We start from the raw sequence: 100,209 nt of genomic DNA on the forward strand, positions 1-100,209 counted from the left end.
CAGGCCCTGGACACGCGGCTGCGCCCGCTGGGGCTCAGCCAGGCCAAATGGCGCACGCTCATGAACATCTCCCGCGGTGGCGAGGGGCTGACCCAGCGCGAGCTCGCTGCACGAACGGGCATCGAGCCGCCGACGGTAGTGCGCCTGCTCGACCGCCTCGCCGCCGACGGCTGGATCGAGCGCAAGGCCTGCAGCGACGACCGCCGGCGCAACCGCATCTACCTTACCGAGCGCGCCCACCGGGCGCTGGACCAGATCATGAGCGTCGCCGCGACACTGCGCGACGAGATGGTCGAGGGCCTCGACGAGACGGAGCTGCGCACGACCGTCACCGTGCTCGAGCGGCTGCGCGAGCGCGCAGCCACGATCACGGAATCCGAACGCGAGCGCGACTGAGCCGCACCCTCGGCCGGCTCAGCCGTGGGTGAGCACCAGCTTGCCGAGGTGCTGACCGGACTCCATGATCCGGTGTGCCTCCGGTGCCTGCGCGAACGCCACGGTCCGGTCCAGCACCGGTGCCAGACCGCCGTGCGCGAACAGCGGCAGCATCTCCGCCTCGAAGGCACGCACCACCTGGATACGGCGCTCCAGCGGCAGGCTGCGCATGGTCATCGCCCGGAGCGTGAGCCGGCGCATGAGCACCGCGCCGAGGTTCAGCTCGGTACGGCTGCCGCCCATCATCCCCACCAGCACCAGCGTGCCCTCGGCGCGCAGCGCCTTGAGCGCCGCGGGCAGGCCGTCGCCGCCCACCAGGTCCAGGATCACGTCGGCCCCCTCGCCGGCGTTCGCCCCGCGCACCGCATCCGCGAGTGACGCCTCGCCGTCGTCGACGAACGCGGCGTCCATGCCGTGGGCGCGTACCGCGTCCAGCCGGGCGGCGTCCCGGCCGGTCCCCAGGCTGCGGGCCCCGATGGCGCGGGCCAGCTGCACCGCCGCCGTGCCCACGCCGGAGGTGGCGGCGCGGATCACGCAGAAGCCGCCCGGGCGCAGCCCCCCCTCCAGGGCGATGGCGCGCCACGCGGTGAGGAAGGCCTCGGGGAGCGCCGCGGCCCGCGCGTCGTCCATGCCCTCGGGCACCGGCAGGGTCTCGCGCTCGTGCACGAGCACGCGCTCGGCGTAGGCACCGCCGCCGACCAGGCCCATCACCCGATCGCCGACCCGGCGCTGCACGCAGCCCTCGCCCACGGCCTCGACCTCGCCCGCGTACTCCAGCCCGGGGACATCCGCCACCACGCCGGGCGGCGCCGGATAGTGACCGAGGCGCTGGAGCACGTCGGCACGGTTGACGCCCGCGGCGCGCACGCGCACCACGAGCTGGCCGGGGCCCGGGACCGGGTCCGGACGCTCGGCAAGGGTCAGCGCTTCGGGGCCACCGGGTTCGGGGATGTGCCAGACCTGCATCGGCTCGTCTCCTATGGCGGGTGAATGCGTATTCGCGGACGCGGGCTCAGCGCCCGGCCCAGGCCTTGGGGTGAAGGCTGGCGAAGGCCACCCGGCCGTCCGCCTGGCGGCCGCGCACATGGGCCACGCCGATGCCGTGCCCCCGGTGGCGGACCAGCACGTAGGGTGCCTCGGGGACCTCGGCACGGTCGAGATACAGCGGCCGCCGCGCGATGTAGTCGGCAAGGCCCGCGTCGTCCACGTCCAGGATATTCGCCTGCGCCGCCGGCGCCCAGGCCAGCGCGAACGCCGTGGTCGGCTTCGGCGGCCGGGCCTGCGTACCGAGCACCGGCAGACCGGTGGTCTGCGTCGCGAGCCCCGGCGGCAGGCGGTGGTCCGCGCTGACCGCGCTGAGGTAGCGGCCGCCGCCACGGTGGGTGGTGACGCCGGCAAAGGCGTCTTCATCGAGCCCGTAGGTCGCCCCGAGCTCGTCGAGCACAGCGTCGTCCGCGCCCGCCGGGTGGACCAGCGCGCCGTCGGGCTCGGGGCCGTCCACCTTCTCCAGCACCGCCGCGAAAAAGCCGCCGGTGTCGTTCTGGTGCGGCCAGACCCGCGCAGCCCCGGCGAGGGACGGGTCGAAGCCCGCACGCGCCCATTCGGTGATCCCCGGCGAACACTCGAAGCCGGGCAGCCGGGCCGGGCGCACCGCGAGCTGGCCGGGAAAGGCACGCAGCACCGCGTCCACCACCGCCTCGTTCTCCTCGGGCGCCACCGTGCAGGTGGAGTAGACGATGCGCGCGCCGACCCGCGCGAGCCGGACCGCCCGGGCGAGCAGCCGCTGCTGGCGCGCCGCCAGGCGCTCGCGCATGGTCGCGTCGGCGACCTGGAAGTGCTTCATCGCGCGCTCGCCGACGACCTTGCGCCAGATCCCCTCACCGCTGCACGGCGCGTCCACCAGGATCCGGTCGAAGGGACCGTTCGAGAGCGCCAGGTCCTCGCCGGGGCGCAGGGTGATGCTGACGTTGAGCAGGCCCAGCCGGCGGATCGTGCCCTGCAGCGGCGACAGCCGCCCGCGCTGGACCTCGTTGGCATGGACGGTGCCGCGATTGCCCATGGCCAGGGCGATCTGGGCGGTCTTGTTCCCCGGCGCCGCGCACATGTCCAGGACGCGCTCGCCGGGCAAAGGGTCGAGCAGCATCACGGGCACCGTCGCGACCGCCTCCTGGGACTGGTAGAGCCCCGCGAAGTACCCCCAGTGGCCACCCGCCCCGAACCCCTCGGACAGGCGCAGCGCGCTCGGGTGCCACGGCACCGGCGTGCTCCCGACACCCGCCTCCGACAGCAGGCGCTGCAGCCCGTCACGGCTGATCCGCGCGGGGTGGGGCCACACCGTGGGCGCCAGCGGTCGGGTGAGGCTCTCGAGGAAGGCGTCCCAGTCCGGGACGATGGCGCGGTAGCGGCCGTAGACCCGCTCCGCGGTGGCATTCGGGGCGTCGTCGCTCATGGCACCGTCACGGCTCGTGGGGCGCGACAGTATGCCATTCGCCTCGCCGCGCTTCACGGCTCAGACGGGATCGTGGCCGGCCGCGAAGTCGCGCAGCAGCGCGGCGAAACGGGCGTGATCGTTCGGCTGGTCGAGGCTCGTCCGCGCCCGGCGCTCCGCCTCGGCACCCGCCTTCTCGCCGGCCCGGGGCAATAGCGCCGTGAAGAAATCGCGGTCGAACTCCGGGTGGCCCTGGACGGTGAGCACGCCCGGCGCCGCGCTCGCATAGTGCGGGCAGAACGCCCCCGCGGCGATCCCCTCCAGCCCCGGCGCGGGCTCGAGGACCTGGTCCTGGTGGACGGAGAGGAGCGCCAGCGGCTCCCCCGCGGCCCAGGGGCCGAACGCGCGGGTCGCGGCGACCGGGTAGATGCCCAGCCCCCAGCCCTGCGGCGCGCGGCCGACCCGCCCGCCCAGGGCGGCGTGGACGATCTGGTGGCCGAAACACACGCCGAGCAGGCGCTGCCCGGCCTCGCGGGCCGCGGCCACGAAGCCCCGCAGCTCCGCCACCCAGCCGGTGTCCGCCCAGGCATCCGCGCGCGAGCCGCTGACCACCCAGCAGTCGGCCTCGGTGACGCTCTCCGGCCGCTCGCCGGCATGAAACCGCCACGAGCGTACCGGGCCGGCATCGCCGAGCATCGCCCCGAACAGCGCGCCGTAGCTCGGCCACGCGGTATCGAGCCCCTCGTGGAGGTCATCGCAGAGCAGCACCCCGATGCGCGGCGTGCTCATGCCCGCGCCTGCATCCGCCGCCGCAAGCGCGCGAACCAGCCGGTCCGCGCCGCGGGAACCGGCGGCACCGCCGGGGTCTCGCGGGCGGCCTGCTCCGCCGCCCGTGCCGCCTCGGCGGCGAGGCGCATCTCGTTGCGCAGGAAATGATTCATCGCACCGCGGTTGCCTATCGACTCCACGAACTCGAGGTAGACATTGCGCACCAGCTTGAGGTCGCGTCGGGCGGATCCCGTCACGCCCCGGCGATCGAGGTATTCCTCCATCGGCGCACTCGTGCCAAAAATCTCCGCGAAGGCCTCCAGCTTGGCGACCTGGCGGTTGATATCCCAGCCGAGCTCTTCGGCCACCCGCAGAAACTGCTCATCCACAAACATCGCAACGACCCCCGCAACGGGCGGCGGGCAAACACCCCACCGCGAAAAAGACCCACTGACCCAAACGGAAATACCCCGGGGCGGGCGCCGCCGGGGCAATCGAGCCGGTCATAGGTATTGCCGCTTCTCGGAGCGTGGCGCATCTGACCGCACGGCGCGCTCATGCGCCGGCGTGGCGGGCCAGGATCAGGCGGGGGCCGGACCACGCATCGGGCCTCCGACACACTCCCGGGGAACGGTACGGCAGTACCTATGACCGGATCGGAGACTATTGTCACGCTGCATCGCACAAACGGCAAGACGCTGAGCGATGGGAAATTTCAATCGTTCCATTGAGGCGGTGAATCGCTCGCAATGAGCAAACTCAAACCGGTATGGTTTTTTAGTTCCCAACGGTCATAACAAAGAATCCATTATTCCTTCAAAATATATATAGCCCTGCGTAAGGTTGCCGGAAACGCACAACCGGGGCGAGGGGCATGACGCAATCCCATGACGTTCTCATCGTCGGCGGAGGCACCGCCGGCATCACCGTGGCCGCCCAGCTGCGCCGACGGCGCAGCGACATCGACGTCGCGGTCATCGAGCCGTCCGACACCCACTACTACCAGCCCGGCTTCACCCTCGCCGGCGCCGGCGTAGCGCGTCTGCCGGAACTCTCGCGCCCGACGGCCCGGGTGATGCCCGACGGCGTGACCTGGCACCGTGCCGCGGTGACCGCGGTGGATCCGGCACAGTCCCGGGTGGGCCTCGACGACGGCCGCGAGCTCGGCTACAGCCACCTGGTGCTCGCCCCCGGCCTCACGGTCGACTGGGACGCCATCCCCGGCGTCGCCGAGGCCCTCGGGCGCGACGGCGTCTGCAGCAACTACTCACCCGGCACCGTCGGCTACACCTGGGAGTGCCTGCGTGACCACCGCGGCGGCCGGCTGGTGTTCACGCAGCCGCCGATGCCGATCAAGTGCCCGGGTGCGCCGCAGAAGATCGCCTACCTCGCCGCCGACCACCTGCGTCGGCAGGGACACCGCGACGAGGCACAGATCGATTTCTACACCGCCGGCAAGGCGCTGTTCTCGGTGCCCGAGTTCGTGCCGCCGCTGGAGCGAGTGGCCGAGCGCCACGGTATCGACGTGCACTACGGCCGCCGCCTCACCGCGGTGGACGGCGCCCGCCGGGAGGCCACGTTCACCGGCGAGGACGGCGACGAGACCGTCGGCTACGACGTCCTCCACGTCACCCCGCCCCAGCGCGCCCCGGCGTTCGTGCGCGAGGGACCGCTGGCGGACGAGGCGGGCTGGATCGCCGTCGACAAGGCCACCCTGCGCCATCCCGACTACCCGGCGGTGTTTGCGCTCGGCGATGCCTGCAACACGCCGAACTCCAAGACCGCCGCGGCGGTGCGCCGCCAGGCGCCGGTGGTGGTGGACGGCCTGCTCGCCGAGCTCGACGGCCGCACCAGCGAAGCGGCCTACGATGGTTACGGCGCCTGCCCGCTGACCACGGCCTACGGGCGGGTGCTGCTCGCGGAGTTCCGCTACGGCGGCGAGCTCGCTCCCACCTTCCCCGGTAAGCCGACGGAGGAGCGCCGGAGCATGTGGCACTTCAAGAAGGACTTCCTGCCGCGCTTCTACTGGCACCACCTGCTGCGCGGCGGCACGCTGTAGGCGCGGCCCGGCAGCGGCTTCCGCTGCCTGTGGCAGGCGCGGACCACACCGTGGTTGCCGCGCATCGACCGATCCGGCCGATTCAGGAGCGGCCCCCGGCGTCGCGCCACTGGAGGAGCTGGGCGGCGACGGCGACGCCGATCTCCGCGGGCCGCTTACCACCCACGCCGGGCAGACCGATGGGAATGGTGAGCCCGTCGATGGTGGCCTCGTCGAGCCCGCGCTCGGCGAGGCGGCTGCGGAATCGCGCGCGCTTGGTCTTCGAGCCAATCGTGCCCACGAACGGGAAACGCCCGGCACGCAGCGCGGCGTCGACGATCTCCAGGTCGATGTCATGGCTGTGGGTCATGGCGATGACGAAGGCCCCGTCGGGCAGCGACTCGACCTCCTTCTCCGGCTGCTCGGCGAGCACCGGCTCCGCGACACCGGGCACCGCCTCCGGGAACATGCCGGGGCGAGAATCCACCCAGTGGATCCGGCAGGGCACGTCGGCGAGCACCCGGACCAGCGCCTGACCCACGTGGCCCGCGCCGAACAGGCCGATGCGGAAGGCGGCCGGCCAGACCGGCTCGAAGAGCAGCGACATGCGCCCGCCGCAGGCCTGGTCGATGGCGTCGTTGAGGGTGAAGGACTCCAGCGCCGGGCCGTCGATATTGCCCGCACCGGCGGCGAGGATCTCGCGCGCACGCTCCTGCGCCAGGTGCTCGACGGTGCCGCCGCCGAGGGTGCCGCTGGCACCCTCGGCGGTGACCAGCATCTTCGCCCCGGGCTCCCGGGGCGAGGAGCCCTCGATGGCGACGAGGGTCACCACGACGCAGGCCTCGTCGGCACGGTAGTGCCCGGCCAGGCGCTCGCTCCAGTGGCTCATCCGGCGACCTCCGGCTGCGCCGCGGCAACCCCGGCGCCGACGGTCCCGCGCACCGCCTGCACGGCCATGAGCACCGCCTCCGGCGTCGCCGGGGCGTGCAGCGGCGCGGCCACGCGATAGTCGGCCGCCGAGGCGACCGCGTCCTTCAGCGCGTGGAGTACGGAGATCGCCAGCATCAGCGGCGGCTCGCCCACCGCCTTGGAACGGTAAAGGGCCTCCTCGACGTTCTCGCCCCGCTCGTAGATGCGGGCGCGGAAGTCGGCGGGCAGGTCACTGCACGCGGGGATCTTGTAGGTGGACGGCGCGTGGGTCATCAGCCGGCCGTGTTCGTCCCACCACAGCTCCTCGGTGGTCAGCCAGCCCATGCCCTGGATGAAGCCGCCCTCGATCTGGCCCATGTCGATAGCCGGGTTCAACGAGCGGCCCACGTCGTGGAGGATGTCCACCCGGGTGACGCGATACTCGCCGGTGAGCGTGTCCACCACCACCTCGGAGCAGGCCGCGCCGTAGGCGAAGTAGTAGAACGGCCGGCCGGTGCCGTCCTCGTTGATCTGGAGCTTCGGCGTGGCGTAGAAGCCCGCCGCGGAGAGCTGCACGCGGCGGAAGTAGGCGAGGCGTACCACCTCCGCGAAGGACGCGAGCTCGCGGCCGCCGGCGTACACGGCGTTGTCGCGGAAGGTGATGGCGGCGTCCGTGGACACGTCGAAGTGGTCGCGGATGACCGGAAGCAGCCGGTCGACGATCTTCGTCGCCGCGTTGTAGGCGGCGGCGCCGTTGAGGTCCGAGCCGGAGGACGCCGCCGTGGGCGAGGTGTTCGGCACCTTGCCGGTATGGGTGGCGGTGATCCGCACCCGCTCGAGGTCGATGCCGAAGACCTCCGCCACCACCTGGGCCACCTTGATGTGCAGTCCCTGGCCCATCTCGGTGCCGCCGTGATTGAGCTGGACGCTGCCGTCCTGGTAGACAAGCACCAGCGCGCCCGCCTGGTTGAGGTGCTTGGCGGTGAAGGAGATGCCGAATTTCACCGGCGTCACCGCGATGCCCTTCTTCAGCCAGGGGCTCGCCGCGTTGTACGCACGCACCGCCTCGCGTCGGCGGGCATACTCGGAGCTCGTCTCCAGCTCGCCGAGCAGCTCGGGGAGGATGTTGTCCTCCACGGTCATGCCGTAGGGGGTGATGTTGCGCTCGTCCACGCCGTAGAGGTTACGGCGGCGCACGGCCAGCGGATCCAGGCCGAGCTCGCGGGCGATCTCCTCGATCACGTGCTCCATGCCCACCATCCCCTGGGGCCCACCGAAGCCGCGGAAGGCGGTGTTGGAGACGGTGTTGGTGCGCAGCCGCCGGGAGGTGATCTCGACGTTCTCCAGGAAGTAGGCGTTGTCCGCGTGGTACATCGCCCGATCGGAGACGGAGTGCGAGAGGTCCGGCGCGTAGCCGCAGCGCACTGCCTGCATGAAGGTGATGCCGCGGATGCGGCCGTCGTCGTCGAAGCCCACCCGGTAGTCGATGCGCAGATCGTGGCGCTTGCCGGTCATGGTCATGTCGTCGTCGCGGTCGAGGCGGTACTTCACCGGCCGCCCCGTGCGCTGCGCGAGCAGCGCGGCGATGACCGCGATCTGCGCCCCCTGGGTCTCCTTGCCGCCGAAGGCGCCGCCCATCCTCCGGGTCTCCACGGTGACCGCGTGATCCGGCAGGCCGAGGACCTTCGCGACCAGGTGCTGCACCTCCGAGGGGTGCTGGGTGGAGCTGTAGACGAGCATGTCGCCGTCCTCCTGGGGGACGGCCATCGCCACCTGGCCCTCCAGGTAGAAATGCTCCTGGCCGCCCACGTAGGTCCGGCCCTCAAGATGGTGGGGCGCGGCCTCGATGGCGGCCTCCGGCTCACCACGGCGCCAGCGCTTGGGCGCCAGCAGGTCGGCGTCGGCATCCAGCGCGGCATCCACGTCCAGGATCGCGGGCAGGTCCTCGTAGTCCACCTCGGCGCGCATCGCCGCGCGCCGGGCGGCGTCGATGCTGCCCGCGGCGACGGCGAACAGCGGCTGCCCGTAAAAGAGTACCTCGCCGTCGGCAAACACCTGGTCGCCCGGGAAGACCGGGCCGATGTCGTTGGTGGTGCCGAGCCCCTCCGGCGTGACCACGGCGGCGACGCCCCCGCCGTCGACCGCGGAGACGTCCAGCCGGTTGATGCGGGCATGGGCGCGCTCCGCGAGCCGGGCATAGGCGTGGAGCAGCTCCCGGGGCTCGGGCAGGTCGTCGACGTAGCGGGCGCTGCCGCTGACGTGCTTGTGGGCGCTGTCGTGGGGCCGGGCGACGTTCACGCCCGGGTTGCCCCGGCGGGTATCGGTCTCGCTCATGACGCGGCCTCCTCCGCGAGCACCCGCGTGCGGGCCTGCGGATCCGTCGTCTCGATGTAGAACTTGTGCAACAGCTGCGCGGCAACGAGCCGGCGGTACTCCCGGCTCGCGCGCATGTCCGTGATCGGGGTGAGCTCGGCGGCCAGCGCGGCCTCGCCGCGACGGACCCCGGCCTCGTCCCAGGCGGCGCCGGTGAGCTCGCGCTCGGTGCGCGGCGCCCGCCGCGGGGTGGCGGCGACGCCGCCGAAGCCGGTACGGATCGCCACCACCCGGCCGTCCGACAGGCGCAGGCGGAAGGCGGCGCAGACCGCGGAGATGTCCTGGTCGAAGCGCTTGGAGATCTTGTAGCAGCGGAAGTGCTCGTCCCCGCCGAGGGCGGGGATCCAGACACGCTCGACGAACTCCCCGGGGCGGCGGTCCTGGCGGCCGTAGTCGATGAAGTAATCCTCGATGGGCATCTCCCGCCGGCCGTCCGGGCCGTTCAGGGTCAGCCGCGCCCCCAGGGCGATGAGCACCGGCATGCTGTCGCCGATGGGCGAGCCGTTGGCGATGTTGCCGCCCAGGGTCCCGGAGTTGCGGATCTGCACCGAGGCGAAACGGCGCAGGAGCTCGCCGAAGTCCGGGAAGCGGCGCCCAAGCACGTCCAGCGCCTCGCCGTGGGTGACCGCCGCACCGATAGCCACGCCGTCCGCGTCCTCGTGGATGCCGTGGAGCTCCGCGACGTCGCCGACGTGGACCACCGTGTCCAGGTCCATGTGGCGCTTGGTCACCCACAGCCCCACGTCGGTGCCGCCGGCGAGCAGGGTCGCGTCCGGGTGTTCACCGAGGACCCTGGCCAGGCCGTCGGCGGACACCGGTGCGAAGTAGCGCCGCCCCTGCCACGCCAGCGCCAGGGTGTCGGTGCGGCGCAGCGCCGTCAGCCGCTCCGCCGTCCCGGCGGCCCGTGCACGGACCGGGTCGTCCCAGGGATAGTCGTGCATGGCGAGCGCGGCGTCGACGATCGGCCGGTAGCCGGTGCAACGGCAGAGGTTGCCCGCCAGGGTATCGTTGATCCGCTGCCGGTCCGGACGCCCGCCCTCGAGGTAGAGCGCGAACAGCGACATCACGAAACCGGGGGTGCAGAACCCGCACTGGGAGCCGTGGTGGTCCACCATCGCACGCTGGACCGGGTGCATGGCGCCGTCCGCGCCAGCGAGGTGCTCCACGGTGAGTAGCTGGCGACCGTCGAGCACCGGCACGAAGAGGATGCAGGCGTTGACCGCGCGATAGCGCATGCCACCCTCCCCGTCCGGCTCGCCGAGGACCACGGTGCAGGCGCCGCAGTCCCCCTCGGCACAGCCCTCCTTGGTGCCGGTGGCGTACTGGTCCTCGCGCAGCCACTGGAGCACGGTCCGGGTCGGGTCCACGTCGCGGAGCTCCCGCATCTCGTGGCCGAACAGGAAACGCACCGAATCCGTCATCATCTTCTCCCGCAGCCCGGCGGCCTGTCGAATCGCCGCCTGTACCCAAAGACTAGAAGCCTATTGTCGACATTCAAATCCGCCGATCCGGCCCTGCATGTCGCCGGACGGGAACCACCGCCCCGCATTCCACCGGCATCATCCGGTCATGGGGGCTATTTGACGACAGTATTAGACATTAATTGTCGACACAACATGAAGGCAACTTTCCCGGGGACCGGTGCGTGACGTAATGCGGCAAACGGGTTACCTTACGGGGCCTTACCCAATGCCCCAGGCAACCGTCACGGCCGACCTTGAACGACATGGTGCAATCGCTGGCTCAGGGACGTAGCACGCACTCGGCGGCACGCGCCGAGGACCGGATCTACGACGCAATCCGCCACGCCGTACTGGCCCAGCAGCTGCCGCCGGGCTCGCGTCTGCCGGAGCTGACACTGAGCGAGATCTTCGGGGTAAGCCGTTCGGTGGTCCGCCGGGCGCTGGTCCGGCTCGCGGGCGACCACATCATCCTGATGCGGCGCAACCAGATCGCGGTGGTCGCGAGACCGGGGCCGGAGGAGACCGCCCAGATATTCGAGGCGCGCCGCCACATCGAGAGCGAGGTGATCCGCCAGGTCGCCGGTCACCTCGGCGAGACGGCGCGCACGGAGATCGCCGGCCTGGTCGACGCCGAGCACACCGCCCACCGCGAGGGCGCCCACGAAGACCGCATCCACCTGTCCCTGCGCTTCCACGAGCGCCTCGCGGACTTCTGCCCCAATCAGGTGCTCGCCGGGATCCTGCGTGAGCTGATCCTGCGCACCTCCATCGCGGTCGCCCTGTACAAGGTCCCGGGGATCAGCGCCTGCTACCGCGAGGGCGACCACCGCGGCATCACGGATGCGATCTTCGCCGGCGACAGCGAGCTCGCCGCCCGGCTCGCCCGCGAACACCTCGACCACCTTGAGCAACGCCTGACCCTCGCCGAGCGCGACGGCCAGGTCGACCTCGCGAGCATCCTCCGGCGCTGAGCGGGCGCCGCGCTCAGGAGGCGGCGCGGGTATAGGCGGGCTGGCCCTGGAGCCAGGTCTCGGCGATGCAGTGCTCGTCACCCAGCGTGAACAGCGCGAACAGCCGCTCCGCGACGGTCTCCGCCGCGGCGGTGCGCCGTGCGATCATGGGCGTCGCGGCGGGGTCGAGCACCACCAGGTCCGCCTCGCACCCGGCACGGAAACTGCCAATGCGGTCCGCCACGGACAGCGCCTCCGCCCCCGCCAGGGTCGTAAGGTAAAGCAGCCGCGCCGGCGACAGCGCCGTCCCCCGGAGCTGGGCCACCTTATACGCCTCCGCGGCGGTGCGGAGCATGCTCATGCTGGTACCGCCGCCGACGTCCGTCGCCAGGCCCACCCGCACCCCCGCGCTGCGCGCCGCGGCGTAATCGAACAGGCCGCTGCCGAGGAACAGGTTCGAGGTCGGGCAGAAGCCCATGACCGCCCCGGTCTCCGCCATGCGCCGGCGGTCGTCGTCGTCCAGGTGGATACAGTGGGCGTAGAGTGCGCGCTCGCGCAGCATGCCGTAGCGGTCGTAGACGTCCAGGTAGCTCCGGCTCCAGGGGAAGAGCTCCGCCACCCAGGCGACCTCCTGGGCGTTCTCGGCCACGTGGGTGTGCACGTAGGTGTCCGGGTACGCCCGCGCGAGCTCGCCGACCCGCTCTAGCTGGGCGTCGCTGGAGGTGGGCGCGAAGCGCGGGGTGATGGCGTAACTCAGCCGGTCGACGCCGTGCCAGCGCTCGATCAGCGCGCGGGTGTCGCGGTAGCCCGTCTCCGGCGTGTCCCGGAGGTAGTCCGGGGCGTTGCGGTCCATCAGCACCTTGCCCGCCGCCAGGCGCATACCCCGCGCCCGCGCCGCCTCGAGGATGGCGTCCGCGGAAACGGCGTGCACCGTGCCCAGCACCAGTGCCGACGTGGTGCCATTGCGCAGCAGCTCGTCGACGAAGAACCGCGCCGTCTCGGCGGCGAGCCCGGCATCGTGGAAACGCCCCTCTGCGGGGAAGGTGTAGCGCTCCAGCCAGGTGAGGAGCTGCTCGCCGAAGCTCGCGATCACGTCGGTCTGGGCGTAATGGACGTGGCAGTCCACCATCCCGGGTATCACCAGCCGGCCGCGGTGGTCCGCCACCGGGGTGTCCGCGTCCAGCCCGGGGAGCACGGCGTCTGCGGGGCCGGTGCGCACGACCCGGCCGTCCTCGATGACGATCACGCCGTCCTCGAGGATCTCCAGCGCGTTCGGGTCGTCGCCCTCGCCCGGGTCGTGCAGGCAATGGACGATGCAGCCGCGGATCGCACGGCGCGCCTCGGATGGGCTCATTGTCACCGGCGCGTCCCCCTTTGGGCGAACTGAACACAATCAAAGAGGATAACTGTATTCACTTCGCCGGGGGAACCACCCGGCACCCGCCCTCAGGTGCCCAGCTCCCAGTCGTTGGCGGTGATCGCCCGCGCACCGCCGGCCTCGACCACCACTGTCTCGCTCATGCCGATGCCCCACTCGCCGGGACGGCGCAGGCAAATGGGCAGGTGGAAGACCATGCCCGGCTCGAACACCGTCCCGACCCCACGGGCAATGAAGCCCGTGCCCTCCACCCAGGACGGCGGGAACTGCACGCCGACGGTATAGCCGAACACACCGGAGAAGAACACCGAGTCGGCGTGGGGCGCTAGCACCGCCTCCGCCGCCCGGGCGGCGGCGTCGAAGGTGTTGCCCGGGCGCATGGCCTCGCGCAGGCCCGCGACGAGATCGGCGCAGGCGCCATAGAGCCCGCGCATGGCCTGTGTGGGTTCGCCGCAGACCACGGTGCGCATCTGCGGCGCGGTATAGCGCCCGCGCACGGCGCCGTACTCCAGGAACACCGGCTCGCCGTCGGCGATCCGGTGACCGTTATGGTTGCTGTGGATGATGCTCGAGCGCACGCCGGCGGCGACGATGGGCTGCATGCTCATGAACTCGCTGCCCGCGGCGAGCATGGCGCGGGCGCCGGCGGCGGCGACCTCGGAGTCGGTCACACCGGGGGCGACAGTCTCCGCGGAGGCCGCCAGGCCCGCCTCGGTGATCCGTGCGCTCTCGGCGAGCACCGCCAGCTCGGCGTCGGACTTCACCCGCCGCACCGCCGCGACCAGCTCGCCGGTGGCGACCCACTCGGCCTCGTGGACGGCGCTCAGCGCGGCGAGCAGCCCGGGGCGCAGGCCCGGTGCCCACTCGTCGACGCCGACCCGGCGCGCTCCGGCCAGGGCTTCGGCGAGCTGCCGCGTGGCCTCGTGGGGGAACTCCCAGCGATAGCCCACGATCTCGTCGACGTGGGCCATGGTCACCGCCGGGCCGGTCTCGATGGAGGGCACCTGCAGCCACGTCCGCGAGGGCGTGACCACCAGCGCGATGGACACGGAGACCTCGAAGGTCGAGTAGCCGGTGAGATAGCACACCTCGGCGGCGTCGGTGACCAGCAGCGCCTCCAGGCCGTCGCGCTGCATGCCCGCGCGCACCGCCTCCAGGCGGCGCCGGTACTCCCCGGCATCGAACCGCGCCGGCAGCCGGCCGACGCGCTCGCTCAGGACCTCGCGATAACGTTGGTAGTCCATCGGTGCTCGTGCCCTCCCCGGGCCGTGGTGACTGACGCCCGCCGCGCGGCGGGCGGTCCGCCGGACAGCATGGCAGGCGTCTCCACACCGTGCCAGGGAGTGACCGATCTTCTCACTGGTTCACTGCACCAGCGGGGAGTCCGCGGCGTCGAGGTCGACACCCTCGATGTCCGCCTCGGCGGCGAGCAGCCGCACGTACTGGCCGAAGGCGCGGCGGCGCACCCGCTCGGTGAGGTAGTCGGCGATGCGCGGGCGCACCGTCTCGTAGTCCGGCAGGTGGCCGGGCTCGTGGCTCTGCACGTCGACGACGTGCCAGCCGTAGCGCGTCTCCACGGGGCGCGCCGCCAGCCCCTCGGGCAGCCGCCACACGGCGCGCTCGAACTCCGGCACGGTCGCCCCCGGGGCGATCTCGCCGAGCTCACCGCCGTACTCCCGGGACGGGCAGTCGGAGTGGCGCCGGGCGAGATCGATGAACGGCGCACCGTCGCGGCACTCGGCGATCAGCGCCTCCGCCTGGTCGCGCTGGCTCACGCGCTTGTCGGGATCGTCGGGCAGCGCCGCCAGCAGGATGTGCCGGGCGTACACCCTCGGCGGTTCGCGGAAGCGCTCGCGGTTGTTCTCGTAGTAGGCCCGGCAGTCGTCGTCGCCGGCCTCCGGGATGGTGACCTCGCGTTCGATGAGGGCGTCGATCACGCCGTCGTCGGCCTCGGCCTCGGTGGCGAGGCCGGTCTCCACCGCCCGCTGACGCAGCAGCTCGCGCACGGCGAGCGCCACCGCCGCCTGGCGCTGGCGCTCGGCGATGTCCCCGCCCTCGTAGTTGGCGGACTCGATATTCACCGCCTCGTCGCTGATCTCGATTGCGTTGATCGTGATAGGCATCGTTGCCCTCTCGTGTCGCGCCGGGTCATGGCGACCCGGCTGATGGTGTCGGTCCGCGGCCGCCGGTCCGCGGTCTCAGCAGCCCCCGCCGCCGTCGCCACCACCGCCACCGGCCGTGCCGCCACCCGCGGAGCCGGAGGCGGTGGGCAGCCAGCCCATCATGTGGACGGCAATGGCAAGGGCGTCCAGCGGCACCGGCCGCTGGACGGTAAGGTCGAGCTCCAGCGCCGAGAACGGGTTGGGCACGGCCTCCGCAACGGCCAGCCCGTCGGCGAACAGCGTGCGGTCCAGCCCGCGCCGGCCAGCGCTGTGCCGGCGGCAGAGCACCTTGTAGCCGGTACCGTCCAGGCGGTAATGCGCGGTCCAGCTCCGGCGCTTCTGGATACCGCCGCTGTCCACCGTGGAATCCGTCTCCAGCTCGGCCACCACGCCCGCCCCGGCGCGCCAGGTGACGCGGCGCCGCGGCCTGCCGAAGAGGCGGCCCAGAACGTCGCCGGCGATCTCCCCGGCACCGCGGTCGCGGGGGTCATCCAGGCGGTAGCGCCGACCGGTGAAACGCAGCTCGGTGAAGCCGGAACGCAGCAGCCCCGGCTCGACCAGGCTCGCGAGGCGCTCGTCCACGTCCGCGATCACGAAGGTCTCGTCGGCCCCGCCGAAGGTGCCGGCGATCGACAACCTGGGGAAGTGGACGGTGAGCTCGCCCGCCACCGGGCGCTTGTGCACGGATTCCCCGGCCATCACTGCGCCTCCCCGACCGCACGGAGACGCCGTCCGTCACCGGTGTGAAGGATCAGCGCGCCGTCGTCGGCGATGCCGAAGCGGCGCACGTCGGCGAGCAGGCGCAGCAGACGCGGCGCGGCACCGTCACCGGCCGCCGCCAGCCCGCTCAGCCTCAGCGTGGCGGGCGTCAGCGTATAGGTGCCGGCGTAAGGCCGTCCCGCCGCCCGCCCGGTGACCCGCCCGTCCCGGCGAAAGCGCAGGGTGTCGGCGCCGGCGTCCGTGTGCCCTGCCGCCGGCATCCCGGTCACCCGCCAGCGGCGGCCGGTGAGCAGCGCCCGGGGATCGCCGCCACAACCGCGCAGCGTGCGGCCGTCCAGGCCCACCTCGACCCGGTGGGGATGGGGCATGCCGGTCATGTCGTCCGCGCACGGCCCCTCGCGCACGGTCACCGTGACCGCGTCGGCGCCGCCGCTGCCCGGCGCCCGGTAACGGCGCCCGCCGGCCACCGGCTCGGGCGCCGGCGCGGGACGGTCGACGCGCCGCTCGCCGTAGTCCGCCACCAGGACCAGGCGGCTGTCCCTAAGCTCCAGGTGCCAACCCGGCTCGTTGCCCCGCGCCTCGTAGGGCCGGCTAAGCGCGGCGACGCACTCCGGCAGCGCCCGGCCGTCGAGCACGACCCGGGCGCGCCGGCCGTGGGACCAGACACTGACCGCGCCACCCCGGCCCGCGTACTTCGCCCCCGAGGCGGTACGCACCCGCTCGAGCCGGTAGCGCCGGCCACCGGCGTTCAGCCAGGCGGTGGCGCCGGTACCGACGAGGTCTACGGCGGTATCGCCGCAGCGATAACGGGTCACGGGCGCCTGCTCCGGCGGCCCCGCCGCGGCACCGCCCACGTCCGCGCCGTCACCCGCGGGCACGGCACAGCCGGTGAGCGGCGCAAGCACCGCGGTCACAGCGAGTCGGGTCAGTCGTGGCGTCATCGGCCTTCTCCGGGTCGCTTACGGCTCGGCCGCAGCATGCCTGATCGACGGCGCCCGGCGCACGCCCCGCCACCCGCAGGCGGCGGGGTGGCGGAGGCTCAGCCCTGGCGCTGACGCACCAGCTGGTAGCTGCGCCCGAGGTACCACACCGGCGCGCTCCAGATGTGGACGAGCCGGGTGAACGGGAAGACCAGGAAGGTCGTCAGCCCGAGGAACAGGTGCAGCTTGAACACCAGGCTCACGTCGGCGATGTACTCCGCCGCGCCGGGGCGGAAGGTCACGATGTGCTGCGCCCAGTCGGCGAGCTCCAGCATCGTGCCACCGTCCAGGTGGGTCGCCGAGACCGGGATGGTGAGCATGCCCAGTACCAGCTGCACGTACAGCAGCAGGATGATGAAGGTATCCATGCGGCTCGAGTTGGCCCGCACGCGCTCGTTGGTCAGCCGGCGCTGGATCAGGATCCAGCCGCCGACCAGGGCGAGGGTGCCGAAGATGCCACCGGCGGTCATCGCCATCACCTGCTTGCTGCCGGGGGTGAGGCCGAACCACGGGTACATCCAGTGGGGCATCAGCAGCCCGACGAGGTGGCCGAAGAACAGCAGGATGATGCCCACGTGGAAGAGGATGTTACCGATACGGAACCGCCGGCTGGAGTCGAACAGCTGGCTGGAGTTGGTCTTCCAGGTGTACTGGCTCATATCGAAGCGCACGATGCTGCCGAGCAGGAAGACCGTGCCCGCGATATACGGGTAGTAGCCGAAAAGCAGGTTGTTCAGGAACGACATGGTCGCCTCCTCGATTGTTCAGGCCGTGCCGCTGCGCGGCGCGCCCCACTGCACCGGTTGCGCCCCGCCCTTGCGCCCGGCGGCGGCACCGCAGCCGCCCTCCGGGCCAAAGGTCACCGGCGCCTCCATCCACACCGCGTCGAGCGCCTCCGGGGTGTCGTCCCGGGGCTCGGCGGCCACACGCTCGCGCACCGACTCGTCCGCCTCCACCGCGGCAAAGGCGAGCAGCGGCTCCAGGAGTACGGCGTAGGGGCTCTCCCGCTCGGCGAGCCGGGCGTGGAGGAGCTGGATCAGGTGCCCCACCTCCTCCAGCCACGCCAGGGCCTCGCCGTCCGGCAGCGACGCGCAGAACTCCAGGAACAGCGGCACGTAGTCCGGCAGCTCACTGACCGCGATCTCGAAGCCGGCGGCCCGGTAGGCGAGCTGGAGGTCCACCATGGCGGCCCCGCGGTCGCGGGACTCGCCGTGGACGTGCTCGAAGAGATACAGCGAGCGGGCCCGGCCGCGGTCGAAGGTCTCGACGTAGCGGGACTGCACGTCCAGCAGGTCGCTGTCGCGCAGCTCCGCCGCCAGCGCCCCGATCCGCCGGCGGGACTCGCCGGTGACCAGGGCCTCGGCGTCGAGGGCCTCCAGGATCTCGTCGACGTGCCGCTGCAGCGCCGCGTCGGGATAGTGCAGCAGTGCCGCGATTACCTTCAGTGTCTGCATGGTGCCCTCCTCAGGAGACCTTGCGGGCCCGCGCCAGCAGGTCCTCGCGGTTGGGGAACGCCCGCTTGCGCGGGTTCTTGGCACCGAAGAGGTTCGGCCGGGTGACGCCCTGGGTGTGGCAGCCGTCGCCGAAGCTGAAGCCGCAGCCGCTGCGCTCGCCCCAGGGGTCGTCGGTGCTGAGCTCCCGGTGGTTGGTGGGGATCACGAAGCGGTCCTCGTAGTTGGCAATGGCCATGACCTGGTACATCTCCTCCATGGCCGCCTCGCTGAGGCCCACCTGCTCCAGCAGCTCCCGGTCGGTGACGCCGTCGACGGTCTGACGCCGGCGGTAGAGGCGCATGGCAAGCATGCGCCGGAGCGCCGAGGCCACCGGGCGCTCGTCGCCGGCGGTGAGCATGTTGGCGAGGTAGGTCAGCGGGATGCGCAGGCTCTCCACGTCCGGGATGAGGCCGTCAAGGCCGACGTGGCCGGCGTCCGCCGCGGCGCTGATCGGCGAGAGCGGCGGCACGTACCAGACCATCGGCAGCGTGCGGTACTCCGGGTGCAGCGGGAAGGCGACCTTCCACTCCATCGCCATGCGGTAGACCGGCGAGACCTTCGCCGCCTCCAGCCAGGAGTCGGGCACGCCGTCGCGGCGGGCCTGGGCGATGACCTCCGGGTCATTGGGGTCGAGGAACACCCGCAGCTGGGCCTCGTAGAGGTCCTGCTCGCTGGCCGTGGAGGCGGCCTCCTCGATGGCGTCGGCGTCGTAGAGCATCACCCCGAGGTAGCGGATGCGGCCCACGCAGGTCTCGGAGCAGACCGTGGGCTGGCCGGCCTCGATGCGCGGATAGCAGAAGGTGCACTTCTCCGACTTGCCGGACTGCCAGTTGTAATAGATCTTCTTGTACGGGCAGCCGGAGATGCACATGCGCCAGCCCCGGCACTTGTCCTGGTCGATCAGGACGATGCCGTCCTCCTCGCGCTTGTAGATCGCCCCCGACGGGCAGCTCGCCACGCACGTGGGATTGAGGCAGTGCTCGCAGAGACGGGGCAGATACATCATGAAGGTGTTCTCGAACTGCCCGTAGATCTCCTTCTGCACGTTCTGGAAGTTGTAGTCCTGGGAGCGCTTCTCGAACTCGCCGCCGAGGATCTCCTCCCAGTTCGGCCCCCACTCGATCTTGTCCATGGGCTTGCCGGTGATCGCCGAGTACGGCTTGGCCGTCGGCTGGGCCTTCGACTCCGGGGCGTTGTGCAGGCGCTGGTAGTCGAAGTTGAACGGCTCGTAGTAGTCGTCGATCTCCGGCAGGTCCGGGTTGGCGAAGACATTGGCAAGCACCCGCCACTTGCCGCCGATGCGCGGGCGGATGCCCGCGCGGTCACCGCGGCCCGTGCGCTGCCAGCCACCCCGCCAGCGGTCCTGGTTCTCCCAGTCCTTGGGATAACCGATGCCGGGCTTGGTCTCGACGTTGTTGAACCAGGCGTACTCCATACCCTCGCGCGAGGTCCACACGTTCTTGCAGGTCACCGAGCACGTGTGGCAGCCGATGCACTTGTCGAGGTTGAGTACCTTGCCGATCTGTGCGCGCACCCTCATCGCGTGTACTCCTGTTCCAGAATGCTTTCGTCGTCGCCTTCCAGCCAGTCCACCTTGTCCATCCGCCGGACGATCACGAACTCGTCGCGGTTGGAGCCGACCGTGCCGTAGTAGTTGAAGCCCCAGCTCTGCTGGGCGTAGCCGCCGATCATGTGGGTGGGCTTGAGCACCGCCCGGGTCACGGAGTTGTGGATGCCGCCGCGGGCGCCGGTAATCTCCGATCCGGGGGTGTTCACGATGCGCTCCTGGGCGTGGTACATCATCGTCATCCCGTCCGGGACGCGCTGGGAGACCACCGCCCGCGCGACCAGCGCGCCGTTGGTGTTGAACACCTCGATCCAGTCGTTGTCCTCGATGCCGGCACGCTTGGCGTCACCCTCCGACATCCACACGATGGGCCCGCCGCGGGAGAGCGTGAGCATGAGCAGGTTGTCCGAATAGGTGCTGTGGATGCCCCACTTCTGGTGCGGGGTGATCCAGTTGAGCACCAGCTCGGGGTTGCCATTGCCCCGCTCGCCCAGCAGCGGCCGGACGGTGCGCGTGTTCACCGGCGGACGGTAGGTGGTGAAGCCCTCGCCGAAGGCCCGCATCCACGCGTGGTCCTGGTAGAGCTGCTGGCGGCCGGTGAGCGTGCGCCAGGGGATGAGCTGGTGGACGTTGGTCCAGCCGGCGTTGTAGCAGACCTCCTCGGACTCGATCCCCGACCAGGTGGGCGAGGAGATGATCTTGCGCGGCTGGGCGACGATGTCGCGGAAGCGGATCGACTCGTCCGCCTTGTGCGCTGCCAGGTGGCTGTGCTCACGTCCGGTGAATCGCTCCAGCGCCCCCCAGGCCTTGACCGCAACGTGGCCGTTGGTCTCCGGGGCGAGGCTCATCACCGTCTCGGCGGCGTCGATGGCGGTGTACATCTTCGGCCGGCCCTTGTGGTGCTCGCCGTCGTGCCAGCGGCCGTTGAGGCGGCCGAGGAACTCGACCTCCGCCTCGGTGTTCCAGCTGATGCCCTTGCCGCCGTTGCCGAGCTGCTCCATGAGCGGGCCGAGGGCGGTGAAGCGCTCGTAGAGCGCCGGGTAATCGCGCTCGACCACGGTGATGTTGGGCATGGTCTGCCCGGGCACCGGGTCGCACTCGCCCTTGCGCCAGTCCTGAACGTCGTAGGGCTGGGCGAGCTCCGCGGGGGTGTCGTGGAGCAGCGGCACCGTGACCACGTCCTTCTCCACGCCGAGGTGGCCGTTCACCAGCTCGGAGAACCGCTTCGCCAGGTCGCGGTAGATGTCCCAGTCGCTGCGGGACTCCCACGCCGGGTTCACCGCCTCGGAGAGCGGGTGGATGAACGGGTGCATGTCCGAGGTGTTGAGGTCGTTCTTCTCGTACCACGTGGCCGTGGGCAGAACGACGTCGGAGTACAGGCAGGTGGTGGACATGCGGAAGTCCAGCGTCACCAGCAGGTCGAGCTTGCCCCGTGGCGCCTCGTCGTGCCAGGTGACCTCGGCGGGCTTCTCGCCGTCGTCGAGCTCGTGGAGGTCCTCGGCCTGGACACCGTCGCTGGTGCCGAGCAGGTGGCGCAGGAAGTACTCGTGGCCCTTGCCGCTGGAGCCCAGCAGGTTGGAGCGCCACACGAACATGTTGCGCGGGTAGTTCGCCGGGTCGTCCGGGTCCTCGCAGGCCATGTGCAGGCGCCCGGAGCGCAGCTGCTCGACCACGTAGGCCTTGGGGTCCTCGCCCGCCTCGATGGCCTCGCGGGCCACCTCCAGGGGGTTACGCCCGAGCTGGGGCGCGGACGGCAGCCAGCCCATGCGCTCGGCACGGACGTTGTAGTCGATGAGGCTGCCCTGCCAGTCGTCGGCGTCGGCCAGCGGCGAGAGGATCTCGTCGACGCGCAGCCGCTCGTAGCGCCACTGGTCGGTGTGGGCGTAGAAGAACGAGGTGCCGTTCATCTGCCGCGGCGGCCGGGCCCAGTCGAGGGCGAAGGCCACCGGCAGCCAGCCGGTCTGCGGACGGAGCTTCTCCTGGCCCACGTAGTGGGCCCAGCCGCCCCCGCTCTGGCCGACGCAGCCGCACATCACCAGCATGTTGATGATGCCGCGGTAGTTCATGTCCATGTGGTACCAGTGGTTGAGCCCGGCACCGAGGATGACCATGGAACGGCCGTTGGTCTTGTGGGCGGTCTCCGCGAACTCCCGGGCGACCTGCACCACGTCGCGGCGGTCGACGCCGGTGATGTGCTCCTGCCACGCGGGGGTGTAGGGGAGATCGTCGTCGTAGCTCGAGGCCACGGCATCGTCGTCGAGGCCGCGGTCGAGGCCGTAGTGGGCCATCATCAGGTCGTAGACCGTGGCCACGCGGGCGGTCTCGCCGTTGGCCAGGGTCACGCGGCGCACCGGCACGCGGCGCTCGAGCACGTCCGGGTGCTCGGTGCTGTTGAAGTGCTCGTGGGCGATGCCGCCGAAGTACGGGAAGGCGACGGTGGCGACATCGTCGCGGCTGTCGAGCTGGCTCAGGCGCAGGGAGATCTCCCGGCCCTGGCCGTCGCGCTGCTCCAGGTTCCAGCCCCCGCTCTCGTCCCAGCGGAAGCCGACGGAGCCCTGGGGCACGACCACCTCGTCGCTGGCCTCGTCGAAGGCGACGGTCTTCCAGTCCGGCTTGCCGTCCTCGCCCAGGGCCTCGGCGAAGTCCGCCGCCCGCAGGAAGCGTCCCGGCACGGTGTGCCCGGCGTTGTCGTCGAGGCGCACCAGGAAGGGCATGTCCGTATAGCGCCGGCAGTAGTCGACGAAATAGTCGCTGGGATTGTCGAGGTGGTATTCGCGCAGGATCACGTGGCCGAGGGCCATCGCCAGTGCGGCGTCGGTGCCCTGCTTCGGCGCTAGCCAGCGGTCGGCGAACTTGGTCGCCTCGGCGTAGTCCGGCGAGACGGTGACCATCTTGGTGCCGTTGTAGCGCGCCTCGGTCATGAAGTGGGCGTCCGGGGTGCGCGTCTGCGGCACGTTGGAGCCCCACATCATGATGAACTTCGAGTTGTACCAGTCCGCGGACTCGGGCACGTCGGTCTGCTCGCCCCAGGTCATCGGCGACGCCGGCGGCAGGTCGCAGTACCAGTCGTAGAACGACAGGCACACGCCGCCGAGCAGCGAGAGGTAACGCGTGCCCGCGGCGTAGGAGAGCATGGACATGGCCGGGATCGGCGAGAACCCGGCGATGCGGTCCGGCCCGTAACGCTTGATGGTGTGGATGTTGGCCGCGGCGATGAGCTCGGTGACCTCGTCCCAGTCGGCACGCACCAGCCCGCCGAGCCCGCGCACGGACTGGTAATCGCGTACGCGCTCGGGGTCCGAGGTCAGTGCCGCCCAGGCGTCCACCGGGTCATTGTGCTCGGCACGCGCCTCACGCCATGCCCGCAGCAGCCGGCCACGGATCATGGGGTACTTCAGCCGGTTCGCCGAGTAGATGTACCAGGAATAACTCGCCCCGCGCGGACAGCCCCGGGGCTCGTGGTTGGGCAGGTCGGGACGGGTGCGCGGATAGTCGGTCTGCTGGGTCTCCCAGGTGACCAGGCCGTCCTTGACGTAGATCTTCCAGGAGCAGGCGCCGGTGCAGTTCACCCCGTGGGTGGAGCGCACGATCTTGTCGTGCTGCCAGCGCTGGCGGTAGGCCTTCTCCCACGAGCGGTCCTCGTAGGTGGTCTGGCCGTGGCCGTCCGCAAACTGGTCCTGGACCTTGCGGAAGAACATCAGGCGGTCGAGAAAGTGACTCATGGTCGGGCCTCGTTCAAGCGTTGTCTGTCGTCATCGGGGCCGGCCGGGACCCGCTCTGGGGGCGGGCCTCCGGCAGGGACCGTGCTCAGCAGGGGATCTCCGCGTTGTGACGCTCGTAGAACCACCACGTCACGACGACGCAGGTGACGTAGTACGCGACAAAGGCGTACAGGGCGGCGGTCGGACCGCCGGTCAGGGCGATGGACGTGCCGTACGCCTTGGGGATGAAGAAGGCACCGTAGGCCGCCAGCGCCGAGCTGAAGCCCAGCGTCGCCGCCGACTCCTTGTTGGCGTCCTTCACGGCCTGGGCCCGTGCGGCCTCGTCCTTGCCCTCGCTCCAGCGCCCGTGCTGGGTGTGGAAGATGATCGGGATCATCCGGAAGGTGGAGCCGTTGCCCACGCCGGTGGTCACGAACAGCACCATGAAGGCCAGGAAGAAGCCCCAGAAGTTGCCCGCGGTGCCCATCACCGGCAGGAAGTAGACCACCCCGAAGACCGCGGCGATCATCACCACGAAGTTCCACAGCGTGACCCGTGCACCGCCGATCTTGTCGGCCATCCAGCCACCCACGGGGCGGATGAGCGCACCCACCATCGGCCCGAGGAAGGCGTACTGCAGCGGGTCGACGTCGGGGAACTGGGTCTTGATGAGCATGGGGAAGCCGGCGGAGTAGCCGATGAAGCTGCCGAAGGTGGCGATGTAGAGCCAGCTCATCAGCCACTGGTGCTTGCGCCGGAAGATCACGGCCTGGTCACGGAACGAGGCCCGCGCCGAGGCCACGTCGTTCATCCCGAACCACGCGATCACGGTGAACAGCACGATGAACGGCACCCACACCAGCCCGGCGTTCTGCAGCCACAGCCGGCCGCCGTCCGCGAGGGTCTGGTAGGAACCGAACATGAACGACAGCGAGCCGGTGGTGATCACCGCCGGCACCACGAACTGCATCACCGACACGCCCAGGTTGCCGAGACCGGCGTTGAGGCCGAGGGCGGTGCCCTGCTGGCTCTTGGGGTAGAAAAAGCTGATGTTCGCCATGCTGGAGGCGAAGTTGCCGCCGCCGAAACCGCACAGCAGCGCAATCGCGGCAAACTCCCAGAAGGTGGTGCCCGGGTCCTGCACGGCCACGCCCATCCACAGCGCCGGCAACGCCAGCGAGGCCGTGGAGATCGCCGTCCAGCGGCGGCCGCCGAAGATCGGCACCATGAAGCTGTAGAAGATGCGCAGGGTCGCGCCGGACAGCCCCGGCAGCGCCGTGAGCCAGAACAGCTCATTGGTGGTCAGGGTGAAGCCGATGTTGTTCAGCCGCGTCGCCACCGCGCTCCAGACCATCCACACGCAGAAGGCCAGCAGCAGGCAGGGGATGGAGATCCAGAGGTTACGTGTGGCGACGGCCTTGCCCTCGCGCTCCCAGAACTCGGCGTCCTCGGGGCGCCAGTCGGTGAGCACCCGGCCCTGGTGCCCGCCCTTGTTTGCCGTGTTATTGATGGCCATGGTCGATAACTCCCGATGGTTGCTTGCAGCGGCCGGGGCGCTCACCCCGGCCGCCGTGTTTTCTTTCAGGCGCGGGCCCCGGCACCCGAGCCGCCGTGCTCGGGGGTGGAGGCCGACGCGGACTGACCGTGTCCGGCCTCACCCTGCTCCTGGATCTCCGGGAGGTAGCGGTAGCGCTCCTCGGAGAGCTCGGGAATGCGCCGGCGCTCCATGCGGCGGATCGCCACGTGCATCCAGATGAGCATCACCGCGACCAGCACGAACAGCACCATGTAGGAGCTGGTCCACACGCCGGTGAGGTCGAGCACGATCCCGAAGAGGATGGGCAGGAAGAAGCCGCCAAGACCGCCGATCATCCCCACCAGACCGCCGACGGAGCCGACGTGGTCGGGATAGTAGACCGGGATGTGCTTGTAGACCGCGGCCTTGCCCAGGGACATGAAGAAGCCGAGCAGCACGGTGATCGTCACCACACCCCACAGCGGCATGGCCAGGCTGAACGCGATCGGGCCGTTCTTGCCCTCGACCACGTAGCGGGTCTCCGGGTAGGCGAGCAGGAACAGGCATACCAGCGAGGCGATGAAGGTGAGGTACATCACCGTGCGCGCCCCCAGGCGGTCGGAGAGATAGCCGCCGAGGGCACGGAAGACGCTGGCGGGCAGCGAGTACAGCGCGGCGAGCGTGCCGGCGACGCCGATGCTGAGCCCGTAGGCGCCGACGTAGTAACGCGGCAGATAGGAGGCCAGGGCGACGAAGCCGCCGAAGACGAAGAAGTAGTACAGCGCGAAGCGCCACACCTGCACGTAACGCAGGGGCTCGAGCTGGGTGAGCGCGGAGGTACCCCGGGCACCGGCCTTCCGCCGGGCCACGGTCATCGGGTCCTCCTTGGTGAGCACCCAGAACACGACCGCCATGATCGCCAGGATCACCGCGTAGACCTCCGCGGTGCGCTCCCAGCCGAGGGCGACCAGCAGGAACGGGGCACCGAAGTTGGTCACCGCCGCACCCACGTTACCCGCGCCGAAGATCCCCAGTGCCGTGCCCTGGCGCTCCTTCTCGAACCAGTAGGAGGTGTAGGCGATACCCACGATGAACGAGCCGCCGGCCAGGCCCACACCGAGGGCGGCGATCAGGAACATCCAGTAGGTGTGCACGTAGGAGAGCAGGAACACGCACACCGCGGTAACGAGCATGAGGATGCTGAACACCCGCCGGCCGCCGTACTGCTCGGTCCAGATACCGAGAAAGATCCGGCTGATGGAGCCGGTGAGCACCGGCGTCGCGATCAGGATACCGAACTCGGTCTCGTTGAGCCCGAGCTCCTGCTTGATCTTCACCCCGAGGACCGAAAAAATCGTCCACACCGCGAAGCACACGGTGAACGCGACGGTGCTCAGCGTCAGCGCCCGATACTGATCGGGCCTCGTTACGCCTTCCAGGTTCTTCATGGCAGCCTCCCTGACACGAGGGGAATGATTGACTGGGTGTCAGCGTGGGCTCGTGAAGGCGGGCGCCCCTTGATCCAGGTCAATCATGAATCTCGAATATTCCCGGAAAATCAGTTACATATATATTGCTGGGTATCCCGGAATAGCATGCCAAGTCACTGTTACTTCAGGTGAAAAACCCTCTGGAATACCACTTTATGGGTAGAACGGATGAAGGGAGCGGTTCATTGGAGGTAGAGACGGACGGCTCGTGGCCCCTCGGGTCACTCTCCCGCCGCTCGCTGCTGGTGCGCGTGGGACTGGCGATGACGGCCATATCGACGCTGGCGATCGTGAGCATGCTCACCTCTATCATCATCGCGGAGACGGCCAAGGGTGACGCCGCGGCGATCAACATCGCGGGCACCCTGCGCATGCAGACCTACCGCCTGGCTGACGCCCTCCGCGCCGACGCCCCGGACGAACGCCTGCGCGAGTACGTCCGCGAGTTCCGCGAGACGCTGGAGGCGCCGGCGCTCACCGGTGTGATCCCGGACGAATCCACACACCCGCTGACCGAGACCTATCACCGCGTGCACCGGCGCTGGGACGACGAGCTCGCCCCGGAGGTGACCGGCGACGCCGCAGGCCGCCAGCGCTACCTGGCCCAGGCCCGGGGCTACGTGGGCCGCCTGGACAGCATGGTGCGGCTGCTCCAGCAGGAGGCGGAGAAGAAGATCCAGCTCCTGCGCCTGGCCCAGGGCCTGAGCCTGTTCGTCACCATCGCGCTGGTGTTCTTCAGCATGTACCGCATCCTCACCGACGTCGTACCGCCGCTGCGCGAGCTCGTCCGCGTGGTCGAGGCGGCGCGCCGGGGCGACCTCGGCGCGCGCACCAGCTATCGGGGCGACGACGAGATCGGCCTGATATCGCGCACGTTCAACCGTATGGCCGCCAACCTGCAGGCCATGTACGGCAACCTCGAGGAGCGCGTGCGCTACAAGACGGCACGCCTGGAGGAGAGCAACCGCGCGCTGCAGGTGCTCTACGACACCGCCCGGCGGCTGAGCCAGCACGCCGACCGGGACGCGGACTACGCCGATGTCCTCGCCCGCCTGGAAACCGCCCTCGGCGTGGGGCCACTGGCGCTGTGTCTCACCGGCGGGGGCGGCTCTCGCCGTATCGTCGCCGCCGACGGATCCGGGGCCGTCGATGCCCCGCCCTGCCCCGCGGCGGACGCACTACCGGCGCCGGGCGGCGCCTGCCTGGTGGGGGACGGCGTGCTCGCCGTGCCGCTGGCGGAGGGCGATGACCACCACGGCGCCCTGCTGGTGCGCCCCCCGGGCGGCAATGCCCTGCCCGACTGGCAGCTGCGCCTGTGCGAGACGGTGGCCGGCCACATCGCCACCGCCCTGGGTCGCCAGCGCCGCGAGGCCGACCGGCGCCGGCTCGCACTGATGGACGAACGGGCGGTGATCGCCCGGGAGCTCCACGACTCCCTCGCCCAGGCACTGTCGTACCTCAAGATCCAGACCGCCCGGCTGGAGGCCCAGCTCCGCGGCGACCCGGTGGACCGCCCGGCGGCGGCGGCGATCCTCGCCGAGATCCGCGAGGGCCTCAGCAGTGCCTACCAGCAGCTGCGCCAGCTGCTGAGCACCTTCCGCCTGCGCCTCGGCGAGGGCGGCCTGGAACAGGCCCTGACCGCCGCGGTCGACGAATTCGCCGACCGCGGCGGCATCGGCATCACCCTGGATCACCGGGTCTCCGACGGCATGCTCACCCCCAACGAGGAGCTGCACACCGTGCAGATCGTGCGTGAGGCCCTCGCCAACGTCGTCCAGCACGCCAACGCCCGCCACGCCCGCGTGCGGCTCTGCCCGGAGGGCGACCGGATCGTGGTCACCGTGACCGACGACGGTACCGGTATGCCCCCGGAGCCACACCGGAGGAACCACTATGGCACCACCATCATGCAGGAGCGCGCCCGCGGGCTCGGCGGGGAGATCACCTTCGGAAACGCCCCCGAAGGCGGTACCGTGGTACGGCTTGCCTTTCAGCCCGCCCTGCGCCGCGGTGGGCCCGGACCGGGAGTGAACGAATGAACGACGAGCTCACGCGGGTACTCATCGTCGACGACCATCCGCTGTTCCGCCGGGGCGTGCGCCAGCTCCTGGAGATGGACCCCAGCCTGAAGTGCGTGGGCGAGGCGGCGGACGGCGAGACCGCCGTGCGTCTGGCCTGCGAGCACGAGCCGGACCTGGTCCTGCTGGACCTGCAGATGGAGGGCATGGACGGCCTCGCCACCCTGCGCGCGCTGCGTGAGCACGACCGCCATGCACGGGTGATCATGCTCACCGTCTCCGACAGCGAGGACGACGTCATGGCCGCCCTGCGCGACGGCGCGGACGGCTACCTGCTCAAGGATATGGAGCCGGAGGACATGCTCGAGCGCATCCGCGAGGCGGCCACCGGCAAGCTCGTGCTCAGCGACCGGCTCACCCGGCTGCTGGCCACCGCCATCACCGGCGGCCGCGACCACGACAGCGCGCGGCTCGCCGAGCTCACCTCCCGCGAGCGCGAGGTCCTCGGCGGCATCGCCCAGGGGCTCAGCAACAAGCTCATCGCCCGGCGGCTGGATGTCAGCGAGGGCACCGTGAAGGTCCACGTGAAGAACCTGCTGCGCAAGCTCGGGCTGAAATCCCGGGTCCAGGCCGCGGTATGGGCGGTGAATCAGGGGCTGCGCTAGACGGCCGGCGTGGGAGGCGGCGGGGACGTCGGGACGACCCGGGAGCGGGCCGCCCCGGCTCGGGGACGGTCAGTGGACGGTGGCCTGGCGCTCGCGGGTCTCCTTGAGCACCCCTACCACGTCCTGCTCCCAGCTTTTCGCCAGGGGGGACTGCGCGACGATGGCGGAGACCTCGTCGTCACTGACCGGTGAGCCGCCCTCGTCCTCCACGCTGACACGCATGCGCTGTTCGTCACGCAGCTCGTAGGCACGCTCGCCGCTCTCGGAGTCACCCACGCGCAGGGTGACCTCGTCGCTGTCCACCACGGCGCGCCAGTTGACCTGCGCCATCCAGCCCTGGGCGTTGGAATAGATGGATACGCCCGCAAGCTCATGGCGCTCGTCACGCTGGTCGCCGTCGAGGACATGGACACTGCTGGTCATGTGCTCGAACGGGGCGTCCTCCAGCATGCGCTTTAGCTGCTGCTTGGGGATCGAGTGGTCGCGATTCATCAGCGTCACCTGGGGTTGAGCGCATCGGGTTTGTTCAATGATATGCGTTCGCCACCCCCCTAACACAAGCCCGCCGGTGCGATCCGGGGACCGCACCGGCGGAGGGAGAATCACCGGCTTGCTGCCGGCGAGCGGCGGCTACTGCCGCGTGACGTAGTCGGAGTGCACCCAGCCGTTGCGGCCCGTGTTCTGTACCTGCACCTGCCACCAGGCACCGTTGCGCTCGCCGGTCGGCACCACCGGCGTGCCCTCGGCGAGGGTGGTGATCACCGGGGCCGAACCGTTCGGTCCGGAGCGCAGGTTCAGCGCCGAGGCCGTGACGTAGACGCCCTTGTCCTGGCGCTGCGAGGAGGGCTGGATCGCCCGCATCTGGCTGACCAGGTTGTTATGGGCGTCGACGAAGGCGGCGATCACGATCTTGCCGATCTCCGTGTCCTGGTAGGAGCCGCCACCGCCGGCCACGCCGCCGGCCCAGCCGAAGCCACCGAAGCTCACGTCCGTCTTCTTGGCGGTACCGGTGGCCGCAGCCTCCTGCACGCCCGTGCGGATGTTGGTGAGCAGCAGCGTGGTCTGCGCCTCCAGATTCTCGGTCTTGATGCCGCCGGCGATGGCCCCCGCCACCCCCGGCAGCAACGCGCCAAGGCCCCCGAAGCCGCCACCGGAGTTCGGATCCTTGAAGGCCACGTTGGGCGTGAGGATGAAGTCCGCCGCCGCCATCTGGCCCTTGCCCATGTTGCTGCTGGACTGCAGCTCGCCGCTCTGCGCGAGCCGGCGCTCCTCGCGCAGCGCCTGCGAGGCCTGGCCGCGCTCCACGACCCTAAAGCAGCCACTCTGGGCCATCATCACCCGGATCAGCGGCAGCGGGCTCTGGAGCCCGGCGTCACGCAACCCGTTGTAGTTGCCTTCGTAGAGCGCGGCGGTGCCGATGGGTCGACTGCAGCGAACAAGCTCCTTGGAGGCGTTCTGCGCCCCCGCTGCGCCGCCCGAGCCCGTAACCGACGACGAGGCGCCGCCGAGCACCGGATTGGTGTTGCAGCCCGCCAGTGCCACCGCCATGGCGACCGCCCCGGTCGCCGCCCAGAGTTGCTTACGCATTGCCCCTCTCCTTAAGTAATCATCCAACAGCCGGAAAGCCCGTCCCGCCGGTGTACCGGCGGCACCTATGCCGGGGGAGAACCACCCCGATTTCTTCATTTCGTAGCGCAAGGCTACACCGCACGGCTCGCCCCTTGCCAGACACGCCCGTGCCGCGGCGTGCCGGCCCGCGCCCGCGGGGCTATGCCCGGCGGCGCGGGTGCAGTATGCTTCGCAAAAATCGAACGTCGCCGGTAGAGCACGCGCGCGGATAGGCCCGAGAACCGATGTCCAACACTCCCAACCAGAAACGCCGCCGCGCCGAGCGCGCGCGCGACTTCCTTGAAGTGCTGATCGACCGCCACCCCGGTGCCCTGAGCCGCGAGCGCGACCACGTCCGCCCGCTCGCCATTGGCATCCAGGAGGCGCTGCGGGCCGATCTCGACACCGACGACGAGCTTGCCGAGACGCCCAACTGGCTGCTCAAGCAGGCCCTGGCGCGCTACACCCACTCGCCCGCCTACCTCGAGGCGATCATCGCCGGCCATCGCCGCATCGGCCTCGACGGTGGCGACGCCGGTGCCGTCACCGAGGAGGCCGTGGCGCACGCGCGCGCCCGGCGCGACGAGCAGAAGGCCCGTGCCGCCGAGCGCCGCCGGCAGACACGCAAGTCCCGCAAGCGGGAGAACGGGCAGCACAACGTGCAGGAGCGCAAGCTCCAGCGCCTCGCCGACAAGTTCAACAGCCGGTGAGCGCCGCTTGAAACGCGGCTCAGGCGCCCCGATAACCCGGGACAACCGGACAGCCGGCCCCCGCCGGCGCGCGTCCGCGCCAGTGATCCCATGCGTGACCACCACCTCCAGGGAGACCCCACGAACCTGCCATGACCGCGACCAGTAACTCCCCCCGCGCCGCCCGGCCGCAGATCGATCTCGACGGGCTGAGTATCGAAGAGCTCCAAGCGCTGCAACAGCGGGTCGACGCCGAGCTCGACGCCCGCTCTTTCGAAGAAAACCTCCGCCGCGAGCTCGATTCGCACATGCGCCGTCAGCAACGCACCGCTCCCTCCGGCGGCACGCCGCGCGACGGATCGCGCCGGGCGTGACCGGCACAGGCCCCGCCGGAGGGTGTTCCGGGCCGTTCAACAATCTGTTAATGCATAAACACATAAAGATTTATACTTTTTCGATCTAAACAGCACCGGTCTATGCTGTCCGCCAGCTCGCCAAGAGGGATCCAGCGGAGGACGACAGCATGGCGCAAGGCCCCTTACTCGAGACTAACAGCCCGCTCAGCGCCGAGCAGGCCGAGCAGCTCAACGCGCTTATCGCCTCCCTGCGCGATGACCAGATGACCTGGCTGAGCGGCTACCTGGCAGGCCTGTCCGCGGCCAGCCCCGCCGCCAATGCCGAGTCCGGCGCGCGCACCGCACCCGCGGGCGAGGCGCTGCCGGAGATCACCGTCCTCTATGGCAGCCAGACCGGCAACGCCGAGGGCATCGCCGAGCTCGCGGTCGAGCGCGCGGAGGCCCGCGGCTTCGCCGCCCGCCTCGCCGACATGGCGGACTTCGGCAAGAAGGACCTCAAGGCGGCCGCCAACCTCATGGTCGTCGTGAGCACCCACGGCGAAGGCGACCCGCCGGACACCGCCGAGGCCGTCCACGAGCTGGTCAACGGCCGCAAGGCACCGAAACTCGACGACGCCCGCTTCGCCGTGCTCGCCCTCGGCGACTCCAGCTACGAGAACTTCTGCCAGACCGGCCGGGACTTCGACACCCGCCTCGAGGCGCTCGGCGCCGAGCGCGTGCTCGAGCGCGTCGACTGCGACGTCGACTACGACGACGATGCTTCCGCCTGGGTCGACGCCGCCCTGGACCGCTTCGCCGAGCTCACCGGCGCAAGCGCGCCGGCGGCGAGCAACGTCATCCCCATGGCTGAGGCCCGCGGCGGCGGCACCGCGGCATGGAGCAAGAAGAACCCGTTTCCCGCGGAGATCCTGGACAGCGTCGTTCTCAACGGCCGCGGCTCGGACAAGGAGACCCGCCACATAGAGCTCTCGCTGGAAGGCTCCGGGCTGACCTTCGAGCCCGGCGACGCCATCGGCGTGGTGCCCCTGAACGATCCGCGGGTGGTGGACGAGCTGCTCGCCGCCACCGGCCTGGACGGCGATGCCGCCCTGGAGGGCGGCGAGACGCTGCGGGAGACCCTGCAGCGCGACTACGAGATCACCACCCTCACCCGCCCGTTCCTGGAACGCTGGGCGGAGATCGCCGGCGCTGACGGGCTCCGGCGCCTGCTGGGCGAGGACGCCCGCGACGAGCTGCGCGAGTGGATGGACGGGCGCCAGATCATCGACGTGGTCGAGGCCTTCCCCGCCGAGGGCGTGACCGCCGAGGCCTTCGTGGCGGCACTCCGGCGTCTGCCGCCGCGGCTGTATTCCATAGCCTCCAGCCAGCAGGCCGACGAGGACGAGGTGCACCTCACCGTCGCCGTGGTCCGCTACGAGACCCACGGCCGCGAGCGCGAGGGCGTGGCCTCCACCTATCTGGCCGACCGCCTGGAGCCGGGCCAGACCGTGGGTGTCTACGTCGACCGCAACAAGAACTTCAAGCTGCCCGCCGACCCCTCGGCGGCGACGATCATGATCGGTCCGGGTACCGGCGTCGCACCGTTCCGCGCCTTCCTCGCCGAGCGTGAGGAGACCGGTGCGGACGGCCGCAACTGGCTGTTCTTCGGTGACCGGCACTTCCAGACCGACTTCCTCTACCAGGCGGACTTCCTCGCCTGGCGGGACAAGGGCGTGCTCGATCGCATCGACGTCGCCTTCTCCCGGGACCAGGCCGAGAAGGTCTACGTCCAGGACCGACTGCGCGAGAACGGCGCCGAGATCTACGCCTGGCTGCAGCAGGGCGCCCACGTCTATGTCTGCGGCGACGCCGACCGGATGGCCGGCGACGTTCACGCCGCGCTGACGGAGATCGTCCGCGAGCACGGCGGGCTCGACGAGCAGGGCGCCGCGGACTACCTTCGCGCCCTGCAGAAGGACAAGCGTTACCAGCGGGACGTCTACTAGGACCGTTCCGGATCGCGACGCCGGAACGGCTCGGCCCGGCGGACACACGAGCCGGCACCCGCCGCGGCGATGCGGCCCCGGCGTCGGCCGGAACGGCGTCATCACACTGCGGCCGCGCCGTCCCCGTCCCCCGGAAAGGGCGTGCCGGCACGGCATCACGGCAACAGCCAACGGGCCCTGACCATGAACGACATCAGCCGACCGCTCGAAGAGCTCAGCCACAACGAGACGCTGAAGGCCGACAGCGACTACCTGCGCGGCAACCTGACCGCCGAGCTCGCCGACCCGGTGACCGGCGGCGTGACCGAGGACAGCCTGCAGCTGACCAAGTTCCACGGCATGTACCTGCAGGACGACCGCGCCCTGCGCAGCGAGCGCCGCCGCCAGAAGCTCGAGCCGCTGTACTCGTTCATGGTCCGCGTGCGCCTGCCCGGCGGGGTGGTCACCCCGGCGCAGTGGCTGAAGATGGACGAGCTCGCACGGACCTACGCCAACGGCACCCTGCGGCTGACGACGCGCCAGACGTTCCAGTTCCACGGCGTGCTCAAGCGCGACATCAAGCAGCACATCCAGGGCATCGACGCCGCCGCGCTGGACTGCATCGCCGCCTGCGGCGACGTCAACCGCAACGTCATCGCCACCGCCAACCCCCGGCGCTCGGCAGTGCACCGGCGCACTTTCGAGCTCGCCCACGAGATCAGCGCCCACCTGCTGCCGCGCACCCGCGCCTACCACGAGATATTCCTGGGCGAGGAGCGCGTCGCCGGCGGTCCGGAGGAGCAGGAACCGCTCTACGGGTCGCAGTACCTGCCCCGCAAGTTCAAGATCGCCCTGGCGGTGCCGCCGGAGAACGACGTGGACGTCTTCGCCCACGATATCGGCTTCATCGCCATCGTCGACGACGACGGTACGCTCGCCGGCTACAACGTCACCATCGGCGGCGGCATGGGCATGACCCACGGCGAGACCGCGACCTTCCCGTGCGTGGGCGGGGTCATCGGCTTCTGCACCCCTGATCAGGTGGTCGAGGTCGCCGAGAAGATCATGCTCGTGCAGCGCGACCACGGCGACCGCGCCAACCGCAAGCACGCCCGGCTGAAGTACACCGTCGACGACCACGGCGCCGACTGGTTCCGCGGCGAGGTGGAGAAACGCCTCGGCTACGAGCTGGAAGCGGCCCGGGCATACCGCTTCGGCGACAACACCGACCGCCTCGGCTGGTACCAGGGCGACGACGGCGACTGGCACTACGGGCTGTTCGTGCAGAACGGCCGGGTCGCCGACTTCGACGACGAGCGCCGGATCATGAGCGGCCTGCGTGCCATTGCCGGGGTCCACGAGGGCGACATCGCCATCACCACCAACCAGAACGTGGTGATTGCCGGCGTGGCCGAGGGCCAGCGCGAGCGCATCCAGTCGCTGATCGACGAGTACGGCCTGGAGCGCCACGCCTCCGCTCTGCGCGCCGCCTCCATGGCCTGCGTGGCCTTCCCCACCTGTGGACTGGCCATGGCGGAGAGCGAGCGCTATCTGCCGACCTTCGTCGACAAGCTCGAGGCGCTGATGCGCGACGCCGGCCTCGACCCGGAGGCGGACCCGATCGTCACCCGCATGACCGGCTGCCCCAACGGCTGTGCCCGGCCCTACATCGCGGAGATCGGCTTCGTGGGCAAGGCGCTCGGCAAGTACAACCTCTACCTCGGCGGCAACCGCACCGGCTCGAGGCTCGCCAAGCTCTACCGCGAGAACATCGACGAGGCCACGATCCTCGAGACCCTGGGCGGGCTGCTCGGCGATTACGCCCGACAGCGCGGGGACGGCGAGTGCTTTGGCGACTTCGTGGTGCGCACCGGCGTGGTCCCCGAGGTCACCGCGGGACGCCACTTCCACGATCCGCTGCCTGCCGTAGAATAGCCCCCTCGGGGCACGGACGCCCCGCCGCCCGCGTCCGGGGGGCGGGGCCCGCCACCCGCGCGTCGCCGGCGCGGGCGGTGCGCGTGCCGGAACGCCGGCATCCATCACACCGGGAGGAACGCGTTGACCTGGGAAGCCTGGCTCACGATCGCCGTCGTGCTCGCCGTGATCATCGGCCTCGCGCGTAACGCCGCCTCCCCCACCACCCTGCTGTTCGGCGCCCTCGGCGTGCTCATGACCGCCACCGCACTTACCGGCAGCGACCAGCTGCTCGCCCCCGCCGAGGCCGTGGCCGGCTTCGGCAACCCGGGTCTGGTGACCGTGGGGCTGCTGTTCGTGGTGGTCGCCGGGCTGGTGCGCACCGGTGCGCTTGCGATCATCAGCGAGCCCATCGTGGGCCGGCCGCGGCGGCTGCTCAGCGCCCAGCTGCGGCTGCTGCCACCGGTCTCCGGGCTGTCGGCGTTCCTCAACAACACCCCGGTGGTCGCGATGTTCCTGCCGGTGGTGAGCGACCTCGCCAAGCGCACCCGCCTGCCCGCCTCGCGGCTGTTCCTGCCGCTGTCCTACGCCTCGATCTTCGGCGGCATGTGCACCCTGATCGGGACCAGCACCAACCTGGTGGTCGCCGGACTGATCCAGGGCGAGCCGGCGGTGGCCCCGGTGGCGCTGTTCGATCTCGCCTGGGTGGGTGTGCCCGTGGCCCTGCTGGGGCTGGCCTACATCCTCGTCGCGAGCCCACGGCTGCTGCCGGACAACCGCGCCGCACTGGACATCGACGCGGACCCCCGGCGCTATACCGCGGAGGTGGTGGTCGACCCCGACGGCCCCCTGGTGGGACGCAGCATCGAGCAGGCGGGCCTGCGCCACCTGCCCGGCCTGTTCCTCGCGGAGATCGAGCGCGACGGCCAGGTCCTGCCCGCCGTCGCCCCCAGCGAACGGCTCCAGGCCGGCGACCGGCTGGTCTTCGCCGGAGTGGTGGAATCGGTGGTGGACCTCCAGCGCATGCGCGGCCTCCAGCCCGCCACCGACCAGGTGCACAAACTGCAGGGCCGGCGCGACCAACGCTGCATGGTCGAGGCGGTGGTCTCCAACGAGTGTCCGCTGGTGGGCAGCAGCATCCGCGCCGGGCGCTTCCGCAGCGAGTACAACGCCGCCGTGGTGGCGGTCGCCCGCGGCGGCCGGCGCCTGTCCGGCAAGATCGGCGACATCGTGCTGCAGGCCGGCGACACGCTGCTGCTGGAGACCCACCCGAGCTTCCTCCAGCGCCAGCGCAACGGCCGCGACTTCTTCCTGGTCAGCCAGGTGGAGGATTCCGCTCCCCGCCGCCACGACAAGGCCTGGATCGCGCTCGGGCTGCTCACCGCCATGGTCGCCGCGGCCGCCAGCGGCGTGCTCACGATGCTCAACGCCGCCCTGCTCGCCGCCGGCGGCATGGTCCTCACCGGCTGCACCAGCAGCGCCGAGGCCCGGCGGCACGTGGACTGGTCCGTCCTGCTGGTGATCGGGGCGGCACTGGGCGTGGGCCAGGCGATGGCCAACAGCGGCGCCGCCACCACCCTCGCCGACGCGCTGGTGAGCGCGGCCGGGGGACGGCCCTGGCTGGTGCTGCTCGCGGTGTTCGCGGTCACCTCGCTGTTCACGGAGATGATCACCAACAACGCCGCCGCGGTGCTGGTCTTCCCGGTGGCGCTGTCGGCGGCGCAGGGCCTGGGGGTGAACCCCACACCGTTCATGATCTGCCTGATGATCGCCGCCTCGGCGAGCTTCTCCTCGCCACTGGGCTACCAGACCAACCTGATGGTCTTCGGCCCCGGCGGCTACCGCTTCGCGGACTACCTCCGCTTCGGCCTGCCGCTCAACCTCCTCACCATGGCGGTGGCGGTGACGATCGCACCGCTGGTCTGGCCGTTCTAGCGGCCGCGGAGCGGGCGCCCGCGGCCGACGCGATCCCGGGTCAGCCCACCACCATCGGCCCCATGGGACGACCGCCCATGAGATGGACGTGCAGGTGATAGACTTCCTGGCCACCGTGCTCACGGCAGTTGACCAGCAGCCGGTAACCGGACTCCGCGATCCCCTCGCGGCGGGCGAGATCGCGCGCCACCACCACCATGTGCCCGATCAGCGCCTCGTCCTCGTCGGCGATGTCGTCCACCGTCTCGATGACCTTGTTCGGCACGATGAGGATGTGTGTCGGCGCCTTGGGCGCGATGTCACGGAAGGCGGTGACCCGATCGTCCTGGTAGACGATGTCCGCGTCCATCTCGCCGTCGACGATCTGCTTGAAGATATTCGCCATGGATCGACTCCTGTCGTTTGCCGGGCCGCCATTCTACATCGCCCCCGGCCCGGCGTAGGTGCTCAGGCGGCGCGCGGGGCGAACATGATGATTGCCATCCCGGTCAGTGCCACCGCGGAACCGAGCAGATCCCACGCGGTCGGCCGAATCCCGTCCACAGCCCATAGCCAGACCACGGCGGTGGCGACGTAGACCCCGCCGTAGGCCGCGTAGACCCGCCCTGCCGCGGTGGGGTGGAGAGAAAGCAGCCAGACGAACAGCGCGAGGCTCGCGGCCGCCGGCAGCAGGAGCCACGGGCTGCGTCCCTCGTTGAGCCAGAGATACGGCAGGTAACAGCCGGCGATCTCCGCCAGCGCCGTCACCACGAAAAGCGCCAGGGTATTCACCTCGGCGGCCTCACTCCGGCAGCGACACCGGGCGGATGCCGCGCAGGGTCTCGCCGGTGAGCCGGCGCGCGGCGGCGATGAAGCCGCTCAGGTACGGCAGCGTGGCCTCCTCCTCGCGCACCGCGGCATAGAGCGTGCTCCACAGCCCGCCGGGCCCGAGCCGGCAGACCTGGATCTGGCCCCGGGCGAGGTGCTCCTCCAGCGCCCAGCTCGGCATCGCGGTCACGCCGCGGCGGCTCGCCACGAGCTGGACGATCATCACCGAGAGCTCGGAGGTACGCACCGCCGCGGGCGCCACACCGGCCGGGTCCAGGAAACGGCTGAACACGTCCAGCCGCGACCGGCACACCGGGTAGGTGATCAGGGTCTGGTCCGCCAGGTCCTCGGGCTCGATGTGGTCCTGGGCGGCGAGCGTGGAGCCCGCGGGCACGGCCAGCTGGACCTCGTGGCGGAACAGCGGCGAGTAGTGAATGCCGGTGAGCGCCGGGTCCGGGTCGGAGGTGATAACCATGTCGATATCGCCGCGCACCAACGCCGGCAGCGGGTGGAAATTGAACCCCATGGACAGGTCCATCTCCACCTCCGGCCAGCGCTCGCGGTAGCGTTCCATCGTGGGCAGCAGCCACTGATAGCAGCTGTGGCACTCGATCGCGAGGTGAAGCCGCCCGCCCTGGCCCGCGGCCAGGTTGTTGAGCCGCTGCTCGACGGTCTCCACCTCCGGGAGCACGCGGTCGGCGAGCTCCAGCAGCATCTGCCCTGCCGGGGCGAGGCGCAGCGGCCGCGAGCGGCGGAAGAACAGCTCCGCGCCGACGCGGGACTCAAGCCCCTTGATCTGGTGAGAGAGCGCGCTCTGGGTGAGATTCAGCCGCTCCGCCGCGGCGACCAGGCTGCCCGTCTCGCAGATCGTCTTCAGGCTGCGCAGATGCCGCAGCTCCAGCCAACCGCCCATCATTCCTCCGCTATCGCGTCACGCGGGCTCGTGTCCCGCCGGTGAGTTCGGGCAGCGCCGAGGGCGCCACGGGGAAGACCGCGAACGGCGAGCCCGCCGCGGCCCAGACACGCTCGAAGCGCCACAGCGCGTCGTCCAGCCAGCAGCGCAGCCTTTCCGGATGGCCTACCGGGGGGACACCGCCGATGGCGAAGCCGGTATGCTCGCGCACGAACGCGGCATCCGCGCGGCCGATGCCCTCGCCGGCGAGCTCGGCCAGCAGCACCTCGTCCACGCGCCGGTCGCCGCTGGCGATGACCAGCAGCGCATCACCGCTGTCGACACCGCGGAAAACCAGGCTCTTCGCGATCTGGCCGACGTCCACGCCCAGCGCCGCGGCGGCCTCGGCCGCGGTGCGGGTGGACTCGTCCACCGACTCGATGGTGACCTCGCGGCCACGCTCGGCGAGCGCCCGCGCCACCCGTTCAGGTCCCTTCGCCATTCTCGTCCTCCGTGTCCAGCGGCAGGGTCAGTATGCGCTGCGGCCCCGCCGGTCCGCCGTGATAGAGCGCCCCCGTGTCGCGGAAACCGAAACGCCGGTACGCCGCCTCGGCCTTGTCGTTGCGCAGGTTCACCGTCAGGCTCAGCCACCGATAGCGCCGGGCCGCGATCGCGACGATCCCGCGCAGCGCCCGGGTCGCCACACCCCGCCCCTGATGACGGCGGTCGATGCGCAGCCCCTCCAGCCAGGCCTCGTCGCCGCGCCGTCCGGGATAGTCCACACCCTGTACCGGCGGCACCAACGCCATCAGCCCCACCGGCCGGCCGCCGGCCTCGATGCCGTACAGCGCCTCGGCATAACCCTCGCGGAAGTGGCGCCGCATCAGCGTCGGCGCGTCGCTCACGAATGCCCCCTGGCCCTCGCCCACCGCGACGCCCTCGTAGCCGTGGGCATTCTCCGGGGTCAGCCGGACCAGCCGCACCGCCGGCCGCGAGGCGGCGCGCCGGGCACGGAAGAAGCGCTGCAGCCGCTCGCCGCAGGCATCGGCCATCACCCCGCCGTCGACCTGCAGGCGATGATTGTGACTGGCGTGCCCGTGCAGCGCCAGCGCACCGCCGCAGGCGCCGGTCTTCGGGTCCGCGGCGCCGAAGACCACGCGGCGCACCCGCGCGTGGACCAGCGCCCCCACGCACATGGGGCAGGGCTCCAGGGTCACGTAGAGCGTGGCGTCGGGCAGGCGGTAGGCGGCACGCCGACGGGCGGCGTCGCGCACCGCCACGATCTCCGCGTGGGCCGTGGGGTCGTGGTCGGCGATGGGCCGGTTCCAGCCCTCGCCGATCACGCTCCCGTCGCCGGCGACCACCACCGCCCCCACGGGCACCTCGCCCGCCTCGGCGGCACGCTCGGCAAGGGCCAGGGCGCGGGCCATGAAGCCCTCGTCCGCCGCGGCGCCGGCCTCGGATGACGCGTCGTCGTTCACGGCACCGCGGGGACGGCCCGGCCGCCGACGGACATCACACCCCGCCCGGTCGTCAGCTGGTCACCCAACCCGGCATGGTCAAGGGGTTTCACGGTGATCGACCCGGGATTCATAACGTCGCTTTGCCATCAACGGCACACATCTTCTGCTGGCGTGGGAGAGGGAGCGCTTCGCGGGGAGACGACTCTGCTCGACACCGTCATCAATCGGCCTCAAGGATACAGGAAGCCGGCGGGCGTTGTCCGCCGCCCCGCCCCCGTCGCGCCCGGTAGCAATCCCGTTCAATACACCGGCCGCGCGGCGTTCCAGCCTGGCCGGCACGAGATCAAGACACCGAGGACATCCCCCATGACCGTGACCCTGTCGCTGTCCATGGCCGCCTTCGCACTGGCGGCCTCCCTTTCCCCCGGCCCGGTGAACCTGGTGGCGCTGAGCGCCGGGACACGGCATGGATTCCGGGCTAGCCTGCGCCATGTCACCGGCGCGACGGTCGGCTTCACCCTGCTGCTGGTGCTGATCGGTCTGGGCCTTCACCGGCTGATGGTCCGCTGGCCGGGCATCATCGAGGGGGTACGCTGGGCCGGCGTGGCCTTCCTGCTCTACCTGGCCTGTCGCCTTGCGGCGGACGACGGCCGTCTGGAGAGGACCGACCCCGCGGCGGCGCCGTCATGGCTGGTGGGCGCGACCATGCAGTGGCTCAACCCCAAGGCGTGGCTGGCCTCGATGGCTGGCATGGGGGCCTATGCGGCGGGCGGTGACCTCGGCCTGGTGGCGTGGTTCGCAACCCTGTTCTTCGTGATCTGCTACCTGTCGATCGGCTGCTGGGCCTATGCCGGTGCCCACCTGAGGCGGTTCCTGGACCGTCCGGCGAGGGTGCGCCTGTTCAATCGCGGCATGGCGGTGCTGCTGGCGGCGAGTGCGCTCTATCTGCTGCTGTGACCCGCGGCATACTGCCCCGGCGTGGCCGCCTGCAGACGCTTGAAGGTGCGCTGGAAGTGTGCCTGATCGGCAAAGCCGCAGTCCGCGGCGACCTCGGCGATGGGACGGCCACGGCGCAGCTGGCGACGAGCGAACCGAACGCGCCGGTCGGTGAGGAAGGCATGGGGCGTCAGCCCGAAGTGGGCCTTGAAGCATCGCACCAGGTGGGAGCGGGACAGGCCGGCGGCACGGCAGATGTCGTCCAGCCCGATGGCCTCCGTACAGTGGGTGTCGATGTAGTCCGCCGCGCGACGCAGACCGAGGGGGTCGCTACCGGATGGTGACATCCTCGGTGTCAGGCAGCGCTGCATCTCGACGACCAGCGCGGTGGCCTCGGTCTCCATGGCCAGGCGACCGGCGTCCGGATCGAAGAGGGTGTCGCAGAGGGTCGTCAGGCGCCGATACAGGGCCGGGTGGCGACTCGAGCGGGCAGTGTATAGCTGGACGTCGAGATGGCCGGGCGCACCGAGTTCCCGCTGCAGTGCGCCGAGCCAGGCGGTGTCCAGGTAGAGCATGTCGTACGACCAGGGGCGCTCGTCGATGGGATTGCAGGCATGCACCGCTTCGGGATTCATGACCACCACGGTACCGGGGGCGACCGTTTCGGCATGGCCCTGGTTCCAGTACGTGCTGTTGCCGCCGGTAACCGCGCCGATGGAGAAGCTCTCGTGGCTGTGCCTGGCGTAGCAGACACGCCGGCCGTCCGTGACCCGACGGGCCTCGAGGAAGGGCAGCGCCGGATCACGCCAGAAGCGCGGATGGTCGTGACGAAGGCTCATGGGGCCCTCCCGGATCGATGGACTACAGCCTATGCGGTATCGCCGGGAATGGCGAGCCCACACCGTGGACCAGGCGGCCGACAATTCCGATCTGGAGTCTATCGAGAAACATCAGGTGTAGGGCTTTCTGCCCTGCTGATACCATACCGCTCTTGAAGATGATCCCGGAACTGCTGGCAAGGAGCCGAGTTGGACACTGACAATCGCCCCTTGAGCGCACTGGAGCGATACCACGCCCGTTCGATTCATCTGCGCCTGATCCTCTTCAAGTGGCTTGCCCTGTTCTTCGGGGTTGTCCTTACGCTTCTCGGTCTCATGCTGCCTGTGGCATTTGCTTTCGACAGGCAGAGCGTTCCCCTTCCACTGCTCCTCCTCCTCGTCCTGCTGGACCTCGTTATCATAGCGCTGGGCCTTTTCATTACCGCCCATGGGCTGTGGCGGGATACAAAGCTGAGGGAAACAGCGACCCAGCTGCATGGCAAGCTGACCGAGAAGAAGCATACGGTGGTCAACCCCAATACCGGCAGCCGCACCACCCATCGCCTGTACTTTATCGACGATATTCAGATCTCCTGGCCGTCGGGATCCGAGACTGTCTACCTCCCGCTGGTCGGCCGTGACATCGAACTGACGGTCGCAATGATCGATGTGAAAAGCCGGAACAGGCTCAAGGCGTTACGCCAGCGCGTGGGTATCGACAAGCTCGCCGGGCCCGGGAAACACCCTTCGGGGATCGCGGTCGTACTCAACTACCGGCAGGCAGTCAATATCCACGGGGTGCTCGATAAATATGGACGCAATTACCTGCTTGGCTATCAGCTCAGGTGGGCCATCGGGGCCGGCCTTTTCGTGGCACTGACCTTTTTCCTCCTGATGCAGCCCTACACGTTAACCTTTCTCAGCCAGACCAATTTTCTCCTGATGCTTCTGGTGCTCATCGGTTACGCGATAGGAGGGGCCCTAGCCATGGGCCTCGTCATTGAAGGTTACCAGAAGCTGCGCAAGCGGCTTGATCCCGACTATGACGATACGCCCCACGAGGAGCGGCTGAAGGGATAACTGGTGACTCCGATCCACGGAAACACCGCTTCATTCCGTTCCGGCGGCATCGGACCGCGGTCACGGATGCCCCCGCCTGGCCTGCAACCCATTGCTCGTGCGTACGCCCCCCGGCAGTCCTTCGAACGCTCCAGCGGGACCGTTCCCGATGCGATCTCCCCTGTTTGAAACATCGCCGATTCCCGGAACGACACACCCTCGCCCGGCGGATCTTCAAGCCGCTCCCGACGTGTAATCACTCCCACTCGATGGTCGCCGGCGGCTTGCCGGAGATGTCGTAGACCACGCGGGAGATGCCCTCGATCTCGTTGATGATGCGCCGGGAGACGTGATCCAGGAACTCGTAGGGCAGGTGCGCCCAGCGCGCGGTCATGAAGTCCACGGTCTCCACCGCGCGCAGCGCGACCACGTACTCGTAGCGGCGGCCGTCGCCGGTCACGCCCACGGACTTCACCGGCAGGAACACGGCGAATGCCTGGCTGACCTGCTCATAGTAGCCACCGGCGCGCAGCTCCTCGATAAAGATGGCGTCCGCCTGGCGCAGGGGATCGGTGTATTCCTTGCGCACCTCGCCGAGGATGCGCACGCCGAGCCCCGGCCCGGGGAAGGGGTGACGGTGGATCATCTCCGCCGGGAGGCCAAGCTCCAGGCCGATGCGCCGGACCTCGTCCTTGAACAGCTCGCGCAGCGGCTCCAGGAGCTTGAGGTTCATCTTCTCCGGCAGCCCGCCCACGTTGTGGTGGGACTTGATCACGTGGGCCTTGCCGGTGGCGGCACCGGCGGACTCGATGACGTCCGGATAGATGGTGCCCTGGGCGAGCCACTGGACGTTCTCGAGCCGGCCCGCCTCCTCGTCGAAGACGTCGATGAAGGTGTTGCCGATGATCCGGCGCTTGTCCTCCGGGTCCTCGACGCCGGCGAGGCGGTCGAGGAAGCGGTTCTCGGCGTCCACGTGGATCACGCGCACGCCCATGTGCCGGGCGAAGGTGGCCATGACCTGCTCGCCCTCGTCGAGGCGCAGCAGGCCGTTGTCCACGAACACGCAGGTGAGCTGGTCACCGATGGCCTTGTGCAGCAGCGCGGCGACCACCGAGGAGTCGACGCCCCCGGAGAGCCCGAGCAGGACGTTCTCGTCGCCCACCCGCTCACGGATGCGGGCGACGTTGTCCTCGATGATGTTGCCCGCGGTCCAGTCACCGGCGCAGCCGCAGATCTCGTGGACGAAACGCGAGAGGATGCGCTGGCCCTGGGCGGTGTGGGTGACCTCGGGATGGAACTGCACGCCGTAGTAGCCGCGCTCGTCGTCGCCCATGCCCGCGATGGGGGCGCTGTCGGTGCTGGCGATGACCTTGAAGCCCTCCGGCAGCGCGCTGACGCGGTCGCCATGGCTCATCCACACGTCCAGCAGGCCGTAGCCCTCCGGGCTGGCATGGTCCTCGATGTCGCTCAGCAGCCGGGAGTGGCCGCGGGCGCGGACCCGGGCGTAGCCGAACTCCTTGTGCGAGGACGGCTCCACGGCGCCGCCGAGCTGGGCGGCCATGGCCTGCATGCCGTAGCAGATGCCGAGCACCGGTACCCCGAGCTCGAAGACCGCCGCGGGGATCCGCGGGGTGTCGGCGAAATGCACGGACTCCGGGCCGCCGGAGAGTATCACGCCGCTCGCCCCGAAGCCGCTGACCGTCTCCTCGGTGCAGTCGCAGGGGTGGATCTCGCAGTATACGCCCGCCTCACGCACCCGCCGGGCGATGAGCTGGGTGTACTGGGAGCCGAAGTCGAGTACGAGGACGCGGTGGGCGTGGATATCCTGGGTCATGGGCTGTTCCGGAATCTCGGGAATGGGGGTAGACTTCGCGCGCGAATTCGAATTGCGAAGGATACCGTATAGAGGCGTCACGCACGATACGACAGCCATGAATCTGATCACCTTCAACGCCTACCGCGCCCTGGGCCTGCCTGGCGTGCGTTACCTCCGCCCCGAGTCCTTCCCCGCCTGCCGCAGCGAGCTCCTCGACGCCGACTGGCTCCTCTTCCCCGAGTACTGGCAGGTCAACGCCCTCGTCTACGCGATGCAGCGGCGGATCTTCCCGAGTCCGGCGAGCTATCACCTCGGCCACGACAAGATCGAGATGACCCGTGCCCTGCAGGCGGCCTTCCCGGCCCACGTGCCCGAGACCCTCATCCTCCCGGCGAACGCCCTCGCCGTGGAGCAGGCACTCGACGTGCTCGGGCTGCCGCTGGTGGCGAAGGTCCCGCGCAGCTCCATGGGCCGGGGCGTGGCGCTGATCGACAGCGCCGCGGCGCTGCGTGCGTGGGCAGCGGAGCACGACGTGCTCTACGTGCAGGAGGTCCTGCCGGCGCAGCGCGACCTGCGCGTGGTCTACGTCGGCGACCGGGTGGTGACGGCCTACTGGCGCGAGGGCGCCGAGGGCGCGTTCCACAACAACGTCGCCCGCGGCGGGCGGCTGGTGTTCGACGACGTCCCCGACGCGGCGGTGGCGCTGGTCGGGCGCATGGCACGGCACCTGGGCATCGATCACGCGGGCTTCGACCTGCTCACCGTGGGCGGCCACTTCTACGTGCTGGAGTTCAACGTATTCTTCGGCAACGAGGGGCTCAACGCGGCGGGCGTCCCGCTCGCACGCCATATCCTCGACTATCTCCGCGACGGCAACCGCACGCCGCCGGGGGACACGCCCCTGCGGCTCGCCGGCTGACGCCCGGGTTCAGGCCGCCGGGCGCAGCAGCAGCCGCGCGGCGATCAGCCCCAGCAGCGGACCGATCACCAGCGGCGTGAGCAGGTAGCGTGCCGGCAGCACGAACTGCAGCCAGTCCAGCAGGCCGAGGGTGACGATGCTGATGGCGAAGCCGACCGAGTTCACCAGCGTCAGCGCCGAGCCCACGAGCTCGCGGGGTGCATTGGCGGCGTTCAGCGTCGAGAACTGGGGCGAATCGCCGGCGACGGCAATCCCCCAGACCAGCAGGATCCCGACGAAGGCCGTCGGTCCGGCCTGGAAGATCAGCGGCGAGAGTGCGCAGCACACCCCCGAGACGAGGAGCTGCACCCAGGCAACCCGGCCGCTGCCCCACCGCCGCGCCATCAGGCCGCCGCCGGCGCAGCCCAGCGCCCCCATGGCGATCACGCCGAAGGCCAGCAGCGGGATCGCCCGGGGATCGCTGCCGTGGGCGGCGAACCACACCGGCGCGAACGCCCAGAACGCGTAGAGCTCCCACATGTGGCCGAAATAGCCGAACGCCGAGGCACGGAAGGCCGGGGAGCGGAAGGCGAGGAACACACCGCCGAAGCGCACCGGCCCGCTGCGGGCGAGGTGCGGCCCCTCTGGGGCCAGGGCCATCACCGCGCCGGCCACCACCCCGGCCAGCGAGGTCGCGGCGATCACCAGCGGCCACAGGGCGCCCGGCAGGACGCTGCGCAGCAGGTGGCCGGAGGCGGTGCCGAGCACCAGTGCCCCCACCAGGAAGCCCAGCGCCCGGCCCAGCCCCTCCCGGTACCAGCCGGCGGCGATCTTCATCCCCACCGGATAGATCCCGGCGAGGCACACCCCGACGACGAACCGGGCCACCACGACGGCGACGGCCTGGTCCGCGAGGGGGATCACCGCGGCGTTGGCAGAGGCACCGGCCAGCGCCGCGACCAGGAAAACCCGGCCGGGGTGGAAACGGTCCGCCACCGCCAGCAGCGCGTTGACGAGGGTGCCGGCGATGAAGCCGAGCTGCACCGCGGCGGTGACCCAGCCCACACCGCCGGGGACGTCCCAGTGCGCCTGCAGTGCCGGCATCACCGCGTTGGGCGCGAACCACATGGACGTGGCCAGCAGCTGGGCGGCCACGATGGCGGGCAGGAACCAGCGGGGGCGCCCGGCGGCGTCCGTGCCCCCGCTGTGGTGCCCCCGCTGTGTCCGGCGATCCACGCGCGTTCGCCCGGGTTCAGTCGACACGGTAGTTCGGCGCTTCCTTGATGATGTTCACGTCGTGGACGTGGCTCTCGCGCACGCCGGCACCGGTGATGCGCGTGAACTCCGGACGGGTGCGGAAGTCCTCGATGGTGGCGCAGCCGCAGTAGCCCATGCTGGCACGCAGGCCGCCCATGAGCTGATGGACGATGGCGGTGAGGCTGCCCTTGTAGGGCACGCGCCCCTCGATGCCCTCGGGCACGAGCTTCTCGACGCTGTCGGCCTCCTCCTGGAAGTAGCGGTCGGAGGAGCCCTGGGCGCCGGACATGGCGCCGATGGAGCCCATGCCGCGGTAGGACTTGTACGAGCGCCCCTGGTAGAGCTCGACCTCGCCGGGGGCCTCCTCGGTGCCGGCGAACATGCTGCCCATCATCACCGCGTGGGCGCCGGCGACGATGGCCTTCGCCATGTCGCCGGAGTAGCGCACGCCGCCATCGGCGATCACCGGCAGCCCCGAGCCCGCCAGCTCGCCGGCGACGTTGGCGATGGCGGTGATCTGGGGCACGCCCACGCCGGCGATCACGCGGGTGGTGCAGATCGAGCCGGGACCGATGCCGACCTTCACCGCGTCGGCGCCGGCCTCGTAGAGCGCGCGGGCGGCGTCCGCGGTGGCGATGTTGCCGGCGATCACCTGCATGTCCGGATAGGTCCGCTTGATCCAGCGCACCCGGTCGGCGACGCCGCGGCTGTGGCCGTGGGCGGTGTCCACCACCACCACGTCGGCACCGGCCTCGACCAGCGCGTCGACGCGCTCCTCGGTGCCGGAACCGGTGCTCACGGCAGCGCCGACGCGCAGCCGGCCGTGCTCGTCCTTGCAGGCGAGCGGGTAATCGCGGGACTTCTGGATATCCTTGACGGTGATCATGCCGCGGAGCTGGAAGTCGTCGTTGACCACCAGCAGCTTCTCGATGCGGTTGCGGTGCAGCAGCTCCAGGATCTCGTCGCGCTCGGCGCCCTCACGGACGGTAACAAGGCGGTCGCGCCCGGTCATCGCCTCGGTGACCGGCTCGTCCAGGCGCCGCTCGAAACGCAGGTCGCGGCTGGTAACGATGCCCGTGAGATTGCCGGCGCCATCCACCACCGGAACGCCGGAGATGCCGTGCTGGCGGGTGATCTCGAGGACCTCGGCGATGGTGGTCTCCGGCGGCACCGTGATCGGCTCCTTGATGATGCCGCTCTCGAACTTCTTGACCTGGCGGACCTCCCGGGCCTGGGCCTCGGGGGTCATGTTCTTGTGCACGATGCCGACACCGCCCTGAGCCGCCAGCGCGATCGCGAGGCGGGCCTCGGTGACCGTGTCCATGGCCGCGGAGACCAGCGGGATGTTGAGCTCGATGCCCCGGGTCAGCCTGGAACCGAGGTCGGCGTCGCGGGGCAGGACGTCGGAATAGGCCGGAAGGAGGAGGACGTCGTCGAAGGTCAGGGCTTCCTGGGCGATTCGCATACGGCGGGCACCTGCTCGTCATGGCGGGATTGATGAATAACCGGCCATTATAGTCCGCGCGCGAGTCACGGTAAACGCGCGCGGCCCGCGCGGAGAGACGCCCGCCGGCCCCACCGCGACGACGGTGCACACGGCATCGCCCGTTCCCGGCCCTGGTAGTATCATCCGCGGACGGCGGGCGCCTCACCGCCCCATTCACGAGCCGCCGATACGGGACCATGAACGAGTCAGACACCGACACCGCCGCAACGCAAGACAACCGACGCGACGCCGAGACGCGGGAGGCCCACCGGGTCACACTGCTCGGCGCGGGCATCGACACGGCCATCGGTGTTGCCAAGGTCGTCGCCGGCGCGCTGGTGGGCTCCGCTGCACTGATCGCCGACGGTATTCACTCGTTCTCGGACGTGCTCACCGATGCGTTCGTGATCGCCGCCACCCACTTCGGCCGGCGCGGGCCGGACAGCAATCACCCCTACGGCCACGGCCGTATCGAGACCCTCGCGACACTGTGGCTCGGCAGCGTGCTGATCTTCGTCGCCGGCGGCATCGCGTGGGCGAGCATCTCCCGCCTGGTCCACGGCACACCGGTGCACGCCCCCGGCGCCTGGGCGATCGGGGTCGCGGTGATCGGCCTCGTCTCCAAGGAGTGGATCTACCGCTACACCCTCGCTGTCGCCCGCCGGATCGGCTCGCGGCTGCTCGAGGCCAACGCCTGGCACTCACGCTCTGACGCCCTCTCCACCGTCGTCGTGCTCCTCGGCCTGATCGGGGCGCAGTTCGGGATCGGCTGGCTTGACGCCGTCGCCGCCACGGTGGTGGGCATCATGGTCGGACAGATCGGTGGCCAGCTGCTGTGGGAATCCAGCCAGGAGCTGGTGGACACGGCACTGCCGGAGGCCGAGCAGGAGACCATGCGCGAGGTCGCGGAGGCCGTCGAGGGCGTGCGCGGCGTCCACGAGCTGCGCACCCGCACCCTCGGCAGCGAGGTCGTCGCGGACCTGCACATCGTCGTGCCCGCAAGGGTCACCGTCTCCGAGGGCCACGAGATCGGCAACGAAGTTGCCCGGCGCCTGCGCGAGTCATTCCCGCGGCTCACCGACGTCACCTTCCACATCGATCCCCAGGATGACGAGGCCAAGCCGGAGCACGGCCTGCGCCCTGGCCTGCCCCTGCGGCGGGACGTGGAGGGCGAGCTGGAGGCGGTCTGGTCCGGTTTACCCGCCTGGCGGGACCGCGTGGCGCTGGACCTGCACTACCTCGACAACGAGATCAACATCTCGCTGTACGTCGACGACCTCCCGGACGGCCAGGACCTGCACCAGGCAGCCGCCGTGCTGCGCGAAGCCGCCCGGGGACTCGAATGGATCGGCGACCTGCGCGTCTGGAAGGGCCCCGGCCGGGGCTGAGGGGAGGGATCATGGCCCGCCGCCTGCTGATCGTCGCCCACGCCCCCTCCCCCAACACCCGGACGCTGCTGGAGGCCGCCGAACGCGGCGCGCGCAGCCCCGAGGTATCCGGGGTGGAGGTCGAGGTGTCCGCGCCGCTGGAGACGGGCCCGGAGTCCGTTCTCGCCTGCGATGCCATCCTGCTCGGCACCACCGAGAACCTCGGCAGCATGAGCGGCGCGCTCAAGGACTTCTTCGACCGCTGCTACTACCCGGTGCTGGAGCGCCAGCAGGGCCTGCCCTGCGCGCTGTACATCCGCGCCGGCCGGGACGGCACCGGCACCCGGCGCCAGGCCGAGACCATCATCACCGGCCTGCGCTGGCGCTGGGTGCAGCCGCCGTTGATCCTGCAGGGCACGTGGGACCCGGCCTTCGCCGATCAGGTCGACGAGCTGGCGGAGGGCCTCGCCGCAGGGCTGGAGACCGGCATCATCTGAACGCAGCCTTGACGGCGGCCGCCGGACGGTCCGGCGGTTGCGCTGTGCAGCATCATCCGTGCTTGCCCGGGCACACCCCGACCTTGGTATTCTTCCCGCCCATGGTCGACAACGCGCCGCCGCCACAGGACGTCTACACCGTCTCCCGGCTCAACCGCGAGGTGAAGCTGCTGCTGGAGAGCGGCTTCCCCCTGCTCTGGGTCGAGGGCGAGGTCTCCAACCTGGCGCGTCCACGCTCCGGCCACATCTACTTCAGCCTCAAGGACGGCGAGGCGCAGGTGCGCTGCGCCATGTTCCGCAACCGCAACCTCCACCTGCGCTTCCGCCCGGCGGACGGGACGCGCGTGATCGCACGCGTTCGCGTGAGCCTCTATCCCGCCCGCGGCGAGTTCCAGCTCATCGTCGAGCACATGGAGCCGGCCGGCGACGGCGCACTGCGGCAGGCCTTCGAGCAGCTCAAGGCGCGGCTCGACCGCGAGGGGCTGTTCGCCGCCGAACGCAAGCGCGCCCTGCCGTCGCGGATCCGGCGCCTGGGGGTGGTCACCTCGCCGACCGGCGCGGCGATCCGCGACGTGCTCCACGTGCTCCGGCGGCGCTTCCCCGGCATGCATGTCATCGTCTACCCGGTACCGGTCCAGGGCGAGGGCGCGGCAGAGGCCATCGCCGCACGGCTGGCCCAGGCGGGCCGCCGCGGCGAGGTCGACACGGTCCTGCTCACCCGGGGCGGCGGCTCGCTGGAGGACCTCTGGGCGTTCAACGAGGAGGTCCTCGCCCGCGCGATCGCCGCCTGCCCGCTGCCGGTGGTCTCCGCCGTGGGCCACGAGGTGGACGTCACCATCTCCGACCTGGTCGCCGACCAGCGCGCACCGACCCCCTCCGCCGCTGCCGAGCTCCTCTCGCCGGACGCGGCAACGCTGCGCCAGGCGGTCGTCGAGCGGCGCCGCCGCCTCATCGCCGCCATGCGCGATGTGCTCCACCGGCGGCGCACGACACTCACCGGGGTGGACCACCGGCTGCGCCTGCAGCATCCCGGCCGGCGCCTGCAGGAGCGCGCCCAACGGCTCGACGAGCTGGAGCAGCGCCTCGCCGGCGCACAGCGGCGGGCCATCGCCACGCGGCGGCAGCACCTGGCCGGCCTGGCCCGCCGGCTCGCGCCCCACGATCCGCGCCGGCGGATCCCGGAGCGGCGCGAGCGCGTGGACGAGCTCACCCGGCGGCTGGGCAACGGTGTCCGGCGCACACTGGCCGCCAAACGCACCGGCCTGACACACCAGATGCACGCCCTCCAGGCCGTCAGCCCCCTGGCAACCCTGGAGCGCGGCTACGCCATTGTCGCCGATGCCGGAAATGGCGTGCCGCTTCGTGACGCCACCGAGGCGGGCGACGGCACCCGGGTGCTGGCCCGGCTCTCCCGCGGCGAGCTCCTCTGCCGGGTGGAGTCGCACCGGCCGGCCGGCGGGGAGACGCTGCTGCCCGCACCGGACAATCCGGACTCCACGGCGTGAACGCGCCGGAGGACCCGACAATCGCCGTGGGAGGCACCAGCCGTCACCCCACGGCATAGCGATGCCAAAACGTCTAGGATGGTGCGATCGGCCCGGACTGCCGGACCGCAGCACCGATATGAGCCGTATCAACCCTTAACGAGGCGCCCATGCACTTCGAGAAACCCTCTGTTGTCGACCACCCGCTGTACCAGCCCGTCATCTCCGCCTATCGCTGTGACGAGACGGCGCACGTGCGCAAGCTGCTGGACGCCGCGGATCTGCCCGCCGAGTCCAAGGAGCGCATCGCCGAACGCGCCCGGGGCCTGGTCCAGGAGGTCCGGCGCAACAGCCGCGACAGCGGTATCGACGCGTTCATGCACGAATACGAGCTCTCCAGCCAGGAGGGGGTCGTGCTCATGTGCCTGGCCGAGGCGATGCTGCGGGTGCCGGACGCGGAGACGGTCGACAAGCTCATCGAGGACAAGATCGGCGGCTCCAACTGGGAATCGCACCTCGGCGCGAGCACCTCGTGGTTCGTCAACGCCTCGACCTGGGGCCTGATGCTCACCGGCCGCGTGCTCAAGAGCCAGGACAACCCGGAGCGCAACTTCCGCACCATCATGCACCGGATGGTCCGGCGCAGCGGCGAGCCCGTGATCCGCCAGGCGGTGCGCCAGGCCATGCGCATCATGGGCCGGCAGTTCGTGATGGGCCGCACCATCAACGAAGCGCTCAAGCGCGCCCGCCCCCTGGAGAAGGAGGGCTACCGCTACTCCTACGACATGCTCGGCGAGGCCGCCCGCACCGAGGCGGACGCCCTGCGCTACTTCGAGGACTACCGCCAGGCCATCGAGGCGATCGGCGCCGTCGCCGGCGACCGCGGTCCGTACGACTCCCCCGGGGTGTCGGTGAAGCTCTCCGCGCTGCACGCGCGCTACGAGCTCAGCCACCGCCGCCGCGTCATGGAGGAGCTGGTGCCACGGCTGCGCGACCTCTGCCGGCTGGCCGCCCACCACGACATCAACCTCACCATCGACGCCGAAGAGGCCGCGCGCCTGGACCTGTCCATGGAGATCATCGAGATGGTCTCCTCGGACCCGGAGCTGGGCGACTGGCAGGGCCTCGGCCTCGCCGTGCAGGCCTACCAGAAGCGCGCCTTCCCGCTGCTGGACTGGCTCGCCGACCTGGCACGGCGCCACGGCCGGCGCTTCATGGTGCGGCTGGTCAAGGGCGCATACTGGGACACCGAGATCAAGATCGCCCAGGAGCAGGGCCTCGACGGCTACCCGGTGTTCACCCGCAAGGCGAACACCGACGTCGCCTACCTGGCCTGCGCGCGCAAGATGCTCGCCGACCGCGAGGCGTTCTACCCGCAGTTCGCCACCCACAACGCCCACACCCTCGCCTACGTGCTGGAGGTGGCCGGCGATAACCGCGACTTCGAGTTCCAGCGCCTGCACGGCATGGGCGAGGCGCTCTACGACCAGATCGTCGGCGAGGACAACCTAGACCTGCCCTGCCGCATCTACGCCCCGGTGGGCAGCCACGAGGACCTGCTCGCCTACCTGGTGCGCCGGCTGCTGGAGAACGGCGCGAACAGCTCCTTCGTCAACCGCATCGTCGACGAGAAGACCCCGGTGGACGAGATCATCGCCGACCCCATCGCCCAGGTCCGTCGTCACCATACGATCCCGCACCCGCGGATCCCCCTGCCCGCGGACATCTACGGGCCGGAGCGGCGCAACTCCATGGGCGTGGACATCAGCGACATCACCCACCTGAACTGGCTGCACGAGGGCATGCAGCGCGCCGACGCGATGGACTGGCAGGGTGGCCCGATCATCGGCGGCAGCACCCGGCTCGGCGAGGGCGAGGCGGTACGCGCCCCGGCGGACCGCACCCGCGTGGTCGGCCAGATCACCTGGGCCACGCCCCAGGACGTGGAGGACGCCATCGCCCGCGCCCAGCGCGCCTTCGACGACTGGGACCGCACCCCGGCGAGCGAGCGCGCCGCCTGCATCGAGCGCTACGCGGACCTCCTCGAGGCCGAGATGCCCACGCTGATCGCCCTGTGCGCCCGTGAGGCGGGCAAGCACATCCCCGACGGCATCGCCGAGGTGCGCGAGGCGGTGGACTTCTGCCGCTACTACGCGGCTCAGGCCCGGCGGGAGTTCGACGGTCCCATGCCCCTGCCCGGCCCCACCGGCGAGCGCAACACCATCGAGCTGCGCGGCCGCGGCGTGTTCGTGTGCATCAGCCCGTGGAACTTCCCGCTGGCGATCTTCACCGGCCAGGTGACCGCCGCCCTGGCGGCCGGCAACGCGGTGATCGCCAAGCCCGCGGAGCAGACCAGCCTGATCGGCCACTACGCCGTCAGCCTGCTCCACCGCGCCGGCATCCCCGGCGACGTGCTCCAGCTGCTGCCCGGCGACGGCCCCACCGTGGGCGCGCCGCTGGTGGCGGATCCGCGCATCTCCGGCGTGGCCTTCACCGGCTCCGTGCCCACCGCCCGGGGTATCAACCAGACCCTGGCCCAGCGCGACGGGCCGATCCTGCCGCTGATCGCCGAGACCGGTGGCCAGAACGCGATGATCGTGGACTCCTCGGCGCTGCCGGAGCAGGTCGTCGCGGACGTGCTCAAATCGAGCTTCCAGAGCGCCGGCCAGCGCTGCTCCGCGCTGCGGGTGCTCTACGTGCAGGAGGACATCGCCGACAAGCTGCTGGTGATGCTGCGCGGCGCCATGGCGGAGCTCAGCATCGGCGACCCATGGTCGCTCGCCACCGATGTCACCCCGGTGATCGACGAGGACGCCCGGCGGATGCTGAGCGAGCACGCGGAGCGCATGGAGAAGGAGGCGACCCTGCTGCACCGCTGCGAGCTCCCCGTCAACGGCGGCAGCGGCACATTCTTCCCCGCCCAGGCCTACCAGCTCGAGAGCATCGAGCAGCTCGGCGAGGAGAAGTTCGGCCCGATCCTGCACGTGGTCCGCTTCCGCGCCCGGGACATCGACCGCGTCGTCGACGAGGTCAACGCCATGGGCTACGGGCTCACCTTCGGCATCCACAGCCGCATCGACACCACGGTGAACCGCGTGGTCTCGCGGATGAAGGTGGGCAACGCCTACGTGAACCGCAACATGATCGGCGCGGTGGTCGGCGTGCACCCGTTCGGCGGCGAGGGGCTCTCCGGCACCGGCCCGAAGGCCGGCGGCCCGCGCTACCTCTACCGCTTCGCCACTGAGCGGGCGCTATCCATCGACACCACCGCCGCCGGCGGCAACGCCTCGCTGATGTCGCTGGAGGACGAGGGCACCGGGGAATCCGGCGAGAACCTGCTGCTGCCCGAACCGCAGCGCTTCAACGAGTAACCACCCACACGAGAGACGCGACAACGAGCAAAAGGGGATCCCCATGGAAGACGCACTGACCACGGCCACCTGGTTCTGGCTGCTCGTGCCCATGCCGCTGTGCGTGGCGCTGTCCGTCATCACCTGGCTCGGTGCACGCCGGGGCTAGAGGAGGCGAGGCGATGGAAGTCACGATGAATCTCCCGACGGTGACCACGTTCGTGGTCTACCTGGTGGCGATGATGGCCATCGGCATCGCCGCCTACCGCCTGACCAGCAACATGTCCGACTACGTCCTCGGCGGACGCAGCCTCAACGCCGGCGTGGCGGCCCTGTCCGCCGGCGCCTCGGACATGAGCGGCTGGCTGCTGCTCGGCCTGCCCGGTGCGATGTACGCCTCGGGCATGAACCAGATCTGGATCGCCATCGGCCTGACCATCGGCGCCTACCTGAACTGGCAGTTCGTTGCCCGGCGGCTGCGCGTCTATACGGAGGTCGCGGACGACGCCATCACCGTGCCCGACTACCTGGAGCGGCGCTTCGACGACACCAGCAAGATCCTGCGGGTGATCTCGGCGGCGGTCATCCTGCTGTTCTTCGCCTTCTACACCTCCTCCGGGCTGGTGGCCGGGGCGAAGCTGTTCGAGGCGAGCTTCGGGCTGTCCTACACCGCTTCGCTGTGGATCGGCGGCCTGGTGATCATCTCCTACACCTTCCTCGGGGGTTTCCTGGCCGTCTCGTGGACCGACTTCATCCAGGGCATCCTGATGTTCCTGGCCCTGGTCATCGTGCCCCTGGTCGGCATCCAGGCGATGGGCGGCTGGGGTGCCACCGTCTCCCAGGTCGGCAGCATGGACCCCAGCTACAATGACGCCCTCAGCGGCATGACCCTGTTCAGCATCGTCTCGCTCATGGCCTGGGGGCTCGGCTACTTCGGCCAGCCGCACATCATCGTGCGGTTCATGGCGATCCGCAGCCATCACGACGTGCCCACCGCGCGGCTGATCGGCATCGCCTGGATGGTGCTCGGACTGTTCGGCGCCATCTTCACGGGCTACGTGGGCTACGCCTATTTCGCCGACAACCCGCTCCAGGACAGTGAGAAGGTGTTCATCCTGCTCTCCACCACGCTCGCCAACCCGTGGATCGCCGGCGTTCTGCTCGCCGCCATCCTCGCGGCGGTGATGTCCACCATCGACTCCCAGCTGCTGGTCTCCTCCAGCGCCCTCGCGGAGGACATCTACAAGCCGTTCGTCCGGCCCAACGCCACGCAGAACGAGCTCGTCTGGGTGGGACGCCTCGCGGTGGCGGGCATCGCGCTGATCGCTCTGATCATCGCCGGCAACCCGGACAGCAAGGTGCTGGGGCTCGTCTCCTACGCCTGGGGCGGCTTCGGCGCGGCCTTCGGCCCGGTGATCATCGGCTCGCTGTTCTGGCGGCGGATGACGCGCAACGGCGCCCTGGCGGGCATCATTGTGGGTGCCGTGACCGTGGTGGTCTGGAAACAGCTCTCCGGCGGCATCTTCGAGATGTACGAGATCCTGCCGGGCTTCGTGCTCTGCGCGGTGGCCATCGTAGTCGCGAGCCTCCTCGGCCAGCCCACCGGTCACATGACCGAGACCTTCGACAAGGCCGCAGCCGAGTGGCAGGGCTGACCCGCACCGCCATGCGGTGAACGGCGGATGGGGGCACCCCCATCTGCCGTTCACCCCCTACCGACGGGCACCGGGCGGGCATCCACCGACCGCTGCGCCCCCTCCCGACCCTGGTATGCATACGAACGGCTTCCCGCTATGCTGTGCGGACCCGGGCCGCCCCGGCCATGTCCCTGCGGAGGCCACTGCCGGCACGGGGCCAAACGATGCAACCAGGCCAGACCCACGCTCACGACAGGGAGATTTCATGGGCCTCGAGTTCGCCGCCTGGCACCTGTGGCTGATCGCCGCCCTCGCCGCCCTGCTGCTCGAGCTCCTCGCCGGCGGTGAGCTGTTCTTCCTGGCGCTGGCTGCCGGCCTCGCGGTCGGGGGCCTGGTCGCCGGATTCACCGGCTTTTCCCTGACCGTCCAGATTATTACCGCCGCGGTGGTCGACATGGCGCTAACGCCGCTGGTCATCCGGCGCGTCCGCCGCCGGCGCGAGCGTGTCCGGTACGCCGTCGCCGGCGAAGGCGGCGAGGCCGGCCGGATCTGCACCGTGATCGTCCGAAACGGCCGCGCGGTGATCCACCTGCGTCATGACGCCCTGCCCGTGCGCTTCGAGGACGGCAGCATCCCACCGGCGGACAGCCGTGTCCGCGTGCTGCGCATCGAGGGCATCACCGCCATCGTGGCGCCGGCGGACTGACGCCGACGCCACACCGCCCCCCGCAGAGACGAGGAGACTCACAACCATGGGCCTGACCATCGCGGGCATCCTGGCCGCCGTCGCCATCGCCGTCATCATCAAGGGCATCATGCTCGTTCAGCAGAGCGAGGCCGTGGTGATGGAACGGCTGGGTTCCTACAGCAAGACGCTGACTCCGGGTATCAACTGGGTCATCCCCTTCATCGACCGCCCGCGGGCGATCACCGTGCGCCGCTATCGCGAGAAAGGCGGGGAGATGACCGCCTTCGTCGAGCGGGTCACACGCATCGACCGCCGCGAGACGGTGCTGGATTTTCCCGGCCAGAACGTGGTCACCCGGGACAACGTGACCGTCACCGTCAACGGCGCACTGTACTTCCAGATCCTGGACCCGAAGATGGCCGTCTACGAGGTGGAGAACTTCATCCAGGCGGTGGAGGTGCTCGCCAAGACGTCCCTGCGCTCGGAGATCGGCAAGATGGAGCTGGACAAGCTCTTCGAGAGCCGGGACGAGGTTAACAACGCGCTGCAGACCACCATGGACGAGGTCGGCGACAAGTGGGGCGTGAAGGTCAACCGCGTGGAGATCCAGGATATCGCGATGCCCACGGAGGTCGAGGAGGCGATGCGACTCCAGATGGCCGCCGAGCGCAAGCGCCGCGCCACGGTCACCGAGGCCAACGGCCAGAAGGAAGCGGAGATCGCCCGCGCCGAGGGCGAGAAGCGCGCCGCCGTGCTCACCGCCGAGGGCGACCGGGAGGCGGCCATTCTGCGCGCAGAGGGCGAGAGCAAGGCGATCACCCGGCTGACCGAGGCCACCGGCGACGCCGCCGGCATGGACACCATCATCGGCTACCTGCTGGGGCTGGAGTACCTCAAGAAGCTCCCGGATATCGCCAAGGAGGGCGACCGCGTGCTCGTCCCCTACGAGTCTTCGGCCCTGCTCGGCGCCCTCAGCAGCTTCCGCGAGCTCGGCGGCAACGCCGAGGCGGCCCGCTCGTTCCTCGCCATGGGCGAGGGCTCGCGCTAGCACCAGTGGCGGGCGGGGCCGGCAACGGCCCCACCGCCGGCGCCGTCACTCCACGACGACGAGCTCGCCCTTCATCTGCGAGGCATGACCGGGGAAGGTGCAGTAGAAGCTGTAATCCCCGCCCTTCTCCAGCTTCGAGGGGTCGAAGGTCGTCGAGGTCTGCTCGCCACCGCCGATAAGGTCCGTCGCGGCGATCACGCGCTCGTCGCCGGGCTTCACGTAGCCGTTGTCCACGCCGGCGGTATTGCCCGCGTTCACCACGTCCCACATGTCGTTGGTCTCGCTGAGGACCCAGTCGTGGCCCATGGCCTGGAGCGAGAGGTCGCCCACGTGCTTGAGCACGACCTTGAACGTCTCGCAGGACTGGCTGACCTCGATGTGCTCGGTGCTGAACTGCATGGCGTCGTTCGCTTCCACCGTGGCGGTGCAGTTGGCAGCGAAGCTCGCCGGCGCGGCGGAGAACAGCACCAGGGCGACGAGAAGACAGGAATAACGCATGGGAACCTCCTGAAGTGGGAGAGAGGAATGGCAATGGCCGAATCCGTGGCGATCCCCATGCTGCAACTTAGAACCATTCCACGTATTGATGGATATCAATCGCCACGTCGGGTCCGCCCTGGCCCCCGGCCCCGGGCAGGTGGTCGAGGCCACGGCACCCGAACAGCCACCGGTCCGCGCGAAGGGCGCCCCCGCGGACATCGCCGGGAGGAACCCGGCACCCCGGCGGGCCTCCGGGGTCGGGAGGGGCGCCGGCGGCGCGCCCCGGGCACCGCCGCCGGCCTGGGGAGCGGGTCAGTCCGTGACCACGAGCTTGCCGGTCATCACCGACGCGTGGCCGGGGAAGGTGCAGTAGAAGCTGTAATCCCCGCCCTCCTCCAGCTCGGAGGGATCGAAGGTCACCGTCGTCTGCTCGCCACCGCCGATGAGGTCCGTGGCGGCGATGACCCGCTCGTCGTCGGGCTTCACGTAACCCTTGTCGATGCCCGCGGCAATGCCGTCGTTGACCACGCCCTGCTTGTCCGCCGTGGTACTGAGGACCCAGTCGTGACCCATCGCCGCGCGGGGCAACTGGCCGACGTGCTCGAGGGTCACGGTGAACGTCTCGCAGGACTGACTGACCTCGATGCGGTCGGTGTCGTACTGCATGGCGTCGTTGGCCTCGACGGTGACCTCGCACTGCGCCGCGAAGGCCGCCGGCGCCGCCAGCAGCAGTATCAGGGCTAAGAGGGCTCGAGGGTGGTGCATGGGTCGACCTCCTGGAAGGCTGTTGCTGAGAGATCGCCCCACCATACCCTCTAAAACGCGAACGCGAAATATTCTTATTAACAAAAACGTGTCTGCGTATGTCTCGGCGGACCCGGTCCCCGGGATAGGCACGCGGACGGGCTATCCCCCGAAGGGATCGGGGTCCCGCAGCGCCGATGCCAGCGGCCCGACCGGCAGCGGCTGCCCCCAGACGTCGGTGTGCACGAGCTCGTCCAGCGGCAACCGCGAGCGCCAGCCGCGGCTCTCCAGCTCCGGCCGGGTCAGGAACTCGCTCACGTAGCCCACGCAGAGATAGGCCAGCGGATAGACCGCTTCGGGCAGCCCCAGCGTTCCGGCCAGCTCCCCCTGATCAAGGATGCTCACCCAGCCGACGCCAATGCCTTCCGCCCTGGCGGCAAGCCAGAGGTTCTGCACGGCCAGGCAGGCGCTGAACAGATCCGTCTCCAGGATCGTGTTGCGCCCGAGCACGTTGGTCCCGCCGCGAGATCGGTCGCAGGTCACGCAGAGGTTGAGCGGGCTCTCCAGGATGCCCTCGAGCTTGAGGCTGCGGTAGAGCCCGGCACGTTCACCGCCGTACTGCGCGGCAGCCCGCTCGTTCTCCCGCTCGAAGATCCCGCGCACGGCCTGCCGTACCGCCGTGCTCTCGATGACGATGAAGTCCCAGGGCTGCATGAAGCCCACCGACGGCGCATGGTGCGCCGCCTGCAGCAGACGCGCCAGCACCTCCGGCGGGACCGGATCGGGCAGGAACTGCGAGCGCACGTCCCGGCGCTCGCGAATGGCCCGGTAGAGGCCGTTGCGGTCGGTATCGGGGAATCGGTTGTCCGGCTGTGTCATGTCACTCCAGGTCGTCGGCGCCGGCTGGCGATGAGCGACCCATCCTTGCACGAAAGGCCGGCGCGACCTACCTCGACGCACCACGGAGACCAGGCCCGACGCGACGCGGGTCCGGTCTCCGTGATCGCCGCATCCGGATCACCGGTGCTTGAAGTCCGGCTTGCGCTTCTCCACGAACGCGGCCATGCCTTCCTTCTGATCCTCCGTGGCGAAGGTCGCCTGGAAGAGGCGGCGCTCCTGGCGCAGACCGTCGCGAAGCGGGGTCTCGAAGGCCTGGTTGACGGACTCCTTCACCAGCATGGTCGACGGCAGGGAGTGGCCGGCGATCTTCGCCGCGGTGCGCACGGCATCCTCGAGGAGCTGCTCGGCCGGGACGATGCGGGCCACCAGGCCGGCGCGCTCGGCCTCCTCGGCGTCCATGTTGCGGCCGGTCAGGCACATCTCCATGGCCTTGGCCTTGCCCACGGCGCGGGTCAGGCGCTGGGTGCCGCCGGCGCCGGGCATCGCGCCGATCTTTATCTCCGGCTGACCGAACTGGGCGTTGTCCGCTGCGATGATGAAGTCGCAGGCCATCGCCAGCTCGCAGCCGCCACCCAGTGCATAGCCGGCGACGGCGGCGATCAGCGGCTTGCGGAAGCGATCCGGCGCACTCCAGCCGTCGGTGCCGGGGAAGTCCCGGCGGAAGAGGTCGACGAAGTCGGAGCTCGCCATGTCCTTGATGTCCGCGCCGGCGGCGAAGGCCTTCTCGCTGCCGGTGAGGACCACCGCGCCGATGGCGTCGTCCGCGTCGAAGGCGGCGAGCGCCTGCCCGACCTCGTGCATGAGGGCATCGGAGAGGGCGTTCATGGCCTTGGGCCGGTCGAGGGTGACGATGCCGACGCGGCCGCGGGTCTCGGTGGTGATGTACTGGTAGCTCATGGGGCTGTCTTCGCCTCCTGTATTCAGGCTCTGGTGATCCGGGGTACGGGCGCGGTCTGCGCCGGCGGCGCCCCGGAGGGCGTGCCCGCGGTGACGTTCAGGACCCGCGCCGGCGCCGCTGGTACAGCGGCTCGACGTCGCCGACGTCCATGCGCGGACGGTCCGGCTCCATCTCCGCCTGCGGCGTGACCTCCACCATACTGCCCGCCGAGCGCAGGGTCAGGTTCTGGTAGGTCCGGGTGCCCTCGCGCTTCCACTCGACCTCGTCGTCGGTGAGCTCACGCAGGACCCTGGCGGGGACCCCGACGACCAGGCTGCGCGCCGGCAGCTCCACGTCGGCGCGCACGAACGCGGAGGCCGCGACGATGGTGGACTCGCCCACCACGGCGTTGTCCATGACCACGGCGTTCATCCCGACCATGGCGTTCTCGCGCACGCGACAGCCGTGGAGCACCGCACCGTGGCCGATATGCCCGTCCGGCTCGACGACGGTGTCGGTACCGGGGAAGCCGTGCATCACGCAGGTGTCCTGGAGGTTGCTGCCCTCCTCCAGGATCAGGCGGCCGAAGTCGCCACGCAGCGAGGCACACGGGCCGACGTAGACACCGGGACCGACGATGACGTCGCCGATGAGCACGGCGGAGGGATGGACGTAGGCGTCCGGGTGGACGACGGGGCGGATCCCGTCGATGGCGTAACAGGGCATGGGCTCTCCTCCTGGATCACTCGCCGCGGGGCACGCATCAGCCGGGGCGGGAGGATGGCCTGCCGGTCCCGGAGACGCCGTGACTGCCTCCCGGCAGGCGTGTCGGCGCCCCTCCCCGGCCACCGAAACGCCGCCACCGGTAAGCCACCCCGCCCCCGGTCGGGCGGTGCGGCGACGTTAGCTTACGCCGCGTGCCGCCGCGTCTCCACCACGCGGAAGCGGTTGGCCACGAACGCGCTGTCGCACAGGCAGGCATTCGCCGCCGGGTTGGCGCCGGTGGCGTGGTAGTCGCTGAAGGCCGCGGTCTGGTTGACGTAGACACCGCCGGTGAGGTTCACGGACAGCGACACGCCGGCGTCCAGCGCCGCCGCCTCCATGCGCTCCAGCACGACCTCGTCGCTGGCATACACGCCCCAGGTGATCGCCCCCTTGGACTTCGCGAGGCGGCGCGCCCGGTCGATGCTGTCATCGGTGCCGTCGGTCGCGATGACCATGGCGATCGGCCCGAAGAGCTCGCGGCCGTAGGTGTCCTCGTCGGCGCTGTCCACCTTGAGGATCAGCGGCGTGCGTACCCGCGCATTCTCGAACTCGGGGTGCTCGCGGGCCTCGGAGGCGAGCACCACCTCGCCGAGGCTGGTGGACTCCTCGATGCGGTCCGCCGTCACCGGTGCCTGGATGGCGCCGAGCACCGCGGTGGCCCGGTCGTTGTCCGAGAGGAACTTGCGCACGCCCTCCGCGATGGCGCTAGCCACCTCGTCGAAGGACAGGTGCCCCTGGTCGGTCTCGATACCGTCCCGCGGCACAAAGATGTCCTGCGGCGTGGTGCACATCTGCCCGGAGTACAACGACAGCGAGAACGCGAGGTTCTGCACCATGCCCTTGAGGTTGTCCGTGGAGTCGATGACGATCGAGTTCACGCCGGCCTTCTCGGTGTAGACCTGCGCGTGGTGGCAGTTGCGCTCCAGCCACTCGCCGAACTCGGAGCTGCCGGTGAAGTCGATCACGCCGATCTCCTCGCGCAGCGCCAGCTCCTTGGTCACCGGCGCCTCGCGGGTATCCACCACCATGGAGACGATCCACGGGTCGAAGCCCGCCTCGCGCAACACCTGCTGGCAGACCTCAACGGTGATCGCAAGCGGCAGCACCGTGTGCGGGTGCGGCTTGACGATCACCGGGTTGCCGGTGGCGAGGCTCGCGAACAGGCCCGGGTAACCGTTCCAGGTCGGGAATGTGGACACGCCGATCATCAGCGCGAGCCCGCGCGGGATGACGCGGAAGTGCTTGTCCATCTCCAGCGGGTCACGCTTGCCCTGGGGCTTGACCCAGCGCGCGTCGCTGGCAGTGCGGGTCTGGGCCTCGAGCGCGTACGCCACCGCCTCCAGACCGCGGTCCTGGGCGTGGGTGCCGCCGGCCTGGAAGGCCATCATGAAGGCCTGCCCGGTGGTATGCATCACCGCGTGGCCCATCTCGAAGCTGCGCCGGTTCAGACGCTCCAGGATCTCCGCGCACACGCCCGCACGCTGCTCCGGGCCGGCGTCGCGCCAGGCCTTGAGCGAGGACTGCATGGCGGGGATCAGGGTGTCAATGTCGACCCGGGGATAGCGGATACCGAGGTCGAAGCCGTAGGGGGAGTGCTCCTCGCCGATCTCGCCCTCGATCCCCGGCATCTCCAGCTCGAACGGCCGGTTCAGCCGCGCCTTGAACGCCGCCTCGCCCTCGGACGCGGCGTTCTCGCCGTAGATCTTGCCGCTCGGCATCTCCGGGTACGGGCTCCAGAACTCCCGCGTGCGCGTGACCTCGATCGCCTTGTCCAGCGTCTGCTGGTGCTTCGCGTAGAAATCCTGTGCCATCTCGCCTCCTGGGGTGCCGCCCGCCGATGATTCACCAACGGGCCTGGTCCATACTTCTCGTCGGCGCCGCGTGCCGGCTACGGCGCGGGGACGGGCGCGGACGATGCCTTAAGGTCGCCCGTATTTTGATACGTATTTGACCTCTGTCAATGAAATTCTTGTATCCTATTAAACCGTTGCTGTATTGTTCGGCGACCTGAACCGGCGCCCGGAAACCGCCGCAAGGCGCCTCATGGCGGGGATGCCGGCGGGAGCGAGGCACCCCGGAATGGGGCCGCGGGACGCGATACCGAATGCCGGCCGGAACCGATCCCGGCCGTGTTCCTCCGACCCGCCACGGCGCCGACAACCCGTTTGCAGGAGGAGGGGCAGACATGGCCGACTTCGAGGACATCGTCGTGGAACACGCGGCGGATCATGTCCTGCAGATCACCCTGAACCGACCCAAGGCGCGCAACGCCCTGCGCACCAACCTTCTCCGTGAGATCGCCGAGACGCTGGACGCCGCCGCGAGCGACGACGCCCTCCGCGCGGTGGTGCTCACCGGCGGCGAGAAGGTCTTCGCCGCGGGCGCTGACATCGGCGAGCTTGCCGCTCTGGACCTCAAGGGCGTCGTCGAGGACGCTCGCCCCGGCTACTGGCAGCGCATTGCCGAATTCCCCAAGCCGATCATCGCGGCGGTCAACGGCTACGCGCTGGGTGGCGGCTGCGAGCTCGCCATGCACGCGGACATCATTATAGCCGCCGACGACGCCCAGTTCGGCCAGCCCGAGATCAACCTCGGCATCCTCCCCGGCGCCGGCGGCACCCAGCGCCTGATCCGCGCGGTGGGCAAGCCGCTGGCGATGAAGATGGTACTCGCCGGCGAGTGGATCGACGCGCGCACCGCACTGACCAGCGGGCTGGTCGCCGAGCTCACCCCGCGTGAGGCCACCATCGAGCGCGCCCAGGCACTGGCCGCGACCATTGCCGCCAAACCGCCCATGGCGGTGCGCCAGGCGAAGGACGTGCTGCTCAAGGCCTTCGACACCGGCCTCGGCGCCGGCCTGCGCCTTGAGCGCCAGGCCTTCACCATCCTCGCCGCCACCGAAGATCGCCAGGAAGGTCTTAGCGCCTTCATGGAAAAGCGTAAGCCCGAGTTCAAGGGACGGTAGACCGCCATGAGCTACGAAACCATTGAGTACGCCGTCGAGGCCGGGGTCGCCACGCTGACCCTCAACCGGCCCAAGGCGCTGAACAGCTTCAATGCACAGATGCACGAAGAGGTCCGCGCGGCAATCAAGTCCGCCGAGCGTGACGAGAACGTGCGTTGCCTGCTGATCACCGGCAACGGTCGCGGCTTCTGCGCCGGCCAGGACCTCTCCGACCGCAACGTCGCCCCGCGCGGCGATGCCCCGGACCTCGGCGAGTCCATCGAGAAGAACTACAACCCGCTGATCCGCAAGCTCCGCGCCCTGGAGATGCCGGTGATCTGCGCGGTCAATGGCGTCGCCGCCGGCGCCGGCGCGAACGTCGCGCTCGCCTGCGACATCGTCCTCGCCGCGCGCTCGGCCAGCTTTATCCAGGCGTTCTGCCGGATCGGCCTGCTGCCGGACTCCGGCGGCACCTGGCACCTGCCCCGGCTGGTGGGCCACGCCCGCGCCATGGGCCTGGCGATGCTGGGCGACAAGCTCTCCGCCGAACAGGCGGAGGCATGGGGCATGATCTGGCGGGTGGTCGACGACGAGCAGCTCGCCGCGGAGGCGGACGCCCTCGCCCGCCACCTCGCCGGCCAGCCCACCAAGGGCCTGTCGCTGATCAAGCGCGCGATCAACGCCTCCTGGCACAACGACCTGGACCAGCAGCTCGACCTCGAGCGCGACCTCCAGCGCGCCGCCGGGCGCACCGACGACTACCGCGAGGGCGTGGCCGCCTTCATGGACAAGCGCGACCCGCAGTTCCAGGGGAAATGAGCATGAGCGCACTGAGTACCGAGACCACCATCGGCATCATCGGCGCCGGCACCATGGGTGCGGGCATCGCCCAGGTGGCCGCCACCGCCGGCCACCCCGTGCTGCTGTTCGACGCCGTCGAGGGCGCCGCCGCGAAGGGCATCGAGCGCACCCGCTCGGGCATGCAACGGCTCGTCGAGCGCGGGCGGATGAGCGCCGAGCAGGTGGACACCATCTGCGCGCGGATCACGCCGGTGGATACCACTGCCGGGCTCGCGCCGGCGGGCCTGGTGATCGAGGCCATCGTCGAGGACATCAACGTCAAGCAGCGGGTGTTCGGCGAGATCGAGGACATCTGCGGCGAGGACGTCATCCTCGCCACCAACACCTCCTCGATCTCGGTCACCGCCATCGGCGCCGGGCTGACGCGCCCCGAGCGCCTGGTGGGCATGCACTTCTTCAACCCGGCGCCGATCCTCAAGCTCGTCGAGGTCGTCAGCGGCATCGCCACCGAGCGTGCGGTGGCGGCGACGGTGCACGCCACCGCCGCCGCCTGGGGCAAGCACCCCGTGCACGCGCGCTCCACCCCCGGGTTCATCGTCAACCGCGTCGCGCGGCCCTTCTACGGCGAGGCGCTGCGGGTGCTCGAGGAAGGCGGCGCGGATGTCGCCACCATCGACGCCGCGCTCAAGGGCTCGGGCGGCTTCCGGATGGGGCCGTTCGAGCTCATGGACCTGATCGGACAGGACGTGAACTTCGCGGTCACCAACTCGGTGTTCAACGGCTACTACCAGGATCCGCGTTTCCTGCCGTCGCTGCTGCAGCGCGAGTACGTCGAGGGCGGGCTGCTCGGGCGCAAGGCCGGGCGCGGCTTCTACGACTACCGCGAGGGCGCGGACAACCCGGCCCCGGCCGCCGCGCCGGCCGCCCCGCGCCCGGAGCGCGTGGTCGTCGAGGGCGACCTGGGTGTGGCCGAGCCGCTGGTCGAGGCGATCGAGGCGGCGGGCATCGCCGTCGAGCGCCGGGACGGCGAGGACGGCTACCTCCACGTCGGCCCCACCGCCCTCGCCCTCACCGATGGCCGCCTCGCCACGGAGCGGGCGTTCGAGGAGGACCTCGACGAGCTGGTGGTCTTCGACCTGGCGCTGGACTTCGCCAACGCCGCCCGTGCGGTGATCGCCGCCGCGGACCAGACCCCGGCCGCCGGTGTCGAACGCGCCGCGGGACTGTTCCAGGCCCTCGATCGGGAGGTCTCGGTGATCGACGACGTGCCGGGGCTCATCGTGATGCGCACCGTGTGCATGCTCGCCAACGAGGGCGCGGACGCGGTGAACCAGGGCGTGTGCGACGCCGCGGGCTGCGACACTGCCATGCAGGGGGGCGTGAACTACCCGCGCGGGCCGCTGGCCTGGGCACAGGCCATCGGTCTGCCCGAGGTCTGCCAGGTACTGGACAGCCTCGCGGTAGTCTACGGCCTGGATCGCTACCGTGTCTCGCCGCTGCTGTGGCGAAAGGTCTATGCAGGAGCCGGATTCCATGAGTGATGAAGCGACCATCGAGACCGTCTCGGCGCAGGAGATGGCCGAACGCTGCGCCCGGGCGATGTGGGACGACGACACCGCCTCGCGCGGCCTGGGGATGACGCTGGAGGCCGTTGCCCCCGGCTACTCCCGCCTGTCCATGACCGTGCGCGACGACATGGCCAACGGCCACGACAACTGCCATGGCGGGTTCATCTTCACGCTGGCGGACTCGGCGTTCGCCTTCGCGTGCAATTACAACAACCTCGTCACCGTAGCCCAGGGCGCGTCCATCGACTACCTGGCGCCGGCAACGCGCGGCGACCGGCTCACCGCCATCGGCGAGGAGCGCAGCCGGGGCGGGCGCACGGGTGTCTATGACGTACGGGTGGAGAACCAGGACGGCCGCGTAGTCGCGCTGTTCCGCGGCAAGTCGTATCAGACGAGGGGCCGGATCGTGCCCGGGTTGGAGGTGAAGGAATGAGTGAAGCGTATATCTGCGACGGCGTGCGCACGCCCTTCGGCCGCTACGGCGGCGCACTGGCGGCGGTACGCGCGGACGACCTGGCCACGGTGCCCCTGCGGGCGCTGATGGCCCGCAACCCGAAGGTCGACTGGGGCACGGTGGAGGACGTGATCCTCGGCTGCGCCAACCAGGCCGGCGAGGACAACCGCAACGTCGCGCGCATGGCCGCCCTGCTGGCCGGCCTGCCCGAGAACGTTCCCGGCACCACCATGAACCGCCTGTGCGGCTCCAGCCTGGACGCGGTCGGCACCGCCGCCCGCGCCGTGCGTGCCGGGGAGACGGAGCTGATGCTCGCCGGCGGCGTGGAGAGCATGTCCCGGGCACCGTTCGTCATGGGCAAGGCCGAAAAGGCCTTCTCGCGACAGGCCGACATCTACGACACCACCATCGGCTGGCGCTTCGTCAACCGGCTGATGGCCGAGCAGTTCGGCACCCATTCCATGCCGGAGACCGCGGAGAACGTCGCCGAGGACTACGGCGTCGCCCGCGATGACCAGGACGCGTTCGCCCTGCGCAGCCAGCAACGCACCCGCGCCGCGATGGAATCGGGACGGCTCGCCGAGGAGATCACCCCGGTGACCATCCCCCAGCGCAAGGGCGACCCGGTGGTCGTGGACACCGACGAGCATCCGCGACCGGAGACCACCGCGGAGGCACTCGCCAATCTGCCCACACCATTCCGACGCGAGGGCGGCAGCGTCACCGCCGGCAATGCCTCCGGCGTCAACGACGGCGCCGGTGCGCTGATCGTGGCCTCCGAGGGGGCGGTTAAGCGCCACGGCCTCACCCCGCGGGCGCGGGTGCTGGGCATGGCCGCCGCCGGCGTGGCCCCGAGGGTGATGGGCATCGGCCCCGCCCCGGCGAGCCGCAAGCTGCTGGAGCGCCTCGGACTCGGCATCGAGGATATGGACGTGGTCGAGCTCAACGAGGCCTTCGCCGCCCAGTCGCTGGCGGTGCTGCGCATGCTCGGTGTCGCCGACGACGCCGGACATGTGAACCCGAACGGCGGCGCGATCTCCCTGGGCCATCCGCTCGGCGCGAGCGGCGTGCGCCTGGCGCTGGCGGCGGTCAACGAGCTGCACCGCCGCGGCGGGCGCTACGCCCTGTGCACCATGTGCATCGGCGTCGGCCAGGGTATCGCCATGGTGATTGAGCGGGTCTGAGGCCCGCACCGGCCGCCGGGGAACGGCGGCCGGGCAACGCGACCAAGAATACCGGCAAGCATCCCTACCCCGGGGAAGGAGAGTCCCAGATGAAGAGCCCCAACGTCCCGCTGCGAACGCTGCTCGAGCCCGTCGAGACCTGCACCCTCGACGAGCTGCGCCACGTCCAGCTCGAGCGCCTGCGCTGGTCGCTCAACCACGCCTACAAGAACGTCCCGTTCTACCGCGAGAGCTTCGACCGGGCCGGGGTGCATCCCAATGAGCTCAACAGCCTCGCCGACCTCGCGAAATTCCCCTTCACCTACAAGAACGACCTGCGGGACAACTACCCCTACGGCATGTTCGCCGTGCCCATGAGCGACGTGGTCCGCATCCACGCCTCCAGCGGCACGACCGGCCGTCCCACCGTGGTGGGCTACACCAAGAACGACATCGACACCTGGGCGGACGCCGTGGCCCGCTCCATCCGCGCCGCAGGCGGGAGTGCCAACGACATCGTCCACGTGGCCTACGGCTACGGCCTTTTCACCGGCGGGCTGGGCGCGCACTACGGTGCCGAGCGCCTCGGTGCGACGGTGATCCCGATGTCCGGCGGGCAGACCGAGAAGCAGGTGCAGCTGATCACCGACTTCAAGCCGTCGATCATCATGGTCACGCCCTCCTACATGCTCAACATCGCCGACGAGTTCGAGCGCCAGGGCATGGACCCGCGCCAGACCTCGCTGCGTGTCGGCATCTTCGGCGCCGAGCCCTGGACCGACGCCATGCGCCAAGAGATCGAGGAGCGTTTCGACATCGACGCGGTGGATATCTACGGCCTCTCCGAGGTCATGGGTCCGGGTGTGGCCCAGGAGTGCGTGGACACCAAGGACGGCCCCACCATCTGGGAGGACCTCTTCTACCCGGAGATCATCGATCCGGAGACCGGCGAGGTGCTGCCCGACGGCGAGGAAGGCGAGCTGGTGTTCACCAGCCTCACCAAGGAGGCGCTGCCGATCATCCGCTACCGCACCCGCGACCTCACCCGCCTGCTGCCGGGCACCGCCCGCACCATGCGGCGGATGGGCCGCATCACGGGGCGCTCGGATGATATGCTAATCATTCGCGGTGTTAATGTTTTCCCCAGCCAGATCGAGGAGCGGATCTGCAACCAGGGGCAGCTGGCGCCGCACTACCAGATCGAGGTCTGGCGCGACGGGCACCTGGACAAGATGGCTGTCTACGTCGAGCCCCGGCAGGATCTCGGCGAGGTCGGCGACGAGGAGAAGGTCGCGCTGGCCAAGGACCTGCAGCATCACATCAAGTCCTACATCGGCATCAGCACCGAGGTCCGCGTGCTGAACGCCGGCGAGGTGGAGCGCTCCCAGGGCAAGGCCAAGCGGGTCATCGACAAGCGGCCCAAGTAGCGCCGCCCCCGCTCGCCACCCGCCAACGGCCCGACGCAGTCGGGCCGTTTTGTGTGCAGCGATACTACCCTTCCAGGGCGTATACGTCCTGAAAGGTTAGTCACAACGACGGGCCGGAGGAGGAACGCATTGCTGGAACCCAAGTCCAGGACGACCACCCTGCTGCTCGCGGCGCTGGTCGCCATCGGCCCGCTCGCCACGGATCTCTACCTCCCCGCCCTGCCGGCCATCAGCCGGGCGCTCGAGGCGAGCAGCGACGAGGTCCAGCTCACGCTGAGCGTGTACATGCTCGGCTTCGCCCTGTCCCAGCTCATCTACGGCCCGCTCGCTGACCGTTTCGGCCGCAAACCGGTGATCGTCGGGGGGCTGGCGCTGTTCGTGCTGGCCACCATCGGCTGCGCGCTGGCCCCGACCATCGAGACGATGATCGCCCTGCGCTTCCTCCAGGCCCTCGGCGGGTGCGTCGGCCCGGTGCTCGGGCGCGCGGCGGTTCGCGACATCCACGGTCACCGCGAGGCGGCCCGGGTGCTCTCGCACCTGGCGACGGCGATGGCCCTGGCACCCGCCGCCGCCCCCGTGCTCGGCGGCTACCTGCTCGTGGCGGCCGGCTGGCCCTCGCTGTTCGTGGTACTCGCGGTCTACGCCGCCGTCGTGACCGCGACCGTGGCCCTGGCGCTGCCGGAGCCCCTGCCCGCCGCCTACCGCCAGCCCATCCGTCCCGGGGTCATCGCCGCCAACTACCGCACCCTCGTCCGCTCGCGGGTGTTCGTGGGCTATTCCCTGGCGGTGGGCTTCGTCTTCGGGGGTCTGTTCGCCTTCCTCTCCGGCTCGTCGTTCGTGCTGATCGAGTTCCTCGGCGTGGCGGAGGAGCACTACGGGCTGTATTTCACCCTGGTGGTACTCGGCTACATGGGCGGCAGCATCATCGGCGGGCGGCTGAGCCGGCGCTGGGGGATCGAGCGACTGATGCTCGCCGGCAGCCTGCTCTCCGCCGCCGCGGGCTCGGCCATGGCGGGCCTGTCGGCGGCCAGCGTCTATACGGTGGCGGCCGTGATCGTGCCGCACATGCTGTTCATGACCGGCGTGGGCATCGTCATGCCCCAGGCCATGGCCGGCGCCATCGGCCCGTTCCCGCAGATGGCCGGCTCCGCCTCCGCGCTGCTCGGGTTCATACAGATGGCCATCGCCGCCGGCGCCGGTGCGCTCGTGGGCCAGTTCCACGACGGCACCTCCCACTCCATGGCCTTCATCATCGCCGCCATGGGGCTGGCGACGCTGGCAAGCTTCCTGCTCATCGCCCGCCCGGCGGAACGCGCCCCGGCGCGGGAGACGGCAACGCCATCATAGGGGCGGTCCCGGGCGTTCAGCCGCCCATGTACAGGCTCATGAGCTGGGCGTCGTCGCGGATCTGCTCCGGCGAGCCGCCGAACTGGCGGCGGCCGCCGGCGAGGACATAGATATGGTCCGCCACGGGAAGCGCCTCGCGGATGTTCTGCTCGACCATGAGCACGCCGACACCGCGGTCGCGCAGGGTGCGCACCCGCTCGATGGTGTCGTGGACCATCGCCGGCGACAGCCCCGCCGAGGGCTCGTCGAGGAGCACGAAGCGGGGCTCGGGCACCAGCGCCCGGGCGATGGCCACCATCATCTGCTCGCCGCCGGACAGCGAGCCGGCGGCGACATGGCGGCGCCGGCCGAGGTTCTCGAACTCACCGATCAGGGCCTCGACACGCGAGTCGACCCAGTGACGGTCGGCGATGGAGTAGCCGCCCATGCGCAGGTTCTCCTCCACGCTCAGACGCGGAAAGACGCCGCCGCCCTGGGGCATGAGCACGACGCCCTCGCGCACGATCTCGTGCACGCGCCGCCCGCTCAGGGTGCGATCGGCGAGGCGGATCTCGCCGGACCATACCGGCAGCGCGCCGGCGATGGCCTTGATCACGGTGGACTTGCCGCTGCCGTTGGGCCCGAAGATGCAGGTGATCCGGCCCGGGCGTGCGGCCAGGGAGACGCCGTGGACGATTTCCTGCTTGCCGTAGCCGGTGACCAGATCCTCGACTTCCAGCGATTCGCTCATTCGCTCCGTCCCAGGTACGCGCGCCGGACCTCGGCGTTGCCGGCGATCTCCTCGAAGCTGCCCTCCGCGACGACCTGGCCGAAGTCCATGACGATGATACGGTCGCAGACCTCGCGGACAAGCTCCATGTCGTGCTCGATGAGCAGGAAGGTGGCGCCATCCAACTGCATGGCGCGCACCGCGTTGAGGATGATGGCGCGGATGTTCGGGTGCACCCCGGCGGTGACCTCGTCGAGGAGCACCACCCGCGGCGAGCGCATGTACACGCGGGCGAACTCCACCAGCTTCTGCTGCCCGCCGGAGAGCTCGGAGGCGAGGTTCCCCGCCACGTGGTCGATCTCCAGAAGCGCGAGCGCCTGCCGCGCGCGTTCCGGGGCGCCCCGCCAGTCCCCCTCGCAGCTCGCCGCCAGGAGGTTGTCGTGGACACTCATGTTGCCGAACAGCGAGGGGATCTGGAACGTCCGCCCGAGCCCGGCGCGGGCCACCCGCCACGCCGGCCAGCCGGTGACGGCCTGCCCGCCGAGCCGCACCGTTCCGCCGTCCGGCGTCAGCGCGCCGGCGATGAGGTTGAACAGCGTGGACTTGCCGCTGCCGTTGGGCCCGATCAGGCCGAGCACCTCGGCGCGGTCGACGTCGAAGGTCACGCCGTCGACCGCGACGATGCCGGCGAAACGGCGCCTCAGCCCCGCGACCGCCAGCGCCGGGGGCTCGTCCGTGTGCGTACGTGTATCCGTCACCGTGCTCATAGCTTGCGCACCATGCCCGTGAGCAGGCGGTGACCGCGCCGGCGCAGCTGTCCGAGCCCCGGCAGCAGACTCACCAGCCCGTTGGGGAGGAAAAGCACCACCGCGACGATGATCACGCCGAGGATGGGCAGGTAGATCGCCGTGTCACCCAGCGCGGACCAGACCATGCGGTTGGTGAGCCACAGCAGGCTTGCCCCGAGCGCGGGGCCCCAGACGGTACCGAGCCCCCCGAGCAGCACCATCACCACCATCTGGTCGGTGATCTCGCCGCCCATCACCGACATCGGGTCGATGAAGGTCACCCAGTAGGCGTAGATCCCGCCGAACACCGCGGCGATACCTGCCGACAGCGCGAAGGCCTGAACCTTCACCAGGGTGGTGCGGATACCCAGCGCCTCCGCCGCCGGCTCGTGATCGCGCAGCGCCCGCAACCGGAAGCCGAAACGCGAGCGCTCCACCAGCACCCAGACCGCCAGGTAGGCGATCACCGCTGCGGCGAGCATGAGGTAGTAGAAGAAGTGCTCGTTGAGATACGGCGGCACCGACAGCCCCCCCGGCCCGCCGGTGACATCGAGGACGTTGACGAGCTGGAGCAGCATCTCCGCGAACGCCCAGGTCGCAATGGCGAAGTAGGAGCCGCGCAGGCGCATGGTCGGCGCGCCGATCACCGCCGCAACGCCGGCGGCCACCACCAGCCCCACCGGTAGCGTCGCGAAGAACGGCCAGTCCATCCCCCGCTGCATGAGCAGTGCCGTGGCATAGGCGCCGATACCGAAGAACGCGGAGTGGCCGAAGCTGATGTAGCCGGCGTAGCCGCCGACGATATTCCAGGCGCAGGCGAGCCCGGCCCACATGCACACCCCGGTGGCGATCCGCAGCGAGTAGGCGTCCAGTCCCAGCGGCAGGGCAGCGAGCACCGCGACGACGATCACCCCGGCCAGCCATCGTGTCAGCCCCATTCGCCCCCCTTCACAGCCCGCGCCTGAGGATGCCCTGCGGCGATATCAGCAGCACCGCGTAGAGCGCACCGAAGATCACCAGGTGGGAGTAGCTGATGCCGACGTAGATCGCGACCAGCGACTCCACCACACCGAGGAACAGCCCCGCCACCAGCACCCCGCCCACCGAGCCGAGGCCGGCGAGCACGGCGACGAAGAAGGCGAACAGCGTGTAGCGCACGCCCACGTCCGGATTGACGGAGTAGATGGTCGCAAGCAGCACACCCACCCCGGCGGTCAGCCCGGTGTAGACCGCGTACACCTGGGCCGAGAGCCTCGGCACGTCGACCCCCATGAGCCCGGCGTTCTCCCGGCTCTGCGCCACCGCGCGCACGGCCAGCCCGAAGCGGGTCCGGTAGAGGAACAGGAACACCGCCAGGCTCAGGGCCGCGGCAGCGGCGAAGGCCACCACCCGCAGCACCGGCAGGGCCACCGGCCCGAGCTGGATCGCCGGGCCGGCGATGGCGGTGTCCACGTTGCGGCTGTTGAACGACCACAGCCACAGTGCCCCACCGCGCATGAAGATGAAGATACCGAAGGTGAGCGCCAGGGCCATGAGGTCGGGGCGTGCGTAGCGGCTGGTGCGCACGTGGTAGATGAGCGGGCCCAGCGCCCGGCCCACCAGCGCGAACACCACGGCCACCAGCGGCAGGCTGATGAACGGGTCCAGGCCCAGCAGGGTCAGCGCCCAGTAGCCGGCGTAGCCGCCGAGCATGACCCAGCCGCCCACGGCAAAGTCGATGACGTGGAGCACCCCGAAGGTGAGCTGGAAGCCGATGGTCAGGCACGCCAGGATCCCGCCGATCAGCACGCCGTTGGCCAGCGCCTGCAGGAACAGATCCACCCGATTGCCTCCCGCTGTCGCCGTCAGGAATGCCGCCCGTCGTTCTCAGGACCAGGCCGGCAGCGGGTAGACGATATCACCCTCGGCCGCGTCGGCGGGGGCGACCGGCACCACCTTGCCGTCGGTGATCTGCACCACGACCGGCACCGGACGGGTATTGTTGTGGAAGTGATCGCCCTTGGTCTCGAATGCCACCGGTCCGTAGAAGGTCTCGATGTCCGTGGCCTCGATGGCCTTGGCCAGGGCCTCGCGGTCGCTGCGGTTCCACGGCGGCGCCTTACCCATGCGCGCGGCGGCGTCCTGGAGGACCAGACCGCTGGCCGAGCAGGCCGCCTCGGTGTAGTCCGGGTGGCTGCCCCAGCGGGCGTAGGAGAGCTTGTCGTAGTCCGCCGCACTGCCGAACAGATCGTCGCTGTAGGGCACGCCGGGTGTCCACAGCGAGATGCCCATGACGCCGTTGGCGTCCGCACCCAGCTGGTCGGCGAACGCCGGCGCGGTGATGCCGTAGTGCATGACCATCGCCTTGGGCCGGTAACCCAGCGACTTCGCCGCCTTCACGAAGTTGATCAGCACCTCCTCGTGACCGCCGACGGCAACGATATCCGGGTTCTGCGACTTGAGCTTGGTCACCACCGGGGTGACGTCCGCCTTGGCCGGGAAGAGCTCGAAACCGGTGAGCTCGAGCTCCGCGGGCTCGGCGCCATCGCGGAAGCCCTTGGCGGTGTCGTCGGAGAACGGCTCGTTGACGCCGACCACACCGACGCTCTCCGGCCGCGGCGAGACCGAATCCGCGATCACCCCGAGGGACTTGCCCGATGAGAGGTCCACGGCGGGAATCATGCCGAAGTTGAACGGCGGCTTGTCCACCCAGACCTTGGGCGACTCGGCGGAGCCGGAGATCATCGGCACGCGGTACTTGTTGCAGATGGGCTGCACCGCCAGCGTCACCCCGGACGTGTAGGGCCCGAAGATGACGTCCACCTCCTCCTGGACGATCAGCCGCTCGGCGGCGGAGGCACCGGAGGCCGGGTTGGACTGTGCGTCACCGTAGGACATCTCGACCTTGTATCGGGTCCCGCCGATATCGATACCGCCGAGCTTGTTGATCTCCTCGGCCCACAGGTCGTAGCCGCGCCGGGTGAGGTTGCCGCCGAAGCGGTTGGCACCGGACAGCGACGTCACCACCCCGCAGCGGATGGTCGGTGTCTGGGCGCGGGCCCCACGGCCCACGGCGCCGACGGATAGCGCACCGACGCCGAGCGCCGAGGTCTTGAGGAAATCGCGGCGGGAAAGCTTGCTGGCCATGATGACGCCTCCTACCCGTGCGCGGGTCTTGTTCGTTCTGAGGAAAACGTTGCCGCCCCTTTCAAGATAGGCCGGATTCGCGCACTGACAAGCCGCAGCAGGACCCGGCAAGGGATTCAGGACCTGCGGAATGGCACCGTGCGCGGCATGTCAGGCAGGCGCTTCACGCCTCCCCGATCTAAGTGAGCGGGTCACCGGGGTTTCACCGCGACACCTACCGCAGAGCCCGGTTGCCCCTACCAAGCGACAACCGTGGTGGTATCGCTGGCAATACCGGGCGGCAGGCCGGGTACCGGGTGCCTGACGGGCGGACGTGTCGCACGCCTGGGGCGTCCGGCCGGCACGAACGGCCGATCCCGGCCACTCCCTTGGGTCGGCGGTTCCCCGCGACCGCAAGGCCCCGGACGACGCCGGCCCGGCGGTTCACGCCTCCCCGGGCGGCATGAGCGGGGCGCGGGCAGTCGTTCTAATCGGCGGAGGGCTCGGCCACGAAGCCGAAACGCGCCGGGACCTCGGTGCGGCGCACCCCGGCCAGCGGCGCCGGGGCGGAGGCGTCCAGGACCACACACAGCCCGCTCTCCCCGCCCGCCGCCGCGGCCTCGATCCCGGCGTCCACGGCATCGGCGTCCGCGGCCGCGCCGTCGGCGCGACACAGCCGTGACGCGAGCCACTCCGCCGCGTCGCCCAACAGCAGTCCGACACCACGGTCGAAGGCGAGCAGGGTGTCCCCGGCCTCGTCGATGAAGGCAGCGCTCACACCGTTCACGGGATCGCCGGTATGGGTCGCGAGTCCGCCACGGCCGTCGGCATGAAGAATCCAGGGGGTGTAATCGAGGCTTACGTAGACACGCTGCGGGCCGTTCTGGAAATAGTAACGGCCCTTATCGTCGGCAAGGTAGTTACGGGCGATGAACTCGGCGAGCGCCTCGCGCTCCACCAGCCCGCCGTCGATCCACCAGCGCCCGCGCCGGTCCAGGCGCAGCCACCCCGCGAGGGCCGGGACATCCGGCCAGCGGGCCATCGCGCGGCGTACGGAATCATCCATCACGCCGCCCCCGCAATCACTCCGTGACGCCGCGACGGGCGATACGCATCGCCTCGTCGAGTACGTCGGCGTCGCCGATGTGATTGCTCAGCAGCAGGATCAGCCGGGCGTTGGCCAGCCGGCTCTGCTCCTCGTCGAGGTCCCGGTGCATTTCCACCAGGGCTTCATAGACGTCGTCGCCGCGCTCCAGGCGCGGGTCGACCCGCAGGTACTGCGTCGACATCGCTCTCCTCCTCGTGCGGCCCCGTCGACGGGGCCGCGCCGTTCAACCGTTCAGGCCGCGAGCGCGCAGGCCCGGTCTATCGCCTGGTTTATCAGCGCGGCGTCCACCTCGCGCCAGCGTGCGACCACGTGCTGATCCGGGCGAATGAGGTATACCGTGCCCGGACGGGCGTCGTAGCGCTGCGCGGCCAGGCCCTGCGGGTCCTCCACGATCACCGCGTCCGCCGGCGTGCCGGCGACCGGCCCGTCGGCCACCACGAGCACGCGAAGGTCCCGCTCGTGGGCGCGGACGCGCTCGACGGCGTCCACCACCCCGGCCGGGCAGCCCTGCCGCGTGTCGGCGAAGACCATCAACGTGAACACGTCGCCCAGGCACGCCAGCAGCCAGTCCTCATTGCCGTCGACGCGCACCGGTGCGTCAAGACACGGGGCCCCCGGCACCATCCGGCCTTCGAAGTCGGCGGAGTCCGGCGTGTTCAGCGGCGAGTCGGCGTGCACCGCCGGCAACGACAGACGGCCGCTGTTGACCAGCTTGCGGGCGAACGGAAACTCCTCGGCCAGCATCAGCGTGGCGTCACGGAAGGCCCGGCTCACCGGGCTCTTCGGGGTGATGAAGTCCGTGCTGCGCGTGGAGTTGAGGATGTTCTCGTCCGCCGCGGCCACCCGTTCGCTGTCATAGCTGTCCAGCAGGGCGTCGCCGCCGCGGCCGGCAAGCACCCGCTCGATCTTCCAGACCAGGTTGTCCACGTCCTGCACGCCGCTGTTCGCGCCGCGGGCACCGAATGGCGAGACCTGATGAGCCGCGTCGCCGGCGAAAAACACCCGGGCGGAGGTGCGGAAGTGCTCCATGCGCCGACACTGGAAGGTGTAGATGCTGACCCAGTCCAGATCGAAGTCCACGCCCTCGCCGAGCATGGCACGGATCCGCGGGATCACCCGCTCGGGCTGGCGCTCGACATCGGGGTCCGCCTCCCAGCCGAGCTGGAAGTCGATGCGGAAGACGTTGTCCGCCTGGCGGTGAAGCAGCACCGACTGCCCCGGGTGGAACGGCGGATCGAACCAGAACCAGCGTTCCGTGGGGAAGTCGGCATCCATGACCACGTCGGCGATGAGGAAACGGTCCTGGAAGACCTGCCCCTTCGACTGCAGCCCGAGGAGCTTGCGCAGCGGGCTGCGCGCCCCGTCGGCGACGACGAGGTAGTCCGCGACCAGCTCGTAACGCCCCTCCGGCGTCTGCACACCGAGCACTACCCCGTCATCGCGCTCGGCGAGCTCGACGACCTCGTTGCACCAGCGCAGGTCGGCGTCCGCCAGCGCATCGAGGCGCTCGATGAGGTACTCCTCGACATAGTACTGCTGGAGGTTGATGAACGCCGGCCGGCGGTGCCCCTCCTCGGGCAGCAGATCGAAGTGATAGACCTCGTGGTCGCCGAAGAACACCCGCCCGTGCTTCCAGGTGATGCCCTTCTCGACCATCCGCTGCCCGCCGCCGATGCGGTCGAACACCTCCAGCGTGCGCTTGGCGAAGCAGATCGCCCGGGAGCCGTCACTGACGCCGTTCTCGGCGTCCAGCAGCACCACCGGGATGCCGCGCCTCGCCAGGTCGATGGCCGCCGACAGGCCCACCGGGCCGGCGCCGACCACCACCACCGGGTGACGGACCGGCTGCCCGGCGTCCTGGTCGGGGGAGCGCCGGTAGTCGAAGACCGGGCACTGATGTGACTTCGGCATGACCGCTCTCCCTCAGCCCTCGAGGGCCTCCCACATCTCGCGATCGCGCTCGGCGGTCCAGATGCGCGGATCCGGATAGTCGCCAGCCTCGTCGTAGGCACGGCTGACGTCGAAGGGCATGCAGTGACGGAAGATCACCCAGTGGCCGTACTTCGGCTCGAGCTCGGCGATCATGGTCTCGTAGGTGGCCTTGAGGTCCTTGCCCTCGGCACGGCAGCGCTTGACCCCGCCGTAGAGATCGCTGATGAACGACTGCGTGCCCTCGAGTCCGTTCTGGCATTCCTCCGGGGTCTTGAGCGCCTCACCGCGGCCCGGCACCAGTGCACTCGGCTCCAGGTTGCGCAGGCGGCTGAGGGTGTCCGGCCAGTCGCGGTGGTAGGCGTCGCCGGTATACGGGGTGGCGCCGTACTCGACCAGGTCGCCGCTGAACAGCACCTTCTCGTCGGGCAGCCACACGACGGTGTCGCCCTTGGTGTGACCGCGGCCGAGCTGCATGATCTCGACCCGGCGCTCACCCATCCACAGGGTCATGTGGCCCTCGAAGACCATGGTCGGCCAGGTCAGGCCCGGGATGCTGTCCGCGCCCTGGAACAGCCGCGGGAAGCGCCCGAGCTCGGAGGCGTAGTCCTGCTCGCCACGCTCGACGAGCAGGTCGTAGGTGTCGCGGCTCGCGATGATCTGCTCCGCGCCATAGGCCGAGGCCCCCAGGGTGCGCACCGCGTGATAGTGGGTCAGCAGCACGTAGCGGATGGGCTTGTCGGTGACCTGACGGACCCGCTTGATCACCTCCTCGGCCATCATCGGGGTCGCCTGGGCATCGATCACCATGACGCCGTCATCGCCAACGATGATGCCAGTGTTCGGATCGCCTTCCGCCGTGTATGCATACGCACCGGGCGCGAGCTCGGAGAAGGTGATCTCCTTGGGGGTCATATCGCCTGCGGAAGCGAATTGCTTGGCCATGACAGCATCTCCAGATTCGTGTTGCGGAAAGGGGGCCGCGCCGCACGGACGGCGACGCGGCGATGGCCGTGGACGCCGGCGGCGTCCACGGCGGCGCGGTTACTCGGCGAGTTCCCACTCGCCGTCGCGGATCTCGAGCATCCGGAAGGCGGAGAGATCGAGGCCGAGGTGATCGTCCGGCCCCATGTTGAACTCGCCACCGGTGCCCATCAGGCCGCTGGTCTGCTCGATCGCGTCGCGCACAGCGGCCTTGTCCGTGGTGCCGGCCCGCTTGATCGCCTGCGTGGCGATCATCAGGCCATCGTAGGCGTGGCCGCCGAAGGTCGAGACCGACTCGTTGTAGGTCGACTCGTACTCCTTCTTGTAGGCAGTGACCACCGGCTTCTGCGGATCGTCGTCCGGAAGCTTCTCGGCGACGAGCAGCGCCGCGGCGGGCAGGCGCACACCATTGGCGGCCTCACCGGCGAGCTCGATGAACTTCTTCGAGGCCACGCCGTGGGACTGGTAGAACGGCAGTTTCAGGCCGAGCTGCTCGTAGTTACGCGTGACGATCGCGGGGCCCTGACCGAAGCCGAAGTTCAGGATCGCATCCACGCCGTCGGTGTTGGCGATGTTGGTCAGCTGCGCGGTCATGTCCGTGTCGTTGGGACCGTAGGTCTCGTCGGCCACGATCTCGATGTCGTAGTCGCCGACGACACTCAGGGTCTGCTTGCGGCCGGACTTGCCGAAGCCCCCGGTCCCCGAGATCAGCCCGATCTTATCGAAGCCGCGGGCCTGCATGTCCTTGAGGATCTTGCGCGCCGCCATGCGGTCGGTATGCGGGGTCTTGAACACCCACTTCTTGACCGGATCGATGATCGGCACACCGCCGGCCAGGGAGATGAACGGGATCTCGTAGCGCTGCACCAGCGGGATCACGGCCATGGTGGTGCCGGTGGTGGTACCGCCGACGATGACATCGACCTGATCGGAGGTGATCAGGCGCTTGGCGAAGGTCCGCGCCTTGCCGGCGTTACCGGCGGTGTCGTAGTGGACCAGCTCGATCTGGCGGCCGTCGACGCCGCCCTGGTTGTTGATCTTCTCGACCCAGTGCTGGAGCGTCTTGAGCTCCGGATCACCGAGGAACGACGCCGGGCCGGTGACGGCCAGGAACGTGCCCACGCGGATCGGGTCCTGCTGGGCGCTGGCGTTGGACATCCCCGCGACCGCGACGCCGGTGACGGCGGCCGCCAGGCCGATCTTCTTCAGCAATGCATGCAACATGCTCTCTCCTCCTGCTTCCGCGCTAGGCGCGACGGTGGCGGACCGGTGTCCCGGTACCCGCCGGCTTCCAGCCTGGCTGGCGCGGTATTGCTGTATGGCCAACCAAACTATTTTCGCTCAAAACTAAAGTCAAGGGCCGTGGCCGCATCTCCTGCAGCTACATCCCCAGGTATGCCCGTTTGACCTCCTCGTCGGCAAGCAATTCCGAGCCCGTGCCGGAGAGCGTGATGGTCCCGGTCTCGATGACGTAGCCGCGATCGGCGATCGCCAGCGCACCGGAGGCGTTCTGCTCGACGAGCAACACCGTGATCCCCTCCTCCTTGAGGCGCTCGACGATACGGAAGATCTCGCCCACCAGCAGCGGCGCCAGCCCCATGCTCGGCTCGTCGAGGAGCATGAGCTGGGGACGTGTCATCATCGCGCGGCCGATCGCGAGCATCTGCTGCTGGCCGCCGGAGAGCGTCCCCGCGGCCTGGTGGCGCTTCTCGTGCAGGATCGGGAAGAGCTCGTACATGTGCTCCAGATCCCGCGTCACCGCGGCGCTGCGACCCCGGGTGTAGGCCCCGAGGACCAGGTTGTCCTCAACGCTCATGGGACCGAAGACCTGACGGCCCTCGGGAACCTGGGCGATACCCTCGGCGACCCGGCGCTCACCGGTCATGCGCGTGATGTCGCGGCCGTGGAAGTGCACCGTGCCCTTGGTCACCGGCTGCAGCCCCGAGATCGTGCGCAGCAGCGTGGTCTTGCCGGCGCCGTTGGCCCCGACCAGGGCAACGATCTGCCCGCGGGGCACCTCGATGTCCACACCGCGCAGCGCCTGGATACGCCCGTAATACGTCTCCAGCCCGGAGACGCTCAGCAGCGCCTCCTCCGCCGGCGCCGCGGACGGCGCAAAGCGCTCCGCCTCCGGGCCTTGCGGGGTCTCGCGGGTGAGACCCAGACCGATGGGAGCCGGTGCGTAGTTCACGATGGTCTGGTGCAGATCGCGGAACGCGTCCTGCTGACGCTCGCCGAACAACGGGTCGTCGTTGTCGGCGAAGGCACGGTTGATCTCGCGCCAGTCCGCCTCCGTGAACACCTTCCGCGCCAGCGGGATGACCTCCTTCTCCTCCAGGCGGAGGTGGTCGCGCTGGAAGGCGAGATAGCGCTCCAGCACCTCGCGGAAGGCCTCGCCCTCGCCGGCGGGGTCCGCGGCGTAGCGCTCCAGCGCCACCCGGGCATCGGTGACCAGCCCTGGCCCGGCCTCGTGCTGGGCCTCCAGCTCGTCGAGCACGCCGGCGCTCTCCGGGGCGCGCGCACGCAGCAGCCGGAACAGGTAGTCGTCCTCCTTGGGATGGTGGACGCGGTCGGCGTAGAGCTCGATGTAGTCGAAGATCGCGGCGAACAGCGCCCGGTCCGGCCGTGTGCCGGACTCGCGGTACTCCCGGGCCAGGGCCTCGGCGGTGTCGAGCACCCGCCAGATGCCGTTGTGCTCACGCTGTATGACGGAAATCGCGTCGGTCATGTCCTCTCCCCCAGCCGGCTCACGCCGCCCCCAGATAGGCGGAGATCACCTCAGGGTTGTGGCGTATCTCCTCGGACGAGCCCTCGGCGAGCTTCTTGCCGTAGTTCAGCACGAGGATGTGGTCCGAGATGTTCATCACCAGCTTCATGTCGTGCTCGACCAGCACGACGGTCACACCGCTCTCGGCGACCCGCTGGATGAGCGCGTCGATCTCCGCGGTCTCGTTGGCGTTGAGCCCCGCCGCGGGCTCGTCGAGGAGCAGCATGCGGGGCTCAGCGGCCAGCGCCCGGGCGATCTCCAGGCGTTTGAGCGCGCCGTAGGGCATGGCATCCGCGTCGGCGTCCAGGTAGCGCTCCAGCCCCACGAAGCGCATGAGCTCGGCGGCCTTCTCGCGGCAGGCGCGGTCACCGCGGGTCACCGCGGGCAGGCGCAGGAGCGCCGGCAGGAAGCGGCGATCGAGCCGCAGGTGGCGGCCCACCATCACGTTCTCCGGCGCGGTCATGTTCATGCACACCTGCAGGTTCTGGAACGTGCGGCTCATCCCCAGCCTTGCCAGTGCGTGGGGCGGCATGCCGCGGGTATCCTCGCCGGCGAAGCTGATCCGGCCCTCCGTGGGCGTGTACACGCCGGTGACCAGGTTGAACAGCGTGGTCTTGCCCGCGCCGTTGGGCCCGATCACCGAGTGGATGTGGCCAGGCTGGATCTCGAAGGAAAGCTCCGAGATCGCGTTGACACCACCGAAGGTCTTGGTCAGTCCCTCAACGGTCATGAGTGCGCTCATCGCTCAGCTCCCCTTGCGCAGCCGCGCGGTCAGCGTGGGCACCAGCCCCCGCGGCATGAAGATCATCACGGCCATGAGAATCGCGCCGAAGATCACCATCTCCAGGTCGTCGAAGCCGGTGAGCAGCTGCGGCAGCGTGGTAAGGATCACCGCCCCGATGAGCGCGCCATAGGTGGAGGCCATGCCGCCGAGCACGACCATGGTCACGAACTCGATGGAGTGGAAGAAGCCCGCCAGGTCCGGCGTGATGAACCCCGAGTAGTGGGCGCTGGCGGTGCCCATGAGCGCCGCGAACACCGCCGAGACCACGAAGATCAGCACCTTGTAGCTGATGGTGTTCACCCCGGCGACCTGGGCGGCGACCTCGGAGCCGTGCACCGCGCGCAGCGCACGCCCCACCGGCGAGTCGATGAGGTTGAGCGCCAGCCACACCGCCACCAGCAGCAATACCGCCATCACCCAGTACCAGCGCGTCTCACCGAACAGCTCCCAGCCGAAGACGCTGATCGTCGGCACGATCATCCCGTCGGGACCGCCGGTGAGCCAGCCCTCGGTGGAGATCACGATGGAGATCAGGATGCCCAGGCCCAGCGTCGCCATCGCGAGGTAGTGGCCGGACAGCCGCAGTATCGGCCGGGCGACCGCGAACGCGAGCACGCCCACCACCACCAGCGCGGCGAGCACCGACAGCAGCGGCGGCCAGCCGTAGACGCCGCTCAGAATCCCGGTGGTATAGGCGCCCAGGCCGAAGAAGCCGGCGTGGCCGAGGCTGATCTGGCCAGCGTAGCCGATCAGCAGGTTCAGGCCCACAGCGACCACCGCATTGATGAGCACGTGGATCGCCACGTCGTAGTGATAGGGGTTGGAGAACGCCAGCGGCAGCACGGCGAGCACGATGGCCAGCACCGGCAGACCGGCGTAGGGATTCCGGAAACGATTCCACATGACTCAGACGCGCTCCGTTCCACGCTTGCCGAACAGGCCGCTGGGCAGGAAGAAAAGCACCAGCAGAATGATCACGAAGGGCACGGCATCCTTGTAGTCGGAGGAGATGTAGCCCGCGGCCATCGCCTCCATGATGCCGAGCAGCAGCCCGCCGATCACCGCCCCCACCGCGCTGCCCAGCCCGCCGAGCACTGCGGCCACGAAGCCCTTGAGCCCGAGCATGATGCCGACATCGTAGGAGGTGAGCGTGATCGGCGCGGAGACGATCCCGGCGACCGCGCCCAGCGCCGCCGACAGGGCGAACGCGAGCATCAGGATGAAGCGGGGATTGATGCCGACCATGCGCGAGGCGTCCTTGTTGTGCGAGACCGCCAGCATGGCCTTGCCCTTGAGGGTACGGTTGAAGAAGAACGCCAGCGCCACCAGCAGCACCGCCGCCACGCCGAGCACCCACAGGCTCTGCGGCAGCAGCGTCGCGCCCAGCACCTTCAGCGGCTCGTCGCCGGTGAATGCGGGCAGCGAGTGATAGGACTTGCCCCAGAAGTACTGCGCGAGACCGCGCAGGAACAGCGACGCACCGATGGTGATGATGATCAGCGGCACGATATCCGCGTCCCGCGCCCGCTCGATGGCGAGCTTGTCGAGCGCCACCCCGGCGATCACCGCCAGCGCGACGGCACCGAGCACGGCCAGCGGCATGGGTACGCCGGCGGCCATCATCATCACGGTGCCCATGCCGCCGATCATCACGAACTCGCCCTGGGCGAAGTTGATGACGTGGCTGGCGTTGTAGATGATCGCGAAGCCGAGTCCCACCAGGGCATACGTGGCCCCGGTGGTCAGCCCCGAGAACAGGTACTGCAGAAACTCCCCGAGCATGGCTCTCCCCTCGTGGCGGGCGCGGGCACGCCCTCTATACGAATCGACGCCGGCGGATTACGGTTGGCCCGGCCGGGCGCGCGGTGACGGGTAATGACAGGCAGGCTGATCTGATGGCGAATCCATGGACACTCCTCCCCGGCTGCTCGTCGGGGCCCCGGCCGCCCCGCAAATCACTTATTCTCGAACGCGCCATGGCGACTCTTGCGGCCGCTTGCGCCGGGCGAAAGGCGGAAACGCACAATATTTTTGAACGAAACCTTTTGTCAACCGCGATGCGGCGGCGTCGTTGATACGATACATTGGGCAACGACGCGGCGCCAGAAAAGTATCAGAACCACCTCCCACGGTGAAGCGGCCGCGGGCTCGATGCGATCACAGAATGATACGAAGGACACTGCATGGCACGCTCCAAGGTCATCGATGAGCTGGTCGCCGAGTTCCAGGAACGCCGCCCGATCCGCGCCGGCTCGCTGATCATCACGGTCTACGGCGACGCCATCGCGCCCCGGGGCGGCACCGTCTGGCTCGGCAGCCTGATCAAGGCGCTGGCACCGCTCGGCCTCAACCCAAGGCTAGTACGCACGTCCGTCTACCGCCTCTCCAAGGAGGGCTGGCTGACCTCCGAGCAGATCGGCCGGCGCAGCTACTACAGCCTCACTCGCACGGGCTGGCGCAGCTTCGAGCGCGCCTACCAGCGCGTCTATGCCGAGCCCCACCTCGCCTGGGACGGCAGCTGGACGCTGGTGATCACCACCCAGATCGACAACGGCCAGCGCGAGGCCCTGCGCAAGGAGCTGGTCACCCTCGGCTTCGGCACCTTCGCACCGGGGGTGCTGGCCCACCCCCTGCCGCCGACGGACGCGCTGACCGCCGTGCTCCAGGACCTGGAGGTGCACAACGACGTCATCATCATGCACGCACGCAATGAGGGGCTGCCCACCTCCCGGCCATTGAACCGCCTGGTGCGCGACTGCTGGAACCTCGAGGCGCTGGCGCGGGAATACGAGGTCTTCCTCGAGCGCTTCCGCCCGGTCTGGCGTGCCGTGCGCTCGGCCCGACACCTGGACGCGCAGCAGTGCTTCCTGGTGCGTACACTGCTCATACACGAGATCCGCCGGCTGCTGCTGCGCGACCCCCAGCTGCCGGACGACGTGCTGCCCGGGGACTGGCACGGCGCCGCCGCGCGGCTGCTGTGCCGCAACCTCTACCGGGCCACCTTCCGCCAGGCGGAGGCGTATCTCAGCGAGACACTGCAGACCGCGGAGGGCCCGCTGCCCGAGCCGGCGCCCTACTTCTACCGCCGCTTCGGCGGGCTGGAGTAAGCCGGCGCGGCGTCCCCCACGACAACGACGACGGGAGAAGGCGATGGAACTGACCGGCAAGATGATCTGGATCACCGGCGCGAGCAGCGGCATCGGCGAGGCCACGGCCCACCGGCTCAGCCGGGCGGGGGCGACGGTGTTCCTCTCGGCGCGCCGTACCGACCGCCTCAACGCCCTGGAGCGCGCGATCCGGGAGGCCGGCGGCACCGCCTACGTGCTGCCCATGGACATCACCGACCGCGAGGACACCCTGCGCGTGGGCCGCGAGATCGAGGACCTCGGCGGCGCCTCGGCGCTCATCAACAACGCCGGCGTGATGCCGCTGTCGCCGCTGATCAGCGGCCGGATCGACGAGTGGGAGCGGATGATCGACGTCAACCTCCGTGGCGCACTCTACGCCATTCACGCCGTGCTGCCCGGGATGGCGGACCGTGGCCACGGACACGTGGTCAACATCTCCTCCGTGGCCGCCCGGGTGACTTTCCCCAGCGCCGCTGTCTACTCGGCCACCAAGGCCGGGCTGAGCGCGGTCTCCGAGGGCCTGCGCCGCGAGGGCATCCGCCACAACATCCGCGTCACCGACATCCAGCCCGGCGCCGTGGACACCGACCTGCCCGAGGGCATCGCCCACGACAAGGTCCGCGAGGCGGTGCGTGACAACCTCTACGCCCCCGGCTCACCGATCCTGCGGCCGGCGGACATCGCCTCGGCGATCCACTACGCCCTGACCCAGCCGGATCACGTCGACGTCAACGAGATCCTGGTGCGCCCGACGATCCAGGACCAGTAACCCCCGCTACTGATACACCGCCACGCCGCGACGGCCCCGGCGCGTCTTGCAACGCCCGGGGCCGTCGTGCGTTGCAGCATCCCCCTTCCCGCCCATATCCCGCCAGACGCGAGGCCTCGCCCGGTTTTTGACATGCCTCATTTAAATGACACAAACAATTGACTAGGGCCGTTTGACTTGTATCATTACCAGGGTGAACCAACGGCGCACGGGGACGTCCCGCCGCGGCTTCCGTTCCGAGGAGGAGTAGCCATGTACAGTCAGTTCGTCGACACCGGCAGCGACCGGGTCCTGTCGTCCGAGGAGCTCGAGGGCCTGGAGCGGGCCTTCCAGGAGCGCATCGACGACGAGATCACCATCGAGCCCCGGGACTGGATGCCCGAGAAATACCGCGAGACCCTGGTCCGCCAGATCTCCCAGCACGCCCATTCCGAGATCGTGGGCATGCTCCCGGAGGGCAACTGGATCACCCGCGCACCCAACCTCCGGCGCAAGCTCATCCTGCTCGCCAAGGTCCAGGACGAGGCCGGCCACGGGCTGTATCTCTACAGCGCCGCCGAGACCCTGGGCGTGTCCCGCGAGGAGCTCATCGACGCCCTCCACGCGGGCAAGGCGAAGTACTCCAGCATCTTCAACTACCCCACCCCGACCTGGGCGGACATCGGCTGCATCGGCTGGCTGGTGGACGGCGCGGCGATCGTCAACCAGATCCCGCTGTGCCGCTGCTCTTACGGCCCCTACGCCCGCGCGATGGTGCGCGTGTGCAAAGAGGAGAGCTTCCACCAGCGCCAGGGCTACGAAATCATGCTCGACCTCTGCCGCGGCACCGACGAGCAGCGGCGCATGGCCCAGGACGCGTTCAACCGCTGGTGGTGGCCGTGCCTGATGATGTTCGGCCCGGCGGACGGCGCCTCCGTCCACTCCCAGCAGTCGATGGCCTGGAAGATCAAGCGCCACACCAATGACGATCTGCGTCAGCGCTTCATCGACCAGACCGTGCCGCAGGCGGAGCACCTGGGGCTGTCCATCCCCGACCCGGACCTGAAGTGGAACGAGGAGCAGGGCCACTACGACTACGGCGAGATCGACTGGAACGAGTTCTGGCAGGTCCTCAAGGGCAACGGCCCGTGTAATCGCGAGCGCCTGGAGGCCCGGCGCAACGCCTACGAGGACGGCGCCTGGGTCCGCGAGGCTGCCCGCGTCCACGCCGAGAAGCGCGCGCGCCGCGAGCGCGAGGCCGCCTGACCCCCGCACACGAGGAGGATCGAATCATGAAGGAATGGCCGCTCTGGGAAGTGTTCATCCGCAGCAAGCACGGACTCGCCCACAAGCATGTCGGCAGCATCCACGCCGCCGACGCCACCATGGCCGTGGAGAACGCCCGCGACGTCTACACCCGGCGTAACGAGGGCGCGAGCATCTGGGTCGTGCGCTCGGAGAACATCGTCTCCTCAGCCCCCGGCGACAAGGAGATACTGTTCGACCCCAGCGACGACAAGGTCTACCGGCATCCGACCTTCTACGAGGTGCCGGACGAGATCGAGAACATGTAAGGGGCCGGAGATGAGCGACGATCAGCATCTGCAGACCTACGTCCTGCGCCTGGCGGACAACGCCCTGGTCCTCGGCCAGCGGCTGTCCGAGTGGGTCGGTCACGCCCCGGCGCTGGAGGAGGAGATGGCCACAGCCAACGTCTCCCTCGACCTCATCGGCCAGGCCAAGTCCTGGCTGGAGTACGCGGCCGAGCTCCGCGGCGGGGACGACGCCGACCGCCTCGCCTTCCACCGCGACGTGCTCGACTTCCACAACACCCTGCTCGTTGAGCAGCCGAACGGCGACTACGCGATGACCATCGCGCGGCAGTTCCTCTTCGACGCCTTCCATCTGCCGCTGCTCGAGCAGCTCGCCGGCTCCGCGGACCCGCGGGTCGCCGAGATCGCCGCCAAGTCCGCCAAGGAGGTGGGCTACCACCTGCGGCGCAGCGGCGAGTGGATGATCCGCTTCGGCGACGGCACCGACGAGAGCCGCCGCCGTGTGATCGACGCCGTCGAGCGGCTGTGGCCGTTCACGGGCGAGCTGTTCACCGGCGACGCGGTGGACGAGGCCATGCTCGCCGCCGGCGTGGGCGCCGACCTCGCCGCCGTGCGCGAGCGCTGGTCGGGCCACGTCGACGAGGTCTTCGCCGAGGCGGGGCTCGAGCGGCCGGAGGATGGCTGGATGCAGTCCGGCGGCAAGCAGGGACATCACAGCGAGCACCTCGGCTACCTGCTCGCGGAGATGCAGCAGCTGCCCAGGGCCTATCCCGATGCGCGCTGGTAACGACCAGGACCGCCGTCCGCCGGCGGACACCGTCCGCGGCTGGCTGGAGTCGGTGACCGATCCCGAGATCCCGGTGCTCACGATCGCGGATCTCGGCATCCTCCAGGATATCCGCTGGGACGGCGACGAGCTGGTGGTCGTGATCACGCCGACCTACTCCGGCTGCCCGGCGATGCGGACCATCGAGCAGGGCGTGCGCGATACCGTGCGCGCCCACGGCGTCGACCGCGTACGTGTCGAGGAGCGGATCTCGCCCGCCTGGACCACCGACTGGCTCACCGAGGCCGGCCGGCAGAAGCTGCGCGCCTACGGCATCGCCCCGCCGGAGGGCCGCTCCACCAGCAAGCGCGGGCTGTTCGCGCCGCTGCCGGCGGTCGCCTGTCCACGCTGCGGCTCGACCAGCACCACGCGGGTGAGCGAGTTCGGCTCGACGGCCTGCAAGGCGCACTACCGCTGCGATGACTGCCTGGAGCCCTTCGACTACTTCAAGTGCATCTAGGCCCCGTCCCCGGGCCGTATCACGAGGAGAGAACACCGGTTATGTCCCGATTCCACGAACTCACCGTCGCCGACGTCCGCCAGGAGACCCGCGACACCGTCTCCATCGGTTTCGACGTGCCCGAGACGCTGCGCGAGACCTACCGCTACGCCCCGGGCCAGCACCTGGCGCTGCGCACCTGGATCGACGGCGAGGAGGTCATGCGGACCTACTCGATCTGCACCGGGGTGCAGGACGAGGAACTGCGCGTGGCGATCAAGACCCAGCCCCACGGGCGCTTCTCGAGCTTCGCCAACAGCGAGCTGCGCCCGGGCGACCGCCTCGAGGTCATGCCGCCGCAGGGCCACTTCAACACGGCCTTCGACCCGGCGAACCGCAAGCACTACCTCGCCATCGCCGCCGGCAGCGGCATCACGCCGATCATGTCACTGGCCCGCACCGCGCTGCACACCGAGCCGGGCAGCCGCTTCACGCTGATCTACGGCAACCGCTCGACGGCCTCCATGATCTTCCGCGAGCAGATCGAGGACCTGAAGAACGCCTACATGGGGCGCTTCAACCTCATCAACATCATGAGCCGGGAGCGCACGGACATCGACCTCTTCCACGGTCGCATCGACGGCGACAAACTCGAGGCGCTGTTCAGCCAGTGGATCGACGTCGAGGACGTGGACGAGGCCTTCATCTGCGGCCCCGAGCCCATGATCCACGCCGCCGCCGAGTCGCTGAAGGCCCATGGCATGGCCGCGGAGCGGGTGCACTTCGAGCTGTTCACCACCCCCGGCGAGGTCAGGCAGCGCCAGCAGGAGCGGGCCAACGACACCAACGCCGATCACTCCTCCAGCGAGATCGCGGTGCGGGTCGACGGCCAGGAGATCGTCTTCGACCTGGCGCGCAACACCCAGCCGATCCTGGAGGCAGGCCTGGAGGCCGGCGCCGACCTGCCCTTCTCCTGCAAGGGCGGCGTGTGCTCGACGTGCCGGGCCAAGGTCATCGAGGGCGACGTGGAGATGGACGTCAACTACGCCCTGGAGGACTACGAGATCGAGGCCGGCTACGTGCTGAGCTGCCAGAGCTACCCGGTCAGCGACCGCGTGGTGCTGGACTACGACGAGTAGTCCGCGCCTTCCCGCCGGGCCCGGCCGACGCCGGCGCCCGGCGGCGGATTAGTAATCCGCCCTCCACGTGGGCCACACTGTGGTCAGGCACGGCCCGGAGGAGACACCCATGACCCTGCCCGCCTTCTGCCACATCGGTAACGGCCCGGAGCCGGTGATCGTGCTCCACGGCTGGTTCTCCGATCACACCGCGTACGCACCGCTCTACCCCTGGCTCGATACCCGCCGGTTCAGCTTCGCCTTCGTCGACGCCCCCGGCTACGGCGGTTCGCGCCATGTGGCGCTGCCCCCGAGCATCGAGGGCATGGGACGCGCCGCGCTGACGGTGGCGGACCACCTGGGCTGGCGGGAGTTCGGCGTCGCCGGCCATTCCATGGGCGGCAAGGCCGCACAATGGCTGTGCACCTACGCGGAGGACCGCGTCACCCGCGCGGTGGGCATCACCCCGGTACCGGCGGCGCCGACGCCCTTCGACGACGAGGGCCGCGCCCTGTTCGAGTCCGCCGCCCGCGACGGCGCCGCCCGCGGGGCGATCCTGGAGCTGACCACCGGCGCCCGCCTTGGGCCACTGTGGCTGGAGCGCATGATCCGGGAGTCGTTCGAGGTCTGCGACGAGGCCACCTTCGCTGCGTACTTCGCCGACTGGGCGGACGGCGACTTCTCCCGGGCGCTCAATGGCTGCGAGACCCCCTTTCTGGGCCTCGCCGGGCTCCACGACGGCGCGATCACCCCGGAGGGCCTGTCCGCCACCCTCGGGGAATGGTTCGATCACTGCGCCATCGAGCCCATCGAGGGTGCCGGCCACTACCCCATGATCGAGACGCCGGTCTGGCTCGCCACGCGGATCCAGGCCTTCCTCGCCGGCGAGGGCTGACACCACACCGGCGGCCCCTCGCCTACCCGTCGCCCGCCATCCCGCGGTGGCCCAGGCGCCGGGAGAGATCGCCGGCGGCGGCACGCACGGCCCGGGTGGTGTCGCCGGCGGGATCCGCGTCGAAGCCGCCCGCGTAGCCGAGCACCGTCACCACGCCGGCGACGTCGTCCTGGTGGTCGAACACCGGCACGGCCACCGCCGCCACCCCGGGCAGCAGGTCCCCGGCGACCGTGGAGACGCCGTCGGCGCGGATACGCGCCGCCAGCGCGTCCATGCGCCCGCGCTCCGCCTCCGGGTCGTCCGCCGTCGCCAGCTCGGCGTCGAGCAGCGGCCGGATGACCCGCGGCTCCCCCCAGGCGAGGAACGCCCGGCCGGTGGCGGAGCGGGTCAGGGGCATCACCGAGCCCAGGCGCACGTTCACGGTCACCGTTTCGGAACTCTCCAGCCAGCGCACCACTGTCGGCCCCCGGTTGCCCCACACGGCAAACAGTACGGTCTCGTCGAGCTCGTCGCGCAGCCGGTGCAGCGTGGCGTCCGCCAGGCGGACGATATCGAGGCGCCGCAGCGCCGCCATGCCGAGCTCCAGCGCCAGCGGGCCGAGGTCGTAGTGACCGGTCTCCGGGTGCTGCTCCACCAGCCCGGCGCGCACCAGGCTCACCAGATAGCGATGGGCCTTGGCCGGCGCCATGCCTGCCTGCCGGGCGAGACTCCCCAGCCCCAGCCCGGTGTCCGCCGCGCCGAGCACGGCCACCAGCGCCAGCCCCGTCTCCACCGAGCGCACACCCTGCTGCGCACGTTCCTCACCTGCCATTGCCTGCCCCTGTTGCCGTGTTGACGATACCCACCGAGGGTATTATGTTCTTCGTAACGAATTTCATATAACAGAACGGAGGAGAGTCATGAGCACCACCAGTGCCGTCCCCCGGGCCGCCGCCCCCCAGCCCGGCCCCATGCGCTATTCCATCTTCTCGGTCCAGGACCACTACCCCGGCGACACCTACCCCGGTCACGAGCGCACCGTGCCCGGACTCTATCGCGAGGTGGTGGACCAGGCCCGTCTGGCCGACCGGCTCGGCTACGACACCTTCTTCGTCGCCGAGCACCACTTCCACGAGTATGGCGCGGTGCCGAACCCGGCGGTCATGCTAAGCCACCTCGCCGCGCACACCCAGCGCATCCGCCTGGGATCGGCGATCTCCATCCTCACCTTCCACGACCCGCGCGTGGTCGCCGAGAGCTACGCCATGGTGGACGCGCTGTCCGACGGCCGGCTGGTGCTCGGTGTGGGCTCGGGCTATCTCAGGCACGAGTTCGAGGGCTTCGGCGTCGAGGGCGCCGAGAAACGCGAGCGCTTCGACGAGAACCTGGGCCTGGTACGCCGGCTGCTCTCCGGCGAACGCGTGACCCACGAGGGAACCTACCAGCACGTCGACGGCGTGAAGCTCAACGTCCCGCCGGTGCAGGACCCGCACCCGCCGATCAAGGTCGCCGTGCTGCGCGCGGAGGCCGCCTACCACATCGGCCGCGCCGGCCACGACCTCGTGTGCGTGCCCTACGCCTCGGTGGACCGCTGGGAGGAGATCGCCCCGCTGGTACACAGCTTCCACGAGGGCCGCGCCGAGGCGGGCCTGCCCGGGGACAGCGACGACGCCATCGTCGCCCTGCACACCCACGTCGCCGAGACCGCGGAAGAGGTACGCCGTAACGCCGCGGCCCCCTTCGACCTGTACGTGGACTCCCGGCTCTACGCCAAGAAGCAGACCTACGACGACATCATGGCCAGCGGCCTGTCGCTGTTCGGCACCCCGGACGAGGTCGCCGACAAGCTCGTCGAGCTCTACGGCAACGGCGTCCAGCACGTTATGATGCTGCAGAACTTCGGCCACATGCCGCCGGAGACGGTCAAGCGCTCCATGCAGCTCGTCGCCGAGGAGGTCATGCCACGGGTCAACCGCCGGCTCGGCCAGACGGCCACCGCCTGACGGGAGGACGCCGATGGCTACGGCAACCGCATTACCCATGTACGACGACACCACCGGTATCGACCCACGCGCACTGCGCAACGCGCTGGGCTGCTTCGCCACCGGCGTGACCATCGTCACCGCCCGGGGCGAGGACGGCTCCCCGGTGGGGCTGACGGTCAACTCGTTCAGCTCCGTGTCCCTCGAACCGCCGCTGGTTCTGTGGAGCCTCGTGCAGCACTCGCCCAGCCGGCCGGTATTCGAGCGGGCCTCGCACTTTACGGTCAACGTGCTCACCACGGGGCAGCGCGAGCTCTCACAGCGCTTCGCCAGCCCCCGGCCGGACAAGTTCGAGGGCGTACGCTGGTGGGCCGGGGCCGGCGGCGCGCCGGTCATCGAGGGGTGTCTGGCGCACTTCCAGTGCCGGCATGCCCTGCGCTACGACGGCGGTGACCACGACATCTTCCTGGGCCGCGTCGAGGCCTTCGACACAAGCCCGACCGGCGAACCGCTGGTGTTCGTCGCCGGCCGTTACCACGAGGCCCGCCCCGCGGACGGCCATTCGGACGATCCGGCCTGAGCCGGAGCGTCCGCGCTACCACAAGAAGCCGGAACAACCGGCACACGACAATCTGGAGGAGGAGACCCCATGTTCAGGCGCCTTGTCACAGGACTCGCCGTGGGCCTGTTCGGCCTTGCCGTCAGTGCCCCCCTGGCCGCCGAAGAACCGCCGGTACGCATCGGCGGTTTCATGCCCGTCACCGGCCCGGCCTCGTTCCTGGGCGACCCGGAGAAGAAGACCCTGGCGCTCTACGTCGACCGGCTCAACGAGGCCGGCGGCCTGCTCGGCCGGCCCCTGGAGCTGGTGACCTACGACACCGGCGGCAGCGCCGCCAAGGCCCGTACCTTCGCCAAGCGGCTGATCAGCGCCGACGGTGTGGACGTGGTCATCGGCGGGCTCACCGGCAGCACGATGGCGGTGATGCCGCTGATGAAACGCGGGGAGATGCCCTTCATCAGCCTGTCGGGCTCCGTCGCCCCGATCGAGCCCACCCGCAGCTGGATCTTCAAGACGCCGCAGACGGACCGCATGGCCGCGGCTCGCGTGTTCGACGACATGCGCCGTCGGGGCATCGAGCGCATCGGCCTGCTCTCCGGCAGCGGCGGGTTCGGCTCTTCCGGGCGCAGGCAGTCCCTCGCCATCGCCGAGACACACGGCATCGAGGTGGTGGCCGACGAGACCTACGCGCCCAAGGACACCGACATGTCCGCGCAGCTCACCAGCATCGCCAACACCGAGGGGGTGCAGGCGATCTTCGTGTTCGGCTTCGGCCAGGGCCCGGCGATCGTGACGCGCAACTACCACCAGCTCGGCCTGGGGCTGCCACTCTACCAGTCCCACGGCGTCGCCTCCGACAAGTTCATCGAGCTCGCCGGCGAGGACGCCGCCGAAGGCGTGCGCCTGCCTGCACCGCCGCTGCTGGTCGCCGACCAGCTGCCCGCGGACGACCCGCAGAAGACGGTGCTGATGGACTACAAGTCGGCCTACGAGGGGCGCTACGGGGAGCCCGCCTCGACCTTCGGGGGCTATGCCTACGACGCCCTGCACCTGTACGCCCGGGCCGTCCGCGAGGCGGGGACGACCGAGCGCCCGGCGGTGCGCGAGGCACTGGAAACGGTATCGGACTACGTCGGGGTAACGGGGCTATTCAACCTCGGCGCCGACGACCACATGGGCCTCGACCGGAAGACGGCCTTCCGCATGGCGGAGATCCACGACGGCCACTGGCGGCTGATCGACTGACCCCGCCGGTGTCGGGCGCGGCCCCCGGGGCCGCGCCCCCCGCCACTGTCAGCCGCCGGGGATACCGGCCTCGTCCAGCGCCTCCAGCAGCTCGCGGCGCTCCCTGGCCGGTTGCTGCACCGGGTCCGCGCGCAGCCGGGCGACCTCCTCGGCCGTGTACGGCTCGAAGTCCGCGGGCAGGGTCTGCGGTGCGAACGCCTTCAGGCTCCAGTTCATCACCGCAGCGAGGTCCGCATCGTCCAGCGGCGAGAGCGCCGCGCCCGGTACACGGCCCAGGTAGGCCCGCCCTTCCGGGAGCTGCACCATCCGGCCGATGACACCGCGCATGTCCGGTACCGTCGGCGCCATGCCGGCGCCGTCCTGGAGGTGGCAGCCGGCGCATTCCAGCATGTAGTCGCCGCGCGGCCCGGCATGGCCGGCGGTGGCAGCCAGGGCCAGCACCAGCGCGGCGCCGGCGAGCGCAGAGGCCTTCATCGCTCCAGTCCCTCCTCCCCGAGCCGCCCGATGAGCTCACCGCGCCGCGCGTGCATGTCATTGGCGGTGAGGCCCTCGTCGGCGAGTGCGGCGACCCGCTCCGCGGTCAGCGTGCGATAGTCGTCGGGCAGAGTCCCGGCGTTGAAGTGGCGCAGCACGTAGTCGAGCACCACGGCGATCTCCTCGTGGGAGAGCTGGCCCGCAAACGAGGGCATGTTGCTGGCATAGGTGCCGCCGCTGACGCCGATACGGCCCACCAGGCCATTGGTGAGCACGTTCGCCAGGTAGTGTTCGCCGTCGGAGACATGGAGATAATTCCCCAGGGTATCCGCCAGCGGCGGGATGAATCCGGGGGCGCCCCGGGCATCCGCCTGGTGACAGACAGCGCAGTTGTCCTGGAATACCACCTGACCGTCCGCCGCCGGGGCGGGCGCCGATGCGCCCACCCCGATCGCCGCGACGGCCACCGCGAGCCAGCCTCTACTCATCGGCCAGCCCCACGACCACGGCGGTGGAGCAGTGATAGGACATGCTCTTCGCCGCCAGGCACCAGTTGGTGTCGTTGTCCCGACGGATATCGTAGGTCGGGGTCTCGCGCTCGTTGCGGGTGCAGGCGCAGCGGTTGCAGCTGCCCTGCCCGCAGCAGTCGTTGTAGGAGATGATGTAGCTGCGCCCGTCCGCCGGGTTGCGGCAGGTACCGACCCAGGTAATCGGCGAGGGCTCCGAGCCCGGGGGGCAGGTACTCGCCGAGCCACCGCAGCAGGCGCACAGGAAGCCGTCCACGCCGCAGTAGCGCCAGTAGTCGCAGGACGTCGGGTCCCCGGGATCACCGGTCTTGCCGTCGCCATCACCACCGCTCGCCGCGGCCACGCGGTCCACCGGCAGCAACGGCAGGGCCGAGGCACCGACGACGACCGTGCCCATGCGGCGCAGGAAGCTGCGGCGCGAGCCCCGGTTCACGGCGCTCCGGGCGTACTTCTCGATGAAACTGTCCATCCACTTCATGCCGTTTCCCCCTCCTCAGGCCTTGTGCAGACGCACGCCGCCATTGTCCTCATTGTCCGCGTCCGCCTGCTTCCGGCGCTCGAGCCACGCCTGGATCGAGGGCAGGCGCAGCTCGCTGGCGTGGAACAGGCTCTCGATGTGCTCGCGGGAGTTCACCAGGCCCTTGGCGCTGATGCGCCCCTCGCTGTCGAGGATCACCGCGTAGGGCAGCTTGCCGATCTGGTAGCTCATGCCGAGCTCGGTGGAGACCAGGTACGGAAAACCGCTCAGCCCCTGGGCCTCGGCGAATGCCCGGTGATCCGACTCGTCGCCGTCGCTGGCGAAGACCAGCCGCAGCCAGTCGGCCTCCTGCTCCGCGACGGACTTGAGCATCGGCAGCAGGCCCTTGCAGACCGGGCAGTTCGGCGCCAGGAAGAACACCAGCGTGCTGCGCTGATCCGCCTGGATGCCGCCGATCTTGACCGGCTCGCCGGCCAGGTCGCGGGACTCGTGGATCGGTGCGGCCTCGCCGACCTTCGGCCCCTTGTCGATCATCAGCGCCCCGGCCGGGCCGAGCCGCTCATGGAGCACCCCGATCTGGCGCACCAGCGCCATGAGGAGAACGCCCAGGGCCAGAACCGCCAGCCAGAGCGCCACGTTGGATACGATGAGCGCGTTAGTCATGTTTCCTCCTGAGGGCGGCCACCTGCGGGGCCAGCCCGATCACCACGTTCGAGACGATGAACACCAGCACGAAGGCGACGACGCCTGCGGCGAGGGTGAAGTAGTTGTGAAGTCTCAGGAGGTTGTCCACGGGGTCACTCCGATGGACGCTGAGTTTGCCGACCAAGCAGACCAGCGAAGGAGAGCCCGTGGACACCCATCACAATGCCGCGCTCACGCCCCGTGGTCGAGCCCGAATGGTTCGCTGTGTCACCGAACTCGGCTGGAGCTATCGGGCCGCGGCCCAGGCCTTTCACGTCGCCCCGAGGACCGTCCACCGGTGGGTGGCGCGCTACCGGCGAGAGGGTTGCGGCGGGCTGTATGAACGCTCCTCGCGTCCGCGCCGCCAGCCTCGGCGCACGCCGCGAGGGGTGAGTCGCCAAATCATTGCACGGCGCCACCAGCGCTGGACGATGGAGCGCATCGCCGCGGAGGCGGCCTGCTCGCGAGCGACCGTCTCTCGGGTGCTGCGCCAGGCCGGGCTCAATCGCCTCGCTGCCCTGCAGCCCCGCGAGCCACCGAGGCGCTACCAGCACGAGCACCCCGGCGATCTGCTCCACCTCGATATCAAGAAGCTCGGCCGCTTCCAGCGCCCCGGACACCGCGCCACCGGCAAGCGCACCCACGAGTCTCGGGGCGCAGGCTGGGAGTTCGTGCACGTCGCCGTCGATGACCGCTCGCGCATCGCGCACACCGCCATCGAGCCCGATGAAACCGCCGACTCGGCCATCCGCCACCTGCGCACGGCGCTGGCCTACTACGCGCGCCTGGGCGTCACCGTGCGCCGCGTGCTCACCGATAACGGCGCCTGCTATCGCTCACGCGCCTTCGCTCGCGCCTGCCGCGAGCTCGGTCTCCAACACCGCTTCACCCGGCCTTACCGCCCACG

The 100,209-nt window shown here is 70.0% G+C and carries 94 protein-coding genes and 1 pseudogene (1 of these 95 only partly in view); 39 read left to right on the forward strand and 56 right to left on the reverse strand.

Translation table 11 applies throughout. The features are described from left to right. Positions 1-396, forward strand: partial view of a MarR family transcriptional regulator gene (locus C516_RS0109645; RefSeq protein ID WP_018718174.1) — the 3' portion only. 81 nt of this gene lie to the left of the window's left edge; only the last 396 of its 477 coding nucleotides appear in the window; the start codon falls outside the window, past its left edge; its stop codon occupies positions 394-396. 18 nt (positions 397-414) lie between these two features. Here C516_RS0109645 and C516_RS0109650 read toward each other — a convergent pair whose 3' ends face one another. From C516_RS0109650 to C516_RS0109665, 4 genes are read right to left on the reverse strand one after another with little or no spacing between them, the layout of a single operon-like run. Next, the gene (locus C516_RS0109650) at positions 415-1,401 is read right to left on the reverse strand and encodes an NAD(P)H-quinone oxidoreductase (RefSeq protein ID WP_018718175.1); all 987 of its coding nucleotides are present in this window, start codon (positions 1,399-1,401) and stop codon (positions 415-417) included. 46 nt (positions 1,402-1,447) lie between these two features. Next, the gene (locus C516_RS19230; RefSeq protein WP_018718176.1) at positions 1,448-2,884 is read right to left on the reverse strand and encodes an RsmB/NOP family class I SAM-dependent RNA methyltransferase; all 1,437 of its coding nucleotides are present in this window, start codon (positions 2,882-2,884) and stop codon (positions 1,448-1,450) included. Positions 2,885-2,944: 60 nt separating this feature from the next. After that, complete coding sequence (locus C516_RS20505) at positions 2,945-3,652, reverse strand: glutamine amidotransferase-related protein (RefSeq protein WP_018718177.1); 708 nt, start codon at positions 3,650-3,652, stop codon at positions 2,945-2,947. Continuing rightward, entirely contained in the window at positions 3,649-4,026 is a 378-nt protein-coding gene (locus C516_RS0109665; protein WP_018718178.1) for a hypothetical protein, read from the reverse strand. The genes C516_RS20505 and C516_RS0109665 overlap by 4 nt, the downstream gene beginning before the upstream one ends. A gap of 479 nt (positions 4,027-4,505) precedes the next feature. Between C516_RS0109665 and C516_RS0109670 the strand changes: the two genes are divergently transcribed. Further along, positions 4,506-5,690, forward strand: coding sequence for an NAD(P)/FAD-dependent oxidoreductase (locus C516_RS0109670; RefSeq protein WP_018718179.1), 1,185 nt, complete (start codon positions 4,506-4,508; stop codon positions 5,688-5,690). A gap of 82 nt (positions 5,691-5,772) precedes the next feature. Here C516_RS0109670 and xdhC read toward each other — a convergent pair whose 3' ends face one another. Genes xdhC through xdhA form a run of 3 tightly spaced genes read right to left on the reverse strand, consistent with a single transcriptional unit; the run spans position 5,773 to position 10,372 of the window. Further along, on the reverse strand, positions 5,773-6,558 hold the full coding sequence (xdhC, locus tag C516_RS0109675) for a xanthine dehydrogenase accessory protein XdhC (protein WP_018718180.1): 786 nt from the start codon (positions 6,556-6,558) through the stop codon (positions 5,773-5,775). After that, positions 6,555-8,912 carry a xanthine dehydrogenase molybdopterin binding subunit gene (gene xdhB, locus C516_RS0109680; RefSeq protein ID WP_018718181.1) on the reverse strand — a complete coding sequence of 786 codons (2,358 nt, stop codon included), beginning with the start codon at positions 8,910-8,912 and terminating at the stop codon, positions 6,555-6,557. The genes xdhC and xdhB overlap by 4 nt, the downstream gene beginning before the upstream one ends. Further along, complete coding sequence (gene xdhA / locus C516_RS0109685; protein WP_018718182.1) at positions 8,909-10,372, reverse strand: xanthine dehydrogenase small subunit; 1,464 nt, start codon at positions 10,370-10,372, stop codon at positions 8,909-8,911. The genes xdhB and xdhA overlap by 4 nt, the downstream gene beginning before the upstream one ends. Positions 10,373-10,677: 305 nt before the next feature. Between xdhA and C516_RS0109690 the strand changes: the two genes are divergently transcribed. After that, positions 10,678-11,385 (forward strand): GntR family transcriptional regulator, encoded by a 708-nt coding sequence (locus C516_RS0109690; protein WP_018718183.1) that lies wholly within the window; start codon positions 10,678-10,680, stop codon positions 11,383-11,385. 13 nt (positions 11,386-11,398) lie between these two features. Here the strand turns inward: C516_RS0109690 and guaD are convergent, their stop codons facing one another. The 11 genes from guaD to C516_RS0109745 form a co-directional block, all read right to left on the reverse strand. Further along, positions 11,399-12,718, reverse strand: coding sequence for a guanine deaminase (guaD, locus tag C516_RS0109695; protein WP_018718184.1), 1,320 nt, complete (start codon positions 12,716-12,718; stop codon positions 11,399-11,401). Between the two features lie 92 nt (positions 12,719-12,810). Further along, entirely contained in the window at positions 12,811-13,986 is a 1,176-nt protein-coding gene (locus tag C516_RS0109700; protein ID WP_018718185.1) for a M24 family metallopeptidase, read from the reverse strand. A 120-nt stretch (positions 13,987-14,106) separates the two neighbouring features. Further along, complete coding sequence (locus C516_RS0109705) at positions 14,107-14,865, reverse strand: peptidylprolyl isomerase (RefSeq protein ID WP_018718186.1); 759 nt, start codon at positions 14,863-14,865, stop codon at positions 14,107-14,109. Positions 14,866-14,940: 75 nt separating this feature from the next. After that, positions 14,941-15,603, reverse strand: coding sequence for a hypothetical protein (locus tag C516_RS0109710; RefSeq protein WP_018718187.1), 663 nt, complete (start codon positions 15,601-15,603; stop codon positions 14,941-14,943). Next, positions 15,603-16,565, reverse strand: a complete 963-nt coding sequence (locus tag C516_RS19240) for an MliC family protein (RefSeq protein WP_084594160.1) — start codon at positions 16,563-16,565, stop codon at positions 15,603-15,605. The genes C516_RS0109710 and C516_RS19240 overlap by 1 nt, the downstream gene beginning before the upstream one ends. Positions 16,566-16,663: 98 nt before the next feature. After that, on the reverse strand, positions 16,664-17,350 hold the full coding sequence (gene narI / locus C516_RS0109720) for a respiratory nitrate reductase subunit gamma (RefSeq protein ID WP_018718189.1): 687 nt from the start codon (positions 17,348-17,350) through the stop codon (positions 16,664-16,666). Between the two features lie 18 nt (positions 17,351-17,368). Further along, positions 17,369-18,058: a nitrate reductase molybdenum cofactor assembly chaperone gene (narJ, locus tag C516_RS0109725; protein ID WP_018718190.1), complete on the reverse strand. Its 690-nt coding sequence runs from the start codon at positions 18,056-18,058 to the stop codon at positions 17,369-17,371. A 10-nt stretch (positions 18,059-18,068) separates the two neighbouring features. Next, entirely contained in the window at positions 18,069-19,637 is a 1,569-nt protein-coding gene (gene narH / locus C516_RS0109730) for a nitrate reductase subunit beta (protein ID WP_018718191.1), read from the reverse strand. Then, positions 19,634-23,386 (reverse strand): nitrate reductase subunit alpha, encoded by a 3,753-nt coding sequence (locus C516_RS0109735; protein ID WP_018718192.1) that lies wholly within the window; start codon positions 23,384-23,386, stop codon positions 19,634-19,636. Before C516_RS0109735 ends, narH begins: the two co-directional genes overlap by 4 nt. 85 nt (positions 23,387-23,471) lie before the next feature. Next, the gene (locus tag C516_RS0109740) at positions 23,472-24,881 is read right to left on the reverse strand and encodes a NarK family nitrate/nitrite MFS transporter (protein ID WP_018718193.1); all 1,410 of its coding nucleotides are present in this window, start codon (positions 24,879-24,881) and stop codon (positions 23,472-23,474) included. Positions 24,882-24,946: 65 nt separating this feature from the next. Beyond that, positions 24,947-26,329, reverse strand: a complete 1,383-nt coding sequence (locus C516_RS0109745) for an MFS transporter (RefSeq protein WP_018718194.1) — start codon at positions 26,327-26,329, stop codon at positions 24,947-24,949. A gap of 227 nt (positions 26,330-26,556) precedes the next feature. On the opposite strand from C516_RS0109745, the gene C516_RS0109750 reads away from it, so the two are divergent. Together C516_RS0109750 and narL are read left to right on the forward strand one after the other, a co-directional pair. Further along, positions 26,557-28,410 (forward strand): type IV pili methyl-accepting chemotaxis transducer N-terminal domain-containing protein, encoded by a 1,854-nt coding sequence (locus C516_RS0109750; protein WP_018718195.1) that lies wholly within the window; start codon positions 26,557-26,559, stop codon positions 28,408-28,410. Then, positions 28,407-29,054 carry a two-component system response regulator NarL gene (gene narL / locus C516_RS0109755; RefSeq protein ID WP_018718196.1) on the forward strand — a complete coding sequence of 216 codons (648 nt, stop codon included), beginning with the start codon at positions 28,407-28,409 and terminating at the stop codon, positions 29,052-29,054. Before C516_RS0109750 ends, narL begins: the two co-directional genes overlap by 4 nt. Before the next feature lie 69 nt (positions 29,055-29,123). On the opposite strand, the gene C516_RS0109760 is transcribed toward narL, so the two are convergent. Continuing rightward, positions 29,124-29,546 (reverse strand): hypothetical protein, encoded by a 423-nt coding sequence (locus C516_RS0109760; protein ID WP_018718197.1) that lies wholly within the window; start codon positions 29,544-29,546, stop codon positions 29,124-29,126. Positions 29,547-29,684: 138 nt separating this feature from the next. After that, positions 29,685-30,641 (reverse strand): SH3 domain-containing protein, encoded by a 957-nt coding sequence (locus C516_RS19245; protein ID WP_018718198.1) that lies wholly within the window; start codon positions 30,639-30,641, stop codon positions 29,685-29,687. 266 nt (positions 30,642-30,907) lie between these two features. Between C516_RS19245 and C516_RS0109770 the strand changes: the two genes are divergently transcribed. The 5 genes from C516_RS0109770 (at position 30,908) to C516_RS0109790 (ending at position 37,520) form a co-directional block, all read left to right on the forward strand. Continuing rightward, positions 30,908-31,372 (forward strand): ProQ/FINO family protein, encoded by a 465-nt coding sequence (locus tag C516_RS0109770; RefSeq protein WP_018718199.1) that lies wholly within the window; start codon positions 30,908-30,910, stop codon positions 31,370-31,372. 131 nt (positions 31,373-31,503) lie between these two features. Beyond that, the gene (locus C516_RS0109775) at positions 31,504-31,725 is read left to right on the forward strand and encodes a hypothetical protein (RefSeq protein ID WP_018718200.1); all 222 of its coding nucleotides are present in this window, start codon (positions 31,504-31,506) and stop codon (positions 31,723-31,725) included. Positions 31,726-31,874: 149 nt separating this feature from the next. Then, positions 31,875-33,692, forward strand: a complete 1,818-nt coding sequence (locus tag C516_RS0109780; protein ID WP_018718201.1) for an assimilatory sulfite reductase (NADPH) flavoprotein subunit — start codon at positions 31,875-31,877, stop codon at positions 33,690-33,692. A gap of 183 nt (positions 33,693-33,875) precedes the next feature. Further along, entirely contained in the window at positions 33,876-35,606 is a 1,731-nt protein-coding gene (cysI, locus tag C516_RS0109785) for an assimilatory sulfite reductase (NADPH) hemoprotein subunit (protein ID WP_026321084.1), read from the forward strand. Positions 35,607-35,729: 123 nt separating this feature from the next. Further along, positions 35,730-37,520 carry an SLC13 family permease gene (locus C516_RS0109790; RefSeq protein WP_018718203.1) on the forward strand — a complete coding sequence of 597 codons (1,791 nt, stop codon included), beginning with the start codon at positions 35,730-35,732 and terminating at the stop codon, positions 37,518-37,520. 40 nt (positions 37,521-37,560) lie between these two features. On the opposite strand, the gene C516_RS0109795 is transcribed toward C516_RS0109790, so the two are convergent. The 6 genes and pseudogenes from C516_RS0109795 to tadA all read right to left on the reverse strand — a co-directional run. Beyond that, a complete protein-coding gene (locus C516_RS0109795) occupies positions 37,561-37,905 on the reverse strand; it encodes a histidine triad nucleotide-binding protein (RefSeq protein WP_018718204.1) in 345 nt (114 codons plus the stop codon). A 62-nt stretch (positions 37,906-37,967) separates the two neighbouring features. Further along, complete coding sequence (locus C516_RS0109800) at positions 37,968-38,291, reverse strand: YnfA family protein (protein WP_018718205.1); 324 nt, start codon at positions 38,289-38,291, stop codon at positions 37,968-37,970. 10 nt (positions 38,292-38,301) lie between these two features. Next, complete coding sequence (locus C516_RS0109805) at positions 38,302-39,240, reverse strand: LysR family transcriptional regulator (protein WP_018718206.1); 939 nt, start codon at positions 39,238-39,240, stop codon at positions 38,302-38,304. A gap of 10 nt (positions 39,241-39,250) precedes the next feature. Further along, positions 39,251-39,721, reverse strand: coding sequence for a YbaK/EbsC family protein (locus C516_RS0109810; RefSeq protein ID WP_018718207.1), 471 nt, complete (start codon positions 39,719-39,721; stop codon positions 39,251-39,253). Continuing rightward, positions 39,705-40,103 carry a GNAT family N-acetyltransferase gene (locus C516_RS21545; RefSeq protein WP_240466047.1) on the reverse strand — a complete coding sequence of 133 codons (399 nt, stop codon included), beginning with the start codon at positions 40,101-40,103 and terminating at the stop codon, positions 39,705-39,707. The genes C516_RS0109810 and C516_RS21545 overlap by 17 nt, the downstream gene beginning before the upstream one ends. A gap of 117 nt (positions 40,104-40,220) precedes the next feature. Beyond that, positions 40,221-40,700: pseudogene (gene tadA, locus C516_RS21550) on the reverse strand (tRNA adenosine(34) deaminase TadA); the annotation flags it as partial. A 348-nt stretch (positions 40,701-41,048) separates the two neighbouring features. Here tadA and C516_RS0109820 point away from each other — a divergent pair. Beyond that, positions 41,049-41,639: a LysE family translocator gene (locus C516_RS0109820; RefSeq protein ID WP_018718209.1), complete on the forward strand. Its 591-nt coding sequence runs from the start codon at positions 41,049-41,051 to the stop codon at positions 41,637-41,639. Here the strand turns inward: C516_RS0109820 and C516_RS0109825 are convergent. Beyond that, positions 41,624-42,457, reverse strand: coding sequence for an AraC family transcriptional regulator (locus C516_RS0109825; RefSeq protein ID WP_018718210.1), 834 nt, complete (start codon positions 42,455-42,457; stop codon positions 41,624-41,626). The two genes, C516_RS0109820 and C516_RS0109825, sit on opposite strands and share 16 nt — an antisense overlap. A gap of 189 nt (positions 42,458-42,646) precedes the next feature. Between C516_RS0109825 and C516_RS0109830 the strand changes: the two genes are divergently transcribed. Beyond that, the gene (locus tag C516_RS0109830) at positions 42,647-43,516 is read left to right on the forward strand and encodes a hypothetical protein (RefSeq protein WP_018718211.1); all 870 of its coding nucleotides are present in this window, start codon (positions 42,647-42,649) and stop codon (positions 43,514-43,516) included. 235 nt (positions 43,517-43,751) lie between these two features. On the opposite strand, the gene guaA is transcribed toward C516_RS0109830, so the two are convergent. Next, entirely contained in the window at positions 43,752-45,329 is a 1,578-nt protein-coding gene (gene guaA, locus C516_RS0109835; RefSeq protein WP_018718212.1) for a glutamine-hydrolyzing GMP synthase, read from the reverse strand. 97 nt (positions 45,330-45,426) lie between these two features. Between guaA and C516_RS19255 the strand changes: the two genes are divergently transcribed. Beyond that, positions 45,427-46,230: an ATP-grasp domain-containing protein gene (locus C516_RS19255; protein WP_018718213.1), complete on the forward strand. Its 804-nt coding sequence runs from the start codon at positions 45,427-45,429 to the stop codon at positions 46,228-46,230. Between the two features lie 9 nt (positions 46,231-46,239). On the opposite strand, the gene C516_RS0109845 is transcribed toward C516_RS19255, so the two are convergent. Next, entirely contained in the window at positions 46,240-47,445 is a 1,206-nt protein-coding gene (locus C516_RS0109845; RefSeq protein WP_018718214.1) for an MFS transporter, read from the reverse strand. Between the two features lie 16 nt (positions 47,446-47,461). Further along, the gene (gene guaB, locus C516_RS0109850; protein ID WP_018718215.1) at positions 47,462-48,931 is read right to left on the reverse strand and encodes an IMP dehydrogenase; all 1,470 of its coding nucleotides are present in this window, start codon (positions 48,929-48,931) and stop codon (positions 47,462-47,464) included. A 218-nt stretch (positions 48,932-49,149) separates the two neighbouring features. On the opposite strand from guaB, the gene C516_RS0109855 reads away from it, so the two are divergent. From C516_RS0109855 to C516_RS0109890, 7 genes are all read left to right on the forward strand, one after another. Then, the gene (locus tag C516_RS0109855) at positions 49,150-50,340 is read left to right on the forward strand and encodes a cation diffusion facilitator family transporter (protein ID WP_018718216.1); all 1,191 of its coding nucleotides are present in this window, start codon (positions 49,150-49,152) and stop codon (positions 50,338-50,340) included. A gap of 11 nt (positions 50,341-50,351) precedes the next feature. Beyond that, positions 50,352-50,816 (forward strand): flavodoxin family protein, encoded by a 465-nt coding sequence (locus C516_RS0109860; RefSeq protein WP_018718217.1) that lies wholly within the window; start codon positions 50,352-50,354, stop codon positions 50,814-50,816. Between the two features lie 101 nt (positions 50,817-50,917). Next, on the forward strand, positions 50,918-52,321 hold the full coding sequence (gene xseA, locus C516_RS0109865) for an exodeoxyribonuclease VII large subunit (RefSeq protein ID WP_018718218.1): 1,404 nt from the start codon (positions 50,918-50,920) through the stop codon (positions 52,319-52,321). Between the two features lie 149 nt (positions 52,322-52,470). Then, positions 52,471-55,671, forward strand: coding sequence for a bifunctional proline dehydrogenase/L-glutamate gamma-semialdehyde dehydrogenase PutA (gene putA, locus C516_RS0109870; protein WP_018718219.1), 3,201 nt, complete (start codon positions 52,471-52,473; stop codon positions 55,669-55,671). Between the two features lie 161 nt (positions 55,672-55,832). Continuing rightward, complete coding sequence (gene putP, locus C516_RS0109880; RefSeq protein WP_018718221.1) at positions 55,833-57,305, forward strand: sodium/proline symporter PutP; 1,473 nt, start codon at positions 55,833-55,835, stop codon at positions 57,303-57,305. Positions 57,306-57,552: 247 nt separating this feature from the next. Beyond that, positions 57,553-57,993, forward strand: coding sequence for an NfeD family protein (locus tag C516_RS20510; RefSeq protein WP_018718222.1), 441 nt, complete (start codon positions 57,553-57,555; stop codon positions 57,991-57,993). Positions 57,994-58,039: 46 nt separating this feature from the next. Beyond that, positions 58,040-59,023 (forward strand): SPFH domain-containing protein, encoded by a 984-nt coding sequence (locus tag C516_RS0109890; protein ID WP_018718223.1) that lies wholly within the window; start codon positions 58,040-58,042, stop codon positions 59,021-59,023. 45 nt (positions 59,024-59,068) lie between these two features. Here C516_RS0109890 and azu (C516_RS0109895) read toward each other — a convergent pair whose 3' ends face one another. The 6 genes from azu (C516_RS0109895) to paaN form a co-directional block, all read right to left on the reverse strand. After that, on the reverse strand, positions 59,069-59,521 hold the full coding sequence (gene azu, locus C516_RS0109895; protein WP_018718224.1) for an azurin: 453 nt from the start codon (positions 59,519-59,521) through the stop codon (positions 59,069-59,071). A 294-nt stretch (positions 59,522-59,815) separates the two neighbouring features. Beyond that, positions 59,816-60,268 carry an azurin gene (gene azu / locus C516_RS0109900; protein WP_018718225.1) on the reverse strand — a complete coding sequence of 151 codons (453 nt, stop codon included), beginning with the start codon at positions 60,266-60,268 and terminating at the stop codon, positions 59,816-59,818. A gap of 141 nt (positions 60,269-60,409) precedes the next feature. Continuing rightward, positions 60,410-61,126, reverse strand: a complete 717-nt coding sequence (gene bluB / locus C516_RS0109905; RefSeq protein ID WP_018718226.1) for a 5,6-dimethylbenzimidazole synthase — start codon at positions 61,124-61,126, stop codon at positions 60,410-60,412. Between the two features lie 138 nt (positions 61,127-61,264). Further along, entirely contained in the window at positions 61,265-62,044 is a 780-nt protein-coding gene (locus tag C516_RS0109910) for an enoyl-CoA hydratase (RefSeq protein WP_018718227.1), read from the reverse strand. A gap of 97 nt (positions 62,045-62,141) precedes the next feature. Further along, positions 62,142-62,750 carry a phenylacetic acid degradation protein PaaY gene (paaY, locus tag C516_RS0109915; RefSeq protein WP_018718228.1) on the reverse strand — a complete coding sequence of 203 codons (609 nt, stop codon included), beginning with the start codon at positions 62,748-62,750 and terminating at the stop codon, positions 62,142-62,144. A gap of 182 nt (positions 62,751-62,932) precedes the next feature. Further along, positions 62,933-64,600 (reverse strand): phenylacetic acid degradation protein PaaN, encoded by a 1,668-nt coding sequence (gene paaN / locus C516_RS0109920; RefSeq protein ID WP_018718229.1) that lies wholly within the window; start codon positions 64,598-64,600, stop codon positions 62,933-62,935. 374 nt (positions 64,601-64,974) lie between these two features. Here paaN and paaF point away from each other — a divergent pair, with 374 nt between their 5' ends. The 7 genes from paaF to C516_RS0109955 all read left to right on the forward strand — a co-directional run bounded on the left by paaF (position 64,975) and on the right by C516_RS0109955 (position 72,493). Continuing rightward, on the forward strand, positions 64,975-65,754 hold the full coding sequence (gene paaF / locus C516_RS0109925) for a 2,3-dehydroadipyl-CoA hydratase PaaF (RefSeq protein ID WP_018718230.1): 780 nt from the start codon (positions 64,975-64,977) through the stop codon (positions 65,752-65,754). A gap of 6 nt (positions 65,755-65,760) precedes the next feature. Then, positions 65,761-66,552, forward strand: a complete 792-nt coding sequence (gene paaG, locus C516_RS20515; RefSeq protein ID WP_018718231.1) for a 2-(1,2-epoxy-1,2-dihydrophenyl)acetyl-CoA isomerase PaaG — start codon at positions 65,761-65,763, stop codon at positions 66,550-66,552. A gap of 2 nt (positions 66,553-66,554) precedes the next feature. Then, positions 66,555-68,075 (forward strand): 3-hydroxyacyl-CoA dehydrogenase PaaH, encoded by a 1,521-nt coding sequence (paaH, locus tag C516_RS0109935; RefSeq protein WP_018718232.1) that lies wholly within the window; start codon positions 66,555-66,557, stop codon positions 68,073-68,075. Next, a complete protein-coding gene (gene paaI / locus C516_RS0109940) occupies positions 68,068-68,535 on the forward strand; it encodes a hydroxyphenylacetyl-CoA thioesterase PaaI (protein ID WP_018718233.1) in 468 nt (155 codons plus the stop codon). The genes paaH and paaI overlap by 8 nt, the downstream gene beginning before the upstream one ends. Then, positions 68,532-69,740, forward strand: a complete 1,209-nt coding sequence (gene pcaF, locus C516_RS0109945) for a 3-oxoadipyl-CoA thiolase (RefSeq protein WP_018718234.1) — start codon at positions 68,532-68,534, stop codon at positions 69,738-69,740. Before paaI ends, pcaF begins: the two co-directional genes overlap by 4 nt. Positions 69,741-69,829: 89 nt before the next feature. Beyond that, the gene (gene paaK / locus C516_RS0109950) at positions 69,830-71,146 is read left to right on the forward strand and encodes a phenylacetate--CoA ligase PaaK (protein WP_018718235.1); all 1,317 of its coding nucleotides are present in this window, start codon (positions 69,830-69,832) and stop codon (positions 71,144-71,146) included. 129 nt (positions 71,147-71,275) lie between these two features. Beyond that, complete coding sequence (locus C516_RS0109955) at positions 71,276-72,493, forward strand: multidrug effflux MFS transporter (RefSeq protein WP_018718236.1); 1,218 nt, start codon at positions 71,276-71,278, stop codon at positions 72,491-72,493. Between the two features lie 16 nt (positions 72,494-72,509). Here the strand turns inward: C516_RS0109955 and C516_RS0109960 are convergent, their stop codons facing one another. From C516_RS0109960 to C516_RS0110025, 14 genes are all read right to left on the reverse strand, one after another. Further along, on the reverse strand, positions 72,510-73,223 hold the full coding sequence (locus C516_RS0109960) for an ABC transporter ATP-binding protein (protein WP_018718237.1): 714 nt from the start codon (positions 73,221-73,223) through the stop codon (positions 72,510-72,512). After that, complete coding sequence (locus C516_RS0109965) at positions 73,220-73,969, reverse strand: ABC transporter ATP-binding protein (RefSeq protein ID WP_018718238.1); 750 nt, start codon at positions 73,967-73,969, stop codon at positions 73,220-73,222. Before C516_RS0109965 ends, C516_RS0109960 begins: the two co-directional genes overlap by 4 nt. Continuing rightward, the gene (locus C516_RS0109970) at positions 73,966-74,928 is read right to left on the reverse strand and encodes a branched-chain amino acid ABC transporter permease (protein ID WP_018718239.1); all 963 of its coding nucleotides are present in this window, start codon (positions 74,926-74,928) and stop codon (positions 73,966-73,968) included. Before C516_RS0109970 ends, C516_RS0109965 begins: the two co-directional genes overlap by 4 nt. 10 nt (positions 74,929-74,938) lie before the next feature. Then, positions 74,939-75,811, reverse strand: coding sequence for a branched-chain amino acid ABC transporter permease (locus C516_RS0109975; protein WP_018718240.1), 873 nt, complete (start codon positions 75,809-75,811; stop codon positions 74,939-74,941). A gap of 45 nt (positions 75,812-75,856) precedes the next feature. Beyond that, the gene (locus C516_RS0109980) at positions 75,857-77,116 is read right to left on the reverse strand and encodes an amino acid ABC transporter substrate-binding protein (protein WP_018718241.1); all 1,260 of its coding nucleotides are present in this window, start codon (positions 77,114-77,116) and stop codon (positions 75,857-75,859) included. A gap of 466 nt (positions 77,117-77,582) precedes the next feature. Beyond that, positions 77,583-78,161: a DUF2946 family protein gene (locus tag C516_RS0109985; RefSeq protein WP_018718242.1), complete on the reverse strand. Its 579-nt coding sequence runs from the start codon at positions 78,159-78,161 to the stop codon at positions 77,583-77,585. 16 nt (positions 78,162-78,177) lie between these two features. Next, positions 78,178-78,384: a DUF2783 domain-containing protein gene (locus C516_RS0109990; protein WP_018718243.1), complete on the reverse strand. Its 207-nt coding sequence runs from the start codon at positions 78,382-78,384 to the stop codon at positions 78,178-78,180. Between the two features lie 50 nt (positions 78,385-78,434). Continuing rightward, a complete protein-coding gene (locus tag C516_RS0109995; RefSeq protein WP_018718244.1) occupies positions 78,435-80,114 on the reverse strand; it encodes an FAD-dependent oxidoreductase in 1,680 nt (559 codons plus the stop codon). 12 nt (positions 80,115-80,126) lie between these two features. Further along, positions 80,127-81,077, reverse strand: a complete 951-nt coding sequence (locus C516_RS0110000; RefSeq protein WP_018718245.1) for an MBL fold metallo-hydrolase — start codon at positions 81,075-81,077, stop codon at positions 80,127-80,129. A 99-nt stretch (positions 81,078-81,176) separates the two neighbouring features. Then, complete coding sequence (locus C516_RS0110005; RefSeq protein WP_018718246.1) at positions 81,177-82,340, reverse strand: ABC transporter substrate-binding protein; 1,164 nt, start codon at positions 82,338-82,340, stop codon at positions 81,177-81,179. Positions 82,341-82,497: 157 nt separating this feature from the next. Then, positions 82,498-83,844 carry an ATP-binding cassette domain-containing protein gene (locus tag C516_RS21690; RefSeq protein ID WP_018718247.1) on the reverse strand — a complete coding sequence of 449 codons (1,347 nt, stop codon included), beginning with the start codon at positions 83,842-83,844 and terminating at the stop codon, positions 82,498-82,500. A gap of 19 nt (positions 83,845-83,863) precedes the next feature. Next, entirely contained in the window at positions 83,864-84,625 is a 762-nt protein-coding gene (locus tag C516_RS0110015; RefSeq protein ID WP_018718248.1) for an ABC transporter ATP-binding protein, read from the reverse strand. A gap of 3 nt (positions 84,626-84,628) precedes the next feature. After that, entirely contained in the window at positions 84,629-85,570 is a 942-nt protein-coding gene (locus C516_RS0110020) for a branched-chain amino acid ABC transporter permease (RefSeq protein ID WP_018718249.1), read from the reverse strand. Between the two features lie 3 nt (positions 85,571-85,573). After that, the gene (locus tag C516_RS0110025) at positions 85,574-86,449 is read right to left on the reverse strand and encodes a branched-chain amino acid ABC transporter permease (RefSeq protein ID WP_018718250.1); all 876 of its coding nucleotides are present in this window, start codon (positions 86,447-86,449) and stop codon (positions 85,574-85,576) included. A gap of 401 nt (positions 86,450-86,850) precedes the next feature. Between C516_RS0110025 and paaX the strand changes: the two genes are divergently transcribed. From paaX to C516_RS0110065, 8 genes are all read left to right on the forward strand, one after another. Beyond that, positions 86,851-87,774 (forward strand): phenylacetic acid degradation operon negative regulatory protein PaaX, encoded by a 924-nt coding sequence (gene paaX, locus C516_RS0110030; RefSeq protein ID WP_018718251.1) that lies wholly within the window; start codon positions 86,851-86,853, stop codon positions 87,772-87,774. Positions 87,775-87,817: 43 nt separating this feature from the next. Continuing rightward, positions 87,818-88,564, forward strand: coding sequence for an SDR family oxidoreductase (locus tag C516_RS0110035; RefSeq protein ID WP_018718252.1), 747 nt, complete (start codon positions 87,818-87,820; stop codon positions 88,562-88,564). A 252-nt stretch (positions 88,565-88,816) separates the two neighbouring features. Beyond that, positions 88,817-89,809: a 1,2-phenylacetyl-CoA epoxidase subunit PaaA gene (gene paaA, locus C516_RS0110040; RefSeq protein ID WP_018718253.1), complete on the forward strand. Its 993-nt coding sequence runs from the start codon at positions 88,817-88,819 to the stop codon at positions 89,807-89,809. Between the two features lie 26 nt (positions 89,810-89,835). Further along, positions 89,836-90,117: a 1,2-phenylacetyl-CoA epoxidase subunit PaaB gene (gene paaB / locus C516_RS0110045; RefSeq protein ID WP_018718254.1), complete on the forward strand. Its 282-nt coding sequence runs from the start codon at positions 89,836-89,838 to the stop codon at positions 90,115-90,117. Between the two features lie 10 nt (positions 90,118-90,127). Then, positions 90,128-90,883, forward strand: a complete 756-nt coding sequence (gene paaC / locus C516_RS0110050; RefSeq protein ID WP_018718255.1) for a 1,2-phenylacetyl-CoA epoxidase subunit PaaC — start codon at positions 90,128-90,130, stop codon at positions 90,881-90,883. Beyond that, entirely contained in the window at positions 90,870-91,382 is a 513-nt protein-coding gene (gene paaD, locus C516_RS0110055) for a 1,2-phenylacetyl-CoA epoxidase subunit PaaD (protein ID WP_018718256.1), read from the forward strand. Before paaC ends, paaD begins: the two co-directional genes overlap by 14 nt. 41 nt (positions 91,383-91,423) lie before the next feature. After that, positions 91,424-92,500: a 1,2-phenylacetyl-CoA epoxidase subunit PaaE gene (paaE, locus tag C516_RS0110060; RefSeq protein ID WP_018718257.1), complete on the forward strand. Its 1,077-nt coding sequence runs from the start codon at positions 91,424-91,426 to the stop codon at positions 92,498-92,500. 109 nt (positions 92,501-92,609) lie between these two features. Next, a complete protein-coding gene (locus C516_RS0110065) occupies positions 92,610-93,374 on the forward strand; it encodes an alpha/beta fold hydrolase (protein WP_018718258.1) in 765 nt (254 codons plus the stop codon). A 22-nt stretch (positions 93,375-93,396) separates the two neighbouring features. Here the strand turns inward: C516_RS0110065 and C516_RS0110070 are convergent, their stop codons facing one another. Further along, positions 93,397-94,185: an IclR family transcriptional regulator gene (locus C516_RS0110070; protein ID WP_018718259.1), complete on the reverse strand. Its 789-nt coding sequence runs from the start codon at positions 94,183-94,185 to the stop codon at positions 93,397-93,399. A gap of 88 nt (positions 94,186-94,273) precedes the next feature. On the opposite strand from C516_RS0110070, the gene C516_RS0110075 reads away from it, so the two are divergent. From C516_RS0110075 to C516_RS0110085, 3 genes are all read left to right on the forward strand, one after another. After that, complete coding sequence (locus tag C516_RS0110075) at positions 94,274-95,356, forward strand: LLM class flavin-dependent oxidoreductase (RefSeq protein ID WP_018718260.1); 1,083 nt, start codon at positions 94,274-94,276, stop codon at positions 95,354-95,356. A 13-nt stretch (positions 95,357-95,369) separates the two neighbouring features. Next, entirely contained in the window at positions 95,370-95,915 is a 546-nt protein-coding gene (locus C516_RS0110080; protein WP_211210605.1) for a flavin reductase family protein, read from the forward strand. Between the two features lie 69 nt (positions 95,916-95,984). Further along, positions 95,985-97,139, forward strand: a complete 1,155-nt coding sequence (locus C516_RS0110085) for an ABC transporter substrate-binding protein (RefSeq protein WP_018718262.1) — start codon at positions 95,985-95,987, stop codon at positions 97,137-97,139. A gap of 48 nt (positions 97,140-97,187) precedes the next feature. Here the strand turns inward: C516_RS0110085 and C516_RS0110090 are convergent, their stop codons facing one another. Genes C516_RS0110090 through C516_RS21035 form a run of 5 tightly spaced genes read right to left on the reverse strand, consistent with a single transcriptional unit; the run spans position 97,188 to position 99,411 of the window. Next, positions 97,188-97,613, reverse strand: coding sequence for a cytochrome c family protein (locus C516_RS0110090; protein ID WP_018718263.1), 426 nt, complete (start codon positions 97,611-97,613; stop codon positions 97,188-97,190). After that, positions 97,610-98,101 carry a c-type cytochrome gene (locus C516_RS0110095; RefSeq protein ID WP_084594164.1) on the reverse strand — a complete coding sequence of 164 codons (492 nt, stop codon included), beginning with the start codon at positions 98,099-98,101 and terminating at the stop codon, positions 97,610-97,612. Before C516_RS0110095 ends, C516_RS0110090 begins: the two co-directional genes overlap by 4 nt. Further along, complete coding sequence (locus tag C516_RS0110100) at positions 98,094-98,618, reverse strand: methylamine dehydrogenase light chain (protein WP_018718265.1); 525 nt, start codon at positions 98,616-98,618, stop codon at positions 98,094-98,096. Before C516_RS0110100 ends, C516_RS0110095 begins: the two co-directional genes overlap by 8 nt. A gap of 15 nt (positions 98,619-98,633) precedes the next feature. Further along, positions 98,634-99,281, reverse strand: a complete 648-nt coding sequence (gene mauD / locus C516_RS0110105) for a methylamine dehydrogenase accessory protein MauD (protein ID WP_018718266.1) — start codon at positions 99,279-99,281, stop codon at positions 98,634-98,636. Further along, positions 99,274-99,411 carry a hypothetical protein gene (locus C516_RS21035; protein ID WP_018718267.1) on the reverse strand — a complete coding sequence of 46 codons (138 nt, stop codon included), beginning with the start codon at positions 99,409-99,411 and terminating at the stop codon, positions 99,274-99,276. Before C516_RS21035 ends, mauD begins: the two co-directional genes overlap by 8 nt. 58 nt (positions 99,412-99,469) lie before the next feature. Between C516_RS21035 and C516_RS20825 the strand changes: the two genes are divergently transcribed. After that, on the forward strand, positions 99,470-100,209 hold a 740-nt coding region (locus tag C516_RS20825; protein ID WP_156831195.1), incomplete at its 3' end, for an IS481 family transposase.

Origin of the sequence: Arhodomonas aquaeolei DSM 8974, assembly GCF_000374645.1 — a bacterium.
In the GTDB taxonomy this organism is placed as follows: Bacteria; Pseudomonadota; Gammaproteobacteria; order Nitrococcales; family Nitrococcaceae; genus Arhodomonas; species Arhodomonas aquaeolei.

What these genes read in the sequence shown, in the direction of transcription:
- C516_RS0109650 (WP_018718175.1), bottom strand. Translation starts at nt 1,401, where the DNA reads ATGCAGGTCTGGCACATCCCCGAACCCGGTGGCCCCGAAGCGCTGACC.
- C516_RS19230 (WP_018718176.1), bottom strand. Translation starts at nt 2,884, where the DNA reads ATGAGCGACGACGCCCCGAATGCCACCGCGGAGCGGGTCTACGGCCGC.
- C516_RS20505 (WP_018718177.1), bottom strand. Translation starts at nt 3,652, where the DNA reads ATGAGCACGCCGCGCATCGGGGTGCTGCTCTGCGATGACCTCCACGAG.
- C516_RS0109665 (WP_018718178.1), bottom strand. Translation starts at nt 4,026, where the DNA reads ATGTTTGTGGATGAGCAGTTTCTGCGGGTGGCCGAAGAGCTCGGCTGG.
- C516_RS0109670 (WP_018718179.1), top strand. Translation starts at nt 4,506, where the DNA reads ATGACGCAATCCCATGACGTTCTCATCGTCGGCGGAGGCACCGCCGGC.
- xdhC (WP_018718180.1), bottom strand. Translation starts at nt 6,558, where the DNA reads ATGAGCCACTGGAGCGAGCGCCTGGCCGGGCACTACCGTGCCGACGAG.
- xdhB (WP_018718181.1), bottom strand. Translation starts at nt 8,912, where the DNA reads ATGAGCGAGACCGATACCCGCCGGGGCAACCCGGGCGTGAACGTCGCC.
- xdhA (WP_018718182.1), bottom strand. Translation starts at nt 10,372, where the DNA reads ATGACGGATTCGGTGCGTTTCCTGTTCGGCCACGAGATGCGGGAGCTC.
- C516_RS0109690 (WP_018718183.1), top strand. Translation starts at nt 10,678, where the DNA reads ATGGTGCAATCGCTGGCTCAGGGACGTAGCACGCACTCGGCGGCACGC.
- guaD (WP_018718184.1), bottom strand. Translation starts at nt 12,718, where the DNA reads ATGAGCCCATCCGAGGCGCGCCGTGCGATCCGCGGCTGCATCGTCCAT.
- C516_RS0109700 (WP_018718185.1), bottom strand. Translation starts at nt 13,986, where the DNA reads ATGGACTACCAACGTTATCGCGAGGTCCTGAGCGAGCGCGTCGGCCGG.
- C516_RS0109705 (WP_018718186.1), bottom strand. Translation starts at nt 14,865, where the DNA reads ATGCCTATCACGATCAACGCAATCGAGATCAGCGACGAGGCGGTGAAT.
- C516_RS0109710 (WP_018718187.1), bottom strand. Translation starts at nt 15,603, where the DNA reads ATGGCCGGGGAATCCGTGCACAAGCGCCCGGTGGCGGGCGAGCTCACC.
- C516_RS19240 (WP_084594160.1), bottom strand. Translation starts at nt 16,565, where the DNA reads ATGACGCCACGACTGACCCGACTCGCTGTGACCGCGGTGCTTGCGCCG.
- narI (WP_018718189.1), bottom strand. Translation starts at nt 17,350, where the DNA reads ATGTCGTTCCTGAACAACCTGCTTTTCGGCTACTACCCGTATATCGCG.
- narJ (WP_018718190.1), bottom strand. Translation starts at nt 18,058, where the DNA reads ATGCAGACACTGAAGGTAATCGCGGCACTGCTGCACTATCCCGACGCG.
- narH (WP_018718191.1), bottom strand. Translation starts at nt 19,637, where the DNA reads ATGAGGGTGCGCGCACAGATCGGCAAGGTACTCAACCTCGACAAGTGC.
- C516_RS0109735 (WP_018718192.1), bottom strand. Translation starts at nt 23,386, where the DNA reads ATGAGTCACTTTCTCGACCGCCTGATGTTCTTCCGCAAGGTCCAGGAC.
- C516_RS0109740 (WP_018718193.1), bottom strand. Translation starts at nt 24,881, where the DNA reads ATGGCCATCAATAACACGGCAAACAAGGGCGGGCACCAGGGCCGGGTG.
- C516_RS0109745 (WP_018718194.1), bottom strand. Translation starts at nt 26,329, where the DNA reads ATGAAGAACCTGGAAGGCGTAACGAGGCCCGATCAGTATCGGGCGCTG.
- narL (WP_018718196.1), top strand. Translation starts at nt 28,407, where the DNA reads ATGAACGACGAGCTCACGCGGGTACTCATCGTCGACGACCATCCGCTG.
- C516_RS0109760 (WP_018718197.1), bottom strand. Translation starts at nt 29,546, where the DNA reads ATGAATCGCGACCACTCGATCCCCAAGCAGCAGCTAAAGCGCATGCTG.
- C516_RS19245 (WP_018718198.1), bottom strand. Translation starts at nt 30,641, where the DNA reads ATGCGTAAGCAACTCTGGGCGGCGACCGGGGCGGTCGCCATGGCGGTG.
- C516_RS0109770 (WP_018718199.1), top strand. Translation starts at nt 30,908, where the DNA reads ATGTCCAACACTCCCAACCAGAAACGCCGCCGCGCCGAGCGCGCGCGC.
- C516_RS0109775 (WP_018718200.1), top strand. Translation starts at nt 31,504, where the DNA reads ATGACCGCGACCAGTAACTCCCCCCGCGCCGCCCGGCCGCAGATCGAT.
- C516_RS0109780 (WP_018718201.1), top strand. Translation starts at nt 31,875, where the DNA reads ATGGCGCAAGGCCCCTTACTCGAGACTAACAGCCCGCTCAGCGCCGAG.
- cysI (WP_026321084.1), top strand. Translation starts at nt 33,876, where the DNA reads ATGAACGACATCAGCCGACCGCTCGAAGAGCTCAGCCACAACGAGACG.
- C516_RS0109795 (WP_018718204.1), bottom strand. Translation starts at nt 37,905, where the DNA reads ATGGCGAATATCTTCAAGCAGATCGTCGACGGCGAGATGGACGCGGAC.
- C516_RS0109805 (WP_018718206.1), bottom strand. Translation starts at nt 39,240, where the DNA reads ATGGGCGGTTGGCTGGAGCTGCGGCATCTGCGCAGCCTGAAGACGATC.
- C516_RS0109810 (WP_018718207.1), bottom strand. Translation starts at nt 39,721, where the DNA reads ATGGCGAAGGGACCTGAACGGGTGGCGCGGGCGCTCGCCGAGCGTGGC.
- C516_RS21545 (WP_240466047.1), bottom strand. Translation starts at nt 40,103, where the DNA reads ATGCGGCGCCACTTCCGCGAGGGTTATGCCGAGGCGCTGTACGGCATC.
- C516_RS0109820 (WP_018718209.1), top strand. Translation starts at nt 41,049, where the DNA reads ATGACCGTGACCCTGTCGCTGTCCATGGCCGCCTTCGCACTGGCGGCC.
- C516_RS0109825 (WP_018718210.1), bottom strand. Translation starts at nt 42,457, where the DNA reads ATGAGCCTTCGTCACGACCATCCGCGCTTCTGGCGTGATCCGGCGCTG.
- guaA (WP_018718212.1), bottom strand. Translation starts at nt 45,329, where the DNA reads ATGACCCAGGATATCCACGCCCACCGCGTCCTCGTACTCGACTTCGGC.
- C516_RS19255 (WP_018718213.1), top strand. Translation starts at nt 45,427, where the DNA reads ATGAATCTGATCACCTTCAACGCCTACCGCGCCCTGGGCCTGCCTGGC.
- guaB (WP_018718215.1), bottom strand. Translation starts at nt 48,931, where the DNA reads ATGCGAATCGCCCAGGAAGCCCTGACCTTCGACGACGTCCTCCTCCTT.
- C516_RS0109855 (WP_018718216.1), top strand. Translation starts at nt 49,150, where the DNA reads ATGAACGAGTCAGACACCGACACCGCCGCAACGCAAGACAACCGACGC.
- C516_RS0109860 (WP_018718217.1), top strand. Translation starts at nt 50,352, where the DNA reads ATGGCCCGCCGCCTGCTGATCGTCGCCCACGCCCCCTCCCCCAACACC.
- xseA (WP_018718218.1), top strand. Translation starts at nt 50,918, where the DNA reads ATGGTCGACAACGCGCCGCCGCCACAGGACGTCTACACCGTCTCCCGG.
- putA (WP_018718219.1), top strand. Translation starts at nt 52,471, where the DNA reads ATGCACTTCGAGAAACCCTCTGTTGTCGACCACCCGCTGTACCAGCCC.
- putP (WP_018718221.1), top strand. Translation starts at nt 55,833, where the DNA reads ATGGAAGTCACGATGAATCTCCCGACGGTGACCACGTTCGTGGTCTAC.
- C516_RS20510 (WP_018718222.1), top strand. Translation starts at nt 57,553, where the DNA reads ATGGGCCTCGAGTTCGCCGCCTGGCACCTGTGGCTGATCGCCGCCCTC.
- C516_RS0109890 (WP_018718223.1), top strand. Translation starts at nt 58,040, where the DNA reads ATGGGCCTGACCATCGCGGGCATCCTGGCCGCCGTCGCCATCGCCGTC.
- azu (WP_018718224.1), bottom strand. Translation starts at nt 59,521, where the DNA reads ATGCGTTATTCCTGTCTTCTCGTCGCCCTGGTGCTGTTCTCCGCCGCG.
- azu (WP_018718225.1), bottom strand. Translation starts at nt 60,268, where the DNA reads ATGCACCACCCTCGAGCCCTCTTAGCCCTGATACTGCTGCTGGCGGCG.
- bluB (WP_018718226.1), bottom strand. Translation starts at nt 61,126, where the DNA reads ATGACACAGCCGGACAACCGATTCCCCGATACCGACCGCAACGGCCTC.
- C516_RS0109910 (WP_018718227.1), bottom strand. Translation starts at nt 62,044, where the DNA reads ATGAGCTACCAGTACATCACCACCGAGACCCGCGGCCGCGTCGGCATC.
- paaY (WP_018718228.1), bottom strand. Translation starts at nt 62,750, where the DNA reads ATGCCCTGTTACGCCATCGACGGGATCCGCCCCGTCGTCCACCCGGAC.
- paaN (WP_018718229.1), bottom strand. Translation starts at nt 64,600, where the DNA reads ATGGCACAGGATTTCTACGCGAAGCACCAGCAGACGCTGGACAAGGCG.
- paaF (WP_018718230.1), top strand. Translation starts at nt 64,975, where the DNA reads ATGGCCGACTTCGAGGACATCGTCGTGGAACACGCGGCGGATCATGTC.
- paaG (WP_018718231.1), top strand. Translation starts at nt 65,761, where the DNA reads ATGAGCTACGAAACCATTGAGTACGCCGTCGAGGCCGGGGTCGCCACG.
- paaH (WP_018718232.1), top strand. Translation starts at nt 66,555, where the DNA reads ATGAGCGCACTGAGTACCGAGACCACCATCGGCATCATCGGCGCCGGC.
- paaI (WP_018718233.1), top strand. Translation starts at nt 68,068, where the DNA reads ATGAGTGATGAAGCGACCATCGAGACCGTCTCGGCGCAGGAGATGGCC.
- pcaF (WP_018718234.1), top strand. Translation starts at nt 68,532, where the DNA reads ATGAGTGAAGCGTATATCTGCGACGGCGTGCGCACGCCCTTCGGCCGC.
- paaK (WP_018718235.1), top strand. Translation starts at nt 69,830, where the DNA reads ATGAAGAGCCCCAACGTCCCGCTGCGAACGCTGCTCGAGCCCGTCGAG.
- C516_RS0109960 (WP_018718237.1), bottom strand. Translation starts at nt 73,223, where the DNA reads ATGAGCGAATCGCTGGAAGTCGAGGATCTGGTCACCGGCTACGGCAAG.
- C516_RS0109965 (WP_018718238.1), bottom strand. Translation starts at nt 73,969, where the DNA reads ATGAGCACGGTGACGGATACACGTACGCACACGGACGAGCCCCCGGCG.
- C516_RS0109970 (WP_018718239.1), bottom strand. Translation starts at nt 74,928, where the DNA reads ATGGGGCTGACACGATGGCTGGCCGGGGTGATCGTCGTCGCGGTGCTC.
- C516_RS0109980 (WP_018718241.1), bottom strand. Translation starts at nt 77,116, where the DNA reads ATGGCCAGCAAGCTTTCCCGCCGCGATTTCCTCAAGACCTCGGCGCTC.
- C516_RS0109985 (WP_018718242.1), bottom strand. Translation starts at nt 78,161, where the DNA reads ATGGATGATTCCGTACGCCGCGCGATGGCCCGCTGGCCGGATGTCCCG.
- C516_RS0109990 (WP_018718243.1), bottom strand. Translation starts at nt 78,384, where the DNA reads ATGTCGACGCAGTACCTGCGGGTCGACCCGCGCCTGGAGCGCGGCGAC.
- C516_RS0109995 (WP_018718244.1), bottom strand. Translation starts at nt 80,114, where the DNA reads ATGCCGAAGTCACATCAGTGCCCGGTCTTCGACTACCGGCGCTCCCCC.
- C516_RS0110000 (WP_018718245.1), bottom strand. Translation starts at nt 81,077, where the DNA reads ATGGCCAAGCAATTCGCTTCCGCAGGCGATATGACCCCCAAGGAGATC.
- C516_RS0110005 (WP_018718246.1), bottom strand. Translation starts at nt 82,340, where the DNA reads ATGTTGCATGCATTGCTGAAGAAGATCGGCCTGGCGGCCGCCGTCACC.
- C516_RS21690 (WP_018718247.1), bottom strand. Translation starts at nt 83,844, where the DNA reads ATGACCGACGCGATTTCCGTCATACAGCGTGAGCACAACGGCATCTGG.
- C516_RS0110015 (WP_018718248.1), bottom strand. Translation starts at nt 84,625, where the DNA reads ATGAGCGCACTCATGACCGTTGAGGGACTGACCAAGACCTTCGGTGGT.
- C516_RS0110020 (WP_018718249.1), bottom strand. Translation starts at nt 85,570, where the DNA reads ATGTGGAATCGTTTCCGGAATCCCTACGCCGGTCTGCCGGTGCTGGCC.
- C516_RS0110025 (WP_018718250.1), bottom strand. Translation starts at nt 86,449, where the DNA reads ATGCTCGGGGAGTTTCTGCAGTACCTGTTCTCGGGGCTGACCACCGGG.
- paaX (WP_018718251.1), top strand. Translation starts at nt 86,851, where the DNA reads ATGGCACGCTCCAAGGTCATCGATGAGCTGGTCGCCGAGTTCCAGGAA.
- C516_RS0110035 (WP_018718252.1), top strand. Translation starts at nt 87,818, where the DNA reads ATGGAACTGACCGGCAAGATGATCTGGATCACCGGCGCGAGCAGCGGC.
- paaA (WP_018718253.1), top strand. Translation starts at nt 88,817, where the DNA reads ATGTACAGTCAGTTCGTCGACACCGGCAGCGACCGGGTCCTGTCGTCC.
- paaB (WP_018718254.1), top strand. Translation starts at nt 89,836, where the DNA reads ATGAAGGAATGGCCGCTCTGGGAAGTGTTCATCCGCAGCAAGCACGGA.
- paaC (WP_018718255.1), top strand. Translation starts at nt 90,128, where the DNA reads ATGAGCGACGATCAGCATCTGCAGACCTACGTCCTGCGCCTGGCGGAC.
- paaD (WP_018718256.1), top strand. Translation starts at nt 90,870, where the DNA reads ATGCGCGCTGGTAACGACCAGGACCGCCGTCCGCCGGCGGACACCGTC.
- paaE (WP_018718257.1), top strand. Translation starts at nt 91,424, where the DNA reads ATGTCCCGATTCCACGAACTCACCGTCGCCGACGTCCGCCAGGAGACC.
- C516_RS0110065 (WP_018718258.1), top strand. Translation starts at nt 92,610, where the DNA reads ATGACCCTGCCCGCCTTCTGCCACATCGGTAACGGCCCGGAGCCGGTG.
- C516_RS0110070 (WP_018718259.1), bottom strand. Translation starts at nt 94,185, where the DNA reads ATGGCAGGTGAGGAACGTGCGCAGCAGGGTGTGCGCTCGGTGGAGACG.
- C516_RS0110075 (WP_018718260.1), top strand. Translation starts at nt 94,274, where the DNA reads ATGAGCACCACCAGTGCCGTCCCCCGGGCCGCCGCCCCCCAGCCCGGC.
- C516_RS0110080 (WP_211210605.1), top strand. Translation starts at nt 95,370, where the DNA reads ATGGCTACGGCAACCGCATTACCCATGTACGACGACACCACCGGTATC.
- C516_RS0110085 (WP_018718262.1), top strand. Translation starts at nt 95,985, where the DNA reads ATGTTCAGGCGCCTTGTCACAGGACTCGCCGTGGGCCTGTTCGGCCTT.
- C516_RS0110090 (WP_018718263.1), bottom strand. Translation starts at nt 97,613, where the DNA reads ATGAAGGCCTCTGCGCTCGCCGGCGCCGCGCTGGTGCTGGCCCTGGCT.
- C516_RS0110095 (WP_084594164.1), bottom strand. Translation starts at nt 98,101, where the DNA reads ATGAGTAGAGGCTGGCTCGCGGTGGCCGTCGCGGCGATCGGGGTGGGC.
- C516_RS0110100 (WP_018718265.1), bottom strand. Translation starts at nt 98,618, where the DNA reads ATGAAGTGGATGGACAGTTTCATCGAGAAGTACGCCCGGAGCGCCGTG.
- mauD (WP_018718266.1), bottom strand. Translation starts at nt 99,281, where the DNA reads ATGACTAACGCGCTCATCGTATCCAACGTGGCGCTCTGGCTGGCGGTT.